A 115,050-nucleotide genomic window follows, 5' to 3' on the forward strand; every position below is an offset into this window, starting at 1 on the left:
CCGGCCTGATGTGCGATCATACGCGCCCCACGCACCGCCATGCACTGAAATCACCACAGGCAGCGGGCCTTCCGCGCTGTGCGGGCGATAAATCCGCGCAAGCAGGTCAAGCCCTTCAGGGTTGGCGTAGGTCACGTCTTGCCATGAGGCCTCAGCGGGTTCACTGGAAGCCTGCGCTTGCGTGCTAATTGGCAGTGCAGCGCAGAGGAAACTCAATACAAGGGCTGCAAGTTTTTGGTGCATGAGCCTTAGTTCCCGAACCGAGCATTGCATTCGGGGATGATCTGGGAGGTGAGGATGCGTCGTGATTGTTGTAGCATATCAATCTCCTGCTGAATGAAGATCGTGCCACCATCCTGCATTGCTATGGAGAGACGGGCAAACTCGCAGCCCTGTTGCGTCATCTGATCATTATCTGATGTGAGCAAGGCTCGGGTAAAGTAGACTAGGCTGAGCAGAAAATCTCGGTGAGATGTGTCTTCCGCTGAGAGAGGGGCAAGCTCGGCATATGTTGAAGAAATCCGTTCTTGAGCCGCTTCGCAGTTCGCGCGCGCCCGAACAAAATCGCCATTGTTACGCATCTCGTCAGCAACTGCTGCGCGGCATCCATTCATCAATGCGGCGCCTGTGTCCCACGCTTCAACATTCTGCGCAGACGCTGGAGATGTTGCCATGATAGTTAGAGCAACAAGTGTGGCGCGATTGGAAATTCGGTTCATGATTCATCCTCTCGGTACGACCGTAGAGACTGTTTCCGGAAACCAATCTGCAGTCAACATATGAAGCCCATTGCGAAAAACCGGTCGCCCCATATTATCCCCTAATGACTGATCAAACCGTCTCTGTGACCGAAGCCACCGGCCCGCTTAAAGGCCTGCGCGTAATCGAACTCGGTGTTTTGCTGGCAGGGCCGTTCTGCGGTCAATTGCTGGGTGATCTCGGCGCTGAGGTGATCAAGGTGGAGCCGCCGGGCCAGCCGGATCCTCTGCGTGATTGGGGGCAGGCCAAGCCGGATGGAAAATCGCTTTGGTTTCCTGTGGTGGGGCGCAACAAGAAGACGGTCACGCTGAACCTGCGCAAAGCCAAAGGGCAGGCCATGCTGAAAGAGCTGGTCGCCAAATCCGATATCCTCGTTGAAAACTTCCGGCCCGGCACGATGGAGAAATGGGGGCTCGGCTATGATGTGCTCTCAGAGATCAATCCTGCGCTGATCATGGTGAGAGTGTCCGGATACGGACAAACAGGGCCGCATTCTAAAAAAGCAGGCTATGCGAGTGTCGGTGAAGCCTTTGGCGGGCTTCGCTATGTGATGGGCGAACCGGATCGCATGCCGAGCCGTGCGGGCATTTCGCTGGGCGATAGTCTCGCGGCGACCTTTGGCGCGCTGGGTGCGCTCGCCGCGCTGCATCATCGCCATGTCACAGGGCGGGGGCAGATCGTCGACTCTGCGATTTATGAGGCCTGCCTCGCTATGATGGAGAGCCTTGTTCCGGAGGCGGGTGTTGCCGGTTATGTGCGCGAACGTGCAGGCAGCTATCTGCCCGGCGTTGCGCCGTCTAACATCTACCCGACATCGGATGGCATGGTCATTATCGGTGCCAATCAGGACACGGTCTGGCGGCGTCTTGCTGCGGCCATGGGTGAAGCTGAACTGGCAGACGACCTGCGCTATAAAGATCACTATGCACGCGGCGAGCATCAGCAGGAACTTGATCAGCATATTTCCCGCTGGAGCGTTAAGCTGACCTCGCAAGAGGTGATGGATGCGTGCGAGGAACATGGCGTGCCTTGCGGGCCGATCTATCGCGGCCCTGAAATGCTGGCGGATGCGCATTATGCAGCGCGCGAGGCGATTACCAGGGTGGCTCACCCGTATTTCGGTGACATCCCGATGCAGAATGTCTTCCCGAAATTTTCTGATACACCCGGCAATGTGCGCTGGTCTGCGCCGGAACCTGGCGCGTTCAACGAGGCGATTTATTGCGGGCTTCTCGGGCGGGACGAACGCGAACTTGAGCGCCTTGAAGCCGAAGGCATCATTTAAACCAAAATCACAGGGCGCGTAAATTCTGCTTGTGCTCTCAAATTCTTAAAGATAACGCATTATATAACATGATATAGGAATGTGTTATGCTGGATGTCCTCTCGCAAAAGAATTATCTGTTTCTAGGCAGCCGTATGAAGCGGCTGGCCGAGCGCATGCAGGCTGATGCGACGAAAATCTTCGAAGCCAACGGACACGGTAAGCTCTTGCCTGCGTTCAATACGGTGCTGGCGGCGCTGGACCTGCATGGAGACGCAACAATTGGCCAGCTTGTGGAGCTTATCGGTATCTCGCAGCCTGCAATCACGCGGACTGTGGCGGGTATGGCAGACAAAGGGCTCGTCCGGCTGACGGCAGACAATGATGATCAGCGTGTCCGCAATGTCGCGCTGACAGAGGATGGCATCTGCCTTGTGGCGCACTTGAAGTCCACGGCCTGGCTGCAGATCGAGTGTGCAGCCAAGAATATAACGCATAATGTATCTGGTGATGTCGTTGACCAGCTAACTGAGATTGAACGCCGCCTTGAAGAGCGCCCGCTGACAGAGCGTATTTCTCCGGAAGGCGGACTGGAGATCGTGCCCTATTCAGAGAAGCTTGCGCCCGACTTTTATCGTCTGAATGCCGAGTGGATCGAGGACATGTTTGTGCTCGAGCCGTCCGATATTGAAGTTTTGAAAGACCCGCAGAGCCATATCATTGATAAGGGCGGTGACATTCTGTTCGTGCGAAATGCGAGCGGCGATATTATCGGTGCTGGCGCGCTGCAGCCGGTTGGCGATGATGGCGCGTTTGAATTCACAAAAATGGGCGTGTCGTCGACAAAGCGCGGAGAGAAGGCGGGTGAGTTCCTGCTGGTCGCGCTGATCAATCGGGCGCGTGAGATGGGTGTTCAGAAGCTTCACCTGCTTACGAACAAGAAATGCGAAGCCGCGATCCATCTCTATGAGAAATTCGGCTTTCGACATGACGCGATCATTATGGAAAAGTATGCCGCCAAGTATGAGCGGGCTAACGTTGCGATGCGCTATCCGATGAATACCCAGTCGGTGAAGGCGGCCGCGCCTGTTGAGGTCGCTCCGGCGGAAGCACCTGTTCCGGAGCCGGTACTCGAGCCAGTCGCAGAGACGCCATCGCAGCGGTTTGCGATCAGCTTTTCACCGGAAATGGATTCACCGGTATCGCTCGCGCGTGGCTACCGCTCTGAAATCCTGAAGCGGGCGGAATTGCGCGAAGCGTGCAATCAGGATGTTTGCTTCATGACGTTTGTGGCTGATGGCGTAGAGCTTGCGCATTCGGCAGATACGGTCATTGAGCATCTTCAAAGCCTCGACGGTGAGCTGAAAAAACTCCGCCATGATGGGGAGCATCTTATCCGGTTTGGCGGGGACGCTGTCGGGCTTGCCGAGGTACGCGGCGAGAAGATTACGTTGAGCGTTGTCGCGCCATCAGATGAGATTGTCGGAAAATCGGTCCAGCTGCGCTATACAGATCAGGGTATTCGCCTCGGTGAGATTGGCGTGTTCCCGAAAAAGCTCGTTATTGACGAGTTCGAGGCATCTATTACGCGCGTACGCGCGGAGATCATGCGGGTCTACCGCGCGCTATAACGAGGATGAAGCTGTGAGCGACGGCACAGAAAAACGACTGATCATCCGTTTTGATCCGGCAATCGCTTCGTCGACCGGTAAGCCGTCGCCCGACTTCGAAGAGAATGTCATTCAAAACAATCCTATACCTTGGGATGCGCGCGGCGGTCAGCAGATTGCGATGGATTTTGATTTTGATGGCCTGCCGCTTGGAAGATATCCTGGCTCAATTGTCTGGCATTGGTATGATCTGAAAGCGTACCAGAGGATGTTCGCAACAGAAGAATACTTCGTGATTCAGCTTGGTGGCTATTCTGAGGGCTTGGCCAATATTACGGGTGATCTCGTCAGGATCGGAACTTTCGGGCTTTGCTTGGAGGGCCAGCGCCGGAAACTGCCTCGCATTGAGAGAACCGACGGCACCCATTTTTACGAAATTGGCATTTTCTCGCGAGCCCAGATCATTGCCGAAATAGAAACGGCAATGGCCTGCGTTGAGGCAGAGATTCTAAAAATCGCCGACGGCCTCAAGTAGCATTAAAGCTTTTTCAGATACCTAGCGCCTCGCTGGCAGATAGGTCAGCTCGGGGAAGTCGTTTTCAAGCGTCTCAGTGACGAAGACTGCATGTTCGCCGCGTGTCTCTTCGGTTTCTGCGAAGACTGATTCCAGAAGCGCGTGAATCGCGAGTTTGGCGATCATTTGCTGGCGACCGGCGCTGATGGCTTCGCCAAGCTCGAACGAGCAGGCCGGTACAAACTCATCCGGAGATATCAGGCCCAATTCCGGCCCGCCAAACATGCCGTCAAACGGGTGGCCGCCCGTACCAAATTCGGTAATCGAGCAGACAAGTTCGTCGGGATTTCCGAACAGGCGGGGCATGCCTGACATGAGGTCTGCGAAGCCTGCATGTGTGCCGCCTTCAATCTCCAGCAAGCCGCCCGATGCGAGTTTATCCGGCATTGGCGCGGCATTCGTGCGGTGGGGAACGATTGCATCCTCAGTGCCGGAGATCACTAGATATGCTGCGTCGGTGGTGGTGAAAAAGTCAGGGCCGAAAACATCTGCCGGACCAGCCATAGAAACAGCGGCCTTAATTCGCGCGTCATGCCATTCCGGGTGAAAAGTGGTGAGCGTGGTTGTCAGCCCGCCCAGCGACAGGCCAATCGCACCAATGCGATCAGAGTCCAGCGTCACGTTGAAGGGTTTGTCGTCACCCGAAAGAGCGAGCATCTGGTCTATGATGAAACTCACATCGCCCGGCTGGCTCGGCACATCTGAAATGGTCGATCCGCCCGGCGCTGCGCCGTTGGAAAGCGGGAATCGAGGCGCGGCGACGACATACCCATGGCTCGCCAGAAATTCTGCGATATAGGCCCCGCCGACATTATCGGACCGGAAGCCGTGGCTGTAGATGACGAGCGGGGCAGAACCGTCTGCCCCTTGCGGATACCAGATGCGCGTCGGCAGAGTGCGACCAGGCTCGCCCTCAAACTCTCCGTTTGGCGGTGTGGAGCGCGTCGTATCAACCCAGATGTATTCATTGGTTGCTATCTCATATGGCCCATCAGCTAATCGCGCTGCGCTTTCTGAATTCTGAGGTGGAGGCGAAGGGCGCGTGACGAAGAGAGCAATGGACACGGCTGCAATAACAGCCACCAGAATGATCAGGATGATGATCCCGATCCACTTCAACACCTTCGACATGCGCCTTCTCCCCCGAGTTTTTTAAACTGTCGGGCGATTAGGTGAAACTGGCAAGAGAGGATCGACCAGCTCAGCGCTGGTATTTGATGAATTTTGTCTGTTTGGCCATGCGGTCATAAAGCTTCATGGCCGTATGATTGTCGTTCTCGGTCATCCAGTAGACCGTCGGGCAACCCATAGCGTCGCCGGCATCATAAACGGCCTGAATTAGCGCGCGGCCAGCGCCAGTGCCGCGAACCTCCGGATTTACATAAAGGTCTTGCAGGTAGATGACGTCTTCCGGACGCCAGCAATGGCGCTGGCGCATAAAGTGGGTGAGGCCAATTGCTGTGTCGCCCTGCCAGGCGATCAGACCATGCGGGTCATATAGCTCGTCGGTGAGGAGGCGGGCAAATGTCGCGTCATAGACCGATTGCGGAAGCTCTGATTTGTAGAAGACCAGATAGTCCGTCCACAGCTTCTCCCAGACGGGTTTGTCCTCCGCGCGTACTGGTCGAATCTCTAACTGGCTGGTCATTGGCTTAACCCCTCATCTTACCCCGGACGTTGCTAATGTGGCCGGTAGGCGAGGGCGTCAAGCCGGACGACAGATCAGAGCTCGCTTGCGCCGCCATTGCCCAGAAGATCATCCTCGCCTTTGGCGCGGCGCTCTGCGTCGACGCGTTCCTGGAGCGAGGTATCAGGTGATGTGTCCGGCACATCTGGTGCTTGTGCGGGCGCGGAGGCTTCTTCCGGCGTGTCTACTTCTTCCACGACTGCTGAAACCGGCTGTGTCGGAAGGGCGGCGCCGCCTTTAATGGAGATACGATAGCTCGGGTCTGGCAGGCTGAAGCCCGCTGCTTCCAACGCAGTTTTGACCGCAGAGATCGCAGCCGAACGCGCTTTGTTGAAATCGGTGTTTCGTTGATCGACCCATCCATTGAAGGAAAGATCGGTCGTCGATGCGCCGAGCTCTTTGATCAGACCAACCGCAGGCGGATCGGCGAGTACAAAATCCAGCTTATCGAGTGTTGCCTGACCAAGCGATGCGGCTTCCATCTCGTCCTGCTCAGGATCAATGCCAAGCATGAAGCTGAACCGGCGATCCGGATTGCGCGAATAATTCAGAATAACGCCTTTGAAGACGTTGGCGTTCGGAATGCGAAGATGATTGCCGTCCAGCGTCATCAGGATGGTGGCGCGTGAGGTCAGGCGGATGACACGGCCTTCTTCGCCATTAATAACAACGTGGTCATTCGGCTGAAAGGGCTGGCGAATAGACAGCATGACCGATGCGGTGAAGTTCTCGATCGTGTCTTTGACAGCAAAACCGATGGCGAGGCCCACCACGCCAGCGGCGCCGAGAAGCGTGCCGAGAAACGCCGTTGCGCCAATCAGGCTTAGCGCCGAAATCATGGCGATGATGAAGGCGAGTGTGAACACGAAGGTCGAAATCAGATCGGCCACAAAGCGGTTTGGCGATATAGTGCGCCAGATGAATTGCGCGCGCGACAGCAGCCAGCCGCCCATAAGGATGAGCGCGAATACGCCTAGTGCCAGAGCATAGAGCGGAATATAGCGGATGAAGGCTTCGATCTGCCCACGCGCTGCGTCCATCGCTGGGGTAACGCGGTTCGTCACCGAAGCGTCTCGGGTGATCTGGTTCTGAACGGCAACAACGCCCTCAACGCGCGAAGAGAGGGTTTCGGCAAGGTCTATCGCATCGGCATTCGTTGTTGTGCCTGAAAGCGTCACCACGCCTGACTGAACACTAGCTTCAATGCCTTGAAGCGATTCAAGTTGGGCGAAAATGTCGTCAATCCGTTCGAGGATAGCTGCATCATCAGGCACGCCTTCTTCAAGCGAAATGGGCGCATCAGTTTGAGAGGCATCCCGCGCCTGCAGCGTCAGCGGGCTGAGGAAGCTCAGAAAGAGTGTGAGAAGCCCGAGGCGAAACAGGGATGCAGATGTCATGGGAAAGAAACTTGCGCCCAGTCTCACGGTTCCGCAAGCGGCAATAAAAAAGCCGCCCTGTCAGAGCGGCTTTAATGAGGGGTTTTCAGCAAGACTACGCAGCTGAGCGGATTTCGTCGTCATCGCCTTGTGGCACTGCGCCAGAAGCATCGGCTGGCATCATGCAGATCACGCGTGTGCCTTCGCCAGGGGCTGATTGCATCATCACCTGACCGCCATGCAGTTCTACGAAAGAGCGGACCAGTGCAAGGCCGAGGCCTGCGCCGCGGCGGTCGCCCGATGCAAAGCTGTCAAACACGGAGGCTTGCTGGTCGTATTCGATGCCTGCGCCCGTATCCGAGACAGACAACCAGACCATATCGTCCTGCTTGTGAGCTTCGATGGTGATCTTGCCGCCAGAGTCTGTGAAGCGCATCGCATTGGTCATCAGATTGAACAGGATCTGACGCAGGCGACGCTCGTCGGCCATCATGGTACCAAGGTCAGGCTGTAGTTCGCAGACGACTTCGACTTCTGTGTCCTCGGCGTTAGACACCATCATATTGATGCTGTCGTTCACAACCTCTTTCAGATCGACAGAAGAAATGTCGAGGTCGAGGCGGCGCGCTTCGATCATGGCCAGATCGAGAATGTCGTCGATCAGCTTGGATAGGTTGTTAGAGGCTGTGAGGATTGAATCCACAAAGCCAGACTGCTGTTCGTTTAGCTCGCCAACCTGACCGCTCTCAAGGAACTGCGTGTAGCCAAGGATAGTCGTCAGCGGTGAGCGCAGCTGGTAGCTGACATTGCGCACGAACTCTGTGCGCAGCTTATCAGCGGCTTCGAAGGCTTCAGCGCGTTCACGAAGCGCTTCTTCCACGCGGCGGGCAGCGGTCATGTCGACAAATGCGACAAGGGTTGCACCATCCGGCAGAGGCTGGGTGAGATAGGTCACCACACTACCGTCAGAGCGTTTCATCTCGCCGGTCGTCTCGCGGCGCGCTTCGGAAGACGGGTTGGTGATATGGCCTTTGATGTTGGCCCATGTGTCCTGATCGTGGAACAGCTTGGTGCACAGGCCTGAAAGGTGGTTGTAATCCACCTCGCCCTCAAGATCTTTAGCATCCAGCTCCCACAGGCGCATGAAGGCTTCATTGTGCAAGCGCAGGCGGCCATCCGGGCCGAACACGGTGACAGCTTCGTGCAGATTGTTGAGTGTCGCTGTCTGCGTCTTGATGAGCATTTTGTATTTGCTCTCAAGTGCCAGCTCGTCCGTCATATCCTTGAAGAGGATCAGCAGTCCGCCCAGAGGGTGATGCTGGCGGGTAACCTTGAGTGTGCGGCCATCCGGCAGACGCCAGATATCCTCGGCTGTTGAGGATTTCATCTGGTAATGGGCCAGCTCTTCAGCGCGCCATTCACCGAAATTGGCGCGCGCTGGCAGTTTGCGACCAGCGCGAAGCTCGTCGAGTACCTGTCCATGGTTCGGCTTTTCGATAAGGAAGCTGTCTTTCAGGTCCCACATTTTGGAGAAAGCGCGGTTGAAATAGACGAGGCGGCGGTCGCCGCCGAAAATCGCCACACCTTCATCGATATGGTTCAGCGTTTCATCATGTGCGCGAACGTGACGGGTCAGCGTTTCCTGCGCATCGACTTCGTCGGTGACGTCGAACGCCATCGCGCCAGCACCGCCAGAGAGCGGGAAGGTCAGAACTCGCATGGAGCGGCGCTCGCCATTCACTGAAATCTGACGTGTCTCGGAAATTTCCGAATTGCTTTCCAGCGTGGATTTGACCTGATCACTTACCTGCGAGTCGAGATGGATCTGCTTCTCGAGCGCGGAGTCGAGGTTACGCGCTTCAACGGCGGTCAAATATGCGCTGTTCGCCCATTGCAGACGACCCGTGCCGGACAGGCGCCAGGCCGGGAAGGGGGCTTTGGAGAGCATGTCGAGAAAGGCTGTCGGATCGCGTGCAACGACCTGACGGGCTTCTTCAATGCGGAAGCGGGCAGAGCTTTCTTCAAGGCCTTTAATCGTTGAGTCGGTCAGCCACATGACGGCACGTGCACCGGCAGTGCGGCCATCAGCTTCCAGAAAACGCCCTGACGGGCCAATCAGCGTCAGCGAGAATGGTGACCCAGAAAGGCGAAGTTCACGTAGGCGCTGGCGAAGCGTTGTGTCTTTGCCGGATGCGTCACGCGCTTCCAGATCAGCAAGGCCTTCGACAATCCGGATAGCCGGATCATGGGAAAGCGAGTCATCTGTAAATCGCAGGAGGCCGGCTAGCGCGACAGGGGATCCGTAAACGACAGGGGAGCCGACCTCGTCGCCGTCCAGTGCGTCATCTTCCCAGACGAGAATAATGCCGGGATGGGCGTCGAAAATGCTTTCAGCGCGAATGAGTTGTTCTTCGGAGGTATCTGCGCGCTGGCGGAATTTGCGTGCCGCGCCGCGATGGCCGTCTGTAACGCGTAGCGACCAAAGCATGGAAGACAGCGCCAGAGCTGAAGCTCCGACAGCCACCATGACTGGTATCTGATCTGCACTAAACGCCATAAGGCCGCTCCGTCTCGAACAAGTCGCCGAATCTTTTCAGATTCCGCCACTTTAACGAAATGACCGGTTTCAGTTAATGTCCCGTTAATGAATGTTTACGGATTTAGGCGCGCTGGGAGCTTGACTGCTCGCTGGTGTCGCTTCCTTCGGCTCTTAGTTCCAGGGCTTCGCGCACCGCATCAATCAGGCGCTCCGGTGTTAACGGCTTGCCGACATGCATATCGGCACCGGCCATCATTGACTGGTCGCAGTGCTCAGGCATGGCATTCGCGCTGAGTACCAGAATTGGGGTGTGGCCCCGGTTCTCATTGCTTTCAATGTCGCGGATCCGGCGTGTTGCTTCAAGGCCATCCATTACCGGCATACGCATATCCATCAGAATGACGTCATAGCTGCCATCCTTATAGGCTTCGACAGCGTCCTGGCCGTTTTCGACAATTTCAACGCCGACACCGAGCGGCGTCAGGATGAGTTGTACAACACGCTGGTTCACTGGGTGATCTTCAGCGAGCAGGACGCGCGTGGATGACAAATGGTCTGCGAGCGCTTCAGCTTCTTCTGATACAGGTGTCAGCGAAGGGTTCTGCGTCTGGCAGCGAACCAACGGAATTTCGAACGAGAATACGCTGCCGTGTCCCGGGCGGGACCGCGCGATGATTTCGCCTTCCATCAGCTCTACGAGAGATTTTGAAATGGTCAGGCCGAGCCCCGTGCCGCGGTTTGGTTCGGCAACGTTTTTTGTCGGCTGTGCATATGGCTCAAAAATCTGCGCAAGGCTTTCTGCGTTCATGCCAACGCCGGTATCTGTGACTTTGAAGCTGACCACCTGCCGGGTGACATCAAGATATTCGCCGCCGCTGACATCTATCGTGACTGCGCCTTCGCTGGTGAACTTGATCGCGTTGGTGATGAGATTGTTCAGCACCTGCCGGATGCGGACTTCATCAGCCAGGAAGTAACCGTGTGCCGAGACATCGAAATTGAGATTGAGGTCCAGCCCGCGATCCTTGGCTGTGTGGCGATGGAAATCACATAGTTCCGTCACGCAGGATGCGAGATTGGTAGGGTTCCTGATAAGCTCAAGTTTGCCGGCTTCGACTTTGGATACATCCAGAACGTCCGACAGCTGCCGCTCCAGCATTTGCGTAGACTGCTGGATTAGTTCCACCATCTCAGACTGTTCGGTCGTGAGGTCTGTGCGATTGAGTGCGCCTGAAACGCCCAGAATGCCATTCATCGGCGTGCGCAATTCATGGCTCATTGTCGCGAGGAAGGTCGACTTGGCCTGGCTCAGGCGGTGTAGCTTCTCGGTGCGTTGAGCAACCGTGTCTTCCAGTTTGGACGTGTAGGCTTCAGTGCGATTTCGGAAATCGGCGAGCGTGCTCGCAAGCTGACCAATCTCGTCCCTGCGTTCTGTGAGTTCATCGATCTGATGATCCATGTCGCCGGTTGCACCCGCCGGCGCGTGAAGTGATCGCGTCAGAATGCCTAGCGGTTTTAATGCGACGCGGCGTACAAAGATCGTCATCCCGATAATGACACAGGCGCCAACCGTCAGCGACATGATGAAGATCGGAACGAGCTGGTTGAGCGATGCATAAAGCAGCGTTTGTTCCGGTATCGAAATAACCAGATACCAGTCCGGAATTTCCAGATGATAGAAAGCGATGGCTTCGGACGCAAAATGCTCGGGGTTACGGAAGAAGACGTCGCTTCCTGATCGGGTGTCCCGGAACGTTTCCAGAAGCTCTTCAGGGTCGATCAGGTCTTCCATGGCATGCATCAGCGCGGGACGCACACTCGTGGTCTCGTCAATGTCGTGATGCGCGATGAGCTGACCTTCCGACGAAATGAAGTAGATATCGGAGTCCATGTTTGGCAGAGCATCAAATGCGGCCTGGAACACCTCGTTGACGAACATTGTTGTGCCGAAAATACCAACCTGTACGCCGCCGAACTGGCGAAGCGGGGTCTGGCAACCTGTGACGAGGGTTTCGCCGGTCTGGTCGTAAGCTGCACTCATGAGAGGTGTGCAGCGTGTGAGACCTTCGGGATTCACCTCAGGCTGCGATACATCGCCAATGCCAATGCTTGTCGCGCTGAAATCATGAGGCGCTTCATGGCGGTAAAATTCCAGTCGGTCCGGACGGTTCGGCGCAAAAATAATAAGATCGTCCAGCGGCGACATGAACCAGAGGCTCTCATGAGCATCATTCATACCAACGCCGTGGCGGGCGATTGTCAGGAAGGCCGAATAGAAGGTGCGCTCTCGCGCTGGCGTCCATTCATGTGTGGAACTGCCGAGCGCTGCGATGCCGTAAACACGGCCATAGCCCGGAATAAACACACCTTCGAACAGTTCATCGGTACCTCGGCGGGCACCGTTCTCCTGTAGCGGGAAATAGGTGTCGAGCCCGGACTGGATTTCTGCGTCGGTCAGGCCTTCAACATACTCGTTGAAGGTTTGCATTGCGGCGTTCTGGGAGTCGGCAATGGTGTTGAAGAACGCATCTTCTCTGAGGCCGCGTTCGGACATGTAGTCCGCCAGAGCGCTGCTCTGTTGATGGCGCACATGCCAGTTCACGCTGACGGCAGCGGCAAATGCGGTTGCAAGAATGGCAAGCACTGTCGACGCTATCAGGAATTGCGTGAAGCGCCTCTCGAGACTCATCGTTATCATTTTTTTGATTCTCAGGCCGAAGCCCGGAACCCCTTACTCATCACCTGAGCAGCATTAACAACGACTATCCTTTAAATATGAATAACACGGCGCGTTGGTTGGTTTTTCAGCTCAAAACCCAGTCGTCCGGGGCCATTTCGAAACCTGCGAACTCAAAGCCCGGCGCAACGGTGCAGCCAACCAGCGTCCACGCGCCAAGAGATACGGCCGTCTGCCAGTAATGACGCGGAATGGTGTGCTGTGGTCGCTGGCCCGCCCTGAGATCGGGGCCAAGTGTCATCGTGCCAGCGTTCTCCTTCGTGCCATCTGACGACCAGGTGAGAGATAGTGGGCCTCCGGCATACCAGTGCCAGGTTTCATCGGCATCCACGCGGTGCCAGTGAGAATGGTCTTCGGCTTCCAGCAGATAGTAAATCGCTGTTCCAGCAGCTCTTTCGCCAGCTTCTGTGTCGCTGCGAAAGGTTTCAGCATACCAGCCGCCTTCGGGATGTTTCTGCATATTCAGCATGCGGATAATTTCGCGTACGCCGAGGTCGCCGGACCGTGCAAACATATCAGAAACTGTCCTTGCGTTTGCGGATTTCAGCAAAGGTCGCAACCGCGTCTCCTGAATGGCCCATGGCGTTCTGCAATTCGGGAACATCAGCACGCAGGAAAGGATTGGCAGCGAGTTCAGCAGAGAGCGTTGTGGGAACGGTCGGCTTATTCTGGCTACGAAGTTCGATGACGCGTTCGCTATAGGCGGCAAGATCTTCATTTTCCGGCTCGATCGTGACCGAAAATTTGGCGTTGGCTGCAGTGTACTCATGCGCGCAGTAAATCGTCGTATCTTCTGGCAGGGCTTTCAGCTTGGACAGGCTGTTCCACATCTGCTCTGCGGAGCCTTCAAACAAGCGCCCGCAGCCGAGCGCAAAAAGCGTGTCGCCGACGAATGCCAGACCATCATCTTCCATAGAGTAGGCGCAATGGCCGAGCGTATGGCCGGGAAGGTCCAGTACGCGGGCCGCATGAGTGCCAAGATTGACGAGCGAGCCCTCGGTTACCGCGCGATCAAGACCCGGGATTTTCTCTTCCTCGCCTGCCGGTCCGATAATGACGCAGCCGGTTTCGTCTTTGATTTTCAGGTTTCCGCCGGTGTGATCCGGGTGCCAGTGCGTGTTCCAGATCTGGGTAATGGTCCAGCCTTTAGACTTCGCTTCGGAGAGAATGCGGTCAGCGTCCGGTGTATCGATGACAGCCGTCTCGCCGGAGAGCGGATCGTGCACCAGATAGCCATAATTGTCTGACAGACATGGAAACTGATGAATTTCTAATGCTGACATGGCGGAACTTTCCCCTTTGGATATCTTTGTATGATAGACCCTAACAGCGTTGGGCGTGCGAGACGAGATGAGACTGGACGTAACTGAACTCCTTAATTTTTACGAGACGCCGCTGGGTGCCTGTGCGCTTCGTGCCATTGTGGAGCGCGTGAACGGTCTCTGGGGCAATCTGTCCGGTCTGGATGTTCTGGGTGTCGGCTATGCTGCGCCATATCTCCAATCACTTGAAGGTGAGCCGCGCCGGCTTGTCAGTCTGATGCCCGCAAGTCAGGGCGGACATGCCTGGACGCCCACAGATCGCGGATCGGCGAGCGTTGTCGCTGCTGAAAGAGAGTTGCCCTTTCCCGACGCTGTGTTCGATCGCATTCTGATCGTTCACGCTCTGGAGGAAACAGGCAACTACACCCGCTTCCTGCGCGAAATCTGGCGGGTGGCAGCACCCGAAGCGCATATTCTGGTTGTCGTGCCGAACCGTTCCGGTGCCTGGTCACTTTCAGATAATACGCCGTTTGGACACGGACGACCGTTTTCACGCCGCCAGACAAAGCGCCTCTTACGTGACGCGCTTATAGAGCCATCGGCCTGGACACGTGCATTGTATACACCACCTGTTGACTGGAAAATGTTCACTTCTGCCAGTGAAGGCTGGGAACGGGTGGGTGAGCTATTTCTCCCGAATATTGGGGGGGTTAACCTTGTTGAGGGAGTAAAACGGGTCAGGATCGATCCCTCGACTCCTTCCAAGGTGCGGGTTGTGGCGCCATCAAATATGAGGCCCGCAATGATCACAAAAAAGCAGTTGCGTGAGCAATCTGCATATGTTACACACCTAACACAGCGCAAGGAGACGACGCCATGAAATTTGTAACTGCAGTCTTTAAACCATCGAAACTCGATGCTGTTCTTGATGCCCTCACAGAGCTGGGCGTAACCGGTCTGACGGTTACTGAAGTACGCGGTTACGGCCGTCAGCAAGGCAAAACCGAAGTTTACCGCGGCACGGAATATGAAGTCCGTCTGCTGCCAAAAGTGAAAGTAGAAATCGCGTGTGCAGCTGAAGCTGTAGACAAAATCGTTTCTGCAATCTCTGAAACAGCGAACACAGGCAAAATCGGCGACGGCAAAATCTTCGTCACTGGTCTGGAAAGCGCTATGCGTATCCGTACAGGCGAGCGCGACGCACAGGCGATCGAAGCTTAAGTCCGGTTTCGGATAACTACAGAATTAACCCCCATGGCCTCGGCTGTGGGGGTTTTCTTTTGTCCGTCGCCCTGAAATCAGATGCGAAAAACCCCGGACGTGTGCCCGGGGTTTTTGCGTACAATACTCTAATCTACTGAAACTTGTGTCGGGGTTAGCAACCGCCGCCGCAGCTACCGCCGCCACCGCCATGGTTGCCGCCATTGTGGCCACCGCCGCGACCACCACGGCCACGTCCGCCGTTATGATAGTTGCCACCATTGTGACCGCCGCCATGGTAACCGCCGCCATTATGGCCACCGTTATGACCGCCACCATGGCTTCCGCCACCGCCGCAACCACCGCCTACGCCGCAGCCGCCGCCATAGTTGCCGCCACCATTATGGCCACCGCCATCGTGACCGCCGCCATGGCCGCCACCGCCGCAGCCACCGCCGCCACCACCGCAAGGCGGGTTATGAGGTGGATTGCTCGGTGGGTTATGCTCACGCGTGCGACGACGGAATGTGTAGTTCGAAGCTGCGTGGTTCAGTACGCCTGAATAGGTTGCGCCGCCCTCGATATAGGTGCCGCCACCGCCATAATATTCACCGTGAACGCCGGAGCCGACGCCGCCGAACATCGCAAAGACCGTACCGTCAGTCAGCCGTACAGCCACTGGCGCAGGTGCTGGTGCCGGCTCGTAATAAACCGGTGCGTTGCACGGAGGAATATGACCGGAAACTGTCGTGATGACCTGGCCGCAAGGTGTGACCCAGACTTCCTGTTGTCCGTGATGGTAAGATCCGGACTGGTGAGATGGGGTATATGTCTGCCCGTATCCTGCCGCGTAAGACGAGCTGGAAGCGCTTGCATAGGAAGAGCCCTGATAGCTTGCGCCGCTGTGGGCGTAGCTTGTCTGACCATAACCAGACGCATAGCTGCCATCATACATGTAGTCGACGGCAGGACCGCCGCGATATGCTGGAAGCGCATCGGCAATAGAGCTCATGCCCTGCGCACGCAGCGCTTCGGCAAGGCCAGGGATTGCGTCACAAGGAACTTCTTCGCCATGCAGGGTGCAGATGATTTCATCGCTGTAAATGTCGACAGGGCCAGCGGTGTTCATCACATAGTTCGGGCCGCCATGAGTGGCGCCGGTGTAGCCATAGCCCGCACCATAAGATGAGCCGGCAGAGCTGTAAGAACTGTGGGAGCTAGCGCTCGCACTTGAATAAGCGCTGGACGAAGAGCCATAGGCAGATGCTGATGCAGACGCCTGTGCGTGGCTGGACGCAGATGTCTGAACTGAACCGTATGTCCGATAGGTCGGCGCTTGCGCGCTGCCGTAAAGGACATGGCCAGTCTGGGCACCATATTGAGAAGACGCATGGCCCGGATGGGTTCGTGAGCCTGTATAGCCGGGTTCACCGGCATAAGCTGTTGCTGCGAATGTAGACGCGAAAAGCGTCGCAGCGAGGAAAGTGTTCAGTTTTGGCATGGCCTCAGCTCCCTGACATAGCCGAAATGCAGTTTCGACAGTCATGTGCAAGCCATGGGCCAACTGGACTTTGTTTACCAGTTGCTTCCCCGATCACTAGAAATCGTAAGCGATTCCCTTGCGTTCCCAGTCGCCATTTCGGGTCGGCTCAAGACCGCGTGGGCCATTGAATTCTTTCTCTGTTTCAGCCTCTTGGGCGGCTTTTTCAGCGGCGCGACGACGCTCGGCAGCCTCTTCTAACGCGCGAATCGCGTCAGGCGGGAGCTTTTTGTCTTTTGCGGCGCCTTCTGGGAGATCAGGTGTGTCAGTCATGGAATTTACGCCTTGAGAAGATGTGACGAATTTTTATCGCTCACTAAAGAATTGCACAGGGTTTGTTAAGCATTGGCTGTACATTCTAGGTCGAAATCTGAACAAAACCCGTCAAAACATAAATGAAGGAGGACGCCTTGGCACTTCTCAAGGTCAACCTTTTCGCCGCTTTTCTCTCCGCATGCCTTGGCTGGCTGATCGGCGGACCCGTAATCGCGGGGCTTTTGGCAGTTCTGGCTGTGCTTGTTGTGCTGATCTGGTACAATGCAGCGCCTGAGTTTGTTCTGAAACATCTTAAAGCTCATACGCTCACGGAAGCCTCAGCTGGAAATATGATGCACAGACTGTTTGTGGGTGACACAAACCGGCTTTGCATGTCTGCGGGCATGTCACGCACGCGTTTCTCCATCATTGATACGCCCTTGCCTATGGCATTCTCAATTGGCGCTTCTGGTTCAAGCGGGCGGGTTATCGTCACAACCGGCCTCTTCAAAACGCTTACACGTCTCGAGATTGCCGCTGTTACGGCGCACGAGCTTGGACACATCAAGGCAGGCGAGCGCGTGACCACTGCAATGTCGCTCGGCATGTCCATCATTGCGACGAAACTGGGCCTGCGTGGCCTTTTGCGTTTTGTCAGCATGGGCCGGTTGTTCGGCGATGCGGAGAGCCAGCTCACCCGCCTCAGTAAGAAGGTATTGCGCCCGGATTGCCGCGCTGATGCGTTCGCTGCCCAGCTTTGCAAAGACAGCGCGATCATGACGTCTGCGCTCCAGAAACTGGAGCATGGCGTGCGCTCGTCCAATCTGTCCGCCATTGAGGGCGTGCCGATGATTGCCCGTCTGGCGACTGTAAACCCGCGCGATGCCATCTACGCGTCGTCTCATCCGGAAAAGTCACCAATGGCGCATCGCGTGGCCGAACTGAAGCGGCTTTCCTTTGCAAAGGCGGCCTGACAGGCTCGATGCTGTGTGCTAGTGGGCCGCGATGAAAAAGCATTGCCCTCGTATTGCAGCCGTTTCGCTGCTCACCCGTATTCTTGATCACCGCCAGACCCTGGACGAAGCCCTCTCCCAGGATCAGCGGTTTTCTGCGCTTGAAGGTCCGGACCGCGGTTTTGCCCGTGCGATTGTGTCTGCGGCGCTCCGCCAGCTCGGACAGATGGATATGGTGCTGGCGTCCAAAGTGACGGGGCGCAATTTTGAACAGCTCGACCCTGACGTACGAAATGTTCTTCGCGTAGGTGCGGCGCAGATTATGGCGCTGAAAACACCGCCGCATGCGGCTGTTTCTGAAACGGTAGAAGCTGCGCGGGGCGTTGAAGGCGCGCGCAAGGCGGGCGGCCTCATCAATGCGGTGCTGCGCAAGCTGCGTGAAGATGATCTCGAAGTCTATGACGAAGACCCGATGAGTGTCTGGCCGGCCGATTTTCAGAACATGATGGTGAAGGCGCTCGGCGAAGAAGGCGCAGCGCAAATGGCGCGCGCTGAACGCTATCAGCCTCCGCTTGATCTCACCGTGCCGAAAGATCGCAAACTCTATGCAGAGCGCATGGGCGGAGAGCCTGTAGGGCCGACGTCGCTTCGTCTTGCTGAAGGCATCGTTGAAAATCTTATGGGCTATGAGGCTGGCGCCTGGTGGGTGCAGGATGTGGCCGCCACTCTGCCTGTTCACATACTGTCACCGAAAAAGGGTGAGGCTGTGCTGGATATGTGCGCGGCCCCCGGCGGTAAGACCATGCAGATTGCGGCAAGCGGTGCTGAGACCACGGCGGTTGATCGCGCGGCCAAGCGTATGCGTCTTGTTGAACAGAATTTGAAACGTACGCGCCTCACGGCGAAATGTGTGGCTGCCGATGCAACCAAATGGGACGCGCCTGCACCGTTCGATGCTGTGCTTCTTGATGCCCCATGCTCTGCGCTCGGAACGCTGCGTCGTCACCCTGAAGGCCCGTGGATTAAGACCGAAGCTGATCTTGCGCGTTTCCCGCAGATTCAGGCGCGCCTGATTGAGGCGGCGGCAAACCTCGTCAAACCGGGCGGTCGCATGGTCTATTGCGTGTGCACGCCATTGCCGCGTGAGGGTGTTGAAATCGTCGAGGCGTTTCTGGCCGAGCATGGAGACTGGTCTCGCGCATCGGTCACGGGTGACGATGTGCCGGATTTTGCAAACGCCATCACAGAAAAGGGCGATGTGCTGACGCTTCCGGAGGCCACAGACATTCCTGACGGGTGTGACGTGTTCTACATTGCAAGGCTGGAGCGTCGTTAGAGCTGAAATTTCAGGAAACCTCTCGGAAATTTCATCAACTAACATTTTTGCGCCACGATCAGTTCATATACAGTTCATGCAACGAGTCTCAGAATTGAGGCACGGGAATTTTATGTGGAGCTGATGTTATGCCCATTCTGAGTAAATCTTATCGTTCACTCGCTATCGCAACCGGTATCGGGTGTCTTGTGGCTCTTGGCGGCTGTGCAAACAGCTATAGCGGTTCAGAGCGTACGGCGTCTGGCGTTGGCGTAACGGCCACGATCCGCGAAGGCGTTGTCATCGGCGTTCAGCCGGTCACGATCCGTCCGGACCGCAACTATCTGGGCGCGGCAACTGGCGCGATCCTCGGTGGTATTGCCGGCTCTAACGTTGGCGGCGGCGATGACGAGCGCGCAGCTGGCGCGGTTGCCGGTGCGGTTCTTGGCGGCGTCATTGGTAACGAAGTCGGCGAAGCGGCGAATACACGCCCTGGCTACGCCTACACCATCGATTTTGGCAACGGCCAGATCCAGGAAATCGTTCAGGGCGTTGAGCCGGCCATTGCGGTCGGTACACCGGTCTATGTTTCCTTCGGCGAAGACGCTGTCCGCGTGACACCGAAACCATATTAAAAACCATGTTCAGGGCGCGTTCTTCGCCTTGTGATGAAGAACGCACCTTGGTATTCAGGGGGAATGAGCTCAGTCCTTATTTCCCCCTCTATTCTCTCTGCTGATTTTTCGAAGCTGGGAGAAGAAGTGCGCGCCATTGATGAAGGTGGCGCTGACATGATCCACGTCGATGTGATGGATGGCCATTTTGTGCCGAACCTCACCTTCGGCCCACCTGTCATCAAGTCTCTGCGTCCGCACTCGAAAAAGCCTTTCGACGTGCATTTGATGATTGCGCCGGTTGATCAGTTTATCGCTGATTTTGCCGATGCAGGGGCAGATATTCTGACAGTTCACCCGGAAGCGGGGCCTCACCTCCACCGCACGCTGCAGGCTATTCGGTCGCACGGCATGAAGCCGGGTGTTGCGATGAACCCGGCAACACCTGTCGAAGTGCTCGATTATGTGATGGATGACATCGACATGATCCTTGTCATGTCTGTGAACCCGGGCTTTGGCGGACAAAGCTTTATCGACAGCCAGCTGCGTAAGATTGAAGCCCTTCGCAAAATGATTGAAGCCACAGGCCGTGATATCATTCTGGAAGTCGATGGCGGTGTGAAACCGGATAATGCTCAGGCGGTGATCTCAGCCGGTGCGAATGCGCTTGTTGCGGGCTCAGCCGTCTTCAAAGGCGGCCCGGATGCTTATGCGACGAATATTGCCGCGCTAAGACCCGGAGCCTGATCGGAGTGGTTGATAGCTCATCTGCCGAACGCGATTTGTCTGAATGGCGTCATTTCCTCGGCCGCCTGGGTGAGGATGCGCGCGCGACATCGGTTTACAAGATGAAGCTTTCGGGGCCTGCGCCCCACAAACTCAGCCTCTATCCGCAAAGCCTTCGTTATGGTGATCCGGCGATTGGCGAGGACATTCTTGCAGGTGTCTGGCATATCGGGCAGAGCGAGCTCAAACTCGCGCCGAATGCCTCCCCGTGGAGTGTTCCAAACCCGTCCCGTCATTTTGCAGACCGTCTCCATCGCTTTGAATGGATGCGCCATTTGATGGCTGTGGGCCCGAAAGGGCATCGCCGCGCCAGAGAACTGCTGACGGACTGGGTTGCAGATTTCGGCAAGTGGAACGGCTTTGTCTGGCGTCTGCCGGTGACGACAGAGCGTGTCTGGAACTGGCTGGTTGCAGGACCGATCCTTCTGGAAAATCACGGGGCTGACAGCGAGGTGATGAACTCGCTTATGCGCCAGATGCGCCACCTTCAGCATTCGACGGGTGAGTACCCAGAGCCGATCGCCGTTCTGAAATCTCTCTTTACCCAGCTTGCGATGGCGTTTGCCGCCGATGAGGGCGAGCGCCGTATTGCATCTCTTGAAGCCCAGCTTGAGTTCACGCTGAACGATCAGATTCTCGCTGATGGCGGCCATATCAGCCGCAATCCGGAGATGGTTCTCAACGTGCTTCTCGATCTGCAGACGATAGATGATCTCTATCTGCGGACGGGGCGTCCGACACTCAGCTTTGTCGCCAAGATGATGCCGCGTATTGCGGGCATGCTGAAATTCCTGCGCCTGTCTGATGGCGGCTTGCCGATTATGAATGGCAGTAGTGAGGGCAATCGCGAAGACATTAAAAACGCGCTTTATCCCTATTCAGATACGCGCGCGTTCTCGTTCGCGACCAAGACGGGCATTCACAAGCTGGAAGCCGAAGGCACGCGCATGACACTTGATGCCGGCCACGCGCCGCCGGGTGAGTTCGGCACGGGCGCGCATGCTGGCTGTCTGGCGCTGGAGCTTGAGGATCAGGGCGAACGCATCATCACCAATTGCGGCAGTCATGTTGATGTTCCGCCCGTCTGGAGCGGCGCAACACGTCGCACGAGCGGACATTCGACGCTCGCCGTCACCGGATTTGATGCTTCTCAATTTGTGCCCGTGAGGTCCATGGGGCTTCAGGCGCCCGTCGGCCCGACGGGTGTGTCGGCCAAGCGCATGGAAGAGAAAGACACGATCTGGATTGATAGCCAGCATAGCGGCTGGAAGGACACCCATGGTCTTGTCTATCGTCGCCGCCTGTACATGGATGGAGACGGTCGCCGCCTGACAGGTGAGGATACGCTGTTCCGGCCTTTATCGGCGGGTCTGACAGAAGATACAGAAGCGATTCCATACGATATCCGCTTCCATATGCATCCGTCTGTGACCCTGCGGCCGGAAGAGCCGGACGGGCACCATATCCGTATCATTCTGCCGAGCGGCGCTGCCTGGGTTTTCAAGACCAAGCATGAGCGTAAATCGATCGAACGAACTGTCTATCTGGCGCGTGGCAAGGTCGAGAAAAGCTGGCAGCTTGTGCTCTCAGGCGATGCCGATCCGAATGGTGACGCCAGCAATCCGGCAAATATCGTTCAATGGGCCTTCGTGAAGGTCGTTTAGCTATCCGGAGACCAGAGGTTACGGATTGACGATGGTGAAGCCGGGCACCGCCTCTGTTTCTACATACCCTCGGTGATACATATCCATAATGACGGTCGCTTCTGACGGGCTGCCACCCTCACAGTTCAGCTCGTAGATATCGATAATTGAGCCGTATGCGCCAGCGCCGCCGCTACCTGCGCGTCGATAGGTTGGTGCGTTTCCGTCAGAGCATCTCAGACGGCGCAGATAAGCATGTTGGCCGCGCGGCATATCGGTTCGTACCGGGTTCTGGCGCGTTCCAAGCGGATATGAACCAGCCTGCTGAATACGAGAATCCAGAGCCGACTGATCGGCATTGGAGCGACCTTGTAAAAGTGTCTGCATCAACTCGTCATCGCTGGCAGTCGAACTCTGCGAAGCCGGTTGCGATGCACACGCTGAGACCAGAAGCGCGATCGCTGCGGCTGACAGGCTGTATAGGACTGGTTTCATTACTGTTCCCCCGACTTTGAAGACAGCTTGCCTCAGTTTCGTTCTAGCGTGCAACGTGAAAAACAGGTGCGCGCAATTCAGGGGCGTTGTTGCAATCATGTCTCCTTGCGTAAATTGGCGTTTCTGGCGACTGGATTTTCGTCCGGAAACCGCCTATGCCACGCGCAATTCACGACTTCAGCCAAGAAAGCTCATTCACAAATGTCTGATCTTCCAATTAAACGCGCGCTCATTTCCGTCTCCGATAAAACCGGCCTGATTGACCGTGCTAAGAAGCTCAGCGAGCTTGGTGTGGAACTCCTCTCCACCGGCGGCACGAAGAAAGCCATCGCGGATGCTGGCATTCCGGTAAAAGACGTTTCTGAAGTCACGAACTTTCCGGAAATGATGGATGGCCGCGTGAAGACGCTGCACCCTGTCGTTCATGGCGGTCTTCTGCACCTGCGCGACAATCCGGAACATGTCGAACAGGCAAAAGCGCATGGCATTGAAGGCATCGATCTTCTCTATGTGAACCTCTACCCGTTTGAAGAGACAGTCGCCAAAGGCGCCGACTTCCACACGTGCATTGAGAACATCGACATTGGTGGCCCGGCTATGCTGCGCGCCGCGGCTAAAAACTATGCCTTCGTATCTGTCTGCACAGATGGCGATGACGTGGACGCAGTAATTGCGGATATGGAAGCCAATAACGGCGCAACAACGCTCGCGACCCGCAAGAAGCTCTGCGCGAAAACATATGCGCGCACTGGCGCTTACGATGCGGCGATTTCGAACTGGTATTTCGATCAACTCGGCGAAGAGAGCCCGGAATGGCGCGCCTTCGGCGGCAAGCGTATTTCTGTCATGCGTTATGGTGAGAACCCGCACCAGAATGCGGCCTTCTACAAGACACCTGAAATTCGTACCGGCGTAGCGACAGCGGAGCTCGTTCAGGGCAAGGCGCTTTCCTACAACAATATCAACGATACGGACGCCGCGTTTGAACTCGTCAGCGAGTTCCCAAGCGATGAGCAGGCGGCGGTTGCGATCATCAAGCACGCAAACCCGTGCGGTGTTGCGCTGGGCGAGACACCGCTCGACGCTTACATCAAAGCGTATGACTGCGACCGCACATCTGCCTTTGGCGGTATTGTTGCGCTGAACCGTCCGCTGACTGGCGAAACGGCAGCAAAGATCACTGAAATCTTCACCGAAGTCGTCATCGCGCCGGGTGCAGACGAAGAAGCCAAAGAGATTTTCCGAAAGAAGAAAAACCTCCGCCTTCTTCTGACTGACGGTCTTGCAGACCCGAAGGCTCCGGGCGTCTTCATGAAAGCAGTTGCGGGCGGTCTTCTGGTTCAGGATCAGGACCGTGGTTTCGTGGCGCGCAGCGACATGAAAGTCGTCACCAAAAAACAGCCGACCGAAGCGGAATGGGCGGATTTGTTCTTCGCGTGGCGTGTCGCAAAACACGTCAAATCCAACACAATCGTGTATGCGAAAGACGGCTCTACGGCAGGCGTTGGCGCAGGCCAGATGAACCGTCTGGATTCAGCACGTATTGCGACGCGTAAAGCTGAAGATGCAGCGGAAATCGCGGGCTGGTCCGTGCCGCGCACAAAGGGATGCGTTGCAGCGTCCGACGCGTTCTTCCCATTCCCTGATGGTCTGCTGCAGACCGCAGAAGCGGGCGCGACCTGCGTGATCCAGCCGGGTGGTTCTATCAAGGATCAGGACGTGATCGACGCTGCCGATGAAGCAGGCCTTGCCATGGTCTTTACGGGCATGCGCCACTTCCGTCACTAGGCTTTTTCAATTGACCGCTAGCTGCCCCGGATTTTCATCCGGGGTACGCGATGGAACTTGCTCAGGGCTGCTGCCAACTAAGCAGACGGGTTACTCTCCCGGCATGATCCGGGCGTAATGGTCGTATGACTGCGGCAGCTCATAGTCGGTCTTCAGCCCGCCAATGCTTTCGGCAGTTTCTTCAGACAGATCGCAGGCGTTTTCCAGATTGTAGTAATCGAACGACCGGCAGACAAAATCTGTCTGTTCGATGCAGAGCCGCATGCAATCATGCCGGTCCACATAAAAGAAGCGGGTATTGTTGTATCCGGAAATCGCGGCATCCGGCGTATGCACATACTGGGCTTCCAGTGCCTGATGTTCAGCATAGGTGATACCGAGCCACACGCCTGCCGCGACAACGGCGCTTGCAACAACGCCGCCTGCCGCGAAAACACCGTAGCGTTCGACCCAGTCTAATACTGCTCTGGATGCGCCGGTTTCGACCGATTTCTCGGTAACCTCTCCTACAAAGCGTAGACCTGTATTCGGAATGGTCTTGATGAGCCGTTGCTCCGAACCGTTATCGCCGACAGCGCTGCGGGCTGAGCGTAGACGGCTGGCAAGCGCCGCATCGGAGACAAGCCGGCCATCCCAGATGACCGAATTGATCTCTTCACGAGGCACAATGCGGGCATGATTTTCAACCAATAACAGGAGAAGTCGGAAGACCTGTGGCTCGAGCTTTACCGGTTCGCCGCCCTGAAAAAGGGACATGCGGGAGGGATCGAGTTCGAAAGAATCAAACTGATAGATCACTCTGGTTGGCAAGGTAAAAGTCCCCGATCGCTGCGCATGCCATACCCGAATGTAGTGGCAATGCAACTTTAACTGAGGTTATCGCGGCTTTGCGTCAGGTTTGTAACCCCCTGATTTTAAGCATCTTCATTTTTCTGCAAGTCGCTCTTCATGTTTCTCCATTTGAGGAAAGCTCTGCCTGCTTCTTAGGCTTCCAACGCATCGTGTGGGGATGCAGGCGGAGGATGATTTGCAGATGAAATGGAAAACTTGGGCGCTTGCGGCAGGTAGTCTGCTAGGCGCGATGGCGGGCAGCGGGACAGCTCATGCCTGGCTTCAGGATGAGATAACACCGGCGTCTCGTGACGTTCTCTATCAGGTGCGCCAGATAAGTGGGCGCGAATCGACGCTGGTAAATACCGAGATTGATGGTCTGGTCAGCCGATATGGCCGTGGCTTTTCCGGCGGAGATCACGTTCAGGGTATCACGATGACCGCCTCTGGCCGTATCGTTGTCAGCCTGTCGCGCAGCAATGATCCGAGCACGACGTGTAACGGACTTCTGGCGTATTCCACGCCGTTTGATCCGCACAATCCGGGCCTGGACCTTGATTGGCAAATTTACTGCCCGTCTGCAGATGACTCACCCGAGAACCACCCGAGCAGCATTCAGGCTGTTGGTGATGTGATCATTGTCGGCACGCATGGCGGTTCGCGATTTTACCGGATTGACCGACAGGGCCGGATGGAGCGGCTGCGCAATCTCAACATGGAAAATGTGGGACGGGATTCTTCCGGCATCGCCTTTAACCCGGTAGACGAGCGGTTTTATGCGATCAATGCGGGCGGCCCGGTTCGTGTTGGGGCGGCCCGAGCTGAACTCTGCCGTACCGCGCCGCATGCAAACCTCGCGACCAACGCGGCATTCAACGAATGTGTCACCTTCGACACGATTATCTCATCGCAGGGCGCGAACCTGATGTTCAACAGCGATGGCGCATTGTTTCTGGTGAATACCTTCCCTTCTCACGAGTTCTGGCCCGATGATCAGAATATCACCCAGGAAGAAAAAGCCGCCTGGTATGAAAGCCGCTGCGTGGCTGATGGCGCTCAGGCGCTTATTCTGGGCTGGGATGTAGAGACACCCTACACTGATATCGTGAGCGTATCGCGGATCAACTATTCCCAGTGGCGCAATACGACTTCGCAAGTGGTTTATGAGGAGAATGTGGGTCGCACACAGCAAATACAGACCTGCGTTCAGAACCGACCATCTTTCCGCTTTGCGGGTGGTGTGTCCACACTGACCGATGGAACAATGGTTGCGCTCTGGGCAGGTCGTCAGAATCCGCCCGTCGCGCTTCAAACCGATGGGTTCGAGTTTTCGTTCCAGATTCTGGAGCCGGAAGGCGCGCGCTCGGTTCATCATTCTGTGGCAATCGACTGCGCTACTGATGGCATCGACAATGAAGGTACGGGTAACACCATCACAGCGACCTTCTATGATCGCAATTGGAGAGAGCTCGGCCGTGCGGCGCGCGATGATATCTCCAATGGCGCTTGTTTCATCAGAAATCCGGCATTAGAGGCCACGCTGAATGGCGAAGCCGAATATGTGAAGATCAGCACGAACGGATCTGACGCGTTCATGATCGACCGCATTCTGATGTATCGTCAGGGTGTAGAGATTTCTGCTTTCGGTGCGAACAATGACCGTGGCTGGTGTCTGTCGACCGACGCTGACGATGGACGCGGAAGCTGGGAATATGCAGCGGGCGGCATTTGTACGTCAGAGCACACCTGGAGCTATTCAAATCTGCCGGTTGAGAACCCGCGCGACGCGATCATCGCTCAGAACGGTATCAGAACGACGCAGCGCTATTCCGTAAGCATCGACTGTTCGACCGAGAATATTACCAATGACTGGACGAGTGGGACGATCACAGCGACCTTCTATGACAGCAACTGGCAGCAAGTTGGTCAGGCCAGCCGGAATGATCTCCATGAACGGAATTGTACCTGGACGAACCCTGAACTCGAAGCCACGACGAATGGCGATGCGGAATACGTGAAAATCAGTACCGATAGCGGCGATGCCTTCATGATTGACCGTGTTATCCTCAACCGTAATGGCGATGACGTCGCTACCTTTGGTGCGAATAATGACAAAGGATGGTGTCTGTCGACCGACGAAGGCGATGGGCAGGGCGCATGGCAATATGCGTCAGATGGGGTGTGTACGTCCGAACATACCTGGAGCTATTCAAACCTCCCGGTTGATAATCCGCGTGACCGGATTCTCGCAGAGCGCGGCAATACGACGACACATCGCTATTCGCTTGATATCGATTGTGACGTGGACGGCATCGACAACGAAGGTACGGGTAGCCGTCTGACGGCTGTGTATCTGGACTCTAACCGCCGTGAGATCGGCCGGAGCTCTTTCCAGGAAGATACCAACGCGCCAATTCTCCCGATTTGCCGGGATATGGAGTGGGATACGATTGTCACCGGCACGCCGCGTTATCTGCAGATCCATACCGCGGGTAGCGATGGCGCTATGCTCGATCAAATCTTCGTTGAACGCGATGGCGTTCAGGTGAAGGTGCTGGGTGGCAGCAACGACTCCGGCTGGTGCCTCTCGACACAGGAAAGCGATGCGCATGGCAGCTGGCAGGGACACGCCTACGAGAATACCTGCCGGACCTATTGGGAATTCGACCTTTAGCCTGACTGACACCAGCCGACACGCCCTTCACGTCGGCTGGTGTCCCTTTTTTGCGAATGCGTGGGGACGCACGCGGAGGACCTTATGAAATCACCAATGAAACATCTGATGGTGGCGTGTGCTGCATTACTTGTGCCCGCAATGGGCGTGAGCCCTGCGCATGCACTCGGCCCTGATGAGTATACGCCGCCAGCAGAAAACCTGCTTCAGCAGCTTCAGGCTATGACCGGCTCGCAAGCCAATCTGGCGCGAACCAGTCTGGAAAATCTGACGACACAAGACGGCGGACTGATTGGTCCAGACGACCGTGTGCGCGGCATTACGATGACCGCAACTGGACGGGTCGTTTTGAGCATGTCTCGCGAGCTGGCACCCAATGCGAGAGCCGATGAGTGCCGCGGTCTCCTGGTGTTCTCGGACCCGATCAACGAGCAGACATCGCTGGAAGAGCTTACCTGGACGGCCTTCTGCCCAACTGCCATCGGCATGCCAAGCTGGGAAGCCGGAAGCATTCAGGCCACTGGCGAGGTGGTTGCAGTGGGTACACGCGGCATGACGCTATTCTATAAAATTGAACGCAGCGGCTACGTAACGCATTTTGATCACCTAACGCTCTATCATGAGATGTCCAGGGATCGGAATGTCGGTAGCAGCTATTCTGCGGGCCTTGTCTTTAATGACAGGGACAATCGTTTTTATACCATCAGCGCAGTCGGACGGGCCGAGTCGCGCACTGTGATGGCACGTCTTTGCCGGACGCAGGCGACCGACGTTCTGGCCTATCATGCGACCCGTTTTGGTGAGTGCACCGAATTTGAGGCGCCTGTTTCCGGTCAGGGCGCGAACCTGATAATGGACTTTGACGGCAAGATGTATCTGGTGTCGGCTTTTTCCGGTGATGAATTCTATCCGGACTTGTCAGGCCGGACGCCAACCGGGCGACCGAGCGTTTATACCGCTGCATGTGGTGAGCCGCCGCGCGAATGGACCGCTCAGGACAATAGAACCGTTCAAATGCGCCCTCAGGACATGTTCGAGGATATTCTGCGCGTGTCTGAAATCGAATATGCCGATTTTGACAATACCTCGGCCCGCGACGTGTTTACTGCAGATCTTGGTCGTACCGAGGAAGACGATATCTGCGTTCATGAGCGCCCTGCCTTCCGTCATGGAGGTGGTGTTTCGCTTCAGACGAGTGGCAATATGCTCGGACTATGGGCGGGTAGCGGTGTCGATGATGATGGCATGTTCGAGTTCGCGGTCCAGCCGCTCAGCGTGTCGCGGCCAGATGAGCTCAACTATACGGTCGGGTTTGATTGCTCTGTTGGTGATCTGACCAATGAATGGACGACCAGCACGCTGACCGCGACGCTTTACAGCCTGTATTGGGAAGAAGTCGGGCAGGCTAGCATTTCAGGTCCGGGGCAATTTGCCTGCGATATGGGTGAGCCGACGATTGATGTTGCGGCGAGCGCCCACGCTGAGCATGTGAAGATCACGACCAGCGGTGATGACGGCTTCATGATTGACCGGCTTTCACTTTACAGCGGCGGCAATGAAATCGCCGAATTTCTCGCTGGTGATGGACGCGGCTGGTGCCTGTCGACCGATCCGAGTGATGCTAATGGACCATGGCTGGCGGCGGCTCTGACGGGCTGTGAGGCCGAGCATGTCTGGAGCCTTTCAGACCTGCAGGTACAGCAGATCAATTCTCAATTTCAGGATTAAGCTGCCCGTCAGGGTGGGGCGAACATGCTCGCGATGTGTGTGAGGACGCAAGGGAGACGTTAAATGAGAGACGTATTGAAAACATTGGCCGTGCTGGCCTCATGTGCGGCGGTGACGCTCAGCTCTGGCGCCGCATTTGCGCAGTATAACCCCAAGCCCGTGCCCGATGAGGACAATCTGATAATAGATAGAACGTCACCTTATCTGGAGCAAACCAATCGCAATTTTGGTATAATACTTCAGCCAACGGATGATCTTGCGTACGAGCAAGTGGATCCCTACGGATACCGGGTTGTCATCGATTGTGACGTCGCTGGCGTAGAAAACGAAGGTACGTCCTCAGTTTACGTGTCTTTCTATGAGGGCGTGGCCAATCGCTCTCAGATCCTTTACTCTGAGCTACACTCCTTTACTGATGAGCGTTGCAACGAGGGTGAAATTGAGATCCCAGTACGGCTTCGCACGCCAATCGCGTCGGTACTTATGTATTCACAAACATCTGACGCATTCCTAGTCGATAGAGTGCGGGTATTCGGCCCGGATGGGCTCCTTCAGCAATGGGGTGAAGACGATGATAAAGGCGTTTGCGTTTCGCGGGACCTCGAGGATGGAAGTCGAACCTGGCGATATGCCGCTGATGATCGCTGCGAACTATTTTTCATTGGGAATCCGGGGCAGAGCTCGTCAACGTTTTACGAAGAGCCATTAGAAACCGTCTATCGGTATTCAGTAGATATTGATTGCGATGTCACGGGCGTTGAGAATGAGGGCACCGGCAACCAGCTGATGATCAGCTATCTGAACGCGCAGGGCGAGACGCTCGGCACGTCCTGGTTCCATGAAGATACCAATGCGCCAATTCTGCCGATTTGCCGCGATATGGAAGAAGAAACGCTTGTGCGGGGCATTCCTACGACGCTTGAGATCCGCACAACCGGCTCTGACGCCGCGCTGCTCGATCAGATTTACGTCTATCGCGATGGTGTTGAGGTGAAAGTTATTGGCGAGAGCAACTCATCTGGCTGGTGCCTCTCAACTGATCGGGGTGATGCCAATGGCAATTGGCGCGGCCATATTTTCCAGGGCCAGTGTAGTACGATCTGGCAGTTTGATCTCCGGTAATCTCCCAATCTTACCGTAGATTCCCCATGGGGCGTCGGGTTTCGGTCCGGCGCCCTTTTCAGTTGGGGTCAGCCTTTTGGTGAATGGCTTCTGCCGAAGTCGTCCGCGTCTGTATCCTGACCGGCATCGACGATGGATTTGCGAATGCCGCGGGAGCGTTCAAAGAACTTCTCCAGCTGTTCGCCTTCGCCCCAGCGGATGGCACGCTGAAGGGCTGCGAGGTCTTCGTTGAACCGCCCCAGCATCTCCAGAACGGCTTCCTTATTGTAGAGGAAAACATCGCGCCACATGATCGGGTCAGAGGCCGCGATACGCGTAAAGTCACGGAAACCACCAGCAGAGAATTTCACGACTTCGCCTTCAGTCACGCTTTCAAGGTCATTGGCCGTGCCGACGATATTGAACGCTATGAGGTGGGGCAGGTGAGACGTAATCGCCAGAACGCGGTCATGACGTGACACGCTCATAATCTCGACTGTGGACCCCAGAGCTTCCCAGAAGTGGGTGAGGGTATCGAGGCTTGCGGCATCTTCATGCTCGTCCGGCGGTGTGATGATGCACCAGCGGCCTTCAAACAGAGTTGCAAAGCCGGCATCCGGTCCGGATTTCTCGGTACCGGAAATCGGGTGGCCCGGAATAAAGGATACGCCTGCCGGGATATGCGGCGCGACGGCGGCCAGAACGGCGGACTTCACCGAGCCAACGTCAGAGACGATTGCGCCCAGTTTCAGGTGCGGCGCCATATCTTCGGCAATATGGCCCATCACGCCAACGGGCGTACACAGGATGACGAGGTCCGCATCCTTCACGCAGTCTTCCAGCGTGTCTGCGATCTCGCCAAGATCAATCTCGCCAGCGCGGTTGCGCACGCTCGTTGACGCATCATACAGCGTCACAGAGCCTGCCGCATCATGAGCGATAGCAGCGCGCGCTATGGATGAGCCAATGAGGCCGATCCCGACAATGGCAAGTCGATCAATAACCGGCATTTACCGCCCAGACATGAAGGTGGTGAGGACGGAGATCAGCTGGTCATTTGCCTCTTTGACGCCGATGGACATGCGCAGGCAATTTGGCAGGCCGTAAGAGGTCACATCACGCACGATAAGGCCATTCTCTCGCAGCACTGCATTTGCGTTCGCTGCTGTGTACTGGCCTTCCGGGAAGAACTCGACGAGCACGAAGTTTGCAACGCTCGGGTAAACCGTAAGGCCGGTTGAGCCAATGGCTTCGGAAACGCGCGCGAGTTCACGTTGGTTGAACTCTGCGGACTTCTCTTCAAAGGCTTTATCTTCAAGCGCCGCAATGCCTGCAATCTGCGAAAGGCTACCCACATTGAACGGTCCTCGTACGCGGTTCAGCGCATCAATGATGGAGGCTGCGCCATATGCCCAGCCAAGACGAAGCGCGGCGAGGCCGTGAATTTTGGAGAATGTGCGCGTCATCAGAACATTGTCCGCGCTGCCCGCCAGTTCCATGCCGGAACCGTAATCATTCTTCTTCACGTATTCGGCGTAAGCAGCATCCAGCACCAGAAGCACGTCGCTCGGCAGCGCTTCATGCAGCCGCTTAACTTCGTCAAAGCTGACATAAGTACCTGTCGGGTTGTTCGGATTGGCGAGGAAGACAATCTTCGTGCGCTCGGTGACCGCTTCGATAATGCCGTCAATATTCGCGGTCATGTCGATGTCCGGAACGGAAATCGTTGTCGCGCCGCATTGCTTGGCAACCAGCTGGTACACAAGGAAGCCGAACTGGGTCTGGATGATTTCATCACCCGGCTGCAAGTAAGCGTGACCGAGCATCTGGAAGATTTCATCCGAACCCGCACCGCAGATAATACGATCAGCGTTCAGGCCGTAACGGTCGGCAATTGCTGCGCGCAGCTTGTTCGCGCCGCCATCCGGATAAAGCTCCATATGATCGAGACTCTGCGCCAGAGCTTCACGAACCACAGGAGAATATCCGAGCGGGTTTTCGTTGGATGAGAGCTTGTAGCCGGACTCTGCAGCGAGGCCAGGAACGTAAGGCGTGATATCGAGCACATTTGCGAGCGGCTTAGGAGCCATTGAGCGTCACCATTCAGTCTGAAAAACGTGTTGAAGCGTCTCTAGACCAATCTGCGCGCGTATTGAAGCCGTGTTTGTCCGGAAAGAGACAGGCTGATCAGGCTGCGACGCTTTCCTTGATGTTCGGCGCCGGCAGGCTGCCGACAACACGAAGGCCCTCAAGTCCTGCATTTCGCGCGGCTACCAGACGTGGATCGCTCTCTGAGACAGGGAATCCGATCTCGAACAGAACCAACGTTCTGGCACGTGAAATCTCGGTCACTTCGAGCTCGACTTCGGCAAAAATTTTCTGCAGGCGGTGGTGGTCATCATGCGCAATCAGAAGCGTGCGGTGGTCAGACAGTTCGGCCAGCGGGCCTTTGGCGATCAGGGCCGCCTGAGGCGTATCATCGCTGAAAGACGGCCATGAACCGACAATGCGCATGTCGTGATAGCGGGTCTCGTTCAGCATTGGCCACCACTGGCCAGCGCCCGGACCCATAACCCAGCCCATAAAGCCGATTGTGCCTTCTTTATCCATGCACATGGTCAGGCATTCGCGCTGGTCTTTATTGTACTGCAGCGGCGCGGCATAGCCGAACATGTTGCGCGCCTGTTCCATGATGCGGTGCTGTTCAGCACCGGAGACGATCACATTCTGTAGGCCTGCATCATACATATCGAGCGGGAATTCCACGTGCCAGCGCAGCATGAGTTCGGCAAGATCCAGCTTGGCAGACTGACGCTTCAGGCGTTCCAGACACGTCATGACGGCCATTGCCAGTGCATCGCCCTGACCACGCAGAGCTGTACGCATATGCGCACCAGCACGCGCGCGCTTCTGAATAGCGGCCACGAGCTCTCTTTCTGCTTCGCGCAGGCGTGTCTCGAGCATGTCCAGACTTACGCGCTGTTGGTCGTCACTCATTTGGTCTACCTTTGTGGCCCCTGTCTTAGCGCAGGTGGATCCGAACGGGAATCATTTGGGACGGGATATGGTCGCAAAGTTTCCCTGTACACTCAATTTTTTGTTGCGCCTCTAGCCGAAAACAAAAAAGCGCCGTGACTTAATCGCGACGCTTTTGGGTTTTGTTGGCTCGAAGAGCTTAGCCTAGCGGGTCGGGATCGGCTCGTCGCCGCGATAATCGTAGAAGCCACGACCGGTTTTGCGGCCAAGCCATCCTGCTTCCACATATTTCACGAGCAGAGGGCATGGGCGGTATTTGGTATCCGCGAGACCGTCATGCAGGACCTGCATGATAGACAGACAGGTATCCAGACCAATGAAGTCAGCCAGTTGCAGCGGACCCATCGGGTGGTTCGCGCCGAGTTTCATCGCTGTGTCGATGCCTTCAACCGTGCCAACGCCTTCATAAAGCGTGTAGACGGCTTCGTTGATCATAGGCATCAGAACGCGGTTTACGATGAAGGCCGGAAAATCTTCTGCGTTTGCAACGGTCTTGTGCAGGCGTTCGGCAAAACCGAGTGCCATTTCGTAGGTTTCCTGATCGGTCGCCAGGCCGCGAATAACCTCGATCAGCTGCATGACAGGAACCGGGTTCATGAAGTGCAGGCCGATAAAGCGTTCCGGGCGGTCGGTCGTAGACGCGAGACGCGTGATCGAGATCGAAGATGTGTTGGATGCCAGCCATGCTGTTTTCGGAACGGCTTGCACCAGCGATTCAAATATCTGGACCTTGATCGCTTCTTTTTCTGTCGCCGCTTCGATTGCGAGATCGACGTCTGACAGTGAAGACATGCTGGTTGAGAAGGTGATCCGGCCCATGGCGGTGTCCATCTCTTCCTGAGAGATAACTTCGCGGCTGACCTGACGGGCCATGTTCTTTCGGATCGTGGCATCGGCTTTTTTGAGGGATTCGTCGGCAATATCGTTGATAGCGACGTTGTATCCTGACAGCGCACACACATGCGCAATGCCGTTACCCATCTGACCGGCGCCTACGACACCGATCTTGCGAAGTTCAGTCATGACCAGCTTTTACCCTGCATATTTGGTATTCTATTTTTTCGCGACGCTATCACGGACGTGCTGCGCTGCAACACTTGTTTGCTCTGGCGGTGATACTTTTTCCTGCAGGCACGATACTTTTTGGGACGACGTGTTCTGTCTGTCGCGTGTTGAAAGGCCATTATTCCCGCAGCAGGTATCCTATGAAATTGATTAGCACGAGGATGAGGGCAATGCGGGCGACGATCCATGCAATGGCGACCGTGCGCTCCGTCTTCTTGGAGAAACGCGAAGGTTTTCCGCCTTCTGCCTGAGCTTTCAATTCGCGTTGGGCTTTTTCCCAAGGCGTAATGCTCTGACGCCCAGTGGCAATGGCGGCTGTCTCAACAAGGCGGCTGATCCAGAGGTTTTCATTTCGCGTGACCCAGTCAGTGCCAGTTTGTTTGGACCAGCCGAACCGGTCATCGAGATGAAGCAGAATGGTAGGGCTGATACGGTCTGAAACCCTCGCCACGGTGCGGCCTTCTTCAGGGCTCGTTTCCTGACAGACAAGGTTTCGCAGCCGGTATGATAGCATCTGGAAGGTGTCGATGCCTTCAAGGTGTTCATTATCCAGAATGGCAAGCCAGGCGCTCCATTTCTGGCGCCGCTCTGCATCGTCCATCAACGTGCGAATCTGCTCCACGGCGTTCTTGACCAGTGTCTGGTCATCTGGCGTGAAGCCCCAGGGCTGTGTGGCCGGTTCTGCCGGTGGCGGCGTGTGCGGCCCAAACGGGTCTGCATCATCTTCGGACCACTCAGCCCCCGCAGGAGGCGGCGGTACAGTTTCGGGCGCCAGGTCAGGTGCTTGCGCAAATTCGGGCTCTGCGCTGACCGGAGGCTGTGGCGGATTATCAGCGAGTACATTGTCTGCGTCGCTGTCTTCTTCCTCGTCCTCATATGTATCGTCATAACCGTTGGCACGATCCTCATCACGCCATTTGATCGAGTTGAGCGCGCTCTCGAAGTTCTTGCGCAGGCGCATAAACTCGGCCGGATCATCGTCCGGCCGTGTCACTTTCAACCGCTTCGCATAAGCGCGTTTCACATCCGCGGCGGTCGCGTCTTTCCGGCTGAGTTCAAAATAGCGAAACGGGTCTTCAAAAGACATCTTTGTTTTCCAGTCGAACGACCGGTTCTTCAAGGCGCTGGCGGCAATCTGCGATCACGCGCGCATCTTGTGAGTGAAGCGCGCCTTCGAATTCACGAATGATTTCGCGCACCATTTCCCGCTCGCCGCCAAGCAGGCTTTCATAAAGCGCTGAGAGGCGGGCCATGAATGCCGTGTTTTCCTGCTGGTCGCGCGGATGGATTTTCAGCCCCTCCAGCGCTATCAGGCGGGCGTCTATCTCAGCCTGACTGAGCGAGCCCGGATTACCTTCAATAACGAGACGGGTTTCCTTGCCGGTGGAGATGACCTTTGCCAGAACTTCCAGAATACCGGAGGCGTCATAGGTGAAGCGGACATCGACGGCTTCATAGTCTTTCGTGTTGCGCGGGATGGACACTGACAGGCTACCGATTTTGACATTGTCTTTTACGAACGGTGCTTCGCCCTGATAAATCCGGAAGAGGATTTCCGTCTGGCCCTTTTGCAGCGGGTAGGTGACGTGAGAGCGGCTCACCGGAACGACGGTGTTGCGCTCGATCAGCGGTGAGAAATGACCGTGCTCGAAGACGTTCGGGCTGATCTCGGTTGAGGTTTCATAGCCGAGCGTGAACGGCGCAACGTCCGTCATCACCATATCGTCCAGCGCTTCATGGCGGGAAGCGAGGCCAGCCTGAACGCCTGCGCCGAGGGCTACGACATGGTCCGGATTGATGTCGTGCTCCGGAAAGCGCTTGAACAGCCGCGTGATCAGGCCGCGTACGCAATCCATTCGGGTTGCGCCGCCGACAAGAAGAATCCGGTCGATATTTTCAGCCTTAAGGCCTGCGTCTGAAATGGCGCGCTGGATTGGCAGGCGAATACGCTTGGTCAGTGGCTCTGTGATCTCGTCAAACGTCGTGCGGCTGATGGTCAGCGGGACATCTTTGCCTTTCAGAACAAAGCTGGCGCTTGCTTCATGACCTTCGGTCAGCCTGTGCTTCAGCGTATCTACAACGGCGCGAAGACGTGAGGTTTCTTCTGCGGACAGTTTGTCGAGTGTGAGGTCGGCTTTCTCAGCGAGATGCGCCATCATCGTGTCGGTGAAGTCCTCGCCGCCCAAAAAGGCATCACCGGAGGACGCGCGCACTTCCATAACGCCTGAAAACATCTCCAGAATGGAAACGTCAAACGTGCCGCCGCCAAGGTCGACGACAAGGAAGGTGGTTTCGGCATCCCGGTTCTGAAGGCCATAGGCGAGCGCCGCCGCCGTTGGCTCGTTAATCAGGCGCTCGACTTTCAAGCCCGCCATTTCGGCCGCGGCTTTCGTTGCCTTACGCTGAACATCATTGAAATAGGCTGGAACTGAAATGATGGCCCGCGTGACCGCATGGCCGAGATGAGCTTCGGCGTCGTCTTTCAGAGACCGCAGGATGAGCGCGGAAAGCTCTTCGGCGCGATACTTTTTCTTGCCTAGCATCGCTTCATGGTTGGTACCCATATACCGCTTGAAGCGAGCCGTTGTGAGCTTTGGATGCGTAACCAAACGGTCCTTGGCGGCCTGTCCGATCAGAAGTGTGCCGTCATCGGAATAGCCGACGGCTGAGGGCGTCATAAAGCTTCCAAGCGCGTTCTTGATCAGAACAGGACCATCTTCGGTAAAGACGCTCACCAGGGAATTGGTCGTTCCCAGATCAATCCCAATAATGGTGTCCTCTGCGCTCACGCAAATCTCCCGCCAGTTGTTTCCCTTCCATGATTTGGGACGGAACTGGGGCAGAGAGCAAGGGGGAAATGTAGAGTAAATTCACAACTTGCGGTAATTCGCGGCTGCCGCGAAAGTGTCATCAGCGCGGTATAGCTTTCACCTGATCGGGAGCGTTTTGCGCGGTTCTAACAGGGCTGAAACGCCGTAATACGGGTAATGGATAATTTCTGTCAGAATGAGTGGGGTTGAACGGTGTAGGGCGGAATTTGCCCGATTCTGCACGAAAAACAACCAAGGTTTATTGAAAAACATAAAGTCCAACATTACATTCTGTACATAATCAACACAATAAGGGGAATGCTTATGGAAAATCTTGTTTTCATTCTGATTGCGATCGTCGTCGGCCTGATTGCCGTCCGGACCGCCGTCAAATTTGTGCCCCAGGGCTATAACTGGACGGTTGAACGCTTCGGCAAATATACCAAGACGCTCGGGCCGGGCATGCATGTGATTATCCCCGTCATGGACGGTATCGGTAAGAAAATGAACATGATGGAGACGGTGCTGGATGTGCCGCAGCAGGATGTGATCACCAAAGATAACGCGCGGGTCTCCTGTGATGCGATCGTCTATATTCAGGTTATCGACGCCGTTTCTGCGGCTTATGAAGTGAATGACCTGATCCGCGCGATTACAAACCTGGCGCTGACGAACATCCGGACAGTGGTTGGTTCCATGGACCTAGACGAAGTTCTGTCCAACCGCGATGACATTAATGCGCGCCTATTGTCGGTCATTGATGCTGCGACCAACCCGTGGGGCGTTAAAGTCACGCGTATAGAGATCGCCGACCTCTCACCACCTGCTGACATTACTGAAGCCATGGCGCGCCAGATGAAGGCAGAGCGTATGAAGCGTGCTGAAATTCTGGAAGCAGAAGGCCAGAAACAGTCTCAGATTCTGCGGGCCGAAGGTATGAAACAGTCTGCTATTCTGGAAGCTGAAGGTCGCCGTGAAGCTGCGTTCCGTGATGCTGAAGCGCGAGAGCGTGAAGGCGAGGCGGAAGCTAAAGCGACAGCCTTCGTTTCCGAGGCGATTGCTGGCGGTGACGTGAATGCCATCAACTACTTCCTTGGCCAGCGCTATGTCGAAGCCTTCGAGAAGCTTGCAAGCTCTCCGAACCAGAAGACTGTTATCATTCCGGCTGAGTTCTCATCCATCCTCGGTACGCTTGAGGGCATTAAGGCGCTCGGTAATGGCGGCGCACTTCCAAATGGTCCGAAAGGTCCGTGGGGAGACCCTAAATAATGGAGATCATCTTCTCTCTTTTTGAGGTGATCACCCCCTGGCACTGGCTGGGGCTGGCCCTCGTCCTGATCGGCCTTGAGATGATGTTCGGCACCTACGACCTTCTTTGGTTATCCGGTGCGGCTTTCCTGACAGCGCTATTCAGCTTGTTCGCGCCGGAGGGGCTGAATGGATGGCAGTCTCACCTCGTGGTGTTTGCCATTGCCGGTATCGGATTGGTCATTCTGGGGCGGACGGCTTTCGCCGATCTGCGGAAACCAAACTCAGATCGTCCGCATCTGAACGAACGCAGTGCGTCACTGATCGGTAAGAAGGCTATCGCAACGGCTGATTTCATCAGCGGCGAAGGCCGGGTCAAGGTCGGTGATACCACCTGGATGGCCCGTGTTTGTGACGGTTCTGTCATAAGTGGTGACATGGAAGTCACAGTGGATCAGGTCGATGGCACAGTGCTGATTGTGCGCGCTTGAATTCCCCCAAAACCCAGATACTGCAAACGCGCCGGTGAGCTTCATCGGCGCGATTCTTTTTGTCCGGCTCCTTTTGGGGCGATCAGCGCGAGACGTGCCCGATGTCGAAACTGTCATGGATTGCAGGACTGGCTTTCATGTGTGCCGGTCTGGTTCCTGCTGCGCAGGCGCAGACCCATACACTCGCCGAACCAGAGCATCCTCGCGCACAGACGATTGCCGCGCTTGCGAATAGTGCCGACCGCGAAGCCGTTGCACGCCGCGAGCGGTCCAATGACTGGCTGCGCGCAAATGGCATTCCAGTAAACGACAATCTGCCAGCGCGTAACATTGCTGACGAGACAGTCCGCCGCGACAGCGATGCCGTGATCGACCGTCTTCTGGCGCTCGCCGTTGTTGCGGTTCATGCCAGCGAAATGGATCGCGGTCTCACCGACAGCATGATTTATAATTTCGATGTCGCTGACGTTTTTACACCTGAGGAAATGGCTTTCCTTCAGAATGAAACCCCGACACGTGACGAACGTGCAAAATACAGCTGGGCATTCGAGAACGTAGAAGTTCTGCTCTGGGCTGTTGGTCTGCGCGAAGAGCTCGGCCATCCGGGCGAGGTTTGCGATATTGATGCGATTGCAGACACGCTGCTTTCAAACGGTTCGTTCGGCCTTCGTCGCCGCGCAGAGCTGCGTTCTCAGGAAGAGATTATGGATCAGGCTGATCTGATCTACCGCATGCACTGGGCCCTGCGTCAGGCGCAGATTGAAGGCGAAGCGCCTCCGGCCGGTATGGTATGGGATGTTGTGTTCGAGCGTCACTACGCGCTGAACTGGCTGATTGGCTATATGGATCAGCCGTGGGACGAAGTTTCTACTGATACCTGATCGTCCGCCGCTTTCGGCATAGGAAATCGGCTTCTCAAAAACATGGCGCTCACTCCGGACAAGGCGAGCAGACAAGCTGAAAACGGGCCTACGGGAGTGAAAAGCGCGCAGACCGCTACGATGAAGCCGAGCGGTACGTCTATCCAGTAATGCCAGACCGAGCGCCGCGTGAGCGCAAGTTCGGTTTCATTCAGCCCGAGAATATCTTTCTTTTTGAGGGCGTGGCCATACATCAGCGCAATCACCAGAAACACGACTGAATAACCGATCGAAAAGATCGCAATAATATGGCTCGACTCTTTAAAGCCCATTCCGGTTTCGATCATGCGCGACCAGTCGCCCGCGAACGCGCCGAGCAGATAGCCGAAAAGGCCATCAAAAATAAAGCGCAGCGGATAGGCGATAAACAGAACCAGCAGCAATAGAGCCGCATTCAGCAGGACGACCGTCGCATCCGTGAGGCCGTAGCGGCGGAAAAACATGTAATGCGCATTCCAGATGAGCACGAGAATGCTGAAGCCTGCGATTACAGGCAGGATCAGCCATAAGTGCGTCAGTAGCTCGCCATAGGTCGTGGGCGGTGTGCTGGCAGAAACGAGCATGCCAAAGGCGAGCGCGAACACGATATCGGACAGGTTTTCAATGCGCGTGACGTTTTCGCCGCGCCAATGAAAATGCGGGTCCTGATCGGTTTGCCGGGCAATGTGATCGCGAAGCATAATGTCCCCCAACTGAGGTTTCATGGAACGGGATAATATTGCGCCTGTAAAGCGGCTTGCCGTGTATGCCTTCGCTACAATATCCTCAGGTGAGTTCTGAAAAGGTGAGGCGCGATGCCCGTTGCACAGGCCGGAGGCGGCGCTAAGAAAATTCTCTACACGCTGGCGACGGTAAACCGGATTGGCGTTGCCAAAGCGGCGAAGGCGCTAACGGCGCACAATACCTGCAAAGCCTGCGCGCTCGGCATGGGTGGCCAGCTTGGCGGCATGACGAACGAGCTGGGCGAGTTCCCAGCCGTCTGCAACAAATCCGTTCAGGCCCAATCGACCGATATTCAGGACGAAATTCCGGTCGAGGTGTTTGATCATCCAGTCTCTGATTTTCTGGACCTCACACCGCGTGAAACGGAGCGGCTCGGTCGGCTCGGCTTTCCGGTTCTGAAGCGCAAGGGCGAGGACCGATACCAGCGTGTAAGCTGGGATGACGCCATGGCGTTTGCCGCAGAGAAATTTCTCGCCACCGTGCCAGACCGGACCTTTTTCTACTCGTCGGGTCGTTCGTCTAACGAGGCAGGGTTTATCCTTCAGCTTCTGGCGCGCCTGTACGGTACGAACAACGTCAATAACTGCTCATACTATTGTCATCAGGCGACGGGCGTTGCGCTTGGTTCTACGATCGGTACGGGCACAAGTACGGTCGAGCTGGAAGACCTCACGCGCTGCGATCTCATCTTCGTGATCGGCGCGAACCCGTCTTCCAACCATCCGCGCTTTATTCACCAGCTTGCGGCCTGTCGCGCCCGCGGCGGCAAAGTCGTGGTGATTAACCCGGCCAAAGAGCCGGGCCTGCAGAAGTTTGCGCTGCCGAAAAGCCCGAAATCGCTTCTGAAAGGTGGTTCAGAGATTGCCTCTCACTATGTCCAGCCGAAAATCGGTGAGGACATGGCGCTCATGAAGGGCATTGCGAAAGCCGTGCTGGAAAAAGGTGCTCTGGACGAGGCTTTCATCGCGCAGCACACAGATGGTTTCGAGGCGTATAAAACAGCAATCGAAGCCCTCGAATGGGGTGAGATACTCTCACGTTGCGGCGTGGCGCGAGACCAGATCGAAGCCATCGCTGACGTCTATATTGCGAGCGAGAATGCCGTCTTTGCGTGGGGTATGGGCATGACTCATCACCTGCATGGCGTGCAGAATATCGAAGAGATTGCGGCGCTTGCGCTCCTTCGCGGTATGATCGGTCGTCCGGGCGCAGGCCTGCTTCCACTTCGCGGGCATTCCAACGTTCAGGGTATTGGTACGATTGGCGTGAAGCCTGTGCTAGCAGAAGATGTAGTCCAGCGCATCGAAGCAAGGTTCGGCGTGAAGCTGCCTGAAGCGGCAGGCATGGACACCATGTCCTGTATGCAGGCAGCACATACTGGCGACGTAGATGCGGCGCTCATCATGGGCGGCAATCTGTTTGCGGCGAACCCGAACTCGCAGTTTGCGCGTGAAGCGCTTTCAAAAATCGGGTTCAAACTCTTTCTGACGACGACGCTCAATCAGGGCCATTTTGAAGGCATAGACGAAGACGGCGATGTGCTCATTTTGCCGGTCACCGCCCGCGACGAGGAATGGGAGCCGACGACGCAGGAAAGCATGTTCAACTATGTACGCTTGTCAGATGGTGGCATTAAACGCTTCGAGTATGTGCGCCCTGAAAGTGTGATCCTGTCAGATCTCGGTGCGCTGATCCTGAAAGACCTGCCATTCGATTTTAAAGCTTTCGGTCGTCACGCATCGGTGCGCGATGCGATTGGTGATGTCCTGCCTGAACTGGACGGATTGAAAGACATCGAAGTCGCAAAGCGCGAGTTTCATATCAAAGGGCGGCTGGTTCACACACCCCGCTTCAAGACGCCAAATGGCCGCGCAAAGTTTCAGGCTAATGAGCTGCCACCGCGCGCCGAGGCGCGGCCTTTCACGCTTGCGACCCTCCGGTCAGAAGGTCAGTTCAATTCCATCATTTACGAAGAGAAAGACAGCTATCGCGGCACGCCGCATCGCTGGCTTGTCATGATGAACGCTGCTGACATCGCAAAGCTCGGCAAGACGGCTGGCGACAAGGTTGACCTCGTGTCTGATGCAGGTCGGATGGAGGCGGTCGAGCTCTATCCGTTCGATGTGCCGGAAGGTGATCTTCTGGCATATTATCCGGAAGCCAATGTGCTGGTGAACACGGATGTTGACCCGCGCAGTAAGACGCCAGCGTTCAAAGCCGTGAAGGTGAGTATTGAGCTTTAAGTGACGGTGCTGCGGACCTGATATTTCGGGTCGCGCCAGGTCTCGCGGGCGAGAATGTCTTTGAAGGTCTCAAGTGCAGCCCAGACTTCGCTATAGCTCAGATACAGCGGTGAAAGCCCGAAGCGGATCGTGTCCGGCGGGCGATAGTCTGTCTTGATGCCCTGATCAGCGAGCGCCCGCGAAATGGCATAGCCTTCCGGGTGGCAGACACTGACATGGCCGCCGCGCGGGCTACCGACAGGCGGTGAGGTTGAAGCAAGGCCAAGTTCCTCAAAAACATGCAGACACATATCGCCAAGCCTATTCGCCTTAACCTGAAGGTCTGCCTGATTGACGCCTTCAAAGACTTCAAGCGCCGCGTTCAGCGTGGCGAGGGAAAGGATTGGCGGTGTGCCCGAGATGAAGCGCTTCAGTCCATCTGCCGGTATATACTCGTCTTCAAAAGCGAAGGCGTTTGCGTGGCCGAGCCAGCCCGGAAGCGGCGTTGAAAGCTCGTTTTGCTTATCGCGCGATACATAGATGAAGCCCGGCGCGCCGGGGCCGCCATTCAGGTATTTATAGGTGCAGCCGACTGCATAGCGCGCGCCCCAATCAGCCAGCCGCAGGTCGAGCACGCCCGTTGCATGGCTCAGATCCCATATGATCGCGCCGCCCGATGCTCGCGCCGCCTTTTCATGTGCGCTGAGATCGGCAATGTGTCCTGTGCGGAAATCAACGAGGCTTTTGACAAGAATACCGCCGTCTTTGAGTGCGGCCAGTCCGCCGCCAGCGTCCGCGTGCACATGCTCTGCGCCGACGAGGCTCGCAAGCTTTGCCATCATATACTGATCGGTCGGAAATTCTTCGCGTTCGACGATGAGGCGACGCTTATGCCCGCCGGTTTCCATAAGAGCTGAGGCGAGCTTGACGAGGTTGAGCGAAACGCTGTCGCAGACAATCACCTCATCGTTCGCCGCGCCAAGGAGTGGGGCAATCTTCGCCCCTGTCGTCTGAGGCAGGTTGATCCAGTCTGCGGTGTTCCATGAGCCGACAATATCGCAGGCCCAGTCTGAGCCAGCTGTTGTGTTGGCTTGCTTCAATGCTTTAACCGGCGCCGCGCCGAGTGAATGACCTACCAGATAGGTGACGCCTTCCGGCATGGAGAAGGCGTTGCGATGTGCCGCCAGTGGATCTGCTGCGTCAAAAGCGTGAGCGTCTTCAAGGCTTTTCGGAAAACCGGTGGTGGACATTTATCGGGCCTCGGGCGTTACTGGCGTCACGTATCTTTAAAGAGCGCAGTCTGAGAGATAGGCGGGTTAAATGCAATTTCGAACGAGTGTCATAGCTTTTTTCGCCTGTGTGTCTTTTGCGGCCTGTAGCACAAATGAGGTGAGCCCTGTGGAAACGTCCCCGCCTGAGCTGATGACATGGCCAGACCTGCTTTCACGTGACCGTCCGGAACCACAAATGAGCCTATCTTATGGCCCACTGCATCAGCAGGTTGTCGACCTCTGGCAGCCGGACGGTGAGGGGCCGCATCCGGTGGTGCTCATGGTGCATGGTGGGTGCTGGCAAAAGGCAATCGCCGACCGGACACTCATGAACTACGCCGCGGAGGATCTGCGCCAACGCGGGCTTGCTGTCTGGAATATTGAATATCGCGGCGTGGATGAAGATGGCGGCGGATATCCGGGCACTTATCTTGATGTAACGGCGGCGACCGAGGCTCTGTTTGAGCGTGGCGAAGACTTCGGACTCGATACAAGCCGTGTGGCGGGCATTGGTCATTCGGCAGGCGGGCATCTTGTGACCTGGCTTGCTGCGCGCGACCAATTGCCGGCAGAGAGCGCCGTCTATGGAGAGGGGCAGACGTTCGAGTTTCGAAGCGTTGTAAATTCAGGTGGGCTTGCAGACCTTGAGGCCTCCAGCCCAGTCACGCTGGATACCTGTCTCGCCGCAATTGAGAGCCAGCTGACCGGCGAGGCGACGCCTGAGCGGCCCGATGTTTACGCGGACACATCATCCAGCCGTTTACAGCCTGCCCCAAGTGAACAGATCAGCGTGAATGGTCAGTATGACCGGATCGCGCCATCTGTTCTGGGTGAGGGCTTTACGACGCAAGTCATCGCGTCCGGTGGTTCAGCGCGCTTCGTTGAAGTTGCTGATACGGGGCATGTCGAGCTGATTGCGCCCGGTACAGATGCCTGGAATGTACAGGCCGCTCTGCTGGAAGAGGCGCTCGCCGACTAGCGCTTGCCGATCACCAGAGATTGCACGGCGCGACCGAAAAAGCCTCTCTCGTCGGCAAGTTCGCCATAGCCAAGGCCGGAACCATTATCTGACATCCACGCGCTGGCCGTCAGCATGATCCACTCGCCAACCGGCTTACGCGCAAAGTGCAGGGTGAGGTCAGCGTTGATAAAGGTCCATTTGGTGAAGTCGAGACCGCCGCCAAACCCGTTGCAATAGTCGCCGGTAGAGGCAGCACGCATCAGGGCCGTTGTCTCGGTATGTCCGAAATACGGGCGCGGAATGTGGAACCATGCAGCACGCTTCATATGTGGGGGATGGCTGGTCGCTTCCTGAATACTGATGTGCTCGTTAAAGCCGGCAAACCGGTTCAGCGGCATGTTCTCGCCATCACGCTCATACGGTGCAGGCGGCGGGTTCACTGATTCAGGCAGGTCGCCAAACTCTGTTTCGCGGATGCGCAGAACGGAAGCGCGGCAGACTTCTTTGTCGCCATGCGTGAGGGAAATATCAGCCGCCTGAATGTTGCGGCCCTGACGGTTGATGTCGATCTTATAGCCCAGCTCGCCCATTGGTACGGGGCGCTTCAGATCAATTGTGAGGCGGGATACCTGCATTGGCACTTCGGATGGAAGCGTGTCTGCTAGATGCGCGATGAGGGCTGAAACCGCGCCGCCATGCTGCATGCTCGGGTCCCACGGGCCGGCGCAATGTTCGGAAGCGATGACCTTGTTTTCCTGCAGCTCAAAATAAGGTTTCATCGTATAGTTTCCTCACATCATCTTGTTTTATGTGCCTCAGATCAGAGATGACGCGAGGTGAGTCAAGTAGACGGTTTGTAGAGTTTTGCTTCCCCAAAGAAAAAGCGCCGACCCATAGGGCCGGCGCTCTGACACACTACACCGAGAAAGGGTTAGCTTCGTGTGTCAAACCGGTCTGCTTCCATGACCTTGGTCCATGCTGCAACGAAGTCGTGAACGAGCTTCTCTTTCGAGTCGTCCTGAGCATAGACCTCTGCATAGGAGCGGAGGATGGAGTTGGAGCCGAACACCAGGTCAACGCGTGTTGCGGTGAACTTGGTTGCGCCTGTTTTGCGGTCGCGGATCTCATAGAGATTTTCGCCGACAGGCTCCCACGTATTGCCCATATCCGTCAGGTTGACGAAGAAGTCGTTCGTCAGCGCGCCGACACGGTCAGTGAAGACACCATGCCTGGTGCTGCCATGGTTTGTGCCAATGACACGCATGCCACCGACGAGAACTGTCATTTCAGGCGCTGTGAGCCCGAGAAGCTGAGTGCGATCCAGCATCATTTCTTCCGGTGTTACAGCATAGTCCTGCTTCAGCCAGTTACGGTAGCCGTCAGCCAGAGGCTCAAGCGGCTCGAAGGATTCTCCGTCTGTCATGTCGTCAGTCGCATCACCGCGGCCCGGTGTGAACGGAACGGTGACGTCTACACCAGCGGCTTTCGCAGCTTGCTCGACGCCGACATTACCTGCCAGCACGATTGTGTCCGCAACGCTTGCGCCGGTCTGCTCGGCAATCGCTTCAAGTGTGCCGAGGACTTTCGCCAGACGATCCGGTTCGTTACCTGCCCAGTGCTTTTGCGGCTCAAGGCGGATGCGTGCGCCGTTTGCGCCGCCACGCATATCAGACCCGCGATATGTACGCGCAGAATCCCAGGCTGTGGAGACCATTTCGGAAGCCGTCAGACCGCTAGAGGCAATCTTCGCTTTGACAGCGTTCACGTCATAGCCGGTTGAGCCAGCCGGAACCGGGTCCTGCCAGATCAGGTCTTCAGATGGCACCCAAGGACCGAGATAACGGGCTTTCGGACCCATATCGCGGTGGGTCAGCTTGAACCAAGCGCGTGCGAAACAGTCGGAGAAGTACTCGTGATCGTTACGGAATTTCTCCATGATCTCGCGATAGATCGGGTCGACCTTCATCGCCATGTCCGCGTCAGTCATGAGCGGCATGGTTTTGATGGATGGGTCTTCAACATCCGCCGGCATGTGGTCTTCTGAGATGTTCACAGGCTTCCATTGTTGTGCGCCAGCCGGTGATTTCGTCAGCTCCCACTCATAGTCGAGCAGCATTTCAAAATAGCCGCCATCCCACTTTGTCGGGTTCTGCGTCCAAGCACCTTCCGGGCCACCTGTCAGCGTATCGCGACCAACGCCGCGGCCTTTGGTGTTCAGCCAGCCCATACCCATGGATTCCAGCTCGCCGCCTTCAGGCTCCGGGCTGAGATTTTCAGCGGCGCCGTTACCGTGTGCCTTACCAATTGTGTGACCACCAGCTGTCAGCGCAGCTGTTTCCTCGTCATTCATCGCCATGCGTTTGAATGTTTCGCGGACGTCTTTCGCTGTGCGCGCTGGATCAGGCTTGCCGTTCACGCCTTCCGGGTTCACATAGATGAGGCCCATAACAACAGCCGCCAGCGGGTTCTCCAGAGACGAACGGTCTTCGTCTTCAGGATAGCGCTCTTCGTTTGCGGTCAGCCATTCACGCTCTGACCCCCAATACGTGTCTTTTTCAGGGTGGTAGATGTCTTCACGGCCGAATGCGAAGCCGTATGTCTTCAGGCCCGTGCTTTCATAGCCGATTGTGCCGGAGAGGACGATCAGGTCAGCCCATGAGAGCTTGTTGCCGTACTTCTTCTTGATCGGCCAAAGGAGACGACGCGCCTTGTCGAGGTTGGCGTTGTCCGGCCAGGAGTTCAGCGGCGCAAAACGGATGTTGCCTGTGCCGCCGCCGCCGCGACCGTCTGCCAGTCGGTAGGAACCGGCTGCGTGCCATGCCAGGCGTCCGAACAGACCGGCATATGTGCCCCAGTCTGCTGGCCACCATTCCTTGCTGTCATGCATCAGTTCGAGCATGTCTTTTTTCAGCTCGTCAAAATCGATCTTCTGAACTTCTTCAGCGTAGTTGAAGTCGTCGCCGAGCGGGTTTGTCTTGCTATCGTGTTGGTGAAGAATGTCGAGGTTCAGCGTCTTCGGCCACCAGCTTGTTACGGTTGTTTCGGAACTTGTCATTCCACCGTGCATAACCGGGCATTTGCCGCGAGATGAATTGTTCGGGTCCATTCTTTCCTCTCCTTCTTTTTCGGTCCCAAGCGCTCGGACAGAGCGCGGACTCCTGAAACTAACGAGACGATAGACCAAAACGATCCAAAAGTATAATTGATTGTATGAAGGTTATATATAAAACAAATTTATATTAAGCGATGTGGGCGGACAAGGCGTGCAAATCCGGCGAATTGCGGGGATACTGGATTTATAAGAATCGGGAGGAGCGGATGGCGGACAAAAATGGGGTGTGCCTCGTTATTGGCGCTGGTGAAGATACGGGCGCAGCAATCGCAAAGGCCTTTGCACGTGAAGGCCTGACCGCTTGCCTCGTCCGGCGTCCCCGTCACGCTGATGCGCTTGAAAAGCTGGCCCAATCCATCCGCGACGAGGGCGGCAAGGCTGAAGCTTGCCCATGCGATGCGCGCGACGAAGAGGCTATTATCGCGCTGTTTGAGCGCATCGAAAATGACATTGGCCCTATCGAAGTGGCGGTGTTCAACATCGGCGCGAATGTCCGTTTTTCCATCACTGACACAACCGAGCGGGTCTTCCGGAAGGTCTGGGAGATGGCATGTCTCTCCGGCTTCCTGACGGGCCGCGAAGCAGCGGCGCGCATGAAAACGCGGGGTCGCGGCACGATCCTCTTCACGGGCGCGACGGCCAGTGTGCGCGGCGCGAACGGCTTTTCTGCCTTCGCCGCTGCCAAGCATGGCCTGCGAGCACTCGCACAATCCATGGCGCGCGAGCTTGGACCTCAAAACATTCATGTCGCCCATGTGATTGTAGATGGCGCCATCGATTCCAACTTCATCCGCGAGAATGTGCCGGACGTGGAACAGAAGCGCGACGACGATGCCATTCTGAATCCGGATCATATCGCTGCGAATTATGTGATGCTGCACAAACAGCCGAGAACAGCCTGGACGCATGAGCTTGATCTGCGTCCTTGGAAAGAGACCTGGTAGGGGGAGAGTATGACCAAGACTGTCGATTTCATTTTCGATTTCGGAAGCCCGAATGCGTATCTGTCCTACAAAGTGCTGCCAGCCATTCTTGAGCGTACCGGCGCGAAGGTGAAGCTCATCCCGTCTCTTCTCGGTGGCATATTCAAGGCGACGAATAATCAGTCACCAATGATGGCGTTTGGCGGCGTGAAGGGAAAACTCGAGTATGAAAACCTAGAAACGCGCCGCTTCATCAAAAAGCACGGCCTTACAGCCTTCAAAATGAACCCGCATTTTCCGGTGAACACGCTGATCCTCATGCGCGGCGCGATCTATGCCGAGCGTGAAGGTTTTCTGGTCGCGTATTTCGCTGCTGGTCTCAAAGCCATGTGGGAAGAGGGTCAGAAGATGGATGATGCTGAGGTCTTCGTCTCGGTGATGAATGATGCTGGCCTTGATGGCGCAGCCATTCTCGCGGCAACGCAGGAGCCGGATGTGAAAGCGGGCCTTATCGCCAATACGGAGGCGGCTGTCAGCCGCGGCGTGTTTGGCATTCCGACGTTCTTTGTCGGTGATGAAATGTATTTCGGGAAGAACACACTTGGCGAGGTTGAAGCCGCTTTAAGCGAATAAGGCCGCTATAAAAAAATCCCGGGCCGAAGCCCGGGATCTCCATGATGTGTGCCAACAGATTTACGCCTTTTTGGCGTAAACCGGGAACATGCTGGCATCACCATAGTCTTTGATCGGTTCGATATTTTTCAGTGCGTCCATGTCGGCGTCTGAAATCTCAAAGTCCACATCGGCATTGCTCTTCATATGGTCGGGATTTCCGGTCTTTGGCAGAGCGACGAGGCCGAGCTGAAGCACATAACGAATGCAAAGCTGAGGAACGCTCACGCTGTATTTGTCAGCGATGGATTTGATGGTCTCATTATCCAGAATTTTGCCGTGCCCGATCGGTGAATAGGCTTCCACGACAATGTCTTCTTTCTGGCAGAACTCGATCAGATCAAACGGCGTATTGCTGACGTGAGCGAGGATCTGGTTGACCATCGGTTTGACCTTGCCGTTATCGATCAGGTTTTGAAGGTCCTGCTGCTCAAAGTTGGAGACGCCAATCGCGCGGATTTTGCCGGCTTCAAGGGCCTCCTCAAGCGCTTTCCACGCTGCGAGATTGCCTTCAAAGAAACGGTCTTCACTGTTGAAGGCGTCCCATGGCTGCGGGCTGTGGATGATCATCAGGTCGATGTAATCGAGGCCAAGTGTTTTGAGTGACCCATCGATAGATGCGACGGCTTCGTCATAGGATTTCACGCCCGCTTCAAGCTTCGTTTGAACGAAGAGATCGCCGCGTGCGATACCGCATGTGCGGACACCTTCGCCAACGCCGGCTTCATTGCCGTAAGCCTGTGCTGTGTCGATGTGGCGATAGCCCAGATCTACGGCTGCTTTGACGGCATCAGCAGCGTTTTCGTCTTCGATCATCCATGTGCCGAGGGCTAGTTTTGGAATCTCGACGCCATTGTTCAGTGTGTATGTGTCTGTCGTAATCATGAGGTTTTTCCTTTCGTCCGGCTTCTGTCGAGCCGGTAGTGAGAGTTGATGGCGCGTCAGAGTGAGAAGGCTGCGCGCACTGATTTGTTCCGTGTGAAGGCTGTGAGTGGACCGGCAATATGGCCAAGCCGGACCAACCCGTTCGAATAGCCAAAGTCCTTGTAAAAAATCGCCAGATTGCCCCATGGGGCGTAATAAGTGATGTCGCCTGCGCTCGGCTGATAGCCGCGCGGTGCGCCTTCCGTATTCAGGCGACGCGGCAGATCGCTGACCTTTTCTGTGCTCGCATAATCATCGAGCGTCAGCGTCATGGGCAGGAGCGAAGCAAAATCTTTTGAGGTGGAGCTGTCATCCAGCTCCACCCAAATTTCTTCTCCGGCAATTGAAATGCACATACGCATCCCGGCCTAGAACGTCGCCGCGTCAATCACGTAACGATAACGGGCGTTCTTATTCACCACGTCTTCCCATGCCTGATTGATGCCCGTTGCCGGAATGATCTGGATTTGCGGCGTAACGCCGTTCTCTGCGCAATAGTCCACGACTTCCTGCGTTTCTTGCATGTTGCCGATGAGTGACGCGTTAAAGTTCACGCGGCTGGCTGCGAGGTTCAACGCGTTCACCGTGACTTCGGAGTTGATCGGCATACCGACCTGCGTGAAGAAACCGCCCGGTTTTACGACTGACGCATAGGCTGCAACATCGTACTGATACGGGATCGTGTTGATCATGCAGTCGAGTTGACCGGCATAGTCCTGAAACGCGTCATCGCTGTCTACCACGATCACTTCTTTCGCGCCCCAGCCCAGAATGTCTTCGCGCTTTTCGGCGGTTGTCGTGAACGCATAAACGTCCGCACCCTTTGATACCGCCAGCTTCACAGCAAGGTGGCCAAGGCCGCCAATGCCTGCAACGCCAACTTTTACGCCCGGTCCAAGCTCGAATTTCAGAAGCGGTGAATAGGTCGTGACGCCTGCACAGAGCAAAGGTGCCGCCTCTTCAAAGCTGATCGTTTCTGGAATATGGATGGCATAATGGTCGCGAACGACGATATTGTTTGAATAGCCACCTTGGGAAATACCGGTTGGTGATTTGTCGTATGGGTAGCCATAGGTGAAGATTGTGCCCGGGCTGTATTGTTCGCCGCCATGTGCGCAGTCATCGCCTGTGCAGCCATCAACCATACAGCCTACGCCGGCACGGTCACCGACTTTGAACTTGGTGACGTTAGAGCCGACAGCGCTGACAACGCCCACAATCTCGTGGCCTGGCACTTGCGGGTATTGCTGCTCGCCCCAGTGGCCCTTCATCTGGTGAATGTCAGAGTGACAGATGCTGGCATATTTGATGTCGATCTGAATGTCGTTCTCGCCGACAGAGCGGCGTTCGAATGTCCATGGAACCAGTGTTCCGGATTCATCAACAGCAGCGTAACCGCGTGATTGGATTGTCATAGTCTCTCCTGATGTCGTCGATGCGAGGGCAGGTGATGTGCCGGCCAGAAACAGGCCCGTGCTCGCAAGTGTTGAATTCTGTAAAAAGGCGCGGCGGTTCTGCTGGCCGTGCTCTTTTTGGGTTGTGTCTTTAGTTTCTTTGGTCATTCCGGCAGGTCTCCTGTGAGATCGCGGAAGACAGACAGAGCCCGGCCGTTGGGGGGGGAGCGTACCGCGCCCTGCTGCCAAGGCGGGGATTAGTCGTCAGATGATGTGCCGTAATACTCTTCGTCTGTGACGTGGTGCATCCAGTGCACCGGCGTACCGTCCTGCACTTCCTGAATGGCGATGTGTGTCATGGAAGAGTCCGGCGTCGCGCCGTGCCAGTGTGGCTTGTCTTTCGGGCAAAGCATGATGTCGCCTTCGTAAAACTCGACGCGCTCTTCACCTTCAACCTGCGTCCAGCCAACACCGTCCGTGACGATCAGCGTTTGGCCGAGCGGGTGTGAGTGCCATGCTGTGCGGGCGCCCGGCTCGAATGTCACAATCGCGCCTGAGATTCGTGATGGCTCGTCGCGTGTGAAATTGCCTGTGATTGTGGCTCGTCCTGTGAAGTATTCTTCAGGGCCTTCGACCGTTTGCTGGTCGGCTTTGCGCATGATTTCCAATGTGTCTTGTCCTGCATGAGCGCATCCGGCAGTGAGTGCGGCTACGGTGAGAACCAGTCCTGCGGTCTTCATCATATTACTCTCCGTTGCACCGTGTCGGCGCGGTTGTGCGTCTGCGATAGGCGACGCTTCTGGGAGTAAAGATATTCGTTATCCGCCATAGAAATAGATGGCGTTTGACCAACGAACTGATGAGTAATATTCATCAATAAATATGGAACCATTCAGAGGTTCATACGCTGAATAAGGTCAGCTTTTGAGGGTGTCATGGATATCAGCCGCGCAGACATTGCCGACTTCGTCTATTTCATGGCTATTGCACGCTGGGGAAGCTTCCGGCGCGCGTCTTCCGAGCTGGATGTAACGCCTTCCGCACTTAGTCACGCGATACGCGGTCTTGAAGAGCGATTAGGCGTCAGATTGCTGAACAGGACAACGCGAAGTGTAACCCTGACCGCTGCTGGCGAGGAACTTCGCGCCAGCATTGAAAGCCCGTTTCACGACATTACCGAAGCCCGTGAGCGGCTCAATAGATATCGCGATGCACCAGCCGGTCGGGTGCGTATCAATATGCCCGAAGATGCGTTTACGCTGCTTGTCGAGCCCGTCATGCCAGCGTTTATCGAGCGCTATCCCGAGGTTGAGGTAGACATCTCAATCACCAACCGACTGATCGATGTGGTTGATGAAGGCTTTGACGCCGGTATCCGCTATGGTGGAACGGTCCCTGAGGATATGGTCGCTCAGAAACTGTCGCCCGAGATCATATGGTCGGCGGCGGCCTCGCCGGAATATCTTGAAAAGAATGGTATTCCCAAGCATCCGACCGAATTGCGGCGCCATCGCTGTATCCGTATCCGCCTGGGCAATGACAAAATTTATGACTGGGAATTTGGCACAGGCGCGCAGGAGTTTTCCGTTACAACGCCGGGCCAGATTACGGTTGACCATACCAACGCGCTTCTGAATTTCGGATGCGCTGGTCTGGGAGTCATCTACGCGACCTTGCCCGTGATGAAAAAGGCGCTGGACGATGGACGCCTGCGCCTCATTCTGGAAGATTGGGCCTCACCGGGTGAAGGCTTTCACATCTATTATTCCAGCCGTAGGCAGGTGCCGAACGGGCTGAGACTGTTGATCGAAACCATTCGCGAGCTGAAGCCGCTCGGTTAGAGCGCAATAGCCGCCAGCATATAAACCGCGCCTGTCGCGGCGGAGCCAAGCGTGCGCACATGGTTCCATCCGGTCCACTCGCGCAGATAGACGGCCCAATAGTCGCGGCCTTCATTGCTGTAAGCGGCCATCTTATCGAGGCGCTCATTGCGCGGTACGTTCGCCGCAGCAGTGACAAGAAAGACCGCGGGAATATAGATTACAGCCGCGCTGATCGTCAGGGCGCGGGAGCTTCCCTCCATATTGAACGCCGCATAGAGCGCCAGCGCAGCTGACAGGGGGGCAATGGCGAGCAGGCTGACGACAAACACAGACCGGATAACTGTCCGGTTGATATGCTGCATCGCCTCTGCGCCGGCGGACGGGCAGGCCCGCTTCAGCCCCGCCATGACAAAGTCGGAAAAGGCCTGAAACACGCCTGCAACAAGAAGCGTGAAAAAGCCGAGAGCGAACAGGGCAGCAAGTTCCATTTGATCAGGCATGGTCAGTCCTCAAAGAAAAGAAGGTTGGTCGCGTGTCACCATGACGATCGCTGCATCGACGAGGCTGATGGCGAGGTCTATGGCGGTCCGGTTTGGTGATGAATTCGATGGCGCCGTGGCCACCGTGATGCCGCTAATCCGCGCAAGCCCGTACGCGGCGAAGAGCTGAACATTCAGCCAGATCGCCGTGCTCGTAAAACCGGGCGATGCCGCGCCGGACGCCAGCATGATCGCAGAGAGCAAGAGAAGCCCTGCAGGCGCGCGTGCGTCTGCCAGTGGGCAGGCACTGGCTTCCGGCGGCATGTCGGTGAAGGCGTAAGTGGCCATCGGGTTGAAGAACAGAAAGCTCGCCATAGCGAACAGAATAAGCGCAGAGGCGCCCATGATTGCGCGCCATATCGGGGGTTTCATCGCAAGCCACTCCAGTGTGTGCTTTGTTGGTTTGGAAGTGCGCTACTCATGCCGTAGATGGCGCGCCAATTCTTGACCGCTCGCGACGGAGTTTTGACGCGCCGTGCCAAAAGACGCCTTAGGTAAAACGGGTTGCGCACTGGTTGTGTTTTGCCGACAGTGTCAAAAAGCGGGGAGACACCTACAAATGACATATAGACGACTACGTGCTGGTCTGGCTGGCGGTATCGCTATGGCCGCGCTGGCGGCGTGTTCAGAGACAACAGAGCCGGCAACACAAGATGAGCCAGCTGCCGTTGAAACGGTTTCTACAGGAGACAGCTGTTCGGCGTTGGCAGAGCTGGCGCTAGAGGACACTGTGATTGTCTCTTCCGGCCTTGTTGAGGCTGGCGCACTGGAGCTTCCATCCGCCCCGGGTGCGCGCCCGGTTGATACATCTGCCCTGCCGGAGTTCTGCCGCGTGACGGGCTCTATCCGGCCAACTGAAGCGTCAGACATTTATTTCGAGGCCTGGCTCCCCCTGGATGACAGCTGGAATGGCCGTTTCATGCAGGTTGGCAATGGCGGCGCGGCAGGCGATGTCGTCTATTCCTCCATGACAGCGCCGCTGACGCGCGGCTATGCCGTGGTGAACACAGACACCGGCCATAGAGGCGCGATGGGCGACTTCTCATGGGCGATGGGCGAAGAAGAGCGCCTGACAGATTACCAATACCGCGCCGTCCGCGAGACGACCCTGAAGGGTAAGGATATTACCGAGGCGTTTTACGGCGCCGCGCCGGATGCCTCATACTGGTTCGGCTGTTCTACTGGCGGGCGTCAGGGGCTTGTCGAGGCACAGCGCTATCCGGACGATTATGATGCGATTATTGCGGGTGCACCGGCAAATAACTGGCCGCCTTTGCAGCTCTCTTCCATCCACTTCCTGAATAATCTGAGTGATGACCGTCTTCCGGTCTCCCAGCTGGGACTATTGAAAGACGCCGCGATTGCAGAATGTGACGGGCTGGATGGTCTGTCCGACGGTATTATCTCCAACCTCGCCGAATGTCCGTTCGATCCGGCAAGCCTTGCCTGCGCCGAGGGTGATGAGGCGGCGAGCTGTCTCTCTCCTTCTGCGGTGGAGGCTGCGCGCAGCCTCTATGCGGGCATCATCACCAGAGATGGCGCGGTCGCCATGCCGGGGCCAGCCTATGGCAGCGAGTCCGAATGGGCCGCTTACGTGACGCCATTCTTCCGCATCGGCACCAGCTATATGCAGAATGTCGTCCTTGAAGACCCAGACTGGGACCCGGCCACAATGGATGTCGACACGCATCTCGCTATGCTGGTCGATCATGATCAGGGCCGGACAACCGCAATGGACCCGGACCTTTCTGCCTTTGTGGAGAATGGCGGGCTTCTTCTGCTCTATCACGGCATGGCGGACGGCATTATCCCGCACGACAACACTTTGAACTATTATAAGAGCGTCGTTGAAACGCTGGGCGAGGATGTCGCGAGCGAGCATGTCCGCTTCTTCTCTGTGCCGGGCATGGGGCATTGTTCCGGCGGTGACGGGGCCTCGGCCATCGACTGGATCTCCGCCATTGAAAACTGGGATCAGTCCGGTGTCGCGCCAGCCTTGATCGAGGCGACCCATCCCGAAGAAGGCTTCACGCGCCCGATCTGCGAGCACCCTTACACCGTCACATATAATGGTGAAGGACCGGAAGACGACGCCACCAGCTTCACGTGTGAAGCGCCATGACCCCGCTTAAAACCGGCCTTCTGGCGCTCGCTATCAGTTTTACCCCGATCACGGAGATGGCCATGGCACAGGATGCCCCGCCTGTTTCAGCCCCGACCCTCAGCCTTGTGATGGAGGGCGTTGTCGATATCGGCATGCCGCGCCAGATGGGCGAAAGCCCGAATGGCGTGCGCCGTGAGATACCGATCACTGGCGGTACGTTCAGCGGGCCGGACTTTGCCGCAACCGTTCTGCCGGGTGGGTCGGACTGGCAGCTCCAGCGCGCAGATGGCGGGCTGGAAATCGTCGCTGACTACACGCTGCAAACCGAAGATGGCGTCTTCATTCGCGTCATTAATGAAGGGGTGAGCTATCCCGCCAGTGATGACCGCGCGCGCTACACCATGACCACGCCGCGCTTTATTGCGCCGGAAGGGCGTTATGGCTGGCTGAATGAGGCTGTGTTTGTCGGCACGCTCCGCGTTTCGGGCGATACCCCGCCGAAAATTCTCATCGGCGTGTATCGGGCGGAATAGGGCGCACATGAAGGACCCGACCCCGAAGAATGTATTTGTGCGGTATGGCCTGGTCATCATCACGGCCATCGCCGTAGGTGCCGTCTACAGGTTCACGGGGCCACCTGTTCCGGCGGGCTATGACTGGTACGTTGTCGGGGGCATCGTTCTGATCATTGTGCTCGCCTTGTTCGGCACGATTTCAGGCAGAGACCGTTTGAAGAAGATGCGCCGCGAAATCTGGTTCGGAGAGAAAGACGATACATAAGGGCCCTGTTTCGAAACGCTCCGACGATGCCCTTGCAGAAGGGCATCCATTCTTAGGTCTTTGACTGGGTGTCGGTGTTTATATCTAAGCATGGTTTCCCGCCTTCGCGGGAACCTGCGGGCATTGGCATACAAATGAATCCGTCATACCGGACTTGTTCGGAGAGAAGACTGATGAGGAATAGGGGCGGTTGATGACACTAACCGGTATGTTCTGGGATTTCCGGCTTAATTATTTCAATTTTTCGGGACGTACATCGAAACAGGCTTTCGTGCCTCAATTCGCTGCTTACGTTTTGGGGTTCATTTTGTTTGCGGCGTTCTCGATTTTCGACAGGATTGTTCTGGGGCAGAACGAAGCGGCCGGCATTTCCGACCTAGGCATGTTTGTGTCCCTGATTGGCTTAGCGCTCAGTATTGTTCTTATCTGCCCTTTGTATGCGCTCCTCTTTCGCCGGCTGCATGATGTTGGCGAGAGTGCGATCATTCTTCTGTACTGCTGTATTCCCATCGCGGGCTTTTATTTTCTGTTTCGGACTTTTGTTCTGCTGTTCAAACAGGGCGATCAGGCTAGGAATGATTATGGCGCGCCGCCCGAGACGTAGAGGCGACGGAAAACAAAAAAGCCCGGGCAGTGCCCGGGCTTTTCTGATTTGGATGTTTGTTCACTTTGCTCCCGCGAACCTGTGGTTCGCATGGAGCGTGCTCAGGGCTACCGCCCTTACAGAGCGTCTGTGAGCTCTGGAACGGCTGTGAACAGGTCAGCAACCAGACCGTAATCAGCAACCTGGAAGATAGGTGCTTCTTCGTCTTTGTTGATTGCGACGATGATCTTGGAGTCTTTCATACCAGCAAGGTGCTGGATCGCGCCGGAAATACCGATTGCGATGTAAAGCTCAGGCGCAACAATCTTACCTGTCTGACCAACCTGATAATCGTTCGGCGCATAGCCAGCGTCGACAGCCGCGCGGGACGCGCCGATGCCTGCGCCCAGCTTGTCAGCGAGCGGTGTCATGTACTTGTTGAAGTCTTCTTCAGACCCAAGCGCACGGCCACCAGAGACGATGATCTTGGCAGATGTGAGTTCTGGACGATCGCTCTGAACGATTTCCTGAGACACGAATGCAGACTTGCCGTTGCCAGCTGCTGCGTCGACAGTTTCAACCGCTGCAGAACCGCCTTCTTCAGCTGCGTCGAACGCCGTACCGCGAACGGTGACGATTTTCTTCGCGTCAGATGTAGAGACAGTCTCGATTGCGTTACCCGCATAGATCGGGCGAACGAATGTGTCAGCGCTTTCGACACCGATGATGTCGGAGAGCTGCATGACGTCGAGCTTCGCAGCGATGCGAGGCGCTACGTTTTTGCCGGTTGTTGTCGCTGGCGCGAAGAATGCGTCATAGCCGTCCATGAGTGGAACAACCAGAGCTTCAACTGCTTCAGCCAGAGCGTTCTCAAGCGCGTCGCTCTCAGCCACGAGGACTTTGCGAACGCCAGAGATTTTCGCTGCGGCTTCAGCAACCGCACCGCAGCCTTTACCAGCTACGAGAACGTCAACGTCGCCACCGAATTTGGTCGCAGCCGTTACAGTTTTGTGAGTCGCGTCACCAAGAGACGCATTGTCATGATCTGCAAGTACGAGAACAGCCATTAGAGTGCGCCTTTCGCTTTCAGTTTGGAAACGAGGGTCGGAACGTCTTCAACGATTTCGCCAGCTTCGCGAACCGGTGGCTCGGTCACTTTGACAGTTGTGAGACGTGGAGCAACATCAACGCCGTAGTCACCGATCTCTTTCATGTCGATCGGCTTCTTCTTCGCTTTCATGATGTTTGGCAGAGACGCATAGCGTGGCTCGTTCAGGCGAAGGTCAGTCGTGACGATCGCTGGCAGGTCGAGTGCAACAGTCTGCAGGCCGCCGTCAATCTCACGTGTGACGTTGGCTTTGCCGCCGTCAATTTTAACTTCGTTCGCGAATGTACCCTGTGGCCAGTCGAGCAGAGCTGCGAGCATCTGACCGGTCTGGTTGGAGTCGTCGTCAATCGCCTGCTTGCCGAGGATAACCAGCTCAGGAGATTCTTCAGCGACAACAGCTTTCAGAAGCTTGGCAACAGCCAGTGGCTCAACCTTGTCGTCTGTTTTGATCAGGATGCCACGGTCAGCGCCCATAGCGAGGGCTGTGCGGAGTGTTTCCTGGCACTGCTGAGGACCGATAGAAACGACAACAACTTCAGTTGCTGTACCAGCTTCTTTCAGGCGAACCGCTTCTTCGACGGAAATTTCGTCGAATGGGTTCATGGACATTTTGACGTTCGCGAGGTCAACACCTGACTGGTCAGGTTTCACGCGCGCTTTCACGTTGTAGTCAATTACCCGTTTGACGGGTACCAGGACCTTCATGGCGTTCTCCGTGATCACCGCAGGAATAGGTTTTCCTGCTTATTATCTTTACGGATTCCGGACGGGCCGTAATCCGTTCGCTGCAGGTGCTAAATGCTAGGAGCGACCTCGTCAAGCTTACGCAAGCGTAAGCGACGAAATGCCCGATCAGAGAAACTTTATTCCGCCTGCGCATAATTTGGTGTGCAGGTGCGAAAGATTTCTCCTCTGACCATTCAACACGTCATTCTGTTCCGCCATTCTGGCGGGTGAGACTGAGATAGTCCCTCATTCACGTGTGACAAGTTGTTACTGCGAGTAACTCGCATTTGCTCTTGATAATCGTGTTTAGTTCTGCGAATGAGCCTGAAAATCATTCTCATAAAGGGAGCCCTCAAAAGGGGAGGGCAATATTTCATGACACGATTGGGCAATCGACTTCTCGGCGCAACCATGCTGTCCATGGCGCTTTCCGGCTTTGCGGCTGTGGCGGATGACGCTGACGATACGCTGGTGCAAAACACGGTCGAGGTGACGGGCAATTACCTCTACACAGATCAGGTGAACGCGCTGAAGACGCCGACGCCGATTATCGACGTGCCGCAGAGCCTGTCCATTGTGACGGCGGACCAGATTGCAGAGCAGGGCTTCAGCTCTATTGGCCAGATTGTTGAGTATACGCCGGGTGTCTCTACGTCCCAGGGCGAAGGCCACCGCGACTCTGTTGTCTTCCGCGGCGTGCGCTCGACGGCGGACTTCTTCCTCGATGGCGTGCGCGACGACGTCCAATATTATCGCCCGCTCTACAACCTGGAGCAGGTTGAGGTTCTGCGCGGCCCGAACGCGCTTCTCTTCGGGCGCGGCGGTACGGGCGGTATTCTGAACCGTGTGACCAAAAAGGGTCAGATTGGCGAAGCCTTTACAGGCTACCAGATCGGCCTGAATTCCTTTGGCGGCTATAACGGCCAGATCGATTACAATATCTCCCCGAACGACACCTCCGCGTTCCGCATTAATGCCATGTATGAAAGCCTGGAAGGCCATCGTGACTTCTTCGAGGGTGACATCTTCGCGGTAAACCCGACAGCGCGTTTCCAGCTCTCGCCGCAGACGACGCTGGATGTCTCTTACGAGTATATCGATCAGGAACGCTTCATCGACCGCGGCATCCCGACAGGCGCAGACGGGCGTCCGGTCGAAGCATTTGAGGACATTGTCTTCGGTGACCGCGACATCAACACGACCACTCTGGAAGCGCATATCCTGCGCGCAGCCGTCAGCCATGCCTTCTCTGAGAATCTGAAAGCCAATGTCAGCGCCTTCTATGGCGACTATGACAAGATGTATCAGAATTTCTATGCAGCGGGTTATGACCCGGTGACGAACATCGTCACGCTGGATGGCTATCTGGACACGACACAGCGTGAAAACCTCATCCTGTCCGGCAATCTGATTGGCCAGTTCGAGACAGGTCCGCTTGGCCATACAGTCGTCGCGGGTGCAGAATATATCGACACGACGAACAATAATGATCGCTATAACAGCTTCTTTGATCAGTCGGCGGACGATCAGGAAGACTTCTTCGTCCAGCGCCCGATCGACCTCATTAATGGCGTCGGCACGAATGCGAATGGCCTGACCACCACAAACGACTTCACTGTGGACCTGAATGACGACACGCATGCCAGCGTCGATGTCTTCTCTGCCTATGTGCAGGACGAGATTGAGATCGCGGACTGGCTTGATGTGATCGTTGGTGCGCGCTTTGACCGCTTCGAGATTGAAGTTCTGAACGTTGTTGCAAACGATACGCGGTCACGTACGGACGAAGAGATTTCTCCGCGCCTTGGCGTTGTTCTGAAGCCGCAGGAGAACATCTCCTTCTATGGCAGCTATTCAGATACCTTCCTGCCGCGTTCCGGTGAGCAGTTTGCCAACATTAATGGCGCCAACAATGCGCTCGATCCGGACACCTTCACCAACCTTGAAGCGGGTGTGAAATGGGATTTTGCCTCCGGTCTCAGCCTGACTGCTGCGATCTTCGAAATCGAGCAAAGCTCTCCGCAGGTGGCAGATAATGACCCGTCTACGCTGGATGTGATCGATTCTGAAATCACCGGTTTTGAAGCCCAGCTTCAGGGCTATCTGACAGATGACTGGTTCATCACGGCAGGTTATTCAAACCTCGACGGCGAGATTGTGAACCGGTCCGGCCCTACAGGCCTGCGCCCGCGCGAGCTGCCAGAGCATATGTTCTCCGTCTGGAGCACATATCAAGTGACAGAAGCGTTCGGCTTCGGTCTCGGCGCGACTTATCAGGATGAGAGCTTTATCGATAACGGCAATAACGCGGTTCTGCCGAGCTATACCCGTATCGATGCGGCAGCCTTTTACGATGTGTCAGAAACTCTGCGCGTGCAGCTGAATGTCGAGAACGCAACAGACGAGCTCTACTTCCCGAACGCGCACAGCACACATCAGGTGTCCGTCGGGGCGCCGCTCAATGCGCGCCTTGCCGTGATTGGCCGTTTTTAGGCGCGCGGTTCAAGTTTGAAATTACGAAAAGCGGCGGACGAAAGTTCGCCGCTTTTTTGTTGGTACCTACCGGTTCTTGCCCGGTACCCATTTAACGTCCGCTGCGCCATTTTCATTGGCGCGGCGGCCAGCCACAAACAGCCAGTCTGAAAGACGGTTGATGAAGGCCAGAGCCTCATCAGAGATTATCTCTGTCTCGTCATTATAGGCTTCGGCAGCATGACGCTCCGCGCGGCGGGCGGTCGTGCGGGCCACGTGCAGATAAGAGGCAAGCGGCGAACCGCCCGGAAGGATGAAGCTATCCAGCGGAGGGATATCGGCGTTCATCTCGTCGATCTCGGTTTCAAGGCGCTCAACCTGTTTCTGAACGATGCGCAGAGGCTCCCAGCCAAGGTCTTTGCCGCGGTCGGGCGTCGCGAGGTCGGCGCCCAGATCGAACAGATCGTTTTGTACACGGAGAATGGCGTCTTTCAGCCAGTTGTCACTAGTCGCATGCAGGGCAGCAAGGCCCAGCGCTGCATTGACTTCATCAACGGCGCCATAGGCTTCCACGCGTGCGCACCATTTTGGAACCGGCTCACCTGTTGCCAGCCGTGTTGTGCCCTTATCGCCCGTGCGGGTGTAGATCTTGTCCAGCTTTACCATTTAAAAGCTGATCATTCCGGACACGATGCCGACGCCGACCAGGAGCGCAATCGCGATGGCCTGAACGATGACGCGAAGACGCATCAGCTTGTTCGAGCGCGAGGCCTGTTCAGGGTCGGTGCGCGCCAGATTGACGATGCCGAAAATCAGAATGACGACCAGAAGCGCCATTGCGCAATACATGGCAATTGTCAGTGCCTGTTCCATGAGAACTCCGTTTCTTACGCCTCTGATATGGACCCAACGGACCTAAAAGAACAGGCGTGAATTGTCACGGGGTAACATTCAGCCATCACCTTGCGCTGAGGAAAACGTCGCCTGTGATGAAACTGGCGTGTCTGCCGCGCATTAGTCTTTCATGACTTCGTTATCTGATATTTCGCTGCCCTTCTTCAAACGAAACCCGGCGCGGCCTAATGGCCTTCGTCAACGCGTTTCGGAATTTCTGGACAGTAAATGGGCGCTGCCCTGGTGTGCGTTTATCGGATTTCTTGAGAACTCCATCATCCTGTTCGCGATGGAGCCGCTTTTTCTGCCAGCTATGGCCAGCCGCGGTCGCGGCGCATGGAAGGTCGCCGCGGCGCTGCTCATCGGTAACGTCATTGCCGGTGTGATGATGTATTTTCTGGGCATGTGGGCCGATGAGGCGCTCTTGCAGCCAGCCTTTGCCATGTTCGAGGCGACCGGCGCCTATCAGAACCTAACCAACGAGCTTCAGGCAGATGGTTTCTGGCCGCTCTTCATGGTGGGGATTACGCCAATACCGTTCCAGCTGGGCGCTGCGGCCGCTGGTGCAGCGAGCTATAGCTTCGCATTTTTCCTTCTGGCGGTGACCCTGTCACGCGCGATCCGCTATTTCACAGAAGCTGGTATCGTCATGGCGCTTGGTGAGCGCGGAGAGAAGTTTATCGAGCGCCACGAGCTGGAAATCTTCCTGCTCGGAATCGGTATCTTTGCCGGTATGGCGCTCGTCTATTTTCTGATGTGATCAGTGGTGCGGATCGACGTTGATCTTTCCGCACTTTCCGCACTTCACGATGAGGCCATGCGCATCATGGTGTGAGACATTCACAAACAGCTTCGTCTTGCAGGCGCCGCAGCGATAGGTCTCGTTGCTGTCGCCTTCTTTGACCGGTGCACCCTTGGTGTGTTCGATCACATCCATGCCAGCAACGGCAGATTCCGGAACGACGCGCATATCAAACTGAGGCATGAGGAACTTCCTTATCTATTCGCCAGACCTTGCCCGCGCAGCTTCGCGAACGGCCTGACTATATGGTTGTCCATTGATTGTTTCAGGCGAGAAGTCAATTCGCTCGTCTTCGGCGCAGTTCCAGCCGTCAGCCATACTGGTGATCACTTGCCGGGCGGCGCTGGTGACACCGCGAACGCGGCCGAATTCCACACGCGACATCACACAGGCTGAGGGCGTCTGGTCCGGCTTTATTGCGATGGAGTAGACATTGTATGCGCCGTTGGCTTCACCGGCGAGCGGCGTTTCCGAATACCCAACTGTCAGACCCAGCAATGTTTCACCCGCATAAACCCATTCAATACGCTGTCCGAGCTCGCCATCGCTGCCTCTCTGGTCAAACCTCATTTCACCTGAGTTCGCGCCAGCGTCGTTTTCAAGGCTGAGCGTCATCTGATTCAGATAGTCGTGCAGAAATAGCGTCCAGCCGTCCTCACCTGTGCACGTGAAGACCAGTGCACCCGCTGCGTTTACGCTGTCGGCGATCTCGCAATTGCTTTCAGCAAGATTGGTTCGGACGATACTGGTTTCGGGCTGATGAGTGTCCGCTCGTGCGGGCAGGCACGCCAGGCAAAGTGCAGAACTAATCAAAGGAACCATTTTCTGAATAGACAGCATGGCAGGTTTCTCCGGTCATTTCCCTGCGAACAGAGCATATTCTGAAAGACGATTTTAGCCCTTCGTCTGCTTTTTCTTTTTCGGCTTTGGTGCCGGCAGAGCCGCTGTCGTGATGCGCAGTAGCTCTGATACCCAGTCAGCATCTTCAAGCTGGTCGCCTGAAATCATGAACTGGTCTTTTGCGCCATCATAGGGCGGCCCCATCTCTTGCTCAGGGGCAAAGGCGTGGCCCTGCTTGGTTGGCTTAATGAAGAGGGTGTCGTCGCAGACCGAGGCGACAAACTTGCCGTCACGATAGAGGCCGAACTCGCCAAACATTTTGCGCGCGGAAACATCACCAGCAGAAGAGAGCTGGTCGAGTATGTAATCGACGGTGGATTGGGACGTGGCCATTCATATGCCTCTCAACGTGGGTGAATACCACTCTTGATAAAGCCTTCCAGCATTGCCGGAAAATCACTTTCGTCAGGAAAGCGGTCAAACGACATGGTCGCGCCCGTGTGCGCGGCGGGAAGCTGTTCGCAGGTGAAGGTTTCAGCAAACGGGATAACCCAGCTGGCATCATCCAGCAGAGTTGGCCGGAAATTGACGAGGCCTTCTACGAATCCGTCCGTGTAAAGCCAGTTCTTGCAATGTGTGCAGAAATGATGACGCAGACCGTCACGATGCAGACCGCCAATATCGGTCTCGCCTTCGGCGCTAAAGCCGTGCGCGGGAAGCATTAGGGTGAGTGAATAGGCGCCACCTGTCAGCTTCTGACAATCACGACAATGGCAGGCAAAGCTCGCCATAGGTGGCTCGGATATGGTCATTGTCACCTGACCGCACAGGCATTGCGCATGCCATGGAAGTTTCCAGTCTGTCATGGGCCCGGCTCCTTTTTTTGAGACCGGGCTCATGACTACAGGATTAGTTCTTCGTGTCGAGTACGCGGCGGGCGATGACCATCGCCTGAATTTCGCCGGCACCTTCGAAGATGTTGAGGATGCGGGCATCCTGCAGGAGACGGCTCACCGGATACTCCAGTGCGAAACCGTTACCGCCATGGATTTGCAGCGCATTATCTGCTGCAGCCCATGCCGCGCGGGCACCCAGAAGTTTCGCCATACCCGCTTCAAGGTCACAACGCTTGCCAGCGTCTTTCTGGCGGGCAGAGAAGTATGTCAGCTGACGTACCGCAATCAGCTCTGCAGCCATCATGACAAGCTTGTTGGCGACGCGTGGGAATTCGAAGATCGGGCGACCGAACTGTACGCGGTCGAGTGCATACTGAAGACCGGTTTCGAATGAGGACTGAGCCACACCAATCGCGCGGGCCGCTGTCTGGATGCGTGCGCCTTCGAATGTTGCCATCAGGTGTTTGAAGCCCATGCCTTCGACTTCACCGAGGAGGTTTGAGGCCGGAACTTCGAACGCGTCAAAGCCGATTTCATACTCTTTCATGCCGCGATAGCCGAGTACCTCGATTTCGCCGCCTGTCATGCCTTCAGCCGGGAACGGGGTGGCATCATCGCCGCGTGGCTTCTCGCAGAGGAACATTGAGAGGCCGGAGAAATTGTTCGTCGCAGGGTCTGTACGGGTGAGCACCGTCATCAGGTCGGCGCGGACAGGGTGGGTGATCCATGTCTTGTTGCCGGTGATTTTATATGTGTCGCCGTCTTTAACTGCGCGCGTTTTGAGGGAGCCGAGGTCAGAGCCTGTGTTCGGCTCAGTGAAGACCGCTGTTGGCAGGATTTCGCCAGACGCGATTTTCGGCAGATACTTTTCTTTCTGCTCGTCCGTGCCGCCGATAAGGATCAGCTCGCCAGCGATTTCAGAGCGCGTACCTAGAGAGCCTGTGCCGATATATGCACGGGAAAGTTCCTCGGAAACGACACACATAGCCGTCTTGCCCATGTCGAGGCCGCCAAATTCTTCCGGAATGGTCAGGCCGAATACACCGAGCTCTGCCATGTCGTTGACGACATCCATCGGGATGTATTCGTTTTTGAGGTGCCATTCGTGCGCGTAAGGCACGATGCGGTCATCCGAGAAACGGCGGAACTGGTCACGGATCATGTCCAGCGTTTCATCAAGGCCGGTATTTTCGACGGTCGCACGGCCGAGCGCATCAGGCAGGTGTTTGGCTGCGGCAGCCATGATCTCGGAAGATTTACCCTCATTGAGGAAGCGCTGGACCGCCGCAGACGAAAGGTGCTTCATTCCGTCAGCTGTCACGCCAATGTCGGACGGGCGGATTGTTTCGCCCTGGTTCATCGGAATGCCGCCAATCAGCTGGGCGCAATATTCGTGAAACAGGATTTGGGTAAGCAGCGCTTCGATTTCGCCAAACTTGCCTTCGTCGTCCAGACGGCGCGCCCATGCAGCGACTTCGCGCAGCGTTTCGCCATAGGTCGCGACCCAGCCAAAGCCGTGAGCGGCATGTTGATGGACGTCCATGAGTTTGCGGTCGATCTTGCCATCTTTGGAGACAAGTTCGTTCAGCGCCGTTTTCGCATCTGCAATATAGAGGTCTACGCTGGATACGGCCTCATCCATGCAGGCGATGAGGTCGGGCATAATAATGCTGGCTGAAGCAGTTTCAGCCGTCGTTGCGGGCATGTTCATCTTATATTTCCTCCAGAGATGGGTTTAATTAGCGCGCTCATACCGCTCTGACCATATGCTGCGACGCAGCGACGCGGATTTTTTTGCTATTCTGCGTCATTATTGCGACGCGCACGCCATGTGCCCGCGCGTATGATTGGTTCCCAATATTAGAAAAATTTAAGAATGCACCCCGCCACGGAACAGCCGGATGGGGTTGGCCGTTTTCTCTGCATCGGTCCGCAACGGTCCAAAGCAAAACAGGAGGACATCCTATGAAAACGCTTATCGCATCTACGGCACTTGCTGCCGCAATGATTACACCAGCGGCTTTTGCAGGTGAGGAAACATACACAAAAACTGAAACAGACGTCGCCGTCGCAGCCGACGTCACACTGACGGGGTTCACCGATGACAACGATTGGGTCAATAAGCCAGTATTTGATGAAGAAGGTCAGCCAGTCGGAGAAGTCGAGCGCGTATCCTTTAACGATGATGGCGCTGTCAGCGACATCGTGGTGGAAACGGGCGGCATCCTCGAAGTCGGCGGCGAAGAGATCCTCGTCACTGAAAGCGAGTACACCGTAGTCGTCGCACAGGGTGACGAAGACGAGTCCGAAATCCGTCTGGAAATGACCGCAGCAGAGTTTCTTGATCTGCCAGCGTTTGATGAAGACCTCGTGTCCGAATATCCGCTGTCTGACAACGATCTTGTAGATGGCGTTGACGAGTCCGAGGGCGAAATCGATGACCAGATCGGCTCAAGCGAGACCGGCGTGGACCTCGAGACAGGTACGCGCACAGACATCGACCTGTAAGTCAGGTAGAGTGTAGAGTGAAAAGGGCGTCGCATATGCGGCGCCTTTTTTCTGTCTGACTTAGCTGCGCCACCTCAGAACACGCGGCTCGATCGGGTTTTCAAATTCGGCGTTTTCAGTGCGGGCCTTCACCCAGGCGCGTTTAAGCACCTGGTACCATTTTGCCTGAACATCAATGTCATCAATCCACATCATGTTCTTCTGGTACTTCATGCCCTCATTCTGAAGGTTCACCATGTCGCCGTCCTGATTGAGGAACATGCGTGCGGCCGGAATGAGGATCGGCTTCATAACAGAGAGAAGCGGGGCATTGGCCCAATAAGTGACCTGCGTGATGCGGGTCTGTTTCTCTTCGATTGGCGTTAGGCAGGTCAGGGTGAACAGCGTCGCCTTGTCATTTTCAACGATTTCCCAGCGGAAGCCCGGAATTTGAAAGGCAATCTCGGTTGAGACCTTGCCGCCAAAGAGCGCCTTATACGCCAGCGAGTTGCCCGATGGCTGGTGGCGTTCAATCGCCCAGCCACGTGTCTTAGGCACGAATTGCTTTTCTTTGACTCTGAAGCCGGTGGAAGGCGGACGCCACCACCATTGGTTATGCACGAATGGCACGTGGGCGGGATCCATCAGGCCAACGACCGCGTCATCCATATGAGCGTTGAAGATTTCCGAGACTACAAAGCGCGGCTTGTCCGGAATGTCGCCGAAATCAGGTGGCGGCACGACGGGCGGCTCGGTCGAGCGTGGATTGTCCGAAATATAGACGAACACCATGCCTTTGGCTTCGTGGATCGGGTAGGAACGCACCTTCACCTTGCTCGGGCCGTAAGGGTCACCATCAACAAGCGATGGCATATGTTTACAGACGCCATCGGTGCCGAAGCGCCAGCCATGATACGGGCACTGAACCGTTGGCTCGCCATCGGTGTCGACCTGTTGGCCGGCAGAGAGCGGCACGAGGCGGTGCGGGCAGATATCGCGCATAGCAAACGCTTCGCCCGCTTTTGTCCGGCCAACCATGATTGGCTGGCCAAGCAGGATTTCGCGGCGTTGTTCGCCCGCTTTCAGATCCTTTGATGTGGAAATGAAATACCAGCTATCGGTCAGCCAGCCTTCTGGGGTCTGTCCGGTTTTTGCTGCCGCGTCTGCCATATCGCTACCTGTTATTCGCTCGACATGGCGACCATGATTTGCGCGTAACCGCGTGCCATGCGTTCGAGATTATCAACTGAAATGCGCTCATTGGTTCCGTGGAACCCCTGAAGATCGCCGATAGGTAACACGCCGGGCGCAAATCGGTAGATGTTGTCTGAAATTTCTGTGGTCCAGCGGGAATCCGTCGCACCCAAAACGAGCGCTGGAACGGCCGGAACGCCGCCGCCGGCATCACTCGCCACGGACGCCAGCACCTGATAGGCGCGATTTTCAGTCGGGGAGACTGGGGAGGCCTCAGAGCCAATGCCGCCAGACTGGTCGACGTCAGCTGTGACGCCATCAATGTCGGAGATCACATCACGGACGTGTGCGAGCACGGTTTCTACGCTGTCATTCGGGTGGATGCGGAAATTGACCAGCGCGTAGGAGTTCTGTGGCAGAACGTTTTCCTTGATGGAGCCGGAAATCATGGTCGGCGCTGTCGTTGTGCGGATCATCGCGTTTGAGGCACCATCAGCGGCAAACTGGTCTTCGATCATCGGGCGGAACAGCCACTGGTTGGCAAAGGCCATTCGCGTCATGAATGGCATGTCTGCGGCGACAGATGAAATCATTTCCGACATGGGCGGGCGGGAGAAGTCCGCCGGCATTTGCTGCTCATCCAGCGCGACCAGCGCGCGGGAGAGCTGGACGTTTGCTGAATTGCGCGGCGGTGTGGAGGAGTGACCACCCTGCGCGGTAGATGTCAGCCGGATGGTGACATAGCCTTTCTCTGCAATGCCGATCACGCCGGTCGACGCGCCGGTCAGTGGAAACGGATCAACGATGAAATAGCCTTCATCGAGGACCATCTCCATACGGATGTCGCGTTCCTGAAAGAAGTCGACGCCAGCTTGCGCTCCTGAGCCTGAGACTTCCTCGTCATGGCCGAACATAATCCAGATGGAGCGTGTCGGCTGATAGCCGGATGCCGCGAGCGCTTCGGCAGCTTCCATAATCGTGATGAGCGAGGTTTTGTTGTCGACCGTGCCGCGGCCATAGACATAGCCATCCTGCACGATGCCCGCGAAAGGCGGCGCGTCCCACTGATCTTCCGTGCCAAGATTGATCGGCACAACGTCCTGGTGCGCCATCAGAAGGATCGGGTCGAGCGAGGTGTCCGAGCCCTGCCAGCCATAAAGAATCGTGTGGTCTGCCACGAGGTGGCGTTCTGCAGCGGCATTGAAAGCCGGATAGGTCGTCTGAAGGTAGTCGCGCAGCTCGAGCCACGGGCCTTCCTGTCCCGGGCGCGGGTCGCCCGCAGTGAGGGTGATGGTCGGTAGCTGGAGAATGTCGGAAAGGTGTGTGGCGATCTCGTTGGAGCTGAATTCCGGAACAGCTGGAAGCTCAATTCGGGAGGCGTCATTGCTCTTACCGAAGGTCATTGTTCTGACAACGACAACAGCAACCAGAACAAGGGCGAGTAACACCAGCAGTCCTATGAACTGCCCGATCCGCTTCAACATATTAATGACCTTCCCGAATATTTTTATGATTCTTAACACTGTTGTCTCGAACGGCGCAAAACCCAAGAAAATTGGTAGAAATTTATTCACCATAACGGGCGTAATCTGGGTGATGGCTTAAATACGAAGAGGGTTGGGAGTCCCGTCGCGTTGCTGGCCGGATACCTGGGGGTAGAGTTGAGTACAGAAACTATCAGAACGCTGGTTCTGGATGACAATCGACAGATGCGTCGCCTGATCAGCGTGACGTTGGAAGCGTTTGGCATCAAGAAAATCTACGGAGCGAACACGATTGAAGAGGCAATGGACCTTTATCGTGACCACCGTTTTGATCTCGTCATTGCCGATCAGCGCATGGGGAATACGTCGGGGCTCGAGTTTGTACGCTGGCTGCGCGCGCAGGCAGACCGGTCGACCAGCTTTGTGCCTGTCATCGTGATCTCCTCATACTCAGAAAAGACACGTATTATCGAGGCGATTAACGCCGGAATTGACGAGTTTCTGGTGAAGCCGTTCAAGCCGGTTGATCTGGCGCGCCGCATTGATGCGGTGACGTTTAAACGACGTGATTTCATCCGTACGCTGGACTATTTCGGGCCAGACAGGCGCCGCTTCAAGAATCCTCACTACACAGGGCCGATGAAACGCGCTGATGATGTTGTTGCCGATTATGAGGAGTTCGAAATCGGCTAGGCCGGGTGACGCCTCCAGACTGTCCAGATATTGAGCGTTCGATCAAATACGCGTGCTTGTCGCTGGACAGATGAAAATCACAGCTTAGGCTGCGCCGTTCAAATCTAGAGATCGGGGCGCATTGGGGCAGCCCGATCCGTAAAAAGATTAAAGGGCACATCATGGACGGCTTCGTTCAAATTCTTGAGACCGTTAACGGTCTCGTCTGGGGATCTGCTGACTCCCTCATTGGTGCGATTGATTATCCGCCGGTACTTCTTCTCCTTCTCGGTACCGGTCTTTATCTCACTGTTCGCCTCGGCTTTATGCCGATCCTCAAAATTCCATACGCTTTCGGCCAGCTGTTCAGCAAAGACCACAATAAGGATGAAGGCGACGTGTCGCCGTTCGGCGCGCTGATGACAGCGCTCTCTTCCACAATCGGTACGGGTAATATCGCTGGTGTGGCGGTTGCCATTGCCATTGGTGGCCCGGGTGCGGTCTTCTGGATGTGGATGACGGCGCTTGTGGGTATGGCGTCGAAATTCTGCGAAGGCGTACTGGCTGTAAAATTCCGCGAAGTTGATGAAGAGGGCCGCCATGTGGGTGGCCCTATGTACTACATCAAGAACGGTATGGGATCGAAATGGGCCTGGCTTGCCAGCCTGTTTGCGATTTTCGGCATTCTGGCCGCGTGGGGGACAGGCGCGTCTATTCAGGCAAACTCGATTGCTGACGCACTGAACGCAAACTATGGCGTTGCACCATGGGTGTCAGGTCTCGTTCTCGCAGGTGCTGCGGCAGCTGTGATCCTCGGCGGTATCTCACGTATCGCGGCTGTGGCTGAGAAGCTGGTTCCGGCGATGGCGATTGGTTATCTCGTGGCTGGTATCATCGTTGTTGCGATCAACGCGCCTGAAGTTCCGAACGCTTTCATGCGTATCATCACGAACGCATTCGGCTTCCGTGAAGCGTCTACAGGTATCACAGTCGGTCTTCTGCTGCTGGCGATGCAAAAGGGTGTTGCGCGCGGCATCTTCTCGAACGAAGCCGGTCAGGGCTCTGCCCCGATTGCGCACGCCGCAGCGCGTAACAATGACCCGGTAAACCAGGGCATCGTCGCGATGCTCGGTACGTTCATTGATACGATTGTCGTGTGCTCGATCACCGCGTTTGTCATTCTGACATCGGGTATGATCCCTGAGATGTGTGAACCGTTCATTCGTCCGGATCTCGTCATGCTGCCTGAGGGCTGTGAGACGGGCGCGCCGTTGACGGTTATGGCCTTTGAAAAGGCACTGCCGGGCATTGGTAGCCACATTGTTGCGATTGGTCTGGCTGTCTTCGGCTTCACCACAATTCTCGGCTGGAGCTATTACGGCGAACGCTGCTGCGAATATCTGTTCGGTGTGAAAAGCATTTTCGCATTCAAAATCAGCTGGATCGTTGTCGTCTTCGGCGGTGCGTTCGTTCTGATGCTTGAAGAAGGCGGTGCGGTGACTGACGTCGTCAGCCTGTTCTGGCTGCTGGCAGATACGCTGACCGGCCTGATGGCCGCGCCAAACCTCGTTGCACTTCTGGTGATGTCACCACTCGTCGCGGCGATGACGAAAGCGTATTTCGATCGCAAGGACACGCCGGACGCTTAAGTCGCGTCGGTTGATTTAACGAAAACCCCGGAGTTCAGGCTCCGGGGTTTTTGTTTGAGGGGTGCCCCGCCCACGGATATGCCTTGTTTTGACCGCGAGGCTGTCCAATAAGGTGGCCATAACAACAAACCCGACGGGAGGCAGGTTCGGACATGGTGAATTCTAACGTTAAGGCAGTGATCTGGGATTTTGGAGGCGTTTTCTCCTCCTCTCCGTTCGAGGCGTTCAACCATTACGAGGCCGAAAAGGGCCTGCCAAAGGATATCATCCGGAAGATCAACTCCATCAATCCGGACACAAATGCATGGGCCTTGCTGGAGCGTTCAGAGCTCACGCCAGACGAGTTTGACAAGACGTTCGCTGAAGAGGCCAAAGCGCTGGGCTACACCATTCCGGGTAAAGATGTTCTGGGATTGCTGTCTGGCCGTCTGCGTCCAGCCGTGTTCGAGGCGCTTAAAACCTGCAAGAAACACTTCGCCGTCGCCTGCATTACCAACAATGCGCCGATTGGCAAAAGTCCGTCCATGACGTCTGATCCCGAGAAGATCAAAGCGGTGGCTGAAATCTTTGCGAACTTCGATCATGTGATCGAAAGCTCCAAGGTTGGCTTGCGTAAGCCTGATCCGAAAATATATGAATTGATGTGTGAGGCTCTGAATGTTGAGCCCGCAGCGTGCGTGTATCTCGATGATTTAGGTATCAACCTCAAGCCTGCGCGAGCCATGGGCATGACCACCATCAAGGTGCTCAATGAAGCCCAGCTACTCAGCGATCTCTCGGAGGCGACCGGACTGGAGTTCTGATGACGCGTATCCGGCATGCCATTCTAGCTAGCTGTCTGCCTGTGCTTATTGTGCTGGGCGGATGCGATCTGTCTGACGAGATCGATGCGCGGCGCGCCCCTGCGAGCGAGGTCGGTGACGCGCCAGCGCCGCCGCCCGTCTTCAGCAGTGAAACGGAAGAGCTTCCGGAAGCGGTTCTGGCCCAGCGCAATGCGCTGCTTGATGTTCTCGGACGTGATTCTGTGCGCCAGCTTGCGCGCTATGCCGATCAGTTTCAGGGCTTTCGGTCCAACTATGGCGACCTCAGCCATTATGAGCACTGGTATCTGCTTCGACGCGCCGGCATCGACCCTGTAGAGGCGACGCTCCAGATTCTGGACGAGCCCTATGCCGTCAAAGATTTTGGTGCAGAGAAATACTTTATCTGGCCGGACTTTGCGGGCCGGACGAATGAAGAGCTACAGCATGACCGGCTCACCTTTTCCGAGCGTGCGCGTATCCTCAATCTGATCGGTGAGGACGGGCTGGAGCGTATCCGCAATGGCGAGAGCTATCCGGGCTTTCGTCTGGCCATCCGCGAGGATGGTACCTGGGTCTATCTGCTACAGGACAACTAGGCGCCCCGCGCTCCAAAACCCATTGCCAAATGAACGCCCACGTTCCACTGTCCGCGCAAACTGACAGAGGGAGAAAGTCATGGGTCGTGTTTCCGGTAAAAAAGCGATTGTTACAGGCGCAGCGCAGGGGCTTGGCGCAGCGATTGCCACCATGCTGGCCAAAGAGGGCGCGAAGGTCATGCTGACCGACCTCAATGGCGATGGTGCAGCAGACACCTGTGCGCGCATCAACGAGATGTATCCGGGTAGCGCATGGTCCATGCAGCACGACGTAACCGACGAAGAGCGCTGGCAGGATGTCGTTACTGCCTCTGTTGAAGAGATGGATGGTCTCTCAATCCTCGTGAACAATGCCGGTATTGGCGCGGGCGGTACGGTTGAAGACCTGCCATATGCGCAATTCAAAAAGGTCATGGATGTCGACGTCGATTCCATCTTCCTCGGCTGTAAATATGCCATCCCTGCCATGGAAGAGTATTCGCCGGGCTCTATCGTGAACATTTCATCGATTGCGGGCCTGATCGCGTCCGGCAATTACGTCGCTTACAACACGGCCAAAGCAGGGGCGTGGATGATCTCCAAATCTGTCGCGCTGCATTGCGCGAAAAAGAAGAACGGCATCCGTTGTAACTCTGTCCACCCGACCTTTATCGACACGCCAATTCTTGACCGTACGAAGGAAATGTTCGGAGCGGACGAGGCGCTCGCCAAGCTGGCCCGCCAAGTGCCGCTCGGAAAGGTCGGTGATCCGGACGATGTGGCCTATGCGGTCCTTTATCTCGCGTCTGATGAATCTAAATTTGTCACCGGCGCGGAACTGAAAGTCGATGGCGGCATTTCAGCGATGTAAATTGCGTGAGGGAGTGCTAAGCGCTCCCTCAGTTTGATGTCTTTAGATGGAGAGTGAAGTGACCGGTTTTCTGAAAGGCGTGATCAAGTTCCAGAATGAGGTTTACCCGAGCAAGCAGGAGCTGTTTGAGCGCCTTGCCAAAGGGCAGTCTCCGGAAGCCGTTTTCATTGCTTGCTCTGATGCGCGGGTTGAAACCGCAATGATCACCCAGACTGACCCTGGTGAGCTATTCATTCTCCGAAATGCGGGCAATATCGTACCGCCACACACCAGCCAGACCGGCGCCATGACAGCCACGCTGGAATTTGCAATGCGTGTTCTGGATGTGCCGCACATTGTTGTGTGCGGTCACTCTGAATGCGGTGCGATGAAGGGTATTATGAACCCCGATAGCGTCCAGCATCTGCCACACGTCAAAGAGTGGCTCGGCTTTTCTCAAGGCGCGATGGATGTCGTGGAAGAAATGTCTGCGGGTAAGTCCGAAGACGAAAAGCTCAACCTGCTTCTGGAAGAGAATGTGAAGCTGCAGCTTCAGCATTTGCGGACACACCCGAGCGTGATGCGCAAGCTGGCGAATGGCACGCTCACCCTGCATGGCTGGGTTTATGACATTAAGACAGGTCGTGTTTCAGCCTGGGATGAGGCTGATGGCCGGTTCGAACCGGTTGATGAGCGCTATCAGGATCTGGCAGCCGAGGTCGCAGGCAATATGAGCTGCGACCACTAATCATCCTAGCTGTTGCGGTGAATGATCGCCGCTGCAATCGTGACTTCGGCGACACCTTCGCCGAGCACCTGATCAACGGCCGTCTGTAAACGGCGGCCGATCATATCAAGGTCTGGCACGGTGCCGACTTCATAGCTCATAGACAGATAGCCGTGCACGGCGCGGCGAAGCGCGTCGCGAATACGAGGCATCTGGGCTTCTGCGCGGCGACGTTCGCGGTCGTCATGAATTTCAATACCCGCATCCAGCGCCATCAGAGACCGGAAACCGTCCACGCCTGCAATCGGCGCATGAACGCCCGTCACAGCAATATAGTCCTGAGAACCGGTGATGCGCGCGCCCGCACGGTCAGCCGGGTCGCCGCCAGCGCCAGCCGCATGTGCGCTCATCATTGCAGATGGAGCAAGCATGGCTGCGGCGAACAGAAGATGGGAAAGTTTCAGTTTCATGCCTTAACGCCTACCATGACGGCGTTAAGGTGTTATCGAAACCGCGCGTTAAGATTTATCAACGGTTGGTAAGAGTTCGTTAAAGCCGAAGATCGACGCATCGTGCAAATGCGATGGTCGCGCATGAGATAAAGCATGCGCCATTTTCGCTTTCCGGCCCGGATTATTCTTCTCCCAAGTGGTCAGCATGTCCTTCATCAGCATGCGCTGAAGCCCGTCCTGTGAGCCGCACAGCGTGCACGGAATGATCGGGTAGTTCATGCCGGCTGCGAACTTTTCAATGTCTGCTTCTTCAGACCGGATGAGCGGGCGCAGGACCATCACATCGCCTTCATCATTGAGAAGTTTTGGCGGCATGGCAGCAAGGCGTCCGCCGTGGAAAAGGTTCATGAAGAAGGTTTCCAGCGCATCATCAAGATGGTGACCCAGCACGATGGCATCGCATTTTTCTTCGCGCGCAATCCGGTAAAGAATGCCGCGACGCAGACGTGAGCAGAGCGCGCAATATGTCTTTTGCGCCGGCAGTTTGTCCGTCACGATAGAGTAGGTGTCTTCGGTCTCGATCCGGTAAGGCACTTCCAGACCATCCAGATAATTCGGCAGGATTTCTTTTGGAAAGCCCGGCTGCACCTGATCGAGGTTGCACGCCAGAAGCTCGGCCTGAATAGCGCCGAGATATTTCAGCTCCAGCAGGATAGAGAGGAGCGCATAGCTATCCTTGCCGCCCGACAGACAGATCAGCCAACGCGCAGGCTCGGTGGAAGACTTGGATGTATCAAGCCCGTAAGTCTGGATGGTTTCAAGCGCCTGACGCACAAGACGTTTGCGCGTCTTCTTGAAGGTGACACCATCGGGCGCATTGGCAAAGGCTGCACGAAAGCTCCGCTCTACATCCAGCTTCCTAACGGTGGAGCGGATGGTGCGGGTCGGCATATCGTCGTTGAGCGCGGTTTCCGGGAGCATGTCCAAGGCGAAAAATCCTGAATGTCTGGGTGTTCTGGTCTGAAGCTCTGGCAAGCTTTCACGGGCTTCCTATCTGAAAACGCGCAAAGCTGCCAGAGCCGCCAGACATTCCGCTGACGAGCGTTGTGTGTGAGGACGCAGTTAAATGCGTCGCAAGCCAGCTTCGTTCGGGCAGGGCCAATAAAGCAAAGTCTGTCTGAACCGGACTTAAACGCTGTGTTCATGCAGGAAGAAAGTGTTCAGACTGATGCGGTATCAGGTGGCATTGCGTTTATTCACCGCTTCAATATAGGTGAAGCGAAATTATGAGGGACTGGAAGCATGGGCTATCCGATTTACTGGCTGATCCACAATGTGATCTTCTTCTATCAGATCGTGATCTTTATCTATCTGATCACACGCATTCTGATTCAGTTCGAAGTGGTGAACAGCTATAACCAGCTGGTTCAGTTTATCCTGCGATTTGGGTCTGCGCTGGTCGAGCCTGCGCTCGCACCAATCCGCCGTTTCCTGCCATCGTTCAATGGAATCGATCTTTCTCCACTCGTCTTGCTGCTTGCGCTTGGCTTTATTGACCGGATTGCGTACTGGCTGCTCATCTCTCCGCTTGAAGTACAATAGGATATAACATGGGCGCGCTGATTGACGGAAAAGCCATTGCCGCAGGCATTCGTGAGAATGTCGCCAAAGAAGTCGCCGCCCTGAAATCCGAGCATGGCTTTACGCCGGGCCTGGCGGTTGTGCTCGTCGGTGAAGATCCGGCAAGCCAGATCTACGTGCGCAATAAAGGCAAGATGACCGAAGAAGCGGGCATGAATTCCTTCACGCACCGCCTTCCCGCTGACGCGACGCAGGATCAGGTCGAAGCGCTTCTGGAAACGCTGAACAATGATGACAGCGTGGACGGCATTCTGCTTCAGCTGCCTCTGCCAAAGCATCTCGATGAAGCCAGCGCGATTGAGCGTATCTCTCCGAACAAAGACGTAGACGGTCTGACAGAAGCGTCTGCTGGGCGTCTGTCGCTTGGCAAAAAGGGCATTCGTCCGTGCACGCCTGCAGGCTGTGTGATCCTCGCCAAATCTGCGCTGGGCGATGATCTTTCAGGTAAGAATGTCGTCGTGATTGGCCGTTCCATTCTGGTTGGCAAACCGGCTGCGCTGTTATTCCTTGAGCAGAACTGCACGGTGACAATTGCTCACTCGCGCACCAAAGACCTGGGTGAGGTCTGCCGTCAGGCTGACATTCTGGTCGCTGCGGTTGGTCGCCCGAAAATGGTGCCTGCAGACTGGGTGAAGCCGGGTGCATGCGTGATTGATGTCGGCATTAACCGCATTCCGGCCCCTGAAAAGGGCGAGGGCAAAACCCGCGTCGTGGGCGATGTTGATTTTGCAGCCTGTAAGGATGTTGCCGGTCAGATCACACCTGTTCCGGGCAGTGTCGGTCCGATGACGATTGCGGGTCTTCTGGTGAATACGGTCACGGCTGCGAAACTGCGCCGCGGGCTTTAGTCTCCGCTATTGTTGCCACCCGAAAAATCTAACAAACTTTCGCTCATTCCTGCGTAGGCAGGAATCTGGAGCGAAAGTGCGCGTATGAACGGTGAAACAGTTTACTGCGTTTATATCATGAGCAATGAGCGTGATACCGTGCTCTATATCGGTATGACAGATGACCTTAATCGCCGTGCATATGAGCACAGAGAGCATCTGATCAAAGGCTTCTCTGACCGTTATAATTGCGAAAAGCTGGTCTGGTTTGAAGGTCACCCAAGTCGCGAAAGCGCTTTCATTCGCGAACGGCAGATGAAGAAGTGGAAACGGGCGTGGAAAGACCGGCTCATCGATCAGGGTAACCCGCATAGGGTGGATCTCGCGGAAACGCTTTTGTGAGTTGCCACTCTATCTGCCAGATCCCTGCCTTCGCAGGGATGAGCGATGAAATAGAACAGGACGTGAGCTGTGTCCCAGCCCTTCAAGCCAAAAGAGAATGAGTTGTTCCGCAGCCTGTGGGAGGCGCAGGCGGGAAAGTGCGCGCTTTGCGGCGAGGATATGCCGCAAAACCGGTTCGAAACGGCACATTCCACGCTCTGGAAGAAGCTTCGTCCGACTTTTGACCATATAAAACCGCGCTCAAAAGGTGGGCCCGATACGCCTGAAAATCTACAGCTGGCCCATGCGCGGTGCAATAAAATCAAAGGAAACAAATAACTGGGGTGAATCTGCAGCCGGAATTCCCCTGTATGGCGAAACTGGAATGAAGCTTGCTCTTTGAGATGTGAATCTCACGGAGCCTCCAGATGGACATTTCACGCCAACGTTTCGACTCGCTGACCGGTCTTCGCTTCATTCTCGCGATCTGGATCGCCTATTTCCACGTCGGGCATATGTATGACCATGACGGCTTTGGCGCGCTGCCATATCTGGAACTCGGTGTCGCGCGGGTCGATGTTTTCTTCGTCCTCTCAGGCTTCGTGCTCACCCATATCTACTGGAATAACCGGAACCGGCCTTTTGCCTTTGGTGACTTTATGGTCGCCCGTATCGCGCGGATTTACCCGCTGCACATGCTGGCGCTTGGCATCATGCTGGGCTTCCTTGTACTTGGCATGGTGATGGGCCGCGCGGATATGGCTGAAGGCTATCCATTGGAAGGTCTGTTCGCGAACCTCTTCATGATGCAATCTTTTGGCGTACCGGGCGGGGCCGCATGGAATTTCCCGGCCTGGGCGATCAGCGCCGAGTTCGCAGGCTATCTGGCATTCCCGCTCTATATCTGGCTTGCAACGAAGATGAAGGCGCACCGCACACTCTTCTTCGGGCTCTGTCTTTTGAATGTTTACCTCGTTGATCAGGTGCACCAGATGCTTCTGCATCGTGAGCTCAGTTCTTCCACCATGGCGTGGGGCGCGCTGCGTGGCGCAGTCGTCATGCTGGCGGGTGTTGGCGCTCGTGTGGCCTTCGAAGATTTTAAAGTATCCGGTTTCCGCGCGGGGCTTTACGCTCTTGCCGGTGCGGGCGGCGCGCTGCTGGCAGCAATGAACCATGTGGGGACTGCGTTTGTTGCAGCTGGCGGCGCGCTGATGATCATGTCGCTGGCGCGGATAGATGCAGAAGGCAAAGGCACTTTCCTTGCGCATCCGACAATGTGCGCGCTGGGTGGCTGGTCTTATGCGATCTTTATCCTACACGTACCGACCTTCATGATCATGAAGAATGCGCTCGATATTCTGGGCATTCCGTTTGTCGTGAATGCGTGGACATCGCTCGGCTTCACGCTGGTCGTCGTGGCGATTGCCTATCCGATCCATAAGCTGATCGAAGAGCCATGCCGTAAAGCCATTCGCGGCGGCTGGGAGAAGCGCTCCCGCCGCTCAAAAGAAACTCAGACCGCCTGATCAGACGGCCTCGCCTGCTGCGTGGGCGGACGCCCACGCCCATTGGAAGTTATATCCGCCAAGCCAGCCGGTCACATCGACAACCTCACCGATGAAATAAAGGCCCTCACAGAGTTTCGACTCCATCGTCTTGGATGACAGCTCGTCTGTGTTCACACCGCCAACGGTCACCTCGGCAGTGCGATAGCCTTCGGTGGCAGTCGGTGAAATTGTGTGCGCGGACAGACGCTCGGCCAGCCGGTCGATATCCGCATTTGATAGCGTTCCGATCTGGTTTCTGAGACCCGTTTCGCCAAAAATGTCCGCCGTCAGACGACCGGGAAGATACTCGACGATCCAGTCCGTGACGCGTTTCTTCGGATCGGTGTTGCGAGCGTGTGTCAGTTCAGACCTGACCCGTTCAGCTGGCAGATATTCCAGTGTGATCGCTTCGCCCGGATGCCAATAGCTGGAGGCCTGAAGGATGGCCGGCCCGGACAGCCCGCGATGAGTGAACAGCATGGCTTCCGAGAAGCGGGTTTTGTCTTGTGTTGTCACCGTGACGGGTGCGGCAACACCAGAGATGGCGGCAAACCGGTCGTGCAGAGCACCGGAAAAGGTGAACGGCACCAGACCTGGACGTGTCTCTACGATGGAATGGCCGAACTGCTTTGCCACATCATAGCCAAAGCTGGACGCGCCGATTTTTGGAATAGACAGCCCGCCAGATGCAATGATCAGTGAGGCAGGACGAAACGTACCTTTATTGGTCGTGACCGTGAAACACGCATCCGGCTTTGTAATTTCGCTGATCTCGCATTCCATGAGAATGCGCCCGCCTGCGGCTTCAAGATCGTCCAGCAGGAACTGGATGATGGCGCCGGATTTCTGGTCGCAGAAGAGCTGGCCGAGAGTTTTCTCATGCCAGGTCAGCTTGTGCGCCGACATGCGCTCGATAAAATCCCACGGGCCGAAACGGGCAAGCGCGGATTTCGCAAAATGCGGGTTCTGCGAAATGAAGCGCGAGGCTTTGGTTTCCAGATTGGTGAAATTGCAACGCCCGCCGCCGGAAATGCGGATTTTCTCGGCAGGCTTCTTTGCATGATCAACAATCAGCACGCGCTTGCCATTTCGGGCAGCCTCAATGCCTGCGAACAGGCCTGCAGCGCCTGCGCCGACGATCACCACTTCAGGGGATGGACCAGATGGCCATAATTCGTCGAAGTTTGAACCTAATACCGTCATTTCGTTGTTCTGTGATGACAAAACGGCGCCGATGTTTCATGGTAAACGGGCGCTGGAGGAGGGGAAATCATGCGGTATCTACAAGGCTTTATTGTTGCGGTTGTGGCCATTCTGGCATTCGGACTGATCCAGAACAGCATGTCGGGACATAATACCCGAACGCAGCAGACGCAAACACTCGCTTTCACTTCGGGCCAACAATCTGGCGCGGTGCCTGCCCAGTCCGAAGGGCGCGACGCCCAGACCCTCCGCCGGATTGAAGAGCGCGAGCGCCTTCGTCAGGCTGCAGCAGACGCAAATGAAGAGACTTTCGGCTATTTGCGCTACCGGACAGATACAAGCGGCGCGGCCCCTCTCGCATGCCTCTCTTTTTCTGCGCCGCTCAACCCTGAAATTGACTACTCCACCTATGTTCAGGTGACCCCGCGCACCTCATTGTCTTTCTCCGCCAATGGTCAGGACCTCTGCATTGGCGGCCTCACATTCTCCGACACGCGCGAGCTGGAACTGCGCGAAGGCCTGCCTGCGATGGATGGCCGCGTTCTGGAAGAGAGCGAAATGCTCACGGTCGATTTCACAGACCGTCCGCCTTATGTCGGCTTCTCCGGTTCAGGCGTCATCCTGCCGCGCATTGATGCTGACGGCCTGCCAATCGAGACTGTGAATGTGGATGAAGTCCGCATTGAAGTGACCCGCATTAATGACCGCGCGCTCGCCTTCAAGCGTGTGATGGAAGGCTATACCCGCTCTCAGGGCGGCTATGGCTATCTCTATGGTGATGAAAATCCGGACGATGTGGAAACGCCAATCTGGTCTGGCACGATGGATATTGAAGCGCGCCAGAACGAGGCTGTCACCAGTGTCTTCCCGCTGGCTGAAGCCATTGGCGAGCTGGAAGCCGGTGCATATTTTGTCACGCTGACCGACACGCGCGAAAACCTCGGCCGCGAAGGCCCGCCTGCACAGGCCCGCCGCTGGATCATTACCACCGACCTCGCTCTGACAAGCTATTGGGGGGAGACTGGCCTTGATGTTGTCGTACGCTCTCTGCAGACCGCCCGTCAGGTCGGCAATGTCAGCCTGCAGCTCATCGCGGTGAACAATGAAATCCTCGCAGAAGAAACAACTGACGGTGCGCGCGCTGTACATTTCGATCAGGCGCTTCTGAACGGCACTGGCAATCTGCGTCCGCGCATGGTCGTCGCGTTTGGCCCGTCCGGCGATTTTGCGATGCTCGATCTTGATCGCGCGCCGATTGATCTGTCGTCCGAAGGCATTGGCGGTCGTACGCCGAACTATCCGGTGGATGGTTTCGTCTACACCGAGCGCGGTATTTATCGTCCGGGCGAGATGATCCACGCGACCGCGATGCTGCGTGATGACGCTGGCCGCGCAGTGACAGACCGTCAGGGCCGGTTCGTTGTCTATCGCCCGAATGGTATGGAAGCGACCCGTCAGGCCTTCACCGAAACCGAACTTGGCGGTGTGACCTTTGATTATGACCTTCCGCGCTCGGCCTCACGTGGCCAGTGGCGCGTGGTCGTCGAGGTTGACGGAATTGGCGAGGTTGGCTCGACCCGTGTTTCGGTTGAGGACTTCGTTCCGCAGCGCATCCGTGTAGATGTTGAGGCCGACACCGATACGCCGCTCCGCCGCGGTCAGGCGCGTGACGTCGAAGTTAGCTCCGACTTCCTTTATGGCGCGCCGGGTGCCGGGCTCGTCGTGCAAGCCGAAGCCCGCCTCGAAACCGATCCATCTCCGTTCGACGCGTTTGAAGGCTTCCGTTTCGGCGCTCATGACGATGTCTTCCGTCAGGAAATTATCGAATTTCCCGAGCAGATGACTGATGGCGCAGGCAATGTATCGCTTGCACTCAATCCGGATGGTGCTGGCGTAAACGCTGATCAGCCGCTGCGTCTGCGTACAGTCGTTTCCGTGCTCGAGCCGGGTGGCCGCGCCGTCTCTGACAGCGTGATCATCCCGTATCGCCCGAAGGCAGCTTATCTCGGCATACGTCCTGATTTCGACTACAGCCCATCGCGCAATGAAGCCTTCGCTTTCAACATTGCCTCAATCAGCCCTGAGGGCGAGGCCATGTCTGCTGATGTGAACTGGCGTCTTATTCAGGTCTATTACACTTATGACTGGTACCGCGAGGGCGAGCGCTGGCGCTGGCGCCGATCCCGCGTTGTGCGTGAGATCAATGAGGGCACACTAGACCTTGATGCCGGTGAAATCGGTACGGTCGATTTTGAGCCGCTTGAAGAGTATGGCGATTACCGCCTGATCGTGAGCGACCAGAACACAGACGAAGAAACCAGCTACCAGTTCTGGGTTGGCTGGGGTGGCCGCGCAACCGAAGGCGTGGAAGCGCCAGACCGTGTGCGTCTCTCAGTATCTGATGATCTTCCAACCGAAGGCGAGCGTGCAGAGCTGACGCTTCTGCCGCCATATGCTGGTGAAGCGCAGATTGTCGTCGCAACCGATCATGTTCTTTCCGTCAGCTATATGACCGTCACAGAGCGCGGCGCTGAAATCTCTCTGCCGGTTACACCGGAATGGGGTGAGGGCGCCTATGTCATGGTGACGGTGTTCTCCGAACGCGAGCTGACGGAGCGCCCTGTGCCGCGCCGTGCAGTTGGTGTGTCTTACGTGCCGGTCGATACGACTGACTGGACATTCGAAGTAAGCTTTGACGTGCCGGAGCTTGTGCGTCCGCGTACCGAACAAACTATTGGCGTGAACGTCTCTGATGGTCCGCGCGAGCCGATCTTCATGACGCTTGCTGCCGTTGATGAAGGTATTCTGGCGCTCACCAATTTCCAGACGCCGGACCCTGCCAGCTGGTATTTCGGCAAAATGGCGCTAGGCGTCGACATTTATGACGATTATGGCCGCTTGCTTGATCCGAATATGGCCGCGCCGGGCGAAATCCGCTCCGGTGGTGACCAGCTCGGCGGCGAGGGATTGTCCGTCGTGCCGACACGCACGGTCGCGCTCTGGTCCGGCATGGTCGATGTCGGCCGCGATGGCCGCGCCGAAGTCGATTTCGAGATTCCGGATTTTAATGGCGAACTACGCCTGATGGCCGTGGCATGGTCTGCTAATGGTGTCGGTTCCGGCGATCAGGCGCTTACCGTGCGTGATGAAGTGCCAGTTGAGCTGTCTCTGCCGCGCTTCCTTGCGCCAGGCGATCGCGCCGTTGCGACTGCCAGCATCGACAATGTCGAACTGGAAGCCGGTTCATTCGAAGCCTTGCTGCAATCAGATGGTCCTGTGGACTTCCTGACCGAGAGCTTCACAGTCGAGCTCACCGAGGGCCAACGTGTCGACCAGCCGGTTGATCTGCGTTCAGAAGCTGAAGGCATTTCAGAGCTTTCCATCGCGGTGGCAGGGCCTGAGGACTTCTCTGTCGCGCATGAGTATCCGATTCAGACGCGGTCGGCCTTCCTGCCGGAAACGCGGATCGAACGGACGCTTCTGGCCGCCGGTGAAAGCTATTCAATCCCGCAGGGTCTGATCTCCGGCTATGTGCCGGGCTCTGAAGAGACCGTTGTCTCATTCTCGGCTCTGCCGATTGACGCCGGTTCGCTTTATGCCTCGCTGTCGCGTTATCCGTATGGTTGTACCGAGCAGATTACGTCGCGTGCTCTGCCGCTTCTCTATTCAGAAGAGCTGGCGGTCCTTGCCAATAGCGATGATCCGGACGTTCGCGCCCGTGCCCGCGCTCAGGTTCAGGACGCCATCAATACGCTTTTGAACCGTCAGAGCCCTGATGGCTCAATCGGCCTCTGGCGTGAAGGCGACCGTCATTCCTCACCATGGCTGGGTGCCTACGCAACAGACTTCCTGCTACGTGCGAGCGAAGAAGGCTATAACGTGCCGCGTGTCTCTCTCGAGCGTGCGCTCGGTGCGCTGGCAACCGTCTCTCAGGGCGAGGCATGGCGCATTTACGGCTATGACACGGATGTCTGGGAAAGCCGCTGGCATAACGATACCGAAGCACGCCTGATGCGCCGGTCAGCGCCATTTGCACTGTACGTGCTGGCGAAAGCCGGTGAGGCAGATATCTCCCGCGTTCGCTATATGCATGACCGCGAGCTCTCTCAGATGGAATCGCCGCTGGCGCGCGCACAGCTCGGTGCTGCGCTCGCCATGCTTGGTGATCGTGCGCGTGCAACATCCGCCTTTGAGGCCGCGGTGAACGCACTCGGTTATTCCAATAATGGAGACTATTACCAGACAGCGCTGCGTGACCTTGCCGGTGTCATCGCGCTCGCTGCTGAAGTTCAGATGACAGATGTTCTGGAAGATCTGTCTGAACGCCTCGGCGCAGATGTCAGCGATGGCGATTATCTCTCTACGCAGGAGAAATCCTTCCTGCTTCTGGCGCTTGATGCGATGACGGCGGGTGAGCCTGAGCCGCAGATTGCAACAGAGGTAGACGGCGCGAATGCGCGCTATGTGCTGGAAAGCGTTGCCGTGGCTGGAGAAGCAAGCTTCACCAACAATGGTGAAGCGCCGATCTGGCAGACGACTTATGTGCGCGGCGCGCCGGTTGAGGCACCGCCTGCATCGTCCTCCCAGTTCCGTATCTCGAAAGAGATCATGACGCTGCAAGGCAATCGTGTGGATCTTGATAATGTCCAGCGCGGTGACCGTATGGTGGTGCGCCTGATCCTGTCGCCGGAACAGCGCCGCACAAACCCGATGATCGTTGAAGATCTGCTGCCTGCCGGTTTCGAGATCGAAGCTATCCTCAAGTATGAGGACGGGCTGGAAGCGCAGGGCGCATTCTTCTGGGTTGGTAATATCGCGACGCCGAACGTCTCCGAAGCGCGCGATGACCGTTTCGTTGCCGCGATTGATGTGCGCAATGAGCCGGTCACGCTGGCTTATGTGGTGCGTGCAGTCACGCCGGGTGAGTTCGCTCTGCCGGGCGCCGTCACCGAAGACATGTACCGCGCAGACGTGTTCGCACGCTCTGACTCGCAGACTGTGACGATTTCAGGTGATGAAGGCTGATCTGTCATTCATAACCCGGCGCTTTTTGCGCCGGGGCTTCTGGCTGAAATCCGGTGCGGTTCTGGCTGGCCTTCTGGTCACGCTGGCTGCGCTGGACGTTGCCTTTCCGCCGCCGATTGAGCGTGCACGGTCTGGCTCGCTCATCGTAACGGATGTGAATGGCATTCCGCTTCGGGCGTTTCCTACAGAGGAGGGCCGCTGGCGGATCAGGGCCAATCTGGAAAACACCGACCAGCTCTTCATTGAGGCGCTGATCGCTGTTGAGGATGAGCGGTTCTATTCCCATTGGGGCGTCGATTTTCTGGCTGTCATCCGCGCGAGCGGGCAGGCCATCGGTCGTGGGCGCATTGTGTCCGGCGCATCCACCATAACCATGCAGACCGCGCGTCTATTGGAGCCGCGCCCACGCAATTTCGGCTCCAAGCTGATCGAGATGTTTCGCGCTTTCCAGCTGGAGCGCCGCCTCACTAAGGATGAAATTCTAGAGCTTTATCTGACGATGACGCCCTATGGTGGCAATCTGGAAGGGCTGCGCGCTGCGAGCTGGGCCTATTATGGCCGCGAGCCGGACCGTCTAACCGATGATCAGATCGCGCTCTTGCTGGCACTGCCCCAATCGCCGGAAGTGCGCCGGCCTGACCTGCGCCCCGATACTGCGCGTGCAGCCCGTAGCCTGTTGCTGTCTCGCATGGCTGATCTTGATCTCATTTCGGACCAGCGCGCGGATGAGGCGGCGGAATTGCCGCTTCCTGCAAGGAATGCTTTCCCTTCAAATGGCTGGCATGCGAGTGCGCTCATTCGGGAGCGTAAACTGGCACGGCTGGCGCCAGATGCCCGTCACGGCATGCCCGTCGCTGATGTGCGCTCTACGATCGATGCAGGTCTTCAGTTTGCGCTTGAGGACTATCTGGAAGAGGTCGCTGGTGAACTCACCGATGAGGTGCAGATATCGGCGATTGTCGTTGAGAATGAGACACGTGCCGTGCGCGCAATGGTTGGGTCTGCCTCACGGGGGCGTCCGGGCGGCTGGATTGATCTGACGAACTCGCCGCGCTCACCTGGGTCTACACTGAAGCCCTTTATCTATGGGCTCGCTTTTGATGACGGCCTCGCCATGCCGGATACCTTTATTGAGGACCTGCCTGCGCGGTTTAACACCTATCGGCCTGAGAATTTCGACAGGTCCTTTCGCGGACAGGTGAGGGTGAGCGATGCGCTGCAGCACTCGCTCAACGTGCCAGCGGTTCTGGCGTTGGACCGTATCGGGCCGGAGCGTTTTGCGACGTCTCTTGAACTGGCGGGTGTGCCTTTGCGTGTTTACGGGTCGGCCTCGCGTGATCCGGGCCTTGCGCTTGCGCTTGGCGGTGTCGGTATGACCGTTCAGGATCTGGCGCTCTTATATTCCGGTCTTGGCGATGGCGGCCTGATGCGGCCACTCGTCTGGACCGAGGCAGAAGCTCTCGAAGCTGAAGGCTCGTCAGCGCGCCGGTTTATGAGTGCGGGTTCAGCAGCAGAGCTTATTGATATCCTGCAGTCTGCCCCGACACCTGAAGGGCGTATGCCGTCAAACCTCACGCAGGATGCGCCGGAGATCGCCTTCAAGACCGGAACATCTTACGGATTCCGCGATGCATGGGCGGCAGGTATTGCGCGTGGTCATACGGTGATCGTCTGGGTCGGGCGCGCCGATGGTGCGCCAAGGCCCGGCGCAACGGGGCGTCGGGCAGCCCTGCCAATCCTGTTCAACGTGTTCGACCGCGTCTCGGCCGAGCTTGATACGCAGGGCAATGCGCAAGATCGGCTGATGGCAGAAGAGCGCTTTACGCCTCAGCATGCGATGGCGCGTTTCGGGCGGGATGATGATCCGCCGCTTATCCTCTTCCCGCCGGAAAATGTGGTCCTTGTGCAAAAGCGAGATGACCACCCGAACCCCGGTTTCGTTTTGTCGGGCCGTGGCAGCGGAGACCTTCGCTGGTTCGTGGATGGTGAGCCGATCTCGCTGGATGCTGCGGGTGCGCCATATTGGGTGCCGCGCGGGCCGGGGTTTTACTATGTCTCTGCCGTCGACCCTGAAGGGCGGGAATCCCGCGTCGCAATCCGCGTGCAGCCACGTTAAGAAGTTGCGACTTTTTCGTCACGCTTGTGAGTTCTTACAGTCACATCTGCATGAGCAGGGTGGAAATCGAACGCCTTAGACCCCTAATACGATCCACAAAAACACGCAGGCGCGAAAAATTAGACCTGCGGTTATCGGGCAAATGGGAATGAGTATGCGTATCCCAAAGAATTTCGCGGTTGCGATTGCTGCCGGTCTGGCGGCGACAACCATCACAGTTTTCACTCAGGCAGGCGCTGATCAGAACAGCGACACGCCAGCGGCTGTCTCTCAGGCAGATGCCGTGTTTGCGGGTGGATGTTTCTGGTGCACTGAAGCCGATTTCGATAAGGTCGACGGCGTACTTGAGACGATTTCTGGTTACACCGGCGGCAGTGTGGCCAACCCAAGCTATGAGCAAGTGACGCGTGGCAATACGGGCCATTTCGAGGCTGTGCGCGTGATCTATGATCCAAGCGTTGTCACATTTGACGAGCTGGTGGACTATTACTGGCGCACAATTGATCCGACCAATCCCAACGGTCAGTTCTGCGATACCGGCCCAAGCTATCGTACAGCTATCTTTGTAGAGACACCTCAGGAACGCGAGACTGCGGAAGCTTCGCTGGCAGAGCTGGTTGAGGGCGACACGCTGCCTGCGCCAATCGTGACCGAGATCATCGATCAGGAAACCTTCTGGCCTGCTGAGGACTATCACCAGAATTATTATATCGAGAACCGCCAGCGCTATGAGTTCTATCGCGCGCGCTGCGGACGTGACCAGCGAATTGATCAGGTCTGGGCGAACACGCCGCCGCTTGATCACGCAGAGCACTAAACAAAAAAGACGAGGCGCAGGCCTCGTCTTTTTCTTATCAGCTTATCGGCGAGCCGTTATTGCGCGCACTCACCAACGCGCTCGGCTGAGATCTGCAGAACCGCTGTCATCTCACCCATGCCTGCGCCCTGACCTGACATGTTTGATGAGATTGATGCGCTGTTGCCGCCATCGCCAAGTTCAATGACCAGATCGCCGGACATGCTGATTTCCGGAGATTCGCAGACCATTGCGTATTCATGGCGGGTGGATGTTTCGGAAATCGCGGTGATGTCACAGCCATCCTGACGAAACTCATCCGGGTTAAAGGCCGCGTCTTCTTCCGTGATGCATTCCAGATTGTTCTCCGGTGGCATAGGCATTGTGTTGCCCATTACCGTAACCGCACCTTCCTGCGTGAAAGACCATTGGCCCGGATTAAGCGCGATTTCTTCTGCGTGAGCAGAAGCGGCGCCGAGAAGGAAAACTGCGGCGAGGCCGGTCGACAAAAGCTTCATGAGGATCCCCTTTTTGAAAGCGTCAGTCGCGACCCTAAGGGAAACATGCCTGCAATGAAACCGGCGCGCTGCTATTCGTTTCCATCACGTGGCGCCGGCTCAAATCCGGATGCGCGGAAGAGGGTGAAGCGACGCTCTTTCCCACCGCCTAGATCAATCACCAGCTCGCCTGTTTCTTCGAACGTCTCGAAGTCGCCGCGCAAGCGTTCCAGATGCGATGGACGGAAATTCAGAACCAGAGCGTTTTCGGCATCTGAATCTGAAATCGGAGTCTCTTCAGAGAAACTCTGCGGAACGCCTGCAATCTGCCATGATCGAAGCGGAATATCGATCACGCCGTCGCGGCCATAATAGTCCAGGCCGTGCCAGATTTCGCGCTCGTCGACGATGATAGAGGTCGCCCCCATTTCGGTGGCGATGGCATTCACGCGTTCGATGGTTTCCGGCCATGCGCGAACCCGTTTGAAGCCATTTGCAAGACCAGCCTCATTGACCACGGAAGGTGGTGCGATCAGCGCGCCCATATAAACAATGCCGAGCAGCAGGTTGAAGCCGATCCCCGTCATAAGAATGGCGCGAAGGCGTCCGCCCCCGTGAACGGCCCATGCGCCGATCAGAATGGCGGCTGCCGGATACGTCGTTGCGGCCCAGTTTGCGTGCGCGCGGCTGAGAAAAGCCTGAACCAGAATGATCAGCAAAGGCGGCAGCACAAAACCGAGAAGCAGTCTCGCGCGCGTGTCGCTGTGCATCTGCGTTCGAGACAGGGCAAACAGGATGACGAAGGTCACAAGCAGGCCAAAGCTCACCGGGCCGAACACGCCAAACTGGTCAAAGAAGAAGGTAAAGAACTCGTCCGGATTGAACATGTCCTCGCCCCAGTTGGCGTTATCAGCGGTATGGCCGATAGTTTTGAAGCCATTACCGAGGCTCCAGAGCGCATGTGGGGTGAGGATGAGGCCTGCAGCCAGTGCTGTTGCGGCGCCGCGCGCAGAAAGCAAAGCGCGGCGGCTCGTCTGATCGAAGAGGAGCGCAAGCGCCAGACCGATCAGGAAATAGACCATCGCGTATTTAGAGAGAAACCCGAGGCCGATTGCGATGCCGAGCAGGGCTGCGTTCGTCAGGTTCTGTTGGTCGCGCAGGCGTGTCAGCGCATAAAGGCCTGCGCTCCAGAACATGAGGAGCGCTGCATCTGTCGAAATGATCGTAGACGACAGCCAGACACCCGGCATGGTGAGATAAATGGCGGCGGCGAAGAAGCCTTCCTTCTCTGACCAGAGGCGGCGCCCCGCCAGAAACAGGAATGTGCCGGTTGTCGCGTGGAGGAAGGGGGCGAGCAGGCGGATTGCCCATTCATCATGCCCGAAAATGCTCGTTGAGAGGCCGATAATCCATGCGATCATCGGTGGTTTGGAATAATAACCCCAGTCAAACTCAGTCGACCAGCGCCAGTATTGTGCTTCATCAACACTCAGATTCAGCGTTGAAAACATCAGCACAATCAGGCGGACGAGCAGCAGTAAAACGCTGAATATAATGAAGAATTTTTTCCAGTCAGTTTGCGCTGACTTGTCTGCAGAAAACACGCTTTTCTCCGCTACCCGTGACATGGGTAATTTTTTGCGGGACACTGTGAAAATCAAGCTTGCATGGCAAGCCTAAAATGATTATTTCCGCCGCTCCATCACACCGGGGCCGTGTGGGCCCGATAATACAAGGTTTATGGTTATGGCATATGGAGTCCCGGTAGAGCCGGATCTAGAAGATAACGTCGAACAGGAGCTGGCCGCATCGGAACAGCGATCTGATGCGGCAGGCGAAGAAGAGCGTCTCGACTTTTTCATCAAACGCGATGGTGTCGAGTTTGCTGGTACCCACCTGATCATCGATCTGTGGGATGTGTCCCGAATTGACGACCCAGCTCATATCGAAAATTCACTTTGTGACGCTGCCGTTCGCGCTGGCGCTACAATTCTCAGCTCCGACTTCCACGTCTTTACACCAAACAATGGTGTGTCCGGCGTGATCGTCCTGTCCGAGAGCCATATCTCCATCCATACCTGGCCAGAGCGTAACTTCGCTGCGGTTGATGTGTTCATGTGCGGTGCCGCACAACCACACCGCACGATTCAGGCGCTGAAAGAGGCCTTCAACCCGTCACGGGTTGGCCTGACAGAGCACCGCCGCGGTCTGTCCGTTTAACGGACTGAAAAGACACGCGCGGAGTGTGACCAAAAATCAGCAGCCGCTGATTAAAAGTTAACATGTTGTTAACTATGAAGCCGGGCAGTCTTGCCCGGCTTTTATTTTTCCCGTTAGACAGTTTTAGCGGCATGGGGGTGTGACCATAAAGACGCAATTGGGAAAGTTATGCTGCAGCGCACACGTTTGTCACAAAAGCTTTGCAATCGCGTCATTTAAGCGTCACCAGTCGCCTTTACAGGCCGCCAAACGTTTCACGCCGAGTACAATGCGTGATTAACAGGGGAATCACATGTTTAACTGGAAAATGTTCAAAGGCGGTGTTGCACTTGCTGCTCTGGCAGCTGCATCAGCCGTTCCTGCGTACGCGCAGGTCACCACGTCCACGATCCGTGGTGTTGTAACATCTGAAGCCGGCTCACCAGTCGTCGGCGCTGATGTTATCATCACTCACGAACCATCAGGTGCTGTGTCTGCAACAAGCACGAACGCGTCTGGCGCGTTCTCTACACGCGGCCTTCGCGTCGGTGGTCCGTACACTGTTGAAGTTGCTGGCGGTGATTTCCAGCCGGTCACTGTCACAGACATCTACGTCAACCTGGACGAAACTTTCGACCTGCCACTGACTGTTTCCGGCACACGCACACTTGATGCGATTGTTGTAACAGCTCCAGCGCTCGCAACAGCCGCTCTGGCAACTGGCCCGTCTGCGTCTTTCGACCTCGAAACACTTCAGAACGCTCCAGCGATCAACCGTAACATCACAGACGTTCTGCGTCTCGACGCTCGTGTTTATGTCGACGAATCTCGTGGCGACATCAACGGCGTTCAGTGTGGCGGTAAGAACTCCCGCTTCAACTCTCTGACTGTTGACGGTGTTCGCCTGAACGACAACTTCGGTCTGAACTCCAACGGTTACCCGACAGAACGTATTCCGTTCTCTTACGACGCAATCGAGCAGGTTTCTGTTGAACTCGCTCCATTCGACGTTCAGTACGGTGGCTTCTCTGCTTGTAACATCAACGCTGTTACACGTTCTGGTACGAACGACTTCAGCGGTTACGCGTTTGCAGACTACACAAACGACGGCCTGCGCAACGACTCAATCGAAGGCGACGACATCAACTCTGGTGAGTATGACGAGTACCGCTATGGTTTCGGTATCGGTGGCCCGATCATCCAGGACCGTCTCTTCTTCTTCGCAGCTTACGAGCGTCTTGACGGCGTGAACCTGTTCGACCGTGGCCCACTCGGTTCCGGCGCAGTCAACGAAGTCAACATCACTCAGGCTGAAGTCGACGAAATTGCACGTATCGCACGTGACATTTACGGCTATGACCCAGGTGATATCCCGTCCTCTTTCGACAACGAAGACGAGAAACTCCTTCTGAAATTCGACTGGCTGATCAACGAAGATCACCGCGCGACTTTCACATATAACTACAATGACGGTTACAACATCGCTCAGTCTGATGGTGACCTGAACGAGCTTGAATTCTCTAACCACCTCTACGAGCGTGGCGCTGAACTGAACGCTTACGTTGGTACGGTTTATTCTGACTGGACAGAGAACTTCTCTACAGAAATCCGTCTGAGCTACTCCGAACTGGCTAACCGTCAGAACTCAATCGGCGGTACAGACTTCGGTGAAATCACCATCGAAACTGACGACGTTGACGTTTACATCGGTGGCGATGACAGCCGTCAGTCCAACGTTCTGAACTACGAAACTTTCGGCCTCGCGCTCAAAGGTTTCTACACATACGACATCCACAACATCGCGTTCGGCTACGAGCGTGAGCAACTGGACGTATTCAACCTGTTCGTTCAGCACACTGAAACCGAGATCGACTTCGACGCAAACAGCGGCTACGTCCTTCCGGGCATTTTCGATCCAGCTATCGAAAACTTCGCACTCGGCTATGCTGACAACATCAACTACAACAACGCGCCATCTGGTAATCCTGAAGATGCTGCTGCTGATTGGGGTTACTCAATCAACACACTCTACGTTCAGGACGAGTTTGAACCAGCTGCTGGTCTGACACTGACTGCAGGCCTGCGTTACGACTGGTACACAACAGACGACAAGCCTGAAGTGAACGCTGACTTCCTGGCCGATTACGGCTTCGGTAACGACGCGACACTCGACGGCGTTGGTCTCCTCCAGCCGCGCTTTGGCTTCAACTATGACTGGCGTGAAGACGTAACACTGCGCGGCGGCGTTGGCCTCTATTCCGGTGGTAACCCGAACGTATGGCTGTCTAACACTTACTCTGCGAACAACGTTCTGCAGTTCGGTGCTGACGGCGGTGCATTCGGCCTCGAGCAAAACGGCGGTCCATCTATCTTCACAATCCCTTACGGCATGTGTGAAGCTGGCGTACCAACAGGCCCAGGCTATTGTGTGCCACAAGCAATGATCGACGCAGTTGCAGCTGGTGCTGGTTCTAACTTCGAGATCAACTACCTCGACCCGGACTTCGACATTCCATCTGAATGGAAACTCGCGTTCGGTGGTACTTACTTCGCTGACATCCCGGCTCTGGGTGGCGAGTATGTCCTTAGCGGTGACATCCTCTACACAATCGGCCAGGACAGCGCTGTATGGCTCCGTGGTGACCTCGACCCAACTGGCACAACAACTGGTCCAGACGGCCGTGTTTACACGACTTACTCCAGCAACCGTGAAGCAGCATTTGTTCTGACAAACGCAGAAGCAAACGCAAACTCTCTGCTCCTGTCTGCATCTGTTGCTAAGTCTTATGACTTCGGTCTCGACTGGTCATTCGGCTACGCGTACTCAGACGCTGAAGACGTACACCCAATGACGTCTTCCGTTGCATTCTCTAACTATGTGAACCGTGCGTTCGCAGAGCCACAGGATGTCAGCGCAGCACGTTCTGACTACAATATCGAGCACCGCTTCACAGGTCTCGTGAGCTATGAGAACGAGTTCTTCGGTGACCACACAACCCGCTTCACTCTGTTCGGTCAGGCTAACTCTGGTCTGCCATACAGCTACACAGCGGACGTCGGCGCGAACAGCATCTCTGGCTTCAACCCGTTCCTCGAAGGCAACCCGTACCTGGCTGCTGGTCAGGTCCGTAACGGCGTTGATGGTTCATGGTGGGCGAAAGCTGACCTGAAGATCGAGCAAGAGTTCAACTTCTCTAACGGTCACACAGCTTCTGGCTTCATGACGATCGACAACCTCACAAACCTCATCAACGATGAGTGGGGCGTTCTTCGTCAGGCTGGCTTCCCACGTCAGTGTACAGTTGATGCCACAGGCGTTCCAACTGAGCAGTGTGAAGCACGTATCGGTGACGCGTCCCGTTACGAAATCCGCTTCGGTCTTCGTTACGAGTTCTAAGAACCCGTTTCGGATAAGAATTGAGAAAGAGCGGCTTCGGCCGCTCTTTTTTTGTTTGGCTCTCGCGAAATTTCATTTCGCATAGAGCGCGCTCGAGGCTGCTTATTTACAGAGGCCGACTGGCCGACGGGCATTTGCCCGCCCTCGCGGAGCCGCGGCGCGGCGTCAGCGCAAATGTTGCGAACGACAGTTCGCGAGAACAAATAAGACATTCACGCAATCTCCGCTTCCACGAGCAAGGCGAAGGCGCAGGTGCGTTGAGCCGGCGAAACAATAGCACCGAGCAGCCCCTCAAAATGTAATTTCACTTGCGCTTGTAGCGTTTAGTGATATGTGCGCGAAATGACTGAAATTCTCCCGAAACTCCCGCCTGAATGGGCCCCACAAGAGCGTCTCCTGATCGGCTGGCCATCACATCCAGCCCCGTGGGAAGAGCCTTTTGAGGCCGCCCGTGAGGAAGTTGCCTCTCTGGCAAAGCATCTCATCAATGCGGGGGAGAGCCTTGCAGATGAGGCGACTAAAGTTGTGCTCGTTGTCGACGGGCAGGTCGCCGAAGCCGCTGCTCGCAAAATGGTTCCGGGCGCTGAGATCATCAATCTACTCTGCGGTGATACCTGGGTGAGGGATACCGCGCCGATCTTTTCCCGTGATGGCGAAAAGCTCCATGCGCGCAGCTTCCGCTTCAATGGCTGGGGCGGCAAATACGTCTATCAGGGAGATGCAGAGCTTTCCGAGGCGCTATCTGGCCGGTTGGCTGATGATATGAAGCGCTTTGATTTCATTCTCGAAGGCGGCAGCGTTGATTTTGACGGTGCGGGCCACCTTCTGACGACTGAAGACTGCCTGCTTAACGTGAACCGCAATAAAGGGTGGACGCGAGAAATCGCTGAAGCGCGCCTCAAAGATGCGTTCGGCGTTGAGCATATCATCTGGCTAAAAGATGGTCTTCTGAACGACCATACAGACAGCCATGTCGACAATATCGCGCGCTTTGTAGCGCCGGGCTATGCGCTCTGTCAGGCGCCGCAACCGGATGATCCGCATGCGGAGCGCCTTAAAGCCGTTGAGGCCGATCTGCGTAACTGGCGCGGCGCGGGCGGCGAAGTGCTCACCGTCACAACCATTCCGTCTCCGGGCCGCGTGCTGGATGATGACGGAGGCGTGATGCCGGCAAGCCATATGAATTTTGTGATCACCAATCAGGCTGTTATTGTGCCGGTGTATAATGATCGCGGCTATGACGCCGTTGAGGCGCTGAAGCCATTCTTCCCGGGCCGTGAGGTGATTGCCTCGTCTGCGCAGGCGATTTTGACGGGCGGCGGCGCGTTTCACTGCATTTCTCAGCAAATTCCTGCTGTTTCAGAGGGTTAACTAATGTCGGTTGTAAAGCTTGGTGTCGTTCAGTGTGAGCTTGGTGGCTCGCTGGAGACCAATCTGGAAACATTGACCGGGCATATTCGTGAAGCGTCCGGTCAGGGCGCGCAGATTATTCTGACACCAGAGCTCATTGAAGGGCCGTATTTCTGCAAGACGCAGGAAGAAGAGCGTTTTGATCTGGCGCGTCCGATTATTACGCATCCGGCTGTTGCGCATTATCAGGCGCTGGCGAAAGAACTGGATGTCGTACTGCCGCTATCGGTCTTCGAGCGCGATGGTCCGCATACATACAATACGCTGGTTATGATTGATGCTGGCGGCGAGAAAATGGGCATTTATCGCAAGAGCCATATTCCCGATGGCCCGGGCTATCAGGAGAAGTTTTACTTCCGCCCTGGCGATACCGGTTTCAAAGTCTGGGATACAAAATACGCTAAACTCGGCGTGGGCGTCTGCTGGGATCAATGGTTTCCGGAAGCCGCCCGTATCATGGCGCTCAAGGGCGCTGAGCTCCTGCTTTATCCGACAGCGATCGGGTCTGAACCGCATAATCCGGCCCTTGATACGGCTAAACGCTGGCAGCGCGCCATGCTGGGCCATGCGGTATCAAACTGTATGCCGGTCGCGGCGGCAAACCGGATTGGCGTTGAAGAAGGCCAGCTCTTTTATGGGAGCTCCTTCATCGCGGATCAGGCCGGCGAGATGATTATCGAAGCGGGTAAAGTTGAAGAAGTGGTTCTGATGGCAGAGCTCGATCTGGAATTTCTCCAGCGCGACCGATCTGCCTGGGGCTTCTTCCGTGACCGGCGACCGGAGCTCTATGGCGACCTTCTCAAATAGAGCATAAAAAAGCTCCCGGACCTGAGGTCGGGAGCTTTTCATTTTCGGGTCTGATTGTCTGACTACGCAGAGAGTTTGAGAAGGTTCTGAGCCTGCTCAACCCAGCCTTCACGCTGAACACGGCCTTTGAAAGACAGCTTCTCGTCCAGCCATGCAATATTCTCAGGCGTCCAGCCTGCAATCTGGCTGAAGTGATAAATACCTTTATCGTTCAGAACAGCGCTTAGTTTCGGGCCGATACCTTTGATCTGGGTGAGGTCGTCAGCTTCGCCTTCGGCAGCTTCCAGAAGCATTGGCATGTCGGAGACGGTTTCGGCCGTGTCTTCGACGATCTCCTCGGCTGCTTCCTCAACGTCTTTGAACGCTTCCACGATTTCTTCGACGGCCGCCTCGGCAGTGTCTTCAACCGTATCTGCTGCAGGCGCTTGAGGAGGCGCCATCACAAGCTCGACCTGATCAGCGCATTTCTTCGCCGCAGCGGTCATCGTCTCCATAACGGTGTCCATGCTGGTCGGTGACATGGCGTCAAACTTGCCGTCCTGCCATTGGTCAAACCATTTGGACCAGAACTCGCCCGGCATTTTGTAAGGCATTTTCATCCAGCCTGGCAGCGCGGCATAGGCCACAGCAGCGTTTTCCCATGCTTTCATGTTGGCATCAGCCATCAGGTGGAAGGCTTCGCGCGTGCTGTCTGCTGAAGAAGCGGTGTAGCTGACATTCGGCATTGGCATTGGGCCTTTGCTCCAGCTAACCTTCCATGGCATTTCCATCTTGGTCGCGAGTTCGCGCTGGCGTCCCATGGTTTCTTGAGTGGCCCGCATGTTATCAAAAGCCGCCTGCATGAGTGTCGTCGCGGTTTTGTTTGCATCACGTACAAATGTCGGAAACAACATGATTTGTATCACCTCTCAGTTATCTACGTTAGGTATAACATATTATTGTGCACTGCACAATAATTCTGTCTAAATGAAGTTTGCGAGTGCGAAATGAAAACGCCCCATTGTTTAGTGTTCGATTCAGGTATGGGTGGCCTGACTGTTGTATCTGAACTTGAAAAACAGGGCTTCTCAGGGCGCGTATCTTATGCGGCGGACACGGGCTTCTTTCCCTATGGAAACAAATCCGATGCAGAGCTGACGCGTCGTATTCCCGCCATCGCGCGTGGACTGATCGATGCAGCGGCGCCGGATAACTTCGTGATTGCCTGTAATACCGCCAGCACGCTGGCTCTGCAGGTGGTTCGCGCGGTTATCGACATTCCCGTGGTCGGGACTGTTCCGGCGATCAAGCCAGCCGCCTTGAGAACGCAAACCGGCACAATCGGTGTGCTTGCGACGCCGGGCACTCTAAGGCGCGCTTATACGGATGCACTCATCCACGAATTTGCACGTGAGAAACGAGTCCTGACCCATGGAAGCGTTGAGCTTGTGGAAATGGCAGAGCGTTTTGCCGCCGGTGAGCCGGTCTCTGATGCGGAACTCAAAAGCGTTCTGGACCAGCTGATCCTGCAGCCCGGCGGAGACGAGATCGATATCATCGTGCTTGCCTGCACGCATTTCCCGCTGCTTCGTGAGCGTTTGTCAGCGCTCCTGCCTGCGGGCGTTCAACTGGTCGACTCAGGTGAGGCAATCGCAAGGCGTGTGCTGAGCCTGCTGCCGGACAACGCGATAAAAGCCGAAGCGGGTAAGGTCGCGCGCGGCGCGCTTTATACCACGGGGGCTTCGCCATCCATGGAGCGTCTCGTGGCGGCGTCCGGCCGGTTCGGGTTCGCCGACTTCAAGACGATAAACCCGACCGACTGGCTCTAGGCTGATCAGCCCTTCATGTAGAAGACAGCAAGTTTGTTACCGTCCAGATCGCGGAAATAGCTGAAGTCGCCGAATTCGCCACGTGGGCCCGGCTCGCCTTCGCACGTGCCGCCGAGTTCCAGCGCTTTAGCGTGAGCTGCGGCGACGATGTCCGGTGAGTCGACCTTGAAGGCCGTCATCTGGCCATTGCCGATGGTCGCAGGCTCTTTATTGCCCGGCTCGTTCACGGCAAACATCTGGCCTGTAGCAAAGGCATAGCCCTGGCCGTGTGCGCCGAATTTCATCGCAGGTTTTGCGCCGAGGACCGGCATGAGTTGGTTGTAGAATTCAACGGCTTTGTGGACATCATTCGTACCCACCATTTGATAACCGATCATAGTTCCCTCTCCTGTATGTGACCTCAGGAGAGGGTAGATGAAGCGGCTTTAGCGGCGTAATGAATTATTTGTGAACAGTGTTCACTCTTTTGACGTGGAGTACCAGTCAGCGTCCGCAAGTGCTTGTTTTTTCGAGAAAACAGACTGCCACGGCGTGTCGTTTGCGATCAGATCGCGCGCTTCGCCATAGCCGTTGAAACGGGTCTGCATTGTCACGCCATAAGCGCCCAGCATTCCGATTTCGATCACGTCGCCTTCTTCGATATCCTCCGGTAGGAAGATCGGGCCCTGAACAACGTCAGATGAGTCGCAAGTCGGTCCAAACAGACGGAACGCTTTGAGACGTTTTGACGGTTTGGATCCGTTGCGGATCAGGCGGGTCGGGTAGGTCCAGTCACAGTGAGCTGCATCGTAGAGCGTGCCGAATGCGCCGTCATTAATGTAGACAGAGTTGCCGCGAACCAGTGTGACTTCAGTCAGAATGGAGCTGCTCTCTGCAACAAGCGCGCGGCCCGGTTCACACCAGAGCTCTGCGTCTTTTGCGACAGGCATAGCTGCGAAGGCTTCGTGGATCGCATCCGTGAAGAGGTGCATTGGAGGCGGCTCTTTGCCCGGATAGGCAACAGGGAAACCACCACCTACATCGATAATGTCGACCGCAACGTCTGCTTCAAGAATGAGGCGGGACAGGTGCTCGCAGTGAACTGACCATGCGTATGGGTCCATGCACTGGCTACCAGGGTGGAAGCTCATGCCGAGACGCTCAACATACGGACGAACTGCGCGCAGAATGTCTGGCGTGTCAGTCGCGTTCGCGCCGAACTTGCCGTCGATTGGCATTTCCGCGCCCTGGTTAGAGACGCCTACGCGCAGGACGAGCGTGAGGTCTTCAGCCTCACCTGTCGCGGCGAAGATTTTCTCTGCTTCTTCCATACAGTCGAAAGAGAAGGTGCGGACGCCGTAGTCGAAATACGCGCTTGTAATGGCTTTGCGGGATTTGACTGGGTGCATGAACGCGATCTCTGCGTTCGGGCAGAGACGCGCGACCGCTTCGACTTCGCGCATGGATGCAGCGTCGAAATGGGCGATACCATTCGCATAGAGCTCTTTGAGCACCCATGCAGAAGGGTTGGCTTTCACTGCGTAGAGTGCCTGGCCTTTAAAGTTCGTGGAGAACCATTGCGCCGCCTGACGAAGCAGATGCGGGCGATTGCAAGCAATGGGCCGGTCGGTATCCTCATGCCGGACCAGGTCCCAGGGTGTGTCGTAGGACGTCATGACACAAATACCCCCGTGTTTAAGTTTTAAACCCAAACCGGCGTTAGTGCGGCCGTCGACCTATATTGCTTTCGCAGGGAAAGGAACATGGATCCGATGTCCGCCGGAACGGTGCACATAATGATTCATGACCCCTGAGTAAACCGTAAAATTCACCTGACACGAATATTTCACGCCGCTTCAGCCAGTTATTGTGTAGAAGGAACGTTTCTGTCGGGCCGAATGTTCCGGCGTGACGGGCACTCTGCGAGATGTGCGGGCTTTGAGTAAGACTATGAAATTTTTCACGGGCAAGGCAAGTTTTGCAGTTGGGCTGGGTTTGATGCTCTGCCTTTCTGCGTGCGAACCGTCTGCCGGTACCGGCGAGGATGCGGGTCGCACAGACGAACGTATCGTCATTGCAGGCAGCTCGACCGTAGCGCCGTTCGTGACGCGGGCTGCAGAGTATTTTGGCGCCACCAGTGAATACCGCGTCCCAATCGTCGAGACGACCGGTACGGGCGGTGGCATTCGCCTGTTCTGTGAAGGTGATGGCCCTGATACGATTTCCATCGCAACAGCGTCTCGCCGTATGACAGAAAGCGAACACGAATACTGCGCCAGTAATGGCGTGTCAGACTTTCTGGAGCTGCCGCTTGGCAGTGATGGTATCGTGCTGATTAACGCGCTCAACGGGCCGGAGATCGCGCTCACGGATCGCGAGATCTTTCTGGCGCTGGCTAAAACCGTTCCAACCCGGCGCGGCCTTGCCGCGAACCCTTACCAGTTCTGGTCTGAGATCAACCCCGAACTGCCGGATATGCGGATCGAGGTGTACGGCCCTCCGCCGACATCAGGCACGCGCGATGCCTTTACAGAGATCGTCATGGAGCGCGGCGCGCTGCGCCTGCCGGAGATTGTCGATCTGCGCGAGAGTGATGCGGAAACCTATGATGCCGTGGCGCATACGATCCGTACGGACGGGCACTGGCTCGATTCCGGTGAAAACGACACACAGATCGTGCAGGCGCTGATCCGCAGCCCGTCTGCGCTGGGCGTTGCCGGCTATTCGTATCTTGAGCAAAGCAGCGACCGCGTAAAACCGGCCTCGGTCAATGGCACACTGCCCGACGAGGTCTCCATTATGAGCGGCGACTATGCCGTGTCGCGCTCTCTCTTCCTCTATGTAAAGCGTAGCCATATCGAGCAAATGCCCGCGCTTCGTCCGTTTCTGGACGAACTGTTCTCGGATGTTGCGATGGGTGAGGGTGGCTATCTGGTCGAAGTGGGGCTCATACCGCTGTCGCCGGATGATCGGGCAAACGTGTTGACGATTTCGCAAACAGAAACGCCCGACCCATAAGGGCCGGGCGGTAATCCGGTTTCAATAGCGATAAGCCTTATTCGGCAGCCGGCAGCTTTGACTTGTCGAAGCGGGACCAGACGCCGGCATCGCCATGCCAGTCGCCTTGCGTCGCGCCTTTGGAATACTCGGTCGCGCGCGCTTCGAAGAAGTTTGCGTGCTCAACGCCGTTGAGGATTTCCGTCAGCCAAGGAATAGGGTGTTTGTCGACGCCGAAGATCGGTTTCAGCTTGAGCTGTCCGAGACGCCAGTCAGCGATATAGCGGATATATTGCTGGATATCATGCGGGGTCATGCCTTCAACTTCACCGGCCTCAAAGGCCAGCTCGATGAATTTGTCTTCCAGCATAACCACTGTGCGGCAGCTCTCAGTGATGCGCTCTGCCAGGCGGTCATTCATAATGCCGGTTTCTTCGCAGAAGGTGTGGAAGAGCTTGATCATGCCTTCGCAGTGAAGCGACTCGTCACGCACAGACCAGGTCACGATCTGTCCCATGCCCTTCATTTTGTTGAAGCGCGGGAAGTTCATCAGCATCGCGAAAGACGCAAACAGCTGCAGACCCTCAGTGAAGCCGCCGAAGACAGCCATGGATGTGGCGATGTCTTCATATGTCTCACAACCAAATTGACCCAGATAGTCATGCTTGGCGGCCATTTCCTCATACTCCATGAAGGCGGAGAATTCAGAATCCGGCATGCCGATGGTTTCAAGGAGAAGCGCATAGGCTGCGATGTGGATCGTCTCCATATTGGAGAAGCATGACAGCATCATGGACACCTCTGTCGGTTTGAACAGAGGCATGTAGTTTTCCATATAGTTCGCGCCGACTTCCACGTCGGACTGCGTGAAGAAACGGAAAATCTGCGTAAGGAGGTTGCGCTCCTTATCGTTCAGTTTGACCGCCCAGTCTTTACAGTCTTCACCGAGCGGAACTTCTTCCGGCATCCAGTGAACCTGCTGCTGTTTCTTCCAGAAATCATAGGCCCACGGATAGCGGAAAGGCTTGTAAGCCCTTGAAGGAATTAGGAGTCCCGGTTTATCGGTGATGAGGCCGTCTGCCATGATGTGCTCCACGAGTCGCGTTAACTACAAGATATAGTGCGCCTCTTGTTAAAATCACGCAAGAGATGGTGTGTCGCAGCCAGATGTTTTCCACTGTTAACCTCTGTCTGTGGATAAGTTCTGGCTGCGAGCTGATTAGATTCTAAGCGGCATCAGAACCTGAGTCGAACGCCGCCATTGATGATGAAGCCGTCATTGCGCGACCAGATGTCCGTCGTCCAGCGTCCTGACTGTTCTCGCGCAGGCAGCAGGATCGGCTCCTCACGGGTCTGGCGGACATCCAGAATATTCTCAGCATTGATGAACCAGCTTGCCGGGCCAACGGTGATTTCGCCCATAAGCCCGACGTCCAGAAAACTATCACTACGAAGTCGGTATGGATTGTCTTCCACGCGTTGTTCGCCAGTGTAATACATTTCAAGGCCCAGCCGGAATTCGCCGTGTCGCTCCCACATGGCAACCATGCCAGCCGAGTGGCGCGGTGTGAGGGCTATATCTTGTGTCCCGCCGAGCCCGTCCGGCTCGCTAGAATCGACGAAGAGATAGCTGCCGGTAATTTTGAAATCTTCCCACATATAGCGGAGCAGGAGCTCAGTGCCGCGGATTTGCGACGTACCTTCCGAATTGACCAGTTCTACCCGGTTGAGCGGGCCACCCGCCTGGCTTGCAAAGGGTACAAGTTCTGTCACGCCGTCTACATCAGAGGCAAAGAAGGTCGCATTAGCTTCTATAGAGCCCGAGCGGTATCCAACATCGAAAGAGGCCGTCTGGGCCGTTTCTTCGCGTAGCCCGCTAAGCGGTGACAGGCGCGACAGACCAGCCGCCTCTATCTCTTCCACGAACGGGGTCGGGGCAAAATAGCCTTCTGCCACGGAGCCGCGCAACGTCCAGTTGCCAGGGCGATATAGCACCGAAAGACGCGGACTGAACTGCGTGCCATATGTGCTGTGGTCATCCAGCCGCCCGCTAAGGGACAGTGTGAGGTCTGGGTTCAGATCGTAATCCACCTCGCCGAAAATGCCCGGCACATCATAGGTGTATTCGAACGCAGGATAGGTATCCGACTGCAAGCGGTCGGACTGGTAAGCAATGCCGAGCACCCAATCGAGCCGGTTAAGGTCGCCGGAAAGAGAGGCTTCCAGAAGATAGCTTTCATGGCGGTCCTCATCTGTCGCGTCACCAAACTGGTGCTCATGGTTCTGGACCATGGCCGAGGTTCTCAGTTGAGCTGAGATGGTGTCGGTAAGCTCTGTATTGGCGATGAGGCCCCCATCAATCCGCGTTGTTTCCTGTGACTGGATGAAAGACTGTCCGTCAGGTGCCACGCGTCCGTCCAGCGTCCCGCCATCGCGGTCTTCTGCCATCAGGCCGAGCGTGGCATAGATGTTGGTGCCCTCGCCATTCTCCCAGAACAGGCGCGGGCGGGCGGTCGCCCGCTCATAGCCGGGCATATCGATCCAGCCGTCATCATCAAAATCGACTTTTTCCTGACGGTGCAGACCAAGAGTGAGAGACGTACCGAGTTCGTCTTTGACGGGCGTGGCGAAATAGCCGGTCAGATCCTGTCCGCTGCGAGAGGTCGCGTTGAGCAGAACTTCACCTTCAGGCGCGTCGCCCGGCAGGCGCGAGAGCAGGTTGATCACTCCGCCCAGCGCAGAACCGCCATAAAGCGACGAGGCTGCGCCTTTGATCACATCAACGCGTCGAAGATCGGTTGGCGGGATTTGGAGGAGCCCCAGCGATGAGGCCTGACCGCCATAGAGTGGCAAGCCGTCTGCCAGAAGCTGAGTATAGCGACCATAAAGGCCTTGCACGCGTACATTGGCTGCACCGAGCGCAGGCGAGGTTACCTGTACGCGAATGCCGCCTGTTTCGTTGACAAGGGTCGCGATATTGCCCGGCCGCATAATCGCCTTTTCTTCAATCTCCTCGAGATTGATGGTTTCGATACGTGTGGACTGGTCCTGTGCGACACGGCCAGAGCGTGTTGTGGTGACGACAACCGTATTCATGGTCGCTTCTTCGTCATGATGTTCGCCGTCTTCCGGGTGTACGGCCTGAGCGTAGGCTGGTGCGGCCAGCAGCGCGCACAGCGTTAAACCCGCAGCGGTGCTGCGAAGATGTTTAGGCATAAGATTTTACCTGAATTGAAACTGGAATCAGTGCGCCTTGTATCAGCGCGGTGATAGCATCAGTTTCAGGCGCGCGGAGGCCGGAATAGCGATGGTGCTGCGCCGTTTACCAGCGTCTCCGCAGTCAATTGATAACGTGTAGACGGGCTGTACTGCTCCGTAACAGGCTGAACATTGTCCCGTGCCAGAATATGAACATGACAGCTGCCGCAATTGTGCCGATGATGCTCGTGGTCATGCTCGTTTGCCGGAGCGCTTTGTTCGGAATCGTCATGGCCAGTCTGTTCGCAGACAATCTCAGGCACGGCCTCAGTATGGTTCGCTTCTGCAATCGGCGCTGCGATCATCACAGCGGCAAACATCAGGGCGAGCCCGATCCTTAACGCAGCGATGAAAGAGTGCATTTGCATGAAGGCCATTTATTCCCGCGTGTGACGATACCCGCGTAGAGATCGCTAGCATTCCGACTGTCGTTTTGCAAACCATTCGCAAAGATTATTGGCGCACAGGGAAACACTGTCCGCGATCATACTCTTCGGCAGCGGCCTGATAAGCCGCTCTCAGATGTGTCCGCACGGCGTGTTGTTCGGGCGCCGGCATCATGAATGATGCGATGACATCATTGGAAAAGCCCGGTGAGTTCGCTGAGAAATCTGTGGCAATCTCTGCCGGTGCCCCGTTGAGGAGCCACCCGGTGAAGGGGGCCATCTGAGCTTCCGTTACAACAGTCGCGCCGCCATCAATATACATGTCGAGATCTGGTGCGCGCTCGAATGTGGTGGCGACTTTGGTGATCGTATAGACTTCGGCCGCGCTGTTATTCTGGTCGACGGCATCCAGGACGAGGAATGGCGCGGATGCATCATGACCATCATGGTGGAAGGAGAAGGCGCCCGGCGCATACAGCCCGTATATCGGAGGTGCTTCCATGCTGATCTTGATGGGCTCGGCATCCGAGAAGTCGAGGTTCGAGCCAGCAAAATCGACGGTCAGGGCGAATTTGGTATTGTCTGCGAAGGCGAGCCTCAGGCCCTCAGGTATGCTGATATCGGGCACATCATATTCGGTTCGCACCGAAAACTCGTAGGATGTGACCGCGCCATTATCATAGCGCAGCAGCGCAAAGACACCGTCGACGCGTTCCTGACAGGTTTGCGGCTCCAGTGGATCAGGGCCGCCCCCGCAGGCGGCTAGAAGTAGCACGCTGCTTACAACTGCTTTCCGGAACATCAGCTGTCTCCCCCGCTAAAGACCGCAAAAAATGTAGCAGAATTTGCGGTAAGCTCAAAATTGTGGGTGCAAATCGGGTGTATGTCCGCCTCAAGGCCGTGCGGATCTGGAGAAAAACATATCTGGCGTGATGAACGGGCCTGAGGCACTCTTCTGCGAAAAGATCGGGGGAAGAGATGTTCATTGGCCATTACTCAACGGCATTCGCGGCGCGAAAGCTGAAGCCTGCCATACCGCTCTGGCATGTGTTCATTGCCGCGCAGCTGGTCGATTTCGGCTGGGCGATTCTCGTTATGCTGGGCGTGGAGAAAGTGCGAGTCATTCCGCACTTCATGGAAGCCTCCATGCTGGATCTCTACTACATGCCCTATACCCATTCCCTGCCGGGAAGCCTGATCTGGGCGATCGGGGCAGGGGTGCTTTATGGCCTGTTCTGGAAGGGGGAGAGAAAGCTCTCAGCGGGGCTGATCTTCGGCGCGGTGGTGTTCTCTCACTGGCTGCTGGACCTCATCGTCCATGCGCCCGATCTTCTGCTCTATCCGGGCGGGCCGACGGTCGGCTTTGCGCTCTGGAATTCACTGGTGTGGAGCCAGTTGGTTGAAGGTGGGCTGCTGCTTGCTGGTTTTGCGATCTACATGTTTTGCACAAAGCCGAAGATCAAAGCGGGCGTGTGGGCGCCCTTTGCTTTTCTCGCCTTCATGATCGCACTTCAGGCCTATAACCACATTCCGGTCGAGGTGCCGCCAACGCCGTTTGTCTTCTCCGTCATGGGGCTGTTTGCCTATTCGCTTCTGGCCTTTCTGGCCTGGCTGACGGATAGAACGCGAGAGGCGGTTTGATGCATAGGTCGGCTCAAGCCAAAGGCGGAGCCGACAGGAGTTTTCGCACACAGTCGGGTCCACTTCGTTTGACCCGACCTACGATCTGCCGCGGAACGAAGTTCCGTTTGCTATATTTTCAAATCGGAGGCCATTGCCGTGACAAATCAAGAGTTTTCGATCAACGGCAACAATGTTGAAATTCATAGTGCGGCGAAAGGTCGAATATCTGTTGATCTCGGCTCGCCAATTGCACAGGTTCTGTCTGTCAAATCTGCGCTGGTTGTCAGGACTGAGCCGGAACCTGGTTCATGTGAAAATTGTAATGTTTTCGCAATTGGCTCTGAAGGAGACTTGTTCTGGAAGGTTAAAAGCCGAAAGCATGTCTACGATGATAGCCCGTATACGCATATTGAATTGACGGATGGAAAGCTTGTTTTGATTAATTGGGATGGCCTAAGAGTAATCGTCGATCCGGAAACGTTCTCAGAGGAATCCGAGTTTTACGGAAGATAGTAATCCAATGCGTTGCATCGGGTAGGGTGCATCAAGGGCTAAGCCCGGATGCACCAGAGAGACTCTCTTAACAATCTGAAGCATCCTGCAACGTCTTGCCTTGTATCGCCCGGCGTCATTTTTTGGTGCATTCCCCCGGACGAATTCCGGGGTTAATGCACTCTACGGCGGAACGATGTGCAGCGAACTACCATAGGCTATGAAATGAATAGAAAACTCGAGGAGCTATCAGCGGCGTTCTCTACGGATCCCAGAATTCGAAGGATCGCTGAAGGTAGTTTGCCGTATGGCAGCATGGAGCCTCTTGGAAAGCGGCTGAGCCATTTGCCTCCTGCCCTAATACCAATATTGGGGGATGAAACTGAAGGTGATTATTTGGGTTATTGGCTCCGTTATACTAACGGTGAATTTAAATGGTCCTACGGCCATTTATGGTTCGCGCCTACGGAGAACAGTATTCGAGAAGTTGCAAGAACAGAGGAGCAGCTTGTTTTGAAAGTAATCCTCGACTCTGCTTCGATGGGAAAATTTGAGAATTTGAAAAAAGTCCTTGCCAACTGGGAAATTGAGAATGTTGAGCAGGTCGTTCAATTCGCCAACATGTATGGGGATGATCAGAAGGTATTTTGTGAGTTACCGCAGTTTCGGTGGAGTACTCCACTGGACTCGCTTCAATATGGGGAACCGTATGATGGCCACATGCCGGCGGATTTAAATATGTATCATGCGGATTGTATGACCTCACAGGAAATCGTGGCCATATTGGGCAGGCTCCCAGTGGAGCAAAGTATTGAAGAACGCGAAAAATACTATGGTTTATTTCACAATCGCGATTTGAAGGCTGGATTTCAATATTTTCTGGCACTCGATAGGCTAGAGGAGGCATGGGCTTATTTGAACTCGCGCGGCTGGAAAAAGAAAGATGCAGAAAAATGCCTGCAGCAATTTGCAGACAAAGAAGGATCCGAGCTCATTCACGGATTGTGTGACTGGTGGTGCGGTCTGGGAAGAATAAATTTCAGAAACTACTGAAATTTATTCTTCTTATATGGCTGTTCAGATATGGCTGTTCAGAACTATCCTGACGATCCAATGCGTTGCATCGGGTAGGGCGTACTGAGGGACGAAGTGCGCCAGAAATTCACGCCGCGATCCGTAACCTTTTCAGAGAAGAGAACCCCCTCCACCTCCCCCTCTTCAAGGGGGAGAGCCGGTCAGTGATCCGATGCTTTGCATCGGGTAGGGTGCATTCCGCGAAGCAATGCACCAGAAAGAACCGGCGCGCATGGGTTCAGGTTTCTGGGGCTATCTCATTGTCATCCCCGCCGCAGCGAGGCGAAGCGGTGCTCTGCAGACACGGGACCTGATCGCGGGAAACTGCATGTTTCGGGTCCCGGATCAGCAGTGCATCATTATCATGCTGCACAGCATCCGGGATGACAGTTTAAAAACCCAAAAATTAATCCAACCCCACCGTGCGCTACCCTAAACTTCGCGCATGAACCCCGCGCCATCATCTGCCGCTGATTATACATCGCTGACCATTGGTCAGCTGATCGGGCTGAACCTTGCGCGGCTGTATGCCTGGTGCATGCGGCTTCACGCGTCTGGTGAGACGCGCGTGCCGCATGACCTCGCGCGAATGGTGATCTCAACCGACGCTATGGTGCATGCTTATGTGCGCATGCTGGCCTCGAACCAGCTGGAGAGGGCCGGTTTTACTTTCGCTGCAAAGGCCATGCGTACGCCCATCTGGCAACGGGCTGATAGTTTTGTTTGCTCTCGCGCACCTTCGGCACGCATAGAGCGCGCTCAGGGCTGTCGTGTTGGCTCTCGTGAAACAGGGGCTCACATAGAACTCGTTCAAGGCCGCGAGCTGATCTCATTGGCCGAGTTGTCGGATCGGCTTCAGACGACAATCGAAAACTTCGAGCGGGCAGAGATACTGGCGAACCATCTGGCCCGTGTGATTGTCTGCGCGCTGGCTTATCTTGAGCCTGCGGAACGCAAATCCCCCGTGTTCAGTGAGACTGTGGACCCCGCATTCCCGTCCTGCCTTCAGGTCATCACACAGCGAGAGCCATGGCCGCCGCCAGACTGCGAGGCATTTATCAATTCACTCGCTATCTGACTTCATTTTTCAAATTAAAACTTATGCGCTGCAGGGAATCCCTTGCGGCGATACAGGTGCATGGTTTTTTGTTTGCTTGCCTTCGCGGTGCGCCATTGGCTCACCCGGGCTGCGCCTTCGCGTTGCTCGTGGGACCAAGGTTCCTACTTTTGAGGGAACTCTCTCAACACCGCAGATACCCGCGTAGGCGGGTATCCAGGCTTAGACGTTCGATTACAGCACGCGGTCAGATTTAAGCATGGGTTCCCGTCTGCACGGGAACCTTCGGGCTGCATGACCGAGTTTCCAATTCACGGAGAACAGCCCTGAGCGCGACCCATCGCAAAAGCGGCATTCGCCGCGGAGCGGGCGGTCAAATAAATAAACAGCCCTGAGCGCGCTCTATGTGAGCGAAGCGATACGAGAGCTAATATACACGGACAGGGATCTGATGCGACATGGCTGGTCCAGTTTCTCGTACTCACGGGAACCTGTAGAATAAAACAACACGTGCACACAAAAAAAGCGGGCCGTAGCCCGCTTTTCCTGAAACTCTGATGCGTCGGCCTTACTGGCAGGCGAGGCATTCTTCGTAATCGGTTGGCTCCTGAATCTGGAGCTCGCCTTCTTTCTTGCCTTCTGAACCCGCAAAGCTTGCGCGCTGAACAGACTTGGAGCGGCAATAGTAGAGCGACTTGAGGCCTTTTTCCCATGCCGTCCAGTGCAGCATGTGGAGGTCCCACTTGTTGATGTCGCCCGGCAGGAAGAGGTTCAGAGACTGAGCCTGACAGATGAATGGTGTACGGTCTGCCGCCAGTTCGATGATCCAGCGCTGGTCGAGTTCGAAAGCTGTCTTGAATATCGCTTTTTCGTCGTCTGTCAGGCACTCAAGGTGCTGCACAGAGCCTTCATGCTCGAGCATGCTTGCCCAGACTTCCGGAGTATTCTGGCCTTTTTCTTCCAGAAGCGCTTCCAGAGCTGCGTTCTTTACAGTGAAGGAGCCTGACAGTGTCTTGTGTGTGTAGACGTTTGCCGGAATTGGCTCGATGCCTGCAGATGTGCCGCCGCAAATGATGGAGATAGACGCGGTCGGCGCAATCGCCAGCTTGTGAGAGAAGCGCGCCATGACGCCGTTCTCGGCTGCATCAGGGCACGCGCCGCGTTCTTTAGCGAGCTTAACAGACGCAGCATCTGCACCCTTGCGGATGTGTTTGAACATTGTGTTGTTCCAGACCTTCGCGCCAGCGCTTTCCAGAGGAATACGCATGGTTTGAAGGAAGGAGTGGAAGCCCATCAGGCCGAGGCCGACAGAACGCTCACGCTGGGCCGCATAAACGGCACGCGCCATTTCGTTTGGAGCGCGCTGGATGAAGTCTTCCAGAACGTTGTCGAGGAAACGGAAAATGTCTTCGATGAACTGAGGATCAGACTTCCATTCGAGGAATTTCTCAGCGTTCAGGGATGACAGGCAGCAAACAGCTGTACGCTCATTACCGAGATGGTCTGTACCGGTTGGCAGAACGATCTCTGAGCAGAGGTTTGACTGCTTCACAGAGAGGCCGAGCTTGCGCTGGTGCGCAGGCATGGAGTTGTTCACTGTGTCGGTGAAGAGGAGGTATGGCTCGCCCGTCTGGATGCGCAGCTCGAGGATTTTCTGCCAGAGCTTACGTGCGTTCACAGTCTTGATGGCCTCGCCGGACTTCGGAGAGAGAAGCTCGAACTCGCCATCGTCACGGACAGCTTCCATGAAGGCGTCTGTGATGTTCAGGCCGTGGTGCAGGTTGAGCGCTTTACGGTTGAAGTCACCGGATGCCTTACGGATTTCGAGGAATTCCTCGATTTCCGGATGGTGGATGTCCAGATAGCACGCCGCAGAACCGCGACGCAGAGAGCCCTGGCTGATGGCCAGTGTCAGGGAGTCCATCACACGGATGAACGGGATAATGCCGGAGGTCTGACCGTTCTGCCCGACTTTCTCGCCGATAGAACGTACGCTGCCCCAATATGTGCCGATGCCGCCGCCATTGGATGCGAGCCAGACATTCTCGTTCCATGTCTCGACTATGCCATCGAGGGAGTCATCGACAGTGTTCAGGAAGCAGGAGATTGGCAGACCGCGGTCCGCGCCACCATTTGAAAGGACTGGTGTCGCAGGCATGAACCAGAGCTTCGAGATATAGTCATAAATGCGCTGTGCGTGGTCAGCATCATCAGCGTAAGCTGTCGCAACGCGCGCAAACATGCCCTGAAAGCTTTCGCCCGGCAGGAGGTAACGATCCTCGAGGGTTTTCTTACCAAATTCAGTCAGATTCGCGTCACGTGAAGGATCAATCGTGATGCCTTCAACAATGCGCAGATCCGAGTTCGCGCGCGGTTTGCCCCGGCGCAGCTCTGATGCTGGTGTAGACTGTTCTGACTTCGCTGTAATCGTGCCCGACATGAGGATTCCCTGCTGACTAAAACCCTAATGGTATATGGTGAGTTGGACTGGATAGCGCCATATGTGGCGCATGTAACCCCGCTCAACCCAATATATAGTGGTTCTAAGGTTAACCGTTGGTCAACAGGTGCAGGCCGCGCGTTTTGGCTTTTCCGTGTAAAAAAGGTTAACGCCTGTTAAGAACTAGAGTTGCACACAGGAAAAACAGTCGGTCTGCGGACCGTTTTCTGACTCAGATTTTCAGTGATCATGGGGGTTTGCGAGGCCTGATTCAGATTTCTGATAATATCCACAGGGAAGTCTGAAAAACTTTGTATTGACCTGTCAGTCACGCCTCAAAATTAATCGTTCGGGGGGTGTATTTTTCACCCAGATATCGAATTTCAACACGACTCAATTGACTGGATAGGCAAATCACCTCGGCGCGCAGACACTAGATATAGTGTCTGGGTGGATCTGCACCGGCAGACCGGATTCGGCCTTTGGAGATTTGTAGATATAAAAAACCCGCCAATCAGGCGGGTTTTCATAATTTGGAGCAAAACTACGCTTACTCGTCTTCGATGCGTTTTTTTGCAGCTTTCAGACGTGAGAGGATTTTCGGGGACAGGCTCGCATTCGCAGCAAGGATGTTGCCGGTCTTGAGAAGCTCTCCGCCATCAATGTCCTGAACGACGCCGCCTGCTTCGCGCACGAGTACGATACCGGCCGCGATATCCCATGAATTGAGGTTACGTTCCCAGAAGCCGTCAAAGCGGCCAGCGGCCACGTAAGCAAGGTCGAGCGCCGCGGAACCGAAACGGCGAATGCCAGAGGTTTCCTGCGTAAGGTGGGAAAGCTCAGCCCAGAACAGCTGGTGGCGTTCAGGGGAGTGACCGACAAATGGTGTGCCGGTTGCGACAACAGCGTTTGCGAGTTTGATACGGGTCGCCACTTTCAGGCGCCAGTTTTCAAGCCATGCACCGTGACCGCGCTCGGCCCAGTAAATGTCGCCGCTGATCACGTTGTATACGATACCGGCGTAAAGCTCGCCTTCGCGCTCCAGAGCAATGGAGACTGCAAAATGCGGAATGCCGTGCATGAAGTTCAGTGTGCCGTCGAGCGGGTCGACGATGAAGCGGTTGGTT

107 protein-coding genes (2 of these 107 running past the window's edge) are annotated in these 115,050 nt (G+C 56.0%); 53 read left to right on the plus strand and 54 right to left on the minus strand.

Going from position 1 to position 115,050, the window contains the following annotated elements; translation table 11 throughout:
• On the minus strand, positions 1-243 hold the 5' portion of the coding sequence (locus tag P1U45_RS06065; protein WP_301058184.1) for an alpha/beta hydrolase. The gene continues 687 nt to the left of window position 1, outside the view; the window shows 243 of its 930 coding nt (coding positions 1-243); its start codon is at positions 241-243; its stop codon lies off the left edge, out of view.
• 5 nt (positions 244-248) lie between these two features.
• A complete protein-coding gene (locus tag P1U45_RS06070) occupies positions 249-719 on the minus strand; it encodes a hypothetical protein (RefSeq protein WP_301058186.1) in 471 nt (156 codons plus the stop codon).
• A 104-nt stretch (positions 720-823) separates the two neighbouring features.
• Here P1U45_RS06070 and P1U45_RS06075 point away from each other — a divergent pair, with 104 nt between their 5' ends.
• From P1U45_RS06075 to P1U45_RS06085, 3 genes are all read left to right on the plus strand, one after another.
• Positions 824-2,044, plus strand: coding sequence for a CoA transferase (locus P1U45_RS06075; RefSeq protein ID WP_301058188.1), 1,221 nt, complete (start codon positions 824-826; stop codon positions 2,042-2,044).
• A gap of 86 nt (positions 2,045-2,130) precedes the next feature.
• Positions 2,131-3,654, plus strand: a complete 1,524-nt coding sequence (locus P1U45_RS06080; protein ID WP_301058190.1) for a bifunctional helix-turn-helix transcriptional regulator/GNAT family N-acetyltransferase — start codon at positions 2,131-2,133, stop codon at positions 3,652-3,654.
• 13 nt (positions 3,655-3,667) lie between these two features.
• Positions 3,668-4,168, plus strand: a complete 501-nt coding sequence (locus P1U45_RS06085; RefSeq protein WP_301058192.1) for a hypothetical protein — start codon at positions 3,668-3,670, stop codon at positions 4,166-4,168.
• 21 nt (positions 4,169-4,189) lie between these two features.
• Here P1U45_RS06085 and P1U45_RS06090 read toward each other — a convergent pair whose 3' ends face one another.
• The 7 genes from P1U45_RS06090 to gloB all read right to left on the minus strand — a co-directional run bounded on the left by P1U45_RS06090 (position 4,190) and on the right by gloB (position 13,829).
• Complete coding sequence (locus P1U45_RS06090; RefSeq protein WP_301058194.1) at positions 4,190-5,338, minus strand: hypothetical protein; 1,149 nt, start codon at positions 5,336-5,338, stop codon at positions 4,190-4,192.
• Between the two features lie 70 nt (positions 5,339-5,408).
• Complete coding sequence (locus P1U45_RS06095; protein WP_301058196.1) at positions 5,409-5,855, minus strand: GNAT family N-acetyltransferase; 447 nt, start codon at positions 5,853-5,855, stop codon at positions 5,409-5,411.
• Between the two features lie 74 nt (positions 5,856-5,929).
• Positions 5,930-7,291 (minus strand): mechanosensitive ion channel domain-containing protein, encoded by a 1,362-nt coding sequence (locus P1U45_RS06100; RefSeq protein ID WP_301058198.1) that lies wholly within the window; start codon positions 7,289-7,291, stop codon positions 5,930-5,932.
• A 94-nt stretch (positions 7,292-7,385) separates the two neighbouring features.
• Positions 7,386-9,827 (minus strand): PAS domain-containing sensor histidine kinase, encoded by a 2,442-nt coding sequence (locus tag P1U45_RS06105; RefSeq protein WP_301058200.1) that lies wholly within the window; start codon positions 9,825-9,827, stop codon positions 7,386-7,388.
• Between the two features lie 103 nt (positions 9,828-9,930).
• Positions 9,931-12,498, minus strand: a complete 2,568-nt coding sequence (locus P1U45_RS06110; protein ID WP_301058202.1) for an ATP-binding protein — start codon at positions 12,496-12,498, stop codon at positions 9,931-9,933.
• A 115-nt stretch (positions 12,499-12,613) separates the two neighbouring features.
• Positions 12,614-13,060 (minus strand): cupin domain-containing protein, encoded by a 447-nt coding sequence (locus P1U45_RS06115; protein WP_293609975.1) that lies wholly within the window; start codon positions 13,058-13,060, stop codon positions 12,614-12,616.
• A 1-nt stretch (position 13,061) separates the two neighbouring features.
• Complete coding sequence (gene gloB / locus P1U45_RS06120) at positions 13,062-13,829, minus strand: hydroxyacylglutathione hydrolase (RefSeq protein ID WP_301058205.1); 768 nt, start codon at positions 13,827-13,829, stop codon at positions 13,062-13,064.
• Between the two features lie 67 nt (positions 13,830-13,896).
• Between gloB and P1U45_RS06125 the strand changes: the two genes are divergently transcribed.
• A complete protein-coding gene (locus tag P1U45_RS06125) occupies positions 13,897-14,688 on the plus strand; it encodes a class I SAM-dependent methyltransferase (protein WP_293609977.1) in 792 nt (263 codons plus the stop codon).
• Positions 14,685-15,029 (plus strand): P-II family nitrogen regulator, encoded by a 345-nt coding sequence (locus P1U45_RS06130; RefSeq protein ID WP_022694039.1) that lies wholly within the window; start codon positions 14,685-14,687, stop codon positions 15,027-15,029. Before P1U45_RS06125 ends, P1U45_RS06130 begins: the two co-directional genes overlap by 4 nt.
• Positions 15,030-15,183: 154 nt before the next feature.
• On the opposite strand, the gene P1U45_RS06135 is transcribed toward P1U45_RS06130, so the two are convergent.
• Positions 15,184-16,509: a hypothetical protein gene (locus P1U45_RS06135; protein WP_301058207.1), complete on the minus strand. Its 1,326-nt coding sequence runs from the start codon at positions 16,507-16,509 to the stop codon at positions 15,184-15,186.
• A 96-nt stretch (positions 16,510-16,605) separates the two neighbouring features.
• Positions 16,606-16,821, minus strand: a complete 216-nt coding sequence (locus tag P1U45_RS06140; RefSeq protein WP_301058209.1) for a DUF1674 domain-containing protein — start codon at positions 16,819-16,821, stop codon at positions 16,606-16,608.
• A gap of 137 nt (positions 16,822-16,958) precedes the next feature.
• Between P1U45_RS06140 and P1U45_RS06145 the strand changes: the two genes are divergently transcribed.
• From P1U45_RS06145 to P1U45_RS06165, 5 genes are all read left to right on the plus strand, one after another.
• On the plus strand, positions 16,959-17,777 hold the full coding sequence (locus tag P1U45_RS06145; protein ID WP_293609980.1) for a M48 family metalloprotease: 819 nt from the start codon (positions 16,959-16,961) through the stop codon (positions 17,775-17,777).
• A gap of 31 nt (positions 17,778-17,808) precedes the next feature.
• Positions 17,809-19,092, plus strand: coding sequence for a transcription antitermination factor NusB (locus tag P1U45_RS06150; RefSeq protein ID WP_301058211.1), 1,284 nt, complete (start codon positions 17,809-17,811; stop codon positions 19,090-19,092).
• A 128-nt stretch (positions 19,093-19,220) separates the two neighbouring features.
• Positions 19,221-19,706 carry a glycine zipper 2TM domain-containing protein gene (locus tag P1U45_RS06155; RefSeq protein ID WP_022694044.1) on the plus strand — a complete coding sequence of 162 codons (486 nt, stop codon included), beginning with the start codon at positions 19,221-19,223 and terminating at the stop codon, positions 19,704-19,706.
• A gap of 63 nt (positions 19,707-19,769) precedes the next feature.
• Positions 19,770-20,432: a ribulose-phosphate 3-epimerase gene (gene rpe, locus P1U45_RS06160; RefSeq protein WP_301058213.1), complete on the plus strand. Its 663-nt coding sequence runs from the start codon at positions 19,770-19,772 to the stop codon at positions 20,430-20,432.
• A 5-nt stretch (positions 20,433-20,437) separates the two neighbouring features.
• Positions 20,438-22,135 (plus strand): heparinase II/III family protein, encoded by a 1,698-nt coding sequence (locus P1U45_RS06165; RefSeq protein ID WP_301058215.1) that lies wholly within the window; start codon positions 20,438-20,440, stop codon positions 22,133-22,135.
• A gap of 18 nt (positions 22,136-22,153) precedes the next feature.
• Here P1U45_RS06165 and P1U45_RS06170 read toward each other — a convergent pair whose 3' ends face one another.
• Positions 22,154-22,609 (minus strand): hypothetical protein, encoded by a 456-nt coding sequence (locus P1U45_RS06170; RefSeq protein WP_301058217.1) that lies wholly within the window; start codon positions 22,607-22,609, stop codon positions 22,154-22,156.
• 201 nt (positions 22,610-22,810) lie between these two features.
• Between P1U45_RS06170 and purH the strand changes: the two genes are divergently transcribed.
• Positions 22,811-24,397: a bifunctional phosphoribosylaminoimidazolecarboxamide formyltransferase/IMP cyclohydrolase gene (gene purH, locus P1U45_RS06175; RefSeq protein ID WP_301058219.1), complete on the plus strand. Its 1,587-nt coding sequence runs from the start codon at positions 22,811-22,813 to the stop codon at positions 24,395-24,397.
• A gap of 90 nt (positions 24,398-24,487) precedes the next feature.
• Here the strand turns inward: purH and P1U45_RS06180 are convergent, their stop codons facing one another.
• On the minus strand, positions 24,488-25,207 hold the full coding sequence (locus P1U45_RS06180) for a winged helix-turn-helix domain-containing protein (RefSeq protein ID WP_301058222.1): 720 nt from the start codon (positions 25,205-25,207) through the stop codon (positions 24,488-24,490).
• A gap of 223 nt (positions 25,208-25,430) precedes the next feature.
• On the opposite strand from P1U45_RS06180, the gene P1U45_RS06185 reads away from it, so the two are divergent.
• The 3 genes from P1U45_RS06185 to P1U45_RS06195 all read left to right on the plus strand — a co-directional run bounded on the left by P1U45_RS06185 (position 25,431) and on the right by P1U45_RS06195 (position 30,752).
• A complete protein-coding gene (locus tag P1U45_RS06185) occupies positions 25,431-27,902 on the plus strand; it encodes a hypothetical protein (RefSeq protein ID WP_301058224.1) in 2,472 nt (823 codons plus the stop codon).
• 84 nt (positions 27,903-27,986) lie between these two features.
• Positions 27,987-29,630 carry a hypothetical protein gene (locus P1U45_RS06190; RefSeq protein ID WP_301058226.1) on the plus strand — a complete coding sequence of 548 codons (1,644 nt, stop codon included), beginning with the start codon at positions 27,987-27,989 and terminating at the stop codon, positions 29,628-29,630.
• Positions 29,631-29,693: 63 nt separating this feature from the next.
• The gene (locus tag P1U45_RS06195) at positions 29,694-30,752 is read left to right on the plus strand and encodes a hypothetical protein (RefSeq protein ID WP_301058228.1); all 1,059 of its coding nucleotides are present in this window, start codon (positions 29,694-29,696) and stop codon (positions 30,750-30,752) included.
• A 68-nt stretch (positions 30,753-30,820) separates the two neighbouring features.
• Here the strand turns inward: P1U45_RS06195 and P1U45_RS06200 are convergent, their stop codons facing one another.
• The 6 genes from P1U45_RS06200 to P1U45_RS06225 all read right to left on the minus strand — a co-directional run bounded on the left by P1U45_RS06200 (position 30,821) and on the right by P1U45_RS06225 (position 37,621).
• Positions 30,821-31,741, minus strand: a complete 921-nt coding sequence (locus P1U45_RS06200) for a prephenate/arogenate dehydrogenase family protein (protein ID WP_301058230.1) — start codon at positions 31,739-31,741, stop codon at positions 30,821-30,823.
• Complete coding sequence (gene hisC, locus P1U45_RS06205) at positions 31,742-32,821, minus strand: histidinol-phosphate transaminase (RefSeq protein WP_301058232.1); 1,080 nt, start codon at positions 32,819-32,821, stop codon at positions 31,742-31,744.
• A gap of 97 nt (positions 32,822-32,918) precedes the next feature.
• Positions 32,919-33,728, minus strand: a complete 810-nt coding sequence (locus P1U45_RS06210; protein ID WP_301058234.1) for a hypothetical protein — start codon at positions 33,726-33,728, stop codon at positions 32,919-32,921.
• A gap of 183 nt (positions 33,729-33,911) precedes the next feature.
• Positions 33,912-34,790, minus strand: a complete 879-nt coding sequence (locus tag P1U45_RS06215; RefSeq protein ID WP_301058236.1) for a 3-hydroxybutyryl-CoA dehydrogenase — start codon at positions 34,788-34,790, stop codon at positions 33,912-33,914.
• 160 nt (positions 34,791-34,950) lie between these two features.
• Positions 34,951-35,919, minus strand: a complete 969-nt coding sequence (locus tag P1U45_RS06220; protein ID WP_301058238.1) for a hypothetical protein — start codon at positions 35,917-35,919, stop codon at positions 34,951-34,953.
• Positions 35,909-37,621, minus strand: coding sequence for a molecular chaperone HscC (locus P1U45_RS06225; RefSeq protein ID WP_301058240.1), 1,713 nt, complete (start codon positions 37,619-37,621; stop codon positions 35,909-35,911). The genes P1U45_RS06220 and P1U45_RS06225 overlap by 11 nt, the downstream gene beginning before the upstream one ends.
• A gap of 345 nt (positions 37,622-37,966) precedes the next feature.
• On the opposite strand from P1U45_RS06225, the gene P1U45_RS06230 reads away from it, so the two are divergent.
• The 3 genes from P1U45_RS06230 to P1U45_RS06240 all read left to right on the plus strand — a co-directional run bounded on the left by P1U45_RS06230 (position 37,967) and on the right by P1U45_RS06240 (position 40,262).
• Positions 37,967-38,911, plus strand: coding sequence for an SPFH domain-containing protein (locus P1U45_RS06230; RefSeq protein WP_301058242.1), 945 nt, complete (start codon positions 37,967-37,969; stop codon positions 38,909-38,911).
• Positions 38,911-39,381 (plus strand): NfeD family protein, encoded by a 471-nt coding sequence (locus P1U45_RS06235; RefSeq protein ID WP_022694058.1) that lies wholly within the window; start codon positions 38,911-38,913, stop codon positions 39,379-39,381. Before P1U45_RS06230 ends, P1U45_RS06235 begins: the two co-directional genes overlap by 1 nt.
• Before the next feature lie 101 nt (positions 39,382-39,482).
• Entirely contained in the window at positions 39,483-40,262 is a 780-nt protein-coding gene (locus P1U45_RS06240) for a DUF4272 domain-containing protein (protein WP_301058246.1), read from the plus strand.
• On the opposite strand, the gene P1U45_RS06245 is transcribed toward P1U45_RS06240, so the two are convergent.
• A complete protein-coding gene (locus P1U45_RS06245) occupies positions 40,229-40,981 on the minus strand; it encodes a TMEM175 family protein (RefSeq protein WP_301058247.1) in 753 nt (250 codons plus the stop codon). The two genes, P1U45_RS06240 and P1U45_RS06245, sit on opposite strands and share 34 nt — an antisense overlap.
• A 114-nt stretch (positions 40,982-41,095) precedes the next feature.
• On the opposite strand from P1U45_RS06245, the gene P1U45_RS06250 reads away from it, so the two are divergent.
• Complete coding sequence (locus P1U45_RS06250) at positions 41,096-43,267, plus strand: FdhF/YdeP family oxidoreductase (protein ID WP_301058248.1); 2,172 nt, start codon at positions 41,096-41,098, stop codon at positions 43,265-43,267.
• Here the strand turns inward: P1U45_RS06250 and P1U45_RS06255 are convergent.
• Positions 43,264-44,496, minus strand: a complete 1,233-nt coding sequence (locus tag P1U45_RS06255) for an aminotransferase class V-fold PLP-dependent enzyme (protein WP_301058249.1) — start codon at positions 44,494-44,496, stop codon at positions 43,264-43,266. The genes P1U45_RS06250 and P1U45_RS06255 overlap by 4 nt on opposite strands.
• Positions 44,497-44,644: 148 nt before the next feature.
• On the opposite strand from P1U45_RS06255, the gene P1U45_RS06260 reads away from it, so the two are divergent.
• Positions 44,645-45,496 (plus strand): alpha/beta hydrolase, encoded by an 852-nt coding sequence (locus tag P1U45_RS06260; RefSeq protein ID WP_301058250.1) that lies wholly within the window; start codon positions 44,645-44,647, stop codon positions 45,494-45,496.
• Here the strand turns inward: P1U45_RS06260 and P1U45_RS06265 are convergent.
• Together P1U45_RS06265 and katG are read right to left on the minus strand one after the other, a co-directional pair.
• On the minus strand, positions 45,493-46,257 hold the full coding sequence (locus P1U45_RS06265) for a thioesterase family protein (protein WP_301058251.1): 765 nt from the start codon (positions 46,255-46,257) through the stop codon (positions 45,493-45,495). The two genes, P1U45_RS06260 and P1U45_RS06265, sit on opposite strands and share 4 nt — an antisense overlap.
• Positions 46,258-46,409: 152 nt before the next feature.
• Entirely contained in the window at positions 46,410-48,584 is a 2,175-nt protein-coding gene (katG, locus tag P1U45_RS06270; protein ID WP_301058252.1) for a catalase/peroxidase HPI, read from the minus strand.
• Positions 48,585-48,796: 212 nt separating this feature from the next.
• On the opposite strand from katG, the gene P1U45_RS06275 reads away from it, so the two are divergent.
• On the plus strand, positions 48,797-49,534 hold the full coding sequence (locus P1U45_RS06275; RefSeq protein ID WP_301058253.1) for an SDR family oxidoreductase: 738 nt from the start codon (positions 48,797-48,799) through the stop codon (positions 49,532-49,534).
• 9 nt (positions 49,535-49,543) lie between these two features.
• Positions 49,544-50,146 carry a 2-hydroxychromene-2-carboxylate isomerase gene (locus P1U45_RS06280; RefSeq protein WP_301058254.1) on the plus strand — a complete coding sequence of 201 codons (603 nt, stop codon included), beginning with the start codon at positions 49,544-49,546 and terminating at the stop codon, positions 50,144-50,146.
• Positions 50,147-50,206: 60 nt separating this feature from the next.
• On the opposite strand, the gene P1U45_RS06285 is transcribed toward P1U45_RS06280, so the two are convergent.
• The 4 genes from P1U45_RS06285 to P1U45_RS06300 form a co-directional block, all read right to left on the minus strand.
• Positions 50,207-51,070 carry an aldo/keto reductase gene (locus tag P1U45_RS06285; protein ID WP_301058255.1) on the minus strand — a complete coding sequence of 288 codons (864 nt, stop codon included), beginning with the start codon at positions 51,068-51,070 and terminating at the stop codon, positions 50,207-50,209.
• 56 nt (positions 51,071-51,126) lie between these two features.
• Positions 51,127-51,465 carry a cyclophilin-like fold protein gene (locus P1U45_RS06290; protein WP_301058256.1) on the minus strand — a complete coding sequence of 113 codons (339 nt, stop codon included), beginning with the start codon at positions 51,463-51,465 and terminating at the stop codon, positions 51,127-51,129.
• A gap of 12 nt (positions 51,466-51,477) precedes the next feature.
• On the minus strand, positions 51,478-52,671 hold the full coding sequence (locus tag P1U45_RS06295) for an NAD(P)-dependent alcohol dehydrogenase (protein ID WP_301058257.1): 1,194 nt from the start codon (positions 52,669-52,671) through the stop codon (positions 51,478-51,480).
• An 89-nt stretch (positions 52,672-52,760) separates the two neighbouring features.
• Positions 52,761-53,162 (minus strand): cupin domain-containing protein, encoded by a 402-nt coding sequence (locus tag P1U45_RS06300; protein WP_363259261.1) that lies wholly within the window; start codon positions 53,160-53,162, stop codon positions 52,761-52,763.
• Positions 53,163-53,438: 276 nt separating this feature from the next.
• Here P1U45_RS06300 and P1U45_RS06305 point away from each other — a divergent pair, with 276 nt between their 5' ends.
• Entirely contained in the window at positions 53,439-54,344 is a 906-nt protein-coding gene (locus P1U45_RS06305) for a LysR family transcriptional regulator (protein ID WP_301058258.1), read from the plus strand.
• On the opposite strand, the gene P1U45_RS06310 is transcribed toward P1U45_RS06305, so the two are convergent.
• On the minus strand, positions 54,341-54,826 hold the full coding sequence (locus P1U45_RS06310) for an anthrone oxygenase family protein (RefSeq protein WP_301058259.1): 486 nt from the start codon (positions 54,824-54,826) through the stop codon (positions 54,341-54,343). The two genes, P1U45_RS06305 and P1U45_RS06310, sit on opposite strands and share 4 nt — an antisense overlap.
• A 9-nt stretch (positions 54,827-54,835) precedes the next feature.
• Positions 54,836-55,237: a DUF4345 family protein gene (locus P1U45_RS06315; protein WP_301058260.1), complete on the minus strand. Its 402-nt coding sequence runs from the start codon at positions 55,235-55,237 to the stop codon at positions 54,836-54,838.
• Positions 55,238-55,424: 187 nt separating this feature from the next.
• Between P1U45_RS06315 and P1U45_RS06320 the strand changes: the two genes are divergently transcribed.
• From P1U45_RS06320 to P1U45_RS06335, 4 genes are all read left to right on the plus strand, one after another.
• The gene (locus P1U45_RS06320) at positions 55,425-56,987 is read left to right on the plus strand and encodes a tannase/feruloyl esterase family alpha/beta hydrolase (protein ID WP_301058261.1); all 1,563 of its coding nucleotides are present in this window, start codon (positions 55,425-55,427) and stop codon (positions 56,985-56,987) included.
• Positions 56,984-57,502 (plus strand): DUF3237 domain-containing protein, encoded by a 519-nt coding sequence (locus tag P1U45_RS06325; protein WP_301058262.1) that lies wholly within the window; start codon positions 56,984-56,986, stop codon positions 57,500-57,502. The genes P1U45_RS06320 and P1U45_RS06325 overlap by 4 nt, the downstream gene beginning before the upstream one ends.
• Positions 57,503-57,509: 7 nt before the next feature.
• Positions 57,510-57,749, plus strand: coding sequence for a hypothetical protein (locus P1U45_RS06330; protein WP_301058263.1), 240 nt, complete (start codon positions 57,510-57,512; stop codon positions 57,747-57,749).
• A 208-nt stretch (positions 57,750-57,957) separates the two neighbouring features.
• The gene (locus tag P1U45_RS06335; RefSeq protein ID WP_301059284.1) at positions 57,958-58,353 is read left to right on the plus strand and encodes a DUF805 domain-containing protein; all 396 of its coding nucleotides are present in this window, start codon (positions 57,958-57,960) and stop codon (positions 58,351-58,353) included.
• Between the two features lie 116 nt (positions 58,354-58,469).
• Here P1U45_RS06335 and P1U45_RS06340 read toward each other — a convergent pair whose 3' ends face one another.
• Entirely contained in the window at positions 58,470-59,399 is a 930-nt protein-coding gene (locus P1U45_RS06340) for an electron transfer flavoprotein subunit alpha/FixB family protein (protein ID WP_293610016.1), read from the minus strand.
• The gene (locus tag P1U45_RS06345) at positions 59,399-60,145 is read right to left on the minus strand and encodes an electron transfer flavoprotein subunit beta/FixA family protein (RefSeq protein WP_293610017.1); all 747 of its coding nucleotides are present in this window, start codon (positions 60,143-60,145) and stop codon (positions 59,399-59,401) included. The genes P1U45_RS06340 and P1U45_RS06345 overlap by 1 nt, the downstream gene beginning before the upstream one ends.
• Before the next feature lie 396 nt (positions 60,146-60,541).
• On the opposite strand from P1U45_RS06345, the gene P1U45_RS06350 reads away from it, so the two are divergent.
• Entirely contained in the window at positions 60,542-62,659 is a 2,118-nt protein-coding gene (locus tag P1U45_RS06350; RefSeq protein ID WP_301058265.1) for a TonB-dependent siderophore receptor, read from the plus strand.
• Positions 62,660-62,725: 66 nt separating this feature from the next.
• On the opposite strand, the gene P1U45_RS06355 is transcribed toward P1U45_RS06350, so the two are convergent.
• Complete coding sequence (locus tag P1U45_RS06355) at positions 62,726-63,304, minus strand: cob(I)yrinic acid a,c-diamide adenosyltransferase (RefSeq protein WP_301058266.1); 579 nt, start codon at positions 63,302-63,304, stop codon at positions 62,726-62,728.
• Positions 63,305-63,511 (minus strand): twin transmembrane helix small protein, encoded by a 207-nt coding sequence (locus P1U45_RS06360; protein ID WP_301058267.1) that lies wholly within the window; start codon positions 63,509-63,511, stop codon positions 63,305-63,307.
• 151 nt (positions 63,512-63,662) lie between these two features.
• On the opposite strand from P1U45_RS06360, the gene P1U45_RS06365 reads away from it, so the two are divergent.
• Positions 63,663-64,292, plus strand: a complete 630-nt coding sequence (locus P1U45_RS06365) for a VTT domain-containing protein (RefSeq protein ID WP_301058268.1) — start codon at positions 63,663-63,665, stop codon at positions 64,290-64,292.
• On the opposite strand, the gene P1U45_RS06370 is transcribed toward P1U45_RS06365, so the two are convergent.
• The 5 genes from P1U45_RS06370 to P1U45_RS06390 are packed head-to-tail and all read right to left on the minus strand — an operon-like array spanning position 64,293 to position 67,775.
• Entirely contained in the window at positions 64,293-64,517 is a 225-nt protein-coding gene (locus tag P1U45_RS06370; RefSeq protein WP_293610021.1) for an MJ0042-type zinc finger domain-containing protein, read from the minus strand.
• Positions 64,518-64,532: 15 nt separating this feature from the next.
• A complete protein-coding gene (locus tag P1U45_RS06375) occupies positions 64,533-65,174 on the minus strand; it encodes a hypothetical protein (RefSeq protein ID WP_301058269.1) in 642 nt (213 codons plus the stop codon).
• Positions 65,175-65,228: 54 nt separating this feature from the next.
• A complete protein-coding gene (locus tag P1U45_RS06380) occupies positions 65,229-65,567 on the minus strand; it encodes a TfoX/Sxy family protein (protein ID WP_301058270.1) in 339 nt (112 codons plus the stop codon).
• Positions 65,568-65,578: 11 nt separating this feature from the next.
• Complete coding sequence (locus tag P1U45_RS06385) at positions 65,579-66,040, minus strand: GFA family protein (RefSeq protein ID WP_301058271.1); 462 nt, start codon at positions 66,038-66,040, stop codon at positions 65,579-65,581.
• Positions 66,041-66,083: 43 nt separating this feature from the next.
• Complete coding sequence (locus tag P1U45_RS06390) at positions 66,084-67,775, minus strand: acyl-CoA dehydrogenase family protein (RefSeq protein ID WP_366144985.1); 1,692 nt, start codon at positions 67,773-67,775, stop codon at positions 66,084-66,086.
• A gap of 260 nt (positions 67,776-68,035) precedes the next feature.
• On the opposite strand from P1U45_RS06390, the gene P1U45_RS06395 reads away from it, so the two are divergent.
• Complete coding sequence (locus tag P1U45_RS06395) at positions 68,036-68,578, plus strand: PRC-barrel domain-containing protein (protein WP_301058273.1); 543 nt, start codon at positions 68,036-68,038, stop codon at positions 68,576-68,578.
• A gap of 60 nt (positions 68,579-68,638) precedes the next feature.
• On the opposite strand, the gene P1U45_RS06400 is transcribed toward P1U45_RS06395, so the two are convergent.
• Together P1U45_RS06400 and P1U45_RS06405 are read right to left on the minus strand one after the other, a co-directional pair.
• Positions 68,639-69,727 (minus strand): aromatic ring-hydroxylating dioxygenase subunit alpha, encoded by a 1,089-nt coding sequence (locus P1U45_RS06400; RefSeq protein ID WP_301058274.1) that lies wholly within the window; start codon positions 69,725-69,727, stop codon positions 68,639-68,641.
• Between the two features lie 11 nt (positions 69,728-69,738).
• Positions 69,739-71,235, minus strand: coding sequence for a M20 family peptidase (locus P1U45_RS06405; RefSeq protein ID WP_301058275.1), 1,497 nt, complete (start codon positions 71,233-71,235; stop codon positions 69,739-69,741).
• 177 nt (positions 71,236-71,412) lie between these two features.
• On the opposite strand from P1U45_RS06405, the gene P1U45_RS06410 reads away from it, so the two are divergent.
• From P1U45_RS06410 to P1U45_RS06435, 6 genes are all read left to right on the plus strand, one after another.
• A complete protein-coding gene (locus P1U45_RS06410) occupies positions 71,413-71,928 on the plus strand; it encodes a response regulator (protein WP_301058276.1) in 516 nt (171 codons plus the stop codon).
• Between the two features lie 161 nt (positions 71,929-72,089).
• A complete protein-coding gene (locus tag P1U45_RS06415) occupies positions 72,090-73,556 on the plus strand; it encodes an alanine/glycine:cation symporter family protein (RefSeq protein ID WP_301058277.1) in 1,467 nt (488 codons plus the stop codon).
• A gap of 152 nt (positions 73,557-73,708) precedes the next feature.
• A complete protein-coding gene (locus P1U45_RS06420; RefSeq protein ID WP_301058278.1) occupies positions 73,709-74,359 on the plus strand; it encodes an HAD-IA family hydrolase in 651 nt (216 codons plus the stop codon).
• Complete coding sequence (locus tag P1U45_RS06425) at positions 74,359-74,955, plus strand: hypothetical protein (RefSeq protein ID WP_301058279.1); 597 nt, start codon at positions 74,359-74,361, stop codon at positions 74,953-74,955. The genes P1U45_RS06420 and P1U45_RS06425 overlap by 1 nt, the downstream gene beginning before the upstream one ends.
• A gap of 79 nt (positions 74,956-75,034) precedes the next feature.
• Positions 75,035-75,805 (plus strand): SDR family oxidoreductase, encoded by a 771-nt coding sequence (locus tag P1U45_RS06430; protein WP_301058280.1) that lies wholly within the window; start codon positions 75,035-75,037, stop codon positions 75,803-75,805.
• Positions 75,806-75,863: 58 nt separating this feature from the next.
• Entirely contained in the window at positions 75,864-76,532 is a 669-nt protein-coding gene (locus tag P1U45_RS06435) for a carbonic anhydrase (RefSeq protein ID WP_293610034.1), read from the plus strand.
• A 5-nt stretch (positions 76,533-76,537) separates the two neighbouring features.
• Here P1U45_RS06435 and P1U45_RS06440 read toward each other — a convergent pair whose 3' ends face one another.
• Together P1U45_RS06440 and ttcA are read right to left on the minus strand one after the other, a co-directional pair.
• Complete coding sequence (locus P1U45_RS06440) at positions 76,538-76,981, minus strand: hypothetical protein (protein WP_301058281.1); 444 nt, start codon at positions 76,979-76,981, stop codon at positions 76,538-76,540.
• 48 nt (positions 76,982-77,029) lie between these two features.
• A complete protein-coding gene (ttcA, locus tag P1U45_RS06445) occupies positions 77,030-77,944 on the minus strand; it encodes a tRNA 2-thiocytidine(32) synthetase TtcA (protein ID WP_301058282.1) in 915 nt (304 codons plus the stop codon).
• A gap of 321 nt (positions 77,945-78,265) precedes the next feature.
• Here ttcA and P1U45_RS06450 point away from each other — a divergent pair, with 321 nt between their 5' ends.
• From P1U45_RS06450 to P1U45_RS06470, 5 genes are all read left to right on the plus strand, one after another.
• Complete coding sequence (locus tag P1U45_RS06450; protein ID WP_301058283.1) at positions 78,266-78,565, plus strand: YggT family protein; 300 nt, start codon at positions 78,266-78,268, stop codon at positions 78,563-78,565.
• An 8-nt stretch (positions 78,566-78,573) separates the two neighbouring features.
• Positions 78,574-79,452 (plus strand): bifunctional methylenetetrahydrofolate dehydrogenase/methenyltetrahydrofolate cyclohydrolase FolD, encoded by an 879-nt coding sequence (gene folD, locus P1U45_RS06455; protein WP_301058284.1) that lies wholly within the window; start codon positions 78,574-78,576, stop codon positions 79,450-79,452.
• 84 nt (positions 79,453-79,536) lie between these two features.
• The gene (locus P1U45_RS06460; protein ID WP_301058285.1) at positions 79,537-79,833 is read left to right on the plus strand and encodes a GIY-YIG nuclease family protein; all 297 of its coding nucleotides are present in this window, start codon (positions 79,537-79,539) and stop codon (positions 79,831-79,833) included.
• A gap of 159 nt (positions 79,834-79,992) precedes the next feature.
• The gene (locus tag P1U45_RS06465; RefSeq protein WP_301059285.1) at positions 79,993-80,151 is read left to right on the plus strand and encodes an HNH endonuclease signature motif containing protein; all 159 of its coding nucleotides are present in this window, start codon (positions 79,993-79,995) and stop codon (positions 80,149-80,151) included.
• Between the two features lie 89 nt (positions 80,152-80,240).
• Entirely contained in the window at positions 80,241-81,338 is a 1,098-nt protein-coding gene (locus tag P1U45_RS06470) for an acyltransferase (protein ID WP_301058287.1), read from the plus strand.
• On the opposite strand, the gene P1U45_RS06475 is transcribed toward P1U45_RS06470, so the two are convergent.
• The gene (locus P1U45_RS06475) at positions 81,339-82,562 is read right to left on the minus strand and encodes an NAD(P)/FAD-dependent oxidoreductase (protein WP_301058288.1); all 1,224 of its coding nucleotides are present in this window, start codon (positions 82,560-82,562) and stop codon (positions 81,339-81,341) included. It abuts the gene before it with no gap.
• Between the two features lie 69 nt (positions 82,563-82,631).
• Here P1U45_RS06475 and P1U45_RS06480 point away from each other — a divergent pair, with 69 nt between their 5' ends.
• The 3 genes from P1U45_RS06480 (at position 82,632) to msrA (ending at position 90,520) form a co-directional block, all read left to right on the plus strand.
• Positions 82,632-87,587 carry an alpha-2-macroglobulin gene (locus P1U45_RS06480; RefSeq protein WP_301058289.1) on the plus strand — a complete coding sequence of 1,652 codons (4,956 nt, stop codon included), beginning with the start codon at positions 82,632-82,634 and terminating at the stop codon, positions 87,585-87,587.
• On the plus strand, positions 87,577-89,703 hold the full coding sequence (gene pbpC / locus P1U45_RS06485; protein ID WP_301058290.1) for a penicillin-binding protein 1C: 2,127 nt from the start codon (positions 87,577-87,579) through the stop codon (positions 89,701-89,703). The genes P1U45_RS06480 and pbpC overlap by 11 nt, the downstream gene beginning before the upstream one ends.
• A 148-nt stretch (positions 89,704-89,851) precedes the next feature.
• Positions 89,852-90,520, plus strand: coding sequence for a peptide-methionine (S)-S-oxide reductase MsrA (gene msrA, locus P1U45_RS06490; protein ID WP_301058291.1), 669 nt, complete (start codon positions 89,852-89,854; stop codon positions 90,518-90,520).
• A gap of 56 nt (positions 90,521-90,576) precedes the next feature.
• Here the strand turns inward: msrA and P1U45_RS06495 are convergent, their stop codons facing one another.
• Together P1U45_RS06495 and P1U45_RS06500 are read right to left on the minus strand one after the other, a co-directional pair.
• Positions 90,577-91,017, minus strand: coding sequence for a DUF3617 family protein (locus tag P1U45_RS06495; RefSeq protein WP_301058292.1), 441 nt, complete (start codon positions 91,015-91,017; stop codon positions 90,577-90,579).
• Positions 91,018-91,088: 71 nt separating this feature from the next.
• The gene (locus P1U45_RS06500) at positions 91,089-92,600 is read right to left on the minus strand and encodes a glycosyltransferase family 39 protein (protein WP_301058293.1); all 1,512 of its coding nucleotides are present in this window, start codon (positions 92,598-92,600) and stop codon (positions 91,089-91,091) included.
• Between the two features lie 142 nt (positions 92,601-92,742).
• On the opposite strand from P1U45_RS06500, the gene speD reads away from it, so the two are divergent.
• The 4 genes from speD (at position 92,743) to aguB (ending at position 98,809) form a co-directional block, all read left to right on the plus strand.
• Positions 92,743-93,216 carry an adenosylmethionine decarboxylase gene (gene speD / locus P1U45_RS06505; RefSeq protein ID WP_301058295.1) on the plus strand — a complete coding sequence of 158 codons (474 nt, stop codon included), beginning with the start codon at positions 92,743-92,745 and terminating at the stop codon, positions 93,214-93,216.
• A gap of 292 nt (positions 93,217-93,508) precedes the next feature.
• On the plus strand, positions 93,509-96,592 hold the full coding sequence (locus P1U45_RS06510; RefSeq protein WP_301058296.1) for a TonB-dependent receptor: 3,084 nt from the start codon (positions 93,509-93,511) through the stop codon (positions 96,590-96,592).
• A 342-nt stretch (positions 96,593-96,934) separates the two neighbouring features.
• A complete protein-coding gene (locus tag P1U45_RS06515) occupies positions 96,935-97,963 on the plus strand; it encodes an agmatine deiminase family protein (protein WP_301058297.1) in 1,029 nt (342 codons plus the stop codon).
• 3 nt (positions 97,964-97,966) lie between these two features.
• Entirely contained in the window at positions 97,967-98,809 is an 843-nt protein-coding gene (aguB, locus tag P1U45_RS06520) for an N-carbamoylputrescine amidase (RefSeq protein ID WP_301058298.1), read from the plus strand.
• Between the two features lie 62 nt (positions 98,810-98,871).
• Here the strand turns inward: aguB and P1U45_RS06525 are convergent, their stop codons facing one another.
• Entirely contained in the window at positions 98,872-99,702 is an 831-nt protein-coding gene (locus P1U45_RS06525; protein ID WP_301058299.1) for a hypothetical protein, read from the minus strand.
• Between the two features lie 93 nt (positions 99,703-99,795).
• On the opposite strand from P1U45_RS06525, the gene murI reads away from it, so the two are divergent.
• The gene (murI, locus tag P1U45_RS06530; RefSeq protein ID WP_301058300.1) at positions 99,796-100,617 is read left to right on the plus strand and encodes a glutamate racemase; all 822 of its coding nucleotides are present in this window, start codon (positions 99,796-99,798) and stop codon (positions 100,615-100,617) included.
• A gap of 5 nt (positions 100,618-100,622) precedes the next feature.
• Here the strand turns inward: murI and P1U45_RS06535 are convergent, their stop codons facing one another.
• Both P1U45_RS06535 and P1U45_RS06540 read right to left on the minus strand, forming a co-directional pair.
• The gene (locus P1U45_RS06535; protein WP_301058301.1) at positions 100,623-100,994 is read right to left on the minus strand and encodes a VOC family protein; all 372 of its coding nucleotides are present in this window, start codon (positions 100,992-100,994) and stop codon (positions 100,623-100,625) included.
• 81 nt (positions 100,995-101,075) lie between these two features.
• Positions 101,076-102,272: a type III PLP-dependent enzyme gene (locus tag P1U45_RS06540; protein WP_301058303.1), complete on the minus strand. Its 1,197-nt coding sequence runs from the start codon at positions 102,270-102,272 to the stop codon at positions 101,076-101,078.
• 274 nt (positions 102,273-102,546) lie between these two features.
• On the opposite strand from P1U45_RS06540, the gene P1U45_RS06545 reads away from it, so the two are divergent.
• Positions 102,547-103,614, plus strand: coding sequence for a substrate-binding domain-containing protein (locus tag P1U45_RS06545; protein WP_301058304.1), 1,068 nt, complete (start codon positions 102,547-102,549; stop codon positions 103,612-103,614).
• A 37-nt stretch (positions 103,615-103,651) separates the two neighbouring features.
• Here P1U45_RS06545 and P1U45_RS06550 read toward each other — a convergent pair whose 3' ends face one another.
• The 4 genes from P1U45_RS06550 to P1U45_RS06565 form a co-directional block, all read right to left on the minus strand.
• Positions 103,652-104,677 carry a ribonucleotide-diphosphate reductase subunit beta gene (locus P1U45_RS06550; RefSeq protein ID WP_301058306.1) on the minus strand — a complete coding sequence of 342 codons (1,026 nt, stop codon included), beginning with the start codon at positions 104,675-104,677 and terminating at the stop codon, positions 103,652-103,654.
• A gap of 152 nt (positions 104,678-104,829) precedes the next feature.
• Positions 104,830-106,809: a TonB-dependent receptor gene (locus P1U45_RS06555; RefSeq protein WP_301058308.1), complete on the minus strand. Its 1,980-nt coding sequence runs from the start codon at positions 106,807-106,809 to the stop codon at positions 104,830-104,832.
• Between the two features lie 65 nt (positions 106,810-106,874).
• On the minus strand, positions 106,875-107,228 hold the full coding sequence (locus tag P1U45_RS06560) for a hypothetical protein (RefSeq protein ID WP_301058309.1): 354 nt from the start codon (positions 107,226-107,228) through the stop codon (positions 106,875-106,877).
• A gap of 76 nt (positions 107,229-107,304) precedes the next feature.
• A complete protein-coding gene (locus tag P1U45_RS06565; protein WP_301058310.1) occupies positions 107,305-108,039 on the minus strand; it encodes a hypothetical protein in 735 nt (244 codons plus the stop codon).
• 176 nt (positions 108,040-108,215) lie between these two features.
• Here P1U45_RS06565 and P1U45_RS06570 point away from each other — a divergent pair, with 176 nt between their 5' ends.
• From P1U45_RS06570 to P1U45_RS06585, 4 genes are all read left to right on the plus strand, one after another.
• Positions 108,216-108,878, plus strand: a complete 663-nt coding sequence (locus P1U45_RS06570) for a hypothetical protein (RefSeq protein WP_301058311.1) — start codon at positions 108,216-108,218, stop codon at positions 108,876-108,878.
• A 138-nt stretch (positions 108,879-109,016) separates the two neighbouring features.
• A complete protein-coding gene (locus P1U45_RS06575; protein ID WP_301058312.1) occupies positions 109,017-109,373 on the plus strand; it encodes a hypothetical protein in 357 nt (118 codons plus the stop codon).
• Positions 109,374-109,550: 177 nt separating this feature from the next.
• Positions 109,551-110,405, plus strand: a complete 855-nt coding sequence (locus P1U45_RS06580; protein WP_301058313.1) for a hypothetical protein — start codon at positions 109,551-109,553, stop codon at positions 110,403-110,405.
• Positions 110,406-110,871: 466 nt separating this feature from the next.
• Entirely contained in the window at positions 110,872-111,504 is a 633-nt protein-coding gene (locus tag P1U45_RS06585) for a hypothetical protein (RefSeq protein WP_301058314.1), read from the plus strand.
• A 547-nt stretch (positions 111,505-112,051) separates the two neighbouring features.
• Here P1U45_RS06585 and P1U45_RS06590 read toward each other — a convergent pair.
• Together P1U45_RS06590 and P1U45_RS06595 are read right to left on the minus strand one after the other, a co-directional pair.
• A complete protein-coding gene (locus P1U45_RS06590) occupies positions 112,052-113,923 on the minus strand; it encodes a ribonucleoside-diphosphate reductase subunit alpha (protein ID WP_301058315.1) in 1,872 nt (623 codons plus the stop codon).
• A gap of 550 nt (positions 113,924-114,473) precedes the next feature.
• On the minus strand, positions 114,474-115,050 hold the 3' portion of the coding sequence (locus P1U45_RS06595) for an inositol monophosphatase family protein (protein WP_293610068.1). 239 nt of this gene lie beyond the right edge of the window; only the last 577 of its 816 coding nucleotides appear in the window; its start codon lies off the right edge, out of view; it ends in the stop codon at positions 114,474-114,476.

The organism is Ponticaulis sp., from assembly GCF_029210165.1.
Lineage (GTDB): Bacteria > Pseudomonadota > Alphaproteobacteria > Caulobacterales > Hyphomonadaceae > Ponticaulis.

Bases quoted from the DNA above. Each gene is read 5' to 3' on its own strand.
- P1U45_RS06070 (WP_301058186.1), bottom strand. From the start codon at position 719: ATGAACCGAATTTCCAATCGCGCCACACTTGTTGCTCTAACTATCATG.
- P1U45_RS06075 (WP_301058188.1), top strand. From the start codon at position 824: ATGACTGATCAAACCGTCTCTGTGACCGAAGCCACCGGCCCGCTTAAA.
- P1U45_RS06080 (WP_301058190.1), top strand. From the start codon at position 2,131: ATGCTGGATGTCCTCTCGCAAAAGAATTATCTGTTTCTAGGCAGCCGT.
- P1U45_RS06090 (WP_301058194.1), bottom strand. From the start codon at position 5,338: ATGTCGAAGGTGTTGAAGTGGATCGGGATCATCATCCTGATCATTCTG.
- P1U45_RS06095 (WP_301058196.1), bottom strand. From the start codon at position 5,855: ATGACCAGCCAGTTAGAGATTCGACCAGTACGCGCGGAGGACAAACCC.
- P1U45_RS06100 (WP_301058198.1), bottom strand. From the start codon at position 7,291: ATGACATCTGCATCCCTGTTTCGCCTCGGGCTTCTCACACTCTTTCTG.
- P1U45_RS06105 (WP_301058200.1), bottom strand. From the start codon at position 9,827: ATGGCGTTTAGTGCAGATCAGATACCAGTCATGGTGGCTGTCGGAGCT.
- P1U45_RS06110 (WP_301058202.1), bottom strand. From the start codon at position 12,498: ATGAGTCTCGAGAGGCGCTTCACGCAATTCCTGATAGCGTCGACAGTG.
- P1U45_RS06115 (WP_293609975.1), bottom strand. From the start codon at position 13,060: ATGTTTGCACGGTCCGGCGACCTCGGCGTACGCGAAATTATCCGCATG.
- gloB (WP_301058205.1), bottom strand. From the start codon at position 13,829: ATGTCAGCATTAGAAATTCATCAGTTTCCATGTCTGTCAGACAATTAT.
- P1U45_RS06125 (WP_293609977.1), top strand. From the start codon at position 13,897: ATGAGACTGGACGTAACTGAACTCCTTAATTTTTACGAGACGCCGCTG.
- P1U45_RS06130 (WP_022694039.1), top strand. From the start codon at position 14,685: ATGAAATTTGTAACTGCAGTCTTTAAACCATCGAAACTCGATGCTGTT.
- P1U45_RS06135 (WP_301058207.1), bottom strand. From the start codon at position 16,509: ATGCCAAAACTGAACACTTTCCTCGCTGCGACGCTTTTCGCGTCTACA.
- P1U45_RS06140 (WP_301058209.1), bottom strand. From the start codon at position 16,821: ATGACTGACACACCTGATCTCCCAGAAGGCGCCGCAAAAGACAAAAAG.
- P1U45_RS06150 (WP_301058211.1), top strand. From the start codon at position 17,809: ATGAAAAAGCATTGCCCTCGTATTGCAGCCGTTTCGCTGCTCACCCGT.
- P1U45_RS06155 (WP_022694044.1), top strand. From the start codon at position 19,221: ATGCCCATTCTGAGTAAATCTTATCGTTCACTCGCTATCGCAACCGGT.
- rpe (WP_301058213.1), top strand. From the start codon at position 19,770: ATGAGCTCAGTCCTTATTTCCCCCTCTATTCTCTCTGCTGATTTTTCG.
- P1U45_RS06170 (WP_301058217.1), bottom strand. From the start codon at position 22,609: ATGAAACCAGTCCTATACAGCCTGTCAGCCGCAGCGATCGCGCTTCTG.
- purH (WP_301058219.1), top strand. From the start codon at position 22,811: ATGTCTGATCTTCCAATTAAACGCGCGCTCATTTCCGTCTCCGATAAA.
- P1U45_RS06185 (WP_301058224.1), top strand. From the start codon at position 25,431: ATGAAATGGAAAACTTGGGCGCTTGCGGCAGGTAGTCTGCTAGGCGCG.
- P1U45_RS06190 (WP_301058226.1), top strand. From the start codon at position 27,987: ATGAAATCACCAATGAAACATCTGATGGTGGCGTGTGCTGCATTACTT.
- P1U45_RS06195 (WP_301058228.1), top strand. From the start codon at position 29,694: ATGAGAGACGTATTGAAAACATTGGCCGTGCTGGCCTCATGTGCGGCG.
- P1U45_RS06200 (WP_301058230.1), bottom strand. From the start codon at position 31,741: ATGCCGGTTATTGATCGACTTGCCATTGTCGGGATCGGCCTCATTGGC.
- hisC (WP_301058232.1), bottom strand. From the start codon at position 32,821: ATGGCTCCTAAGCCGCTCGCAAATGTGCTCGATATCACGCCTTACGTT.
- P1U45_RS06210 (WP_301058234.1), bottom strand. From the start codon at position 33,728: ATGAGTGACGACCAACAGCGCGTAAGTCTGGACATGCTCGAGACACGC.
- P1U45_RS06215 (WP_301058236.1), bottom strand. From the start codon at position 34,790: ATGACTGAACTTCGCAAGATCGGTGTCGTAGGCGCCGGTCAGATGGGT.
- P1U45_RS06220 (WP_301058238.1), bottom strand. From the start codon at position 35,919: ATGTCTTTTGAAGACCCGTTTCGCTATTTTGAACTCAGCCGGAAAGAC.
- P1U45_RS06230 (WP_301058242.1), top strand. From the start codon at position 37,967: ATGGAAAATCTTGTTTTCATTCTGATTGCGATCGTCGTCGGCCTGATT.
- P1U45_RS06235 (WP_022694058.1), top strand. From the start codon at position 38,911: ATGGAGATCATCTTCTCTCTTTTTGAGGTGATCACCCCCTGGCACTGG.
- P1U45_RS06240 (WP_301058246.1), top strand. From the start codon at position 39,483: ATGTCGAAACTGTCATGGATTGCAGGACTGGCTTTCATGTGTGCCGGT.
- P1U45_RS06245 (WP_301058247.1), bottom strand. From the start codon at position 40,981: ATGCTTCGCGATCACATTGCCCGGCAAACCGATCAGGACCCGCATTTT.
- P1U45_RS06250 (WP_301058248.1), top strand. From the start codon at position 41,096: ATGCCCGTTGCACAGGCCGGAGGCGGCGCTAAGAAAATTCTCTACACG.
- P1U45_RS06255 (WP_301058249.1), bottom strand. From the start codon at position 44,496: ATGTCCACCACCGGTTTTCCGAAAAGCCTTGAAGACGCTCACGCTTTT.
- P1U45_RS06265 (WP_301058251.1), bottom strand. From the start codon at position 46,257: ATGAAACCTTATTTTGAGCTGCAGGAAAACAAGGTCATCGCTTCCGAA.
- katG (WP_301058252.1), bottom strand. From the start codon at position 48,584: ATGGACCCGAACAATTCATCTCGCGGCAAATGCCCGGTTATGCACGGT.
- P1U45_RS06275 (WP_301058253.1), top strand. From the start codon at position 48,797: ATGGCGGACAAAAATGGGGTGTGCCTCGTTATTGGCGCTGGTGAAGAT.
- P1U45_RS06280 (WP_301058254.1), top strand. From the start codon at position 49,544: ATGACCAAGACTGTCGATTTCATTTTCGATTTCGGAAGCCCGAATGCG.
- P1U45_RS06285 (WP_301058255.1), bottom strand. From the start codon at position 51,070: ATGATTACGACAGACACATACACACTGAACAATGGCGTCGAGATTCCA.
- P1U45_RS06290 (WP_301058256.1), bottom strand. From the start codon at position 51,465: ATGTGCATTTCAATTGCCGGAGAAGAAATTTGGGTGGAGCTGGATGAC.
- P1U45_RS06295 (WP_301058257.1), bottom strand. From the start codon at position 52,671: ATGACCAAAGAAACTAAAGACACAACCCAAAAAGAGCACGGCCAGCAG.
- P1U45_RS06300 (WP_363259261.1), bottom strand. From the start codon at position 53,162: ATGCGCAAAGCCGACCAGCAAACGGTCGAAGGCCCTGAAGAATACTTC.
- P1U45_RS06305 (WP_301058258.1), top strand. From the start codon at position 53,439: ATGGATATCAGCCGCGCAGACATTGCCGACTTCGTCTATTTCATGGCT.
- P1U45_RS06310 (WP_301058259.1), bottom strand. From the start codon at position 54,826: ATGCCTGATCAAATGGAACTTGCTGCCCTGTTCGCTCTCGGCTTTTTC.
- P1U45_RS06315 (WP_301058260.1), bottom strand. From the start codon at position 55,237: ATGAAACCCCCGATATGGCGCGCAATCATGGGCGCCTCTGCGCTTATT.
- P1U45_RS06320 (WP_301058261.1), top strand. From the start codon at position 55,425: ATGACATATAGACGACTACGTGCTGGTCTGGCTGGCGGTATCGCTATG.
- P1U45_RS06325 (WP_301058262.1), top strand. From the start codon at position 56,984: ATGACCCCGCTTAAAACCGGCCTTCTGGCGCTCGCTATCAGTTTTACC.
- P1U45_RS06330 (WP_301058263.1), top strand. From the start codon at position 57,510: ATGAAGGACCCGACCCCGAAGAATGTATTTGTGCGGTATGGCCTGGTC.
- P1U45_RS06335 (WP_301059284.1), top strand. From the start codon at position 57,958: ATGTTCTGGGATTTCCGGCTTAATTATTTCAATTTTTCGGGACGTACA.
- P1U45_RS06340 (WP_293610016.1), bottom strand. From the start codon at position 59,399: ATGGCTGTTCTCGTACTTGCAGATCATGACAATGCGTCTCTTGGTGAC.
- P1U45_RS06345 (WP_293610017.1), bottom strand. From the start codon at position 60,145: ATGAAGGTCCTGGTACCCGTCAAACGGGTAATTGACTACAACGTGAAA.
- P1U45_RS06350 (WP_301058265.1), top strand. From the start codon at position 60,542: ATGACACGATTGGGCAATCGACTTCTCGGCGCAACCATGCTGTCCATG.
- P1U45_RS06355 (WP_301058266.1), bottom strand. From the start codon at position 63,304: ATGGTAAAGCTGGACAAGATCTACACCCGCACGGGCGATAAGGGCACA.
- P1U45_RS06360 (WP_301058267.1), bottom strand. From the start codon at position 63,511: ATGGAACAGGCACTGACAATTGCCATGTATTGCGCAATGGCGCTTCTG.
- P1U45_RS06365 (WP_301058268.1), top strand. From the start codon at position 63,663: ATGACTTCGTTATCTGATATTTCGCTGCCCTTCTTCAAACGAAACCCG.
- P1U45_RS06370 (WP_293610021.1), bottom strand. From the start codon at position 64,517: ATGCCTCAGTTTGATATGCGCGTCGTTCCGGAATCTGCCGTTGCTGGC.
- P1U45_RS06375 (WP_301058269.1), bottom strand. From the start codon at position 65,174: ATGCTGTCTATTCAGAAAATGGTTCCTTTGATTAGTTCTGCACTTTGC.
- P1U45_RS06380 (WP_301058270.1), bottom strand. From the start codon at position 65,567: ATGGCCACGTCCCAATCCACCGTCGATTACATACTCGACCAGCTCTCT.
- P1U45_RS06385 (WP_301058271.1), bottom strand. From the start codon at position 66,040: ATGACAGACTGGAAACTTCCATGGCATGCGCAATGCCTGTGCGGTCAG.
- P1U45_RS06390 (WP_366144985.1), bottom strand. From the start codon at position 67,775: ATGCCCGCAACGACGGCTGAAACTGCTTCAGCCAGCATTATTATGCCC.
- P1U45_RS06395 (WP_301058273.1), top strand. From the start codon at position 68,036: ATGAAAACGCTTATCGCATCTACGGCACTTGCTGCCGCAATGATTACA.
- P1U45_RS06400 (WP_301058274.1), bottom strand. From the start codon at position 69,727: ATGGCAGACGCGGCAGCAAAAACCGGACAGACCCCAGAAGGCTGGCTG.
- P1U45_RS06405 (WP_301058275.1), bottom strand. From the start codon at position 71,235: ATGTTGAAGCGGATCGGGCAGTTCATAGGACTGCTGGTGTTACTCGCC.
- P1U45_RS06415 (WP_301058277.1), top strand. From the start codon at position 72,090: ATGGACGGCTTCGTTCAAATTCTTGAGACCGTTAACGGTCTCGTCTGG.
- P1U45_RS06420 (WP_301058278.1), top strand. From the start codon at position 73,709: ATGGTGAATTCTAACGTTAAGGCAGTGATCTGGGATTTTGGAGGCGTT.
- P1U45_RS06425 (WP_301058279.1), top strand. From the start codon at position 74,359: ATGACGCGTATCCGGCATGCCATTCTAGCTAGCTGTCTGCCTGTGCTT.
- P1U45_RS06430 (WP_301058280.1), top strand. From the start codon at position 75,035: ATGGGTCGTGTTTCCGGTAAAAAAGCGATTGTTACAGGCGCAGCGCAG.
- P1U45_RS06440 (WP_301058281.1), bottom strand. From the start codon at position 76,981: ATGAAACTGAAACTTTCCCATCTTCTGTTCGCCGCAGCCATGCTTGCT.
- ttcA (WP_301058282.1), bottom strand. From the start codon at position 77,944: ATGCTCCCGGAAACCGCGCTCAACGACGATATGCCGACCCGCACCATC.
- P1U45_RS06450 (WP_301058283.1), top strand. From the start codon at position 78,266: ATGGGCTATCCGATTTACTGGCTGATCCACAATGTGATCTTCTTCTAT.
- folD (WP_301058284.1), top strand. From the start codon at position 78,574: ATGGGCGCGCTGATTGACGGAAAAGCCATTGCCGCAGGCATTCGTGAG.
- P1U45_RS06460 (WP_301058285.1), top strand. From the start codon at position 79,537: ATGAACGGTGAAACAGTTTACTGCGTTTATATCATGAGCAATGAGCGT.
- P1U45_RS06465 (WP_301059285.1), top strand. From the start codon at position 79,993: ATGCCGCAAAACCGGTTCGAAACGGCACATTCCACGCTCTGGAAGAAG.
- P1U45_RS06470 (WP_301058287.1), top strand. From the start codon at position 80,241: ATGGACATTTCACGCCAACGTTTCGACTCGCTGACCGGTCTTCGCTTC.
- P1U45_RS06475 (WP_301058288.1), bottom strand. From the start codon at position 82,562: ATGACGGTATTAGGTTCAAACTTCGACGAATTATGGCCATCTGGTCCA.
- P1U45_RS06480 (WP_301058289.1), top strand. From the start codon at position 82,632: ATGCGGTATCTACAAGGCTTTATTGTTGCGGTTGTGGCCATTCTGGCA.
- pbpC (WP_301058290.1), top strand. From the start codon at position 87,577: ATGAAGGCTGATCTGTCATTCATAACCCGGCGCTTTTTGCGCCGGGGC.
- msrA (WP_301058291.1), top strand. From the start codon at position 89,852: ATGAGTATGCGTATCCCAAAGAATTTCGCGGTTGCGATTGCTGCCGGT.
- P1U45_RS06495 (WP_301058292.1), bottom strand. From the start codon at position 91,017: ATGAAGCTTTTGTCGACCGGCCTCGCCGCAGTTTTCCTTCTCGGCGCC.
- speD (WP_301058295.1), top strand. From the start codon at position 92,743: ATGGCATATGGAGTCCCGGTAGAGCCGGATCTAGAAGATAACGTCGAA.
- P1U45_RS06510 (WP_301058296.1), top strand. From the start codon at position 93,509: ATGTTTAACTGGAAAATGTTCAAAGGCGGTGTTGCACTTGCTGCTCTG.
- P1U45_RS06515 (WP_301058297.1), top strand. From the start codon at position 96,935: ATGACTGAAATTCTCCCGAAACTCCCGCCTGAATGGGCCCCACAAGAG.
- aguB (WP_301058298.1), top strand. From the start codon at position 97,967: ATGTCGGTTGTAAAGCTTGGTGTCGTTCAGTGTGAGCTTGGTGGCTCG.
- P1U45_RS06525 (WP_301058299.1), bottom strand. From the start codon at position 99,702: ATGTTGTTTCCGACATTTGTACGTGATGCAAACAAAACCGCGACGACA.
- murI (WP_301058300.1), top strand. From the start codon at position 99,796: ATGAAAACGCCCCATTGTTTAGTGTTCGATTCAGGTATGGGTGGCCTG.
- P1U45_RS06535 (WP_301058301.1), bottom strand. From the start codon at position 100,994: ATGATCGGTTATCAAATGGTGGGTACGAATGATGTCCACAAAGCCGTT.
- P1U45_RS06540 (WP_301058303.1), bottom strand. From the start codon at position 102,272: ATGACGTCCTACGACACACCCTGGGACCTGGTCCGGCATGAGGATACC.
- P1U45_RS06545 (WP_301058304.1), top strand. From the start codon at position 102,547: ATGAAATTTTTCACGGGCAAGGCAAGTTTTGCAGTTGGGCTGGGTTTG.
- P1U45_RS06550 (WP_301058306.1), bottom strand. From the start codon at position 104,677: ATGGCAGACGGCCTCATCACCGATAAACCGGGACTCCTAATTCCTTCA.
- P1U45_RS06555 (WP_301058308.1), bottom strand. From the start codon at position 106,809: ATGCCTAAACATCTTCGCAGCACCGCTGCGGGTTTAACGCTGTGCGCG.
- P1U45_RS06560 (WP_301058309.1), bottom strand. From the start codon at position 107,228: ATGGCCTTCATGCAAATGCACTCTTTCATCGCTGCGTTAAGGATCGGG.
- P1U45_RS06565 (WP_301058310.1), bottom strand. From the start codon at position 108,039: ATGTTCCGGAAAGCAGTTGTAAGCAGCGTGCTACTTCTAGCCGCCTGC.
- P1U45_RS06570 (WP_301058311.1), top strand. From the start codon at position 108,216: ATGTTCATTGGCCATTACTCAACGGCATTCGCGGCGCGAAAGCTGAAG.
- P1U45_RS06585 (WP_301058314.1), top strand. From the start codon at position 110,872: ATGAACCCCGCGCCATCATCTGCCGCTGATTATACATCGCTGACCATT.
- P1U45_RS06590 (WP_301058315.1), bottom strand. From the start codon at position 113,923: ATGTCGGGCACGATTACAGCGAAGTCAGAACAGTCTACACCAGCATCA.